Raw genomic sequence first — 109098 nt, forward strand, 5'->3', positions numbered from 1 at the left:
CCCCCTCTGTCGCCTTCGGCGACATCTCCCCCTCAAGGGGGAGATTGGAAGCGCCTTATTCCGCCGGCGTCGTCTCCAGCGCCGGGCTCCGCCCAAAGCGCTGCACCACGAAACGGCCCATCTTCTGGCCGGGTACTTCGATCAGCATGTAGGTGATCCAGGACAGCAGGCACACCACCGGCAAGACGACGACAGTGACGATCGCGAAGCGCAGCGGCGCCGACAGCTCGTGGCCGAACTGGGTGATGACCAGAGCCGCAACCGGCTGGAGAACCAGCAGATGGATCAGATAGATGCTGAAGGAAAGCTCACCCATCAAATGAAAGAACCTGTTGGCGAGCGTCATGGCGATGTTTCTGGCCACGATACCCGCCATTCCCGGCAGCATGCGGTAGAGAACCAAGGCAAAGAACCCCAGGACGAGCGCTTCGCGCATCAACAGCTTACCCAGCCCATAGCCGCCGCCGAACGGCAGCGCCGCCAGCAGCATGGCCAATGCCAGATGCACGAAGGGCCGCTTCTGCCTTTGATGGACGACGCCCGCCAGCAGCATCCCGCACAGGAAAATCTGCATCTTCAGCGGCAGGAACGACGGCATCGGAAAATGCACCGACAACTGCCCCATCAAGAACACCATCGCGCTGCCGGTCGCCGCGACCAGCATGGCCGCCCATAGCCAGTCAAGCCTGCGGACCAGCAGCATGATGGCCGGAAATAGCGCGTAGAACTGCATCTCCAGCCCGAGGCTCCAGTCGGGCAGCGGCGTGCGATAGGCGAAATTCGGCACCAGGCCGAACAGGAACAGCAGATGGGCGCCGATATTCTTCAGGCCGCTGTCGAGATAACGCTCGGGCGCCTGCGGCGACCTCAGCAGGAACTCGTCGATGACCATTCTCGACCCGTAGAGATAGGGGCCAAGCGCCAGGGCAACGAACAGCATGACGTAGAACAGCGGCGCTATCCTGAAATAGCGGCGGGTCCAGAATTTCAGCCAGGTTTCCGGCCTTTGCCAGGGCTCCTTGTCCTGGCGCAGCTGGTAGTGGAACACCATCAAGAAGCCGGACAGCATGATGAACAGATCGACGCCGAGGTCCGGTTCGCCAAGAATAGGAATCTGCCAGCCGGTCAACAACAAGCAGTGCCCGATGAGCACCCAGATCGCGGCAAGCGCCCGAAGCCCGTCCAGGCACTCGATGCGCGATGACCGGGCTTCTGTCATGCCGAACTCCTCGATAGCCATGTTGCAATGCAGCATGGCGGCTGAGGGAGGAATGTCAACCGTGCGGAAGGAACACGATTTGCGCTGGGCTGTTACGGAAAACGCGGAACACCTGAGGGCAATTGTAGAGGCATGCACTTGAACACCCCCCTCTGTCCTGCCGGACATCTCCCCCTCAAGTGGGGAGTTTGGCTGTCATCACGGTCTTCGCCAATTTTCGAGGGATGCAGAAAAGGCGCTGTCCTCCAAGCTGCCAATCTCCCCACTTGAGGGGGAGATGTCCGGCAGGACAGAGGGGGGCGCGAAGGATCGCGGCTTACGCGATCCCGGCAGGCAAGCTCCCGTCTATCTCTTCTTCAACCTTGCATGCCGGCGCCAGTACCACCAGGCGAGCACGCGGTTGCGGAACACTCTTCTCATGGCGCCCATGTCACACCCCCAGCAGCACGCGGCGCTGGCCGGTGAGCTCACTGGGCGACAGATCGGTCTTCACCGTGCCGGCAGTGCCGTCATTGGCCGCAAGCTGGGCCCGCAAGGCGGCTTCGCGCGCCTGTACGTCCTTGTCGGCAATGGTCGGTGTCGGCGGCAACGGCTTCAGCGCCGGCGGTTTTTGGAAGAGGCACATGGTTTTCTCCAGAGTGAGAGGCTCTTGTCCAGTCGTAGAGCAGAAAATCCTCGCCGTTCCTGCCATAGCCCGGCAGGCGGCAGCGTTGCGTGGCGCCCAGCCGGGCAAGCCAGCGCAGCGCCAGTTGATTGGCCGCCAGCGCTCGCGCCTCGACCCGCCATGCGCCGCGCGCGGCAACTTCAGGCCCGAGCACGGCATGAAAGAATTCCGTAATCCCAGGCACGCAGCGCCTCATGCGGCGCGTGCCCCAGCTCCAGGCGATCCATAAGCCGCCGCGCTGCTCGGCAGCGCCAAAACCGGCCTCCGGATTGCCGTCGAGCTCGGCGACATAGGCAAATCCCTGCAGCGCCGTCAGCGCCAGCAGCGCCGGCGACCAGTCGTCGAACTGGCAATCGATCTCGGCCCGGTCCTCGGGCCGGAGGTTGGCGGCGATGTAGGAGAGATCGCGCAGCGTGGCGGGAATGATGCGGAGGGTCATGCTCGGCGAACCTTACCGTCCACTGCGGCGCTAGAAGGCGGCGGTCGACCTTGCATGCGGTCCAGCATTTCAATCAGCCCGGCCTCGACCGAGCCAGCGAACTGGGTGCCAAGCCTCTATTTGTAAGCCACTGCTGCGCTTGCAGGTCCCGCCAACGGAATAATCTCGCAGCGACTAAACCCTGCCTCTTTGCACCACTCGGTGAACTGGGCGCCGGTGAAGTCAAACGCCTCGCCAAATTCGATCAGCATGTTCAGCGACATCATGAGACCGAAGCCGTTTTGCCTGCGTTCATCGTCGATGATGTTCTCGATGGCGACCAACGCGCCGCCGGTCGGCAATGCACGATAGGCCTTGGCGATCAGCATTTTCTTGTTCTCGAGATTCCAGTCGTGAAGGATCATTCCCATCGTGATGATGTCCGCCTTGGGGAATTCGTCCGCGAAGAAGTCGATCGTCTCGGCGATGACCCGGCCGCCGAGATTGCGCTCCCTCAAGCGCCGTTCGGCGATCGGCTGCACATCGGCGAGATCGCACGTCCGGCATTGCATGTGCGGATGCCGCGCCGCGACGATGGCCGAAAGCTGCCCGGTTGCGCCGCCTATATCGGCCAGCGTCTTATATTTGGAAAAGTCGAATTTCTCGGCAAACGCCGTGAAATTGCCCATGGAGATGCCGCTCATCGCGTCCATGAACTGCTCCAGGCGCGCCGGGTCCGCATAGAGCTCGCCGAACATCGACTTGCCTGTCTCCTTGATCTCGTTTTGAGGCTTTCCGGTTTGCAATGCCGGTGTGAGATCGCCCCAGAACCGATACAGTCGTGCGTTCGCCATCTCAAGGATTCCACCGATGTATTGGGGGGTCCGCTTGACCAGGAACAGCGCGGTCGATGGCGTATTGCCGTATTTGCCGGTTTCGCCGGCGCCGTCCCTCTGCAGCAATCCGAGCGCGACGAGGGTGTCGAGAAAATCATACGTTGCGCGCGGATGCAGCCCCATCGCGCCTTGCAGTTCGAGGCCCGTTTTGGGGCCGTCCGCAAGCAGCGAGAAGAGTCCCAGTTCCACGGCGCTCAACAATGTCTTGGCTGGCCAGAACCCAAAGCCAATTTGCAGTATGTGGTCTGGAGAAATTCCGTTTTGCATCTGATCCTCCCCTATCGGCGAATGCCCCCGTGAGGCCACGCCGATGCGTCCCTTGAGCGGGATCATTCGATGCTACACCACGTCCACGGACGTTCACTACAGTTTTCCAATCGGAGCCGGAGCGCATTGCCTCCCTCCCCGATTTTCCTCACCGAAACGCCCCCAGCGGATCGGCCTGCCCGGCCTTTCGCCGCGCGGCCTTGAACACCGCCGGGTCGACTGCCGCCTCCCTCAGCATCATCACGCCGTAGCGTGTCGCCGCCATCAAATCGTCGCGCAGCTTCACCACCTGGCCGTCCCTGCGGTGGTAGAGCCGGAATTCCTCGAACCAGGGCAAAAGCGTCGAGAACACCTTGAAGCGGCCTGATTGCATGCGGTCCAGCATGTCCATCAGCCCGGCCTCGACCGATACGGAACCGTCGGCGAACTGAGCATGGCTGGCGAGCATGTTCAGCCCACGTGCCGAATATTGCCTGGCAAGGGCGGTGCCGGCACCTTCCAGCGTCTCGCGGCGGCCGTCGCGCGGCCATGCCCATGGCAGCCATTCGCCCCACGGTTTCAGCGTCAGCGCCTGCATGGCGGGCGTCTGCTGCGAAGCGCGGCAGGCTTTCGTGACATAGACGACATCGGCCTCCGTATCCCAGGCAAGCTCGACCGCCGCCGAGGGATGGTCCCAGCCGAAATCGAGCGCGCCGAGCCTTGGCCAGTAGCGCGGCAGCGGGAACGGCTCGCAGGCGATCAGCTCCTCGGCCACCGGAAAGATGCGGCCGGAGCCGAGCACCGGAATGCCCTTGGTCCGCGCCTCGCGCTCATGCGCCGGATAGGCGGCAATGATCTCGGCGCGCTGCTGCGGCGTATAATGTTCGGCATCGTCGATGGTCATGAAGGTGACGTGACGGGTCATTGTTCTCACCCTCGCGGCAGTGAATCGTGGTGGCAGGTGCGCGCTCCAACGCCCCGCCTCGCAGCTCCGTTTGCATCGCTCGGAACACCTGCCACGGAGCCGGTCGAAAAGTCGGGATCAGATCGCCCGACGTTTGATGCGCATGACTTTCGGCGCCTGTGCATCCATGAACATGTAGCACCGGCCTAGCAGCGCCTTTTTGCCAAAATCATCGAATACGTTCTGCCCGAGCGGCGTGAACAACACCTCGTCGGTCGTCAGTCCGTCCTGGTGGCGAGCCTCGATCTCTGGCCAATGCGCCTTGGCAATGTCGGTCAGCACGACGTTGAAGGCAGGATGATTGTAACTGACCAACAAATTGCCATCGTCCATATCGGACGGTTTCATGTCCGGGTGGTAGTTGTAGATCTCGGCAAGCGTCTGGATGGCTGCCAAGGATGCAGCGCCATCGGAAAGACCAGCCTCCGTCAGCACACAGGTGCCGTTTTCAAGGATGGCAAAGTCACGCTCCTGGTTGAAGTAGTAGCCAAAGCGCTCCTCGATGCGATCGATGGGCTGCGAAAACGATGGCCGCCATTTCGGAACGGGAGGAAAAGTTGCTGACATGCCGACGTTGCCTTCTGGTGATACGACAATTGACGAAAGGCCGCCGATCAACACCATTCGTCTATTCATAGTTGTGATCTCCCGCCCAATGTAGCCAGTCTAGTTCCGGATCATGGCTTGGCAACCGCGCTGGTCATGAAGGGGACGTGGCGGCTCATGCGAGATACCTTGCTGGAGCAAAACCGGGACGGCGCGCGACGAACACAGGCGGGCCGGCTAATGGCCCTGAAGTATCTTGATCAACTTACTTTCGTAGGTAGGTCGCGACAATCCATTTTTGTAATCCGCATACGTCATTCGTCCGCTCATCGCCGCATCAGTCCAGCGTTTGCAGTACACCTCTGGCAACGCTTCAACACTTGTGTTTATTATTCTAGCCCATTGTTTGCGGTAAGCTAGTGGCTTTGCCCCCAATCCCACCGCACACTGAGTCATAAAATCCTTTTTGAAAGCTGGACTTCTTTGTATTCCAGCGTTGATTGTGTTGAACCGGCTCTCAGTCACTACGCATCCTGAAAGCATTATTGCACCGATCACGACTAGCGACCGATAGTGATTTCCCACTGCCCACCCCTCCGTTACGGCTCTCATCCTCCGTCCAAATAACTACAATTTTGCTGCAAGAGAAGTGCTCCACACTTATTCCGTGCGCCACAGTCAGCTGGGATAATGATTGCGCCGGGCTGGCTTATTCAGCCGATTGCTTCCCCTTTCACCAATGAACTCGACCTGCTCAGCCGACAAGAACAGCAGCACCACATCGCTCATGCCGAGCAACGGCGTGAAGGTGACGATGGTGATGCCGCCGGTGGCGTTGGTACGGGTCAGCCCTTCGGAATAGATGTCGAGCGGCGGCTCCTCGTCGAACCAGACGCCGTGCAGCGTCTCGCCCTGCCATTTCTCGCGACCCTTCTCGTAGCTTTTGAACGACAGCACCGATTCGTCGGCCTGGGCATCGCCGCCGCCGCCCCAGCGCACCACGACGCTGTCGAGCGCGCCCGGCGCCCGCCCCGCCATCGTGCTGACGATGGCGTCGGCCGGGATCATGCCGGTGCCCCAGGCCGCCTGCTGCTGCGGCGGGCCGATCAGGATGCGCTGCGGGTTGTCGCGCGTGCTTTCGCCGGTGACGCCGGCCGCCCACATCCGAACCGGACAGTCGAAAACCTTGCCTTGCCACCAATCTGGATAGCGGCCGGTGAGGTGCATCGCCCATTCGGCGCCGCCGGCCCTGGTCTTGCCGAGCTGGTTGCCGGCCATGAACAGGCGCTCGCGATTGGTCGCGCCGGCTGCATGGAACTCGGCCTGCCTGGGATAGGGCCGATAGGCGGCAAGCTGGTTAGTGCGGCGCCTGCGGTCCAGCTCCGCCAGCAGGCTGAGATATTCTGTCCTTGCCGCCCGGGTCTGCGAGGCCTTTTGCGAAGCCCGGCTTCTCGAGGAACGGCCTAAGGACGGCTTCGAGGCCGCGGATGCGCTGCCTGATTTCGTCATCGCTCAATGCATCCAGATTGTTGATGTTGACATTAAGATCCTTGGGCAGCACCGACAGCACGAGCTTCAGATACTGATCGGGCTTTTCGACGCGCACCTCGGCGATGACGCCGGCGCCATGGGCGCGAAAATCGGCGCGGATCGCTTCGAGAAAGCCGTCGGCCAGCGTCTTCTTCGGCCGCCTGGTTCGGCCGAGCTTGCCGGGTGCTTGATCGTGCGGCTGCGGATCGCCGGCGGAAGGAGCCTTGGCCATGCCCTACTCCGCTGTCCCGGGGGACATCGGCTTCTTGTTGCCTGGCCGCACGATGCGCTTGCGCGGCCTGGCCTTCTTGCCGGCGCGTGCCGACTTCGGCTTCCGCGGCTGGCTTGCCGGTTTCGCATCAGTCGTCGTGCCGGGCCTCATCGCAGCGGCGTCGGGCAAGGCATTCAGCCTTGCCCTGAGAATTGCCACCGCGTTGCCGTCGAGTGCTCCCGACGGGAAGCCGAAGCCGCCGACCGCATCGACGCTACCGCCGCGCACCATGCCGATCCGCACGCCGGCGGCCACCTGCTCGAAGCGGCCATGGCGTGCATAGGGTGCGGCGCCGGCGAACTCGCCAATAGCGCTGACGACCTCGCGGCCGTCATCGTCGGTGATGATCGTGGCGTAACGGTTGGACATGGGGTGTTCTCTGAAATGGGCGCACGGGCGCGTTGGGAAATCTATGGACGATAGGTGGTTGCGGACCGGGATAGTCGGTCGCGTTCATTCGCGCCGACATGCCTCGGCAGCACACGCAACATTCGGTCGAACAGGAGCCCGAAATGAAAAACCCGCCTCGGCGGGCGGGTCGTTGGAGCCAATTGGCACCATACCCAAATTAGTAGCATAGCTGCCGGCACAAAGCAAGAACAAAATGTGGCACGGCGGCAGAAAAATGCGAATTCCGTTCAGCGCCTCGCCTTGTCCGCCTCCCGATTAACGTTCCAAGAAGACCGCTAGGCTGCATTCCTTCGCGCCCCTCTCTGTCCTGCCGGACATCTCCCCACTTGGGGGGAGATCGGCTTTCGCGCCGGCTTTCGCCAATCTCCAGCGTTGCAGGAAGAGCGCAGCGCCGAAACCGCCAATCTCCCCACGTGAGGGGGAGATGGCCGGCAGGCCAGAGGGGGGTACTGTCCCGGGCGCCGTCCCGCCGACTTCACAGCCGGCAACACAAGCAACGTTCGATCGAAAAGAGGCCTGAATGAAAAACCCGCCTCGGCGGGCGGGTCGTTGGAGCCAATTAGCACCATACGCAAATTAGTAGCATAGCTGCCGGCACAAAGCAAGAACAAAATGTGGCGCGGTGGAAGAAAATGCACTGACGACCTCGCACCCTCGTCGGTGAACGGCTGGAAGGAGGGGCGAAAAAGGCGGGCATTGCGTGAGACTTGCGTTGATGGGATGGTGGTTGCGCTTGAGGGGAACGCGTCATGGGCAATGTCACCAGTCACTACGGCAGCGACGGCATCGTCGATCGCATATTGGCCGCGATCCCGGACGCCGACCCGGCCGGAAAACTCGCGGCCGCGCAACTCTATCCATTCGATCAGCTCCATGGCCGCGAACTGATCGCCACGCGGGAGCATGCGGCCCGTCTTGCTCCTTCGCCGACAGATCGGATCCTGGATATCGGCAGTGGCATTGGCGGGCCGGCAAGGTTTCTGGCCTCGACCTATGGCTGCCAGGTCGACGGCATCGACCTGACACCAGCCTTTGTCGCCGCGTCGAGCCGACTGACCGCACTCAGCGGACTGGCAGACAAGATTCGCTTCCATCAGGCCGACGCAACGAAACTGCCTTTTGGCGACAGCACCTTCGATGCGGCGATCTGCTTCTATGTCGGCATGAACATCGAGAACAAGGCCGCGGTCATCGACGAGGCCTGGCGCGTGCTGAAACCGCGAGGCAGGCTGATCTGGACCGAAGCCGTGCTCGCCGGCGGCGAGCCCTACTATCCCATGCCCTGGGCGGTTTCTGCGGCGACCAGCCACCTCGCCGATCGGGAAAAATTGAAAACCCTGTTTGTCGATGCCGGATTTCGCATCGACGAAATCGTCGACGAAACCGGCGAACATGTTGAGCTGGCGCTGAAGAGGGCCAATTCCGGCGTCGTGCCCTCGCCGGCGCAGCAGCAGGCAAATGAAGTCGTCATGGGCGCGGAATTCCTGCAGCGCCGCCGCAACTACATCCGAAGCCTGAGTGACGGAAAACTCGCCTCGCTCGCCGTGATCGTCTCCAAACCGGCCTGAAACAAAAAACCCGCCTCGGCGGGCGGGTCGTTGGAGCCAATTGGCACCATAACCAAATTAGTAGCATAGCTGCCGGCACAAAGCAAGAACAAAATTCACCTGAGACGCGAAAAAATGTGAGAATACCCCTCGCCTGCTCGCTTTGGTGGCGCCGCGCGGACCATTTTGAATTCGGCCTCGTTCCTTCGACCGGCAATAGAAATTTTGCCCAGAACCGCTTATTGCATAGTCAATTCAATGCTTTGCTGCACGCGTTGGTTGAGGACGTGGAATCAAGGTGTCGACATGGAAGACGGTTCGAGCTCTCTGCTCGGCATTATTATCAGCTGGCTCCCGATGGTTCTGATGCTCGGGGTGTTCGGATATTTCGTCATGAAACTGGTGCGCGTTCAGCGCGGGTCAGTCGCGGCTCTCGAGATCATTGCGCAGAAGCTGAGCGACATCGATGCTCGCCTGGCCAAGAACCCTGCAGAGCCATCGCCACCCGACCGGTCGTAGACTGCCCCGCTGTCCCACACTGGATCGCAACACGCGCTGGCGCGTTTGAACCCTAGCCAATGGGAGCAAAAGCCATGAACGTCGCCAATCTGCAACTCGAAGGCCTGCTGATGGCCATCGCATCGATCAATCAGGTCCTGGTCCGCAAGGGCGTGCTCTCCGTCGAGGAGATAGACATCGCCTTGCGCAAGGCCGAAGCCAGCGAGACCAACGAGGAAAGGTCCGAAGGCATGTCGGCGTCGAGCCGCGACGCCGTCAACTTCCCGATCCGACTGCTGGAGTTGGCCAATCAATGTCAGCCGGAGACGGACATGCCGTCCTTTTCGAAACTGGCGCGCATGGTCGGTCAGATCAAGGAACCTTACAACGACCAGATGTGACACCGCGATCGGAGCTGACGCGGCGATACCAGCTTTGCCGCGCCGGGGCGGCAAGACTGCTGGCGGCGCCTGCTAGCGGCCCTGCAGGATCTTGATCAACTTGCTGCTGTCGGCCCCCGGCGAGGAAAGCCTGCGGTAGTCCGCGTAAGTCAGCCTGCCATTTGCAACGGCATTAAAGAGCCGGTTACAAAAGGCGCTGTCGTATTTTGCGACACTGACATTCATGATTGCTGCGTAAGTCTTTCTTTCGTTGAGCGGCGTGGATCTCTCGCGTGCAATGCATTCGTTGATCGCCACGCGCTTGGTGACAGGGCTGCCTTCAAGCGTGGTATGCATCGTGTTGAATTCGCCTTCGGTCAAGGTAGTGCAGCCGGCAAGCAGAGACGTGCCGATCATGGCGGCAGCAAAACGCGTGGCGATGTTCATGAATTCCCCCTCAAGACCCGTGTCTTGCTTAGCCCGCCGAAAGTTGGAAGTACAGAGGGAATGCAGGCGCATCTACAAAAAGCATAAACCTCGAACGCTCGTACTTTAGCTGTCGCTTTTATTGCGCGCGACCTGCGGATGGCCGGAATGACGGTACCCGGCCGCTCTCGATCGTCACGACGATGCTGGTGCGGATCGTGCTGCCGATCTGGCCCTGGTCGCGGTCATAGACCCGACCGCCATTGTCGCAGCCACCCTTCTGAGCGCCTTTACGAGAACGCCGCCTCCGAGATTGGGGATCACCCCCTGCCAAGCCTCAGCGCCAGGACCCTGCCCGGCCCGTGCACGGCGGCAAACAGCAGCCCGGCCAGGAAAGTGAAGTGATCGACGAAGAAGCCGAACTCCGCCTGGTTGCCGGCCCAGTGCGACGGCCCGTGGAAGGCAAAGCCGAGGAACAGCACATAGGCGCCGGCGACGAGTGCTGCCCATGAGAAGAAGGCGCCGGTCAGGAAGCATAGAACGAGGACGACCTCGAGCAGGGCTGCGCACCAGGCCAGGAACAGCGGGAACGGAAACCCGGCCGCCGCGATATAGCCGGCGGTGGCGCCGATATCGATGAATTTGAAAATCACGGCCATCAGGAAGACGGCGGCGAAGATCAGGCGGGCGATAAGGATTGCCGCGGTCTGCCACGGCGACTGAACGGATGATTGAGCGGTTTCCAAGGTCATGATGTCCTCCCAAGAGTTACGATGGTTGTGCCCCAAGGACGCACCACCAGCCGCAAGCCCGACATCATCCCCCGAAAAACCTGCAGGATACAAGCGCGGCACCAAAGTGGCGCCTTCCCTTCTCCCCTTGTGGGAGAAGGTGTCGCCGAAGGCGACGGATGAGGGGTGCTCCAGCTTGGCGCCGGCGGCACTCCGTCCAACACTCCTCATCCGTCTCGGCGCTGCGCGCCGATCCACCTTCTCCCACAAGGGGAGAAGGAAGGTTGTACTACCCCACCTTGACCCCCGGCTTGCTGATCGGCTCCCGTACCGTTCCATACTGGCTGCCCCAGCGGTCGGTCATCGCCCAGCGTATGTCCCAGAGTTCCGGGAAGAAGCGGTGGCGGGCGCCGGCTTCCAGCAATTCGACCGGCCGGCCCTTCAGCGATTTCGCGCCGAGGCCGATCGTGCGGTGGATGAGATAGAGGTGGTTGGCGCGGAATTTCTGGAACAGCTCGTCGAACTCGATCAGCGCTTCGGCAACGACATAGCTGTCGCCGTGATCGTAGCCGGTATCGTAGACATCCTCGACCGAAAGGCCGCGGTCGTCGAGGTACGACGCCTTGAAGGCCCGCCACAGATCGGGCGGCAGGCGCAGCAGCTGCTTGAAACCCGGCGATTCCTGGCCGCTGCCATTGCCGAGCTGCAGCCGGATCTGCTGGTACTCCTTGGGCGACATGGTTTCGAGCAGGTCGAGCTGCGCCGTCATCAGCCGCATCAACCGATGCACGCGCCCCATCAGCGTGACGATGCGATGCGTGTCCTGCTTTTCCAGGAAATCGACGACATCGACCAGCGTATAGGCGATGAGCTTCATCCACAGCTCCTCGACCTGATGAACGATCTGGAACTGCAGCTCGTCGGCATTCACCATCTCGGCCAGCGGCTTCTGGCAGGCAAGCAGCCTGTCGCATTTGAGGTAGACGCCATAGTCGCGCATCTCAGGCGTTTCGATGCGGGCGTAGTAATCCTGCTTGTCCATGGCCATGCTCCTTGCCGCGGCCGTTGGGCCGCAGGCGTTTGTTGGATCCCAGCCCGAGTCTAATCGCTTTCTTGCCGAACATTGTCCCTTTCTGTTATTCGAGTGGCGGGAAACGAAGGACGAAAATTGCCGCTGAAGCAGATTGGAAGAACGAATGATGCTGGATGCGGTCGACCGGAAGATCATAGCTGCGCTCGAACGCGAGGCCCGCATCTCCTTTGCCGCGCTCGCCGATGAGGTCGGCTTGAGCAAGACGCCGTGCTGGAAGCGGGTCAAGGCGCTGGAGGACGCCGGCGTCATCCGCGGCTACTCGACCCGGATCGACCCGGCCAAGCTCGGCTTCGGCATCGAAGCCTTCATCCAGGTGTCGATCGATTTCGAACTGTCGGACGCCTTCGAGGCGGCGGTCAAAAAGCATCCGCTGATCCGCCGCTGCCACGCCACGACTGGCGAGGCCGACTATCTCCTGCAGATCGTCACCGTCGACATGATGGCGCTCGACAGGATGCTGCGCGAGGAGCTCAGCCGGCTGCCCGGCGTGCGGCGCACGATCACCTCGATGGCGATGCGCGAGATCAAGGGCGGCATCTCGTTCGCCAATGCCGTCGGGCATACGCAGACCAAGCGATAGACCGGTCAGGCCCTGGTCATCAATTCGCGTCCCAGCCGCTTCGGTTGCTCGGCGCGCAGAACCACATTTGTCGTCACCGTGCCGTAGTGGCCGATGCTGTCGACGATGCTTTCAAGATCGGGCGGTGACGGGACCACGACCTTGACCAGAAAACAATCCTCGCCGGTCACCCGCAGCACCTCGACCACCTCCGGCAATTGGCCGAACTTCTTCAGGCAGGCCTGGATATGCGTGGTGCGCAGGCGGATGACCGCCATGGTGCCGAGCCCGAGCGCTGCCGAATTGATCACCGCCTTGTAACCGGTGATGACGCCGCGCTCCTCCAGCCGCTTCACCCGTTCCGAGGTGGCCGGCTGGGACAGTCCGACGCGGCGGCCAAGCTCGGAGATACCGATGCGGCCATCCTCCTGCATGATCTCAATGATCGCCAGATCGGTGGGGTCGAGCCTTGGCCGATAATCGCCGTTCCGCATGATCGCCTTTAATCCATCGGATTTCGTCGCTGCTTTCCGATGATCTCTCATTCCGCCACCTGGGAGAAGACCTAGAATTGCACGCGCTGCATCAGGAAAGAAGGGCTTCGCATGACCGACGTCATCATTGTGCCGGGCATCGGCGGATCGGGCAAAGCCCACTGGCAGACACGTTGGCAACAGGCAAACCCGGCGATGCGGCGGTTCAACCCGGCGAGTTGGGACGCGCCGGACCTCGACGACTGGGTGGCTGCGCTGGAAACCGCTGTATGCCAGGCAAGGACACCGCCGGTGCTCGTCGCCCATAGCCTCGGCTGTCTGCTCGTCGTACACTGGCAGCGGATCTCCCCCCGCTCTATCGGCGGCGCGTTGCTGGTCGCGGTTCCGGACCCTGCGTCGCCGGCCTTCCCCTCCTCCGCCCGGGCCTTCGCCGACGCACCGCAACAACGGCTTCGCTTTCCGTCGCTGATTGTCGCCAGCACCAACGATCCCTACGGCTCGCTGGACTATGCCAGGGCGAAATCCGAGCGATGGGGCAGCGATCTCCATATCGCCGGACCGCTTGGCCACATCAATGGCGACAGCGGGCTCGGCGACTGGCCGGCGGGAATGGAGCTGCTGACAGCTTTTCTAAGTCAAACGCAGGCAATCGCCCGAGGCGCCGTGCTTCAGCCGTAACCGCACCAGGACGGTTATCGCGCCGCCGCCCTGATCTGGTTTGCGCCGCGCCTCAGTTCGATGCTGCGGCAGGCGTGCTGAGTTCGAGGAACGGTACGGTCGAGCCCGGGATCATCGACTTTGGCAATTCGCCGTTCCATCTCTCCGCCTTGGTCAGTTCGACCAGCAGCGGATTGTTGGCGATTGCGGCGGCGCGAGCCTTGATGGCGCCCGCGGTCGCATCGCCTTCGACCCTGGTCTTGTAGGCACTGGCCTCGGCTTCGGCCTTGACGCTGTCGGCGCGGCCCTTGGCCTGGGTGACGGCGATATCGGCCTTGATCTTTTCCTGCTGCAGGTTCTGTTCCTGCTTCTGCACCTCGACCTGCGCCGTCATCCTGGCTTCGACCGCCTGCTCGTAGGCGTCGGAGAAGTCGATGTTCTCGACCTGCACGCTGTCTATCATCACCGGGCCGTCGGTTACCGCCGCGATGGCGTCGGCGACGTCCTTGTTGAACTTCGCCCGGTTCTGGATAACCGACACCGCGTCGTACTGGCCGAACACCGTCTTGATCTCCTGCGGTGCTTTCCTGGCAATGACACGGTCGGCCAGTGCCTCGATCGATCCATAATTGGTGTAGACGTTGCTGACTTCGGCGGCCGGCACGTGGAAGTTGACGGTGACGCGCATGTCGGCCGGCTGCTGGTCGCGCGAATAGGCCTGCATGGCCGGCAGGCCGCTGCAATCGTTCTGGTTCTCGCAGCCCCATTTGAGCACCTGCTGGCGCAGGCTGATCTTCTCGACACGCTGTAACCACGGCAGCTTGAAATGCAGTCCGGGATCAACGACCGAACTCAGCGCTCCGTTGGTCAAGAGCACGCCGCGGTCGCCCTGATCGATCGTGTACCAGGATCCAAACAGCGCAAAGACGCCGAGCGCCACGATGACGAGTGCGATCAGGCCGGAACCGATCGACCCCGATGCCATCCCCGGCTTGCCCTGCGGACGGCTTGAATTGCCTTGCGTTTCGGTCATCACCCCACCCCAACCTGATTGCCCGTGCTGCTTTTGCCCACAATAGTGGCGGCATTGCAATCCTCTGGATATGGAAGGACCTTCGCGCCAGCCGGCCGGACCGGCGGGGTGGTTCGGGCCGGCTGGCGGATTTTCCCTCCAGCCGCAGCTCCGGGCAGGTAGGCGTTGCCTGGCGTCTCCTTCTGCCGTTCGGCATCGCTTTTGCGCTTTGGGCAATCCTCGTAATTGTGGTCGCGCCCACCGCAGTAGGAGCAGCATTGTGCCGGCGCGTCGGGGCGAAGCATCGTTGGCATGCACAAGAATGCACGAAACCCGACGGATTGCGAAGGTTTGCGCACCGGCAAGGTCGATTTCACCACGGAACCGCTGCCGCCGCCTGAAAGTTATCTGCTCATTGCAACCGGAGCACAGGACATGGCCGACGACCCGAACCGCTACGAGACCGGCGCGAGGAAATATCCGGCAAAGACGAGCCCCGACGCGGCCGACGAATTTTCGCAGGATGCGGCCGGCAACAAGCCGCCTCCCGGCGGCATGGGATTGACCAGGCCGGCTGACGATTTCGACGACAGGACCCTGCATTCGGAGGGCCAGAACCCGACGCGCGCAGCGATCCGGCCAGACGGCAAGGCCACCGCCAAGAAGCCCGGCAAGGACGCAAGACGATGAACGTCGCCAATCTCCAGCTCGAAGGATTGATGATGGCGATCGCGGCCGTCAACAACGCGCTGGTCCACAAGGGCCTGCTGTCGGTCGACGAGGTCGACATGGCGTTGCGCCGCGCCGAGGCGGCGATGACCAGCGACGAGCGTCTCTATGAAGACATGTCGCCATCCAACCGCGACGCCGTCTGCTTTCCGCTCAGGCTGCTGCAGGCGGCCAACAATGCCCAGGGTGAAACCGGCGTACCGTCCTTTGCCGAACTGGCCAGGATGGTCGGCCGGACCAAGGAGCCCTATAACGACCAGATGTGATGGAGGACGCCATGGCCGACGACAAATCCAAGACCAAGCAGGATCGCAAACTGGTCTCAGGCGAAGAGCCTTACGAGGTCGCTGCCTTTGCCCGCAAATACGGCATACCGCAAAGCGAGGCCGCGACCATCATCAAGCGTTACGGCCCCTCGAGGAGGAAGCTCGACGCGCATATGGCGAGCCGCAACGCCTGATCCAATTCTGGCGGCGGCCGCCTTCATGCCGGAAGCGTCCCTGCCCTGCCGCCTTGTCGAGAGTATCGGCACCGTCAGCCGTGACCTGTCGGGTTCGCCCCTGTGGGATTCAACGCCTGGTTTTGACAGCCGCGGAATACTCGCGCGGCGCAACAACTCATTTACCTCGACGCTGTACCAGTCCGGTGAGCAAAGCCGGGGGTCGGATGCAGGAACAATTATTGCGCTACGAATGTGTCATGGAGCCGAACGGCCGTTGGATGGTGTGGGACATCGTTCACGATCTGCCGGCGCAATTTTCGGAAATCGCGCTGATCGGCCTGAGCCGTCGTGAAGCGGTTTCGCTCTGCCGGCTGCTCAACGAGACGAGCCGTTCCGAGACGCGGCAGAGCCGGGCCTCCTGAGAAGCGCGTGCGTCTCAGGCCTGCCCAAGCGCGGGGGATCTACATGCGATCGATAATATTCGGTCTGGTCTTGCTGCTGCCGGCCGCCGCCCTGGCGGAGCCGATCGAGACCCAGAAGATCATCACGGCGGCGACCGGCGACTGGAACGGCGACGGCGCCGCCGATCTGGCGATGATCGTCGAGACCGAGCCCGGCTCTCCCATGGACCTGTATTTTTTCCTCAAAGATCGCGATGGCGATTTTCTAAAACCTGCCGGGATCGTGCATGATCAGATTGACGGGGAATGGAAGGATTACGACCGGCCGGGCCCCGCCACATCCGACACTGAGCCCGAACTCACTGCGCTCCCCAACGGTTCGATCAAGCTCTATATTCCGGCGATGGAGATCGGCAGCGAGCGGACCAACAAGACGCTGACGCTCGCCTGGCGCAACGGCACGTTCGTCGTCGCCGGTTTTGCCTACGAGTATTGGGATTACATGGACGACAATGTTGCCGGCGACTGCGACTACAATGTGCTGACCGGCAAGGGCAACAGCAGCAAGAAGCTGGCGGACGGCACCACCAGGCAAGCGACCGTATCGGTCGAAGGCAAGGTCATCCCATTCGCGGAGTGGACCCCGGGCACTGGCTTCAGCGCTTGCGGAGAGTGAGAGGTTTCGGTTGCCTCACTGCAGCGGCGGCTTCCACAGCAGGCTGTTGCGATCGGCGGACTTGACGCGCAGCCAGGTTTCGCGGCCATCGCGCAGCACCCGGAGCGGGATCTCGGCACCGGCCGGACCGCTCTTCCAAAGCTTGCGATAAAAATCGGCAAGCCCATCGACCGCCGTGTCGCGGACATCCGAGATGACATCGCCCTGGCGAAGGCCCGCCTGGGCGGCTGGACCGCCCTCGGCGACGCTCATCACCACGACCTTGCCGTCGCTCTCGGCCGAGAAGGCGCCGAGCCACGGCCGCGGCGGCCTGGCGACCTGCCCGCGCGTCAGCAGATCGTCGAGGATGGGCGGCAGAAGATCGATCGGCACCACCATGTTGATGTCGGCGACCTCGCCGTTGCGGCTCATCTGCAGGCGCAGCGAACCGATGCCGAGCAGCCTGCCATCCGCGCCGATGAGGCCGGCGCCGCCCCATGAGGGGTGAGCCGGCGCCGTGAAGATCGCCTCGTCGAGCAGATATTCCCAATAGCCGGCGAATTCCTGCTTGGTGACGATCCGCGCCCGCACGGAGCGGCCGACGCCGTCGGCGAGCACGACGGGATCGCCGATCTTGGCCCTGGACGCATCACCGAGCGCAATGGCGGGCAGCCCGAGCGGCGCCAGCGCCTGCACCAGGCCGAAGCCCGACTCCTGGTCGTAGGCGAGCGCATGGGCGGGAACCACGCGCCCGTCCTGGTCGGCCAGCCAGACCTCCTCGGCCTCAGTGGTGAGATAGCCGATGGTGAGTACCAGCCCGTCGCCGCGGATGACCACGCCACTGCCCTCGCGGCGGGTGCCAAGTGTATTTGCCGTGAAGGCGTCCTCTGGCACGGTGGCGCGGACGGCCACGATGGATCGCAAAAGGGGTTCGATATTCATGCTTTGGTTCCTGGCAATGTTCGCAGGCTGATATGGGCTATAGGTATGGCGCAGGTGACCGGGCGCAAGAGGCGGCGCCGGCTTTGGCGTGGACCGGCGCCGCGCCGTTCGCGCCGGGGTTTTGCATCAGCGCCGGCAGCCCTATCTGTACCTACGGCTATCCCAAGCTGCCCTATGCAAAGTTCCTCCGCCATTACCCACGTTGATATCTGATATCCTCCCAACCCAACCCTTCCAAAGGCCTCCCAAATGAACGACTACGCAACGGACCAATACACGCCGCCAAAAGTCTGGACCTGGAACAAGGCAAATGGCGGCGCTTTCGCCAGCATCAACCGGCCGACCGCCGGCCCGACGCATGACAAGAAACTGCCGGTCGGCAAGCATCCGCTGCAGCTTTATTCGCTGGCGACACCGAACGGCGTCAAGGTGACGATCATGCTGGAGGAACTTCTGGCGCTCGGCCACAGCGGCGCCGAATACGACGCCTGGCTTATCAGGATCAACGACGGCGACCAGTTCGGCAGCGGCTTCGTCGAGGTCAACCCCAACTCGAAGATCCCGGCCATGGTGGATCGCAGTGGGAAAAAGCCGGTCCGCATCTTCGAATCCGGCTCGATCCTGCTCTACCTCGCCGAAAAATTCGGCGAATTCCTGCCGACGGAGCAGCCGGCTCGCGCCGAGACCCTGTCATGGCTGTTCTGGCAGATGGGCTCGGCGCCCTATCTCGGTGGCGGATTCGGCCATTTCTACGCCTATGCGCCGACGAAGATCGAATATGCCATCGACCGCTTCGCCATGGAAACCAAGCGGCAGATGGATGTGCTCGACCGACGCCTCGCCGAAAGCGAGTATTTAGGCGGCAGCGACTATACGATTGCCGACATTGCGGTGTGGCCCTGGTATGGCGGGCTGGCCAAGGGCCGTATGTATGACGATTCCGGCGAGTTCCTGCAGGTGGAGCAGTACAAGAACGTGCAGCGCTGGGCCGACGCCATCGACGCGCGGCCGGCGGTCAAGCGCGGCCGCATGGTCAACCGCACCTTCGGCGAGCCTTCGATGCAACTGCACGAGCGCCATGACACCAGCGATTTCGAGACCAAGACGCAAGACAAGCTCGCGGCGGCCAAAAGCTAAGCGGACGACGCGCCGATCTCCCGCCTTGTAGGGGAGATCGGGAGCTTCGGCCGACTGCTCAAGCTCGCCTTCACCGCCGCCATCCACAGCCGGTCGATGTTGGCCAGGAATTTCTCGTCGAGTTTGTCGAGGTGCTTCCAGTACATGCCGTCCTCGAAGAGATAGCCGAGTTCCTTCTCGATCCTGTCGGCCTCCTCCGCCTGATCGAGCCGCAGGCCGGCAAGCATCTGCGCCTTCATTTCCGATATTCGCGAGGGAGAAAGCGCGCCGAGTTCATCGAGCGTCAGCCGCGGGAAGACCAGCCGGCTGCGCGGCAGGTCGGATAGGTTGACGCACAGGCAGCCGCGCCGAAGCGCATGGATGAGCAGGCGGGCCGACTTCGCCTCGAGGTTGCGCAGGGTGACGTCGTTGCGCAGCGGATCGGCGCGGCCGACGCCGTAAAAATGCGTGTTGCCGGGCTGGTCGTAGACCATGTCGCAGCCAAGGAATGCCAGCACGTCCGGCTTCTGACTGTGGATCGTCCAGTAGGCCGCCGTCATCGACATGGTGCCGCCGGCATAGACGAAGCCACCAAAGCTGTTTTGCGCCGGCACGTAATGCGAGGCGCTGAAGATCTGCGCCTGCTGCAGGGGACCGCCTTGCGGCATCCGCTCCGCCGGGAAATCGCCGGCATGGACGAGGAAATCCCAGTCGGGGCGCACGCGCCAGGCGTTGTTGATGGCGACGATCTTGCCGAAGGCCTGCTTGGGCTAGGCGGCGCAGCGCACGACATCGGGGGCGCTACCGATCAGCAAGATCACGTTCGGCGTTCCGTCGATCACCACAACCCTCTCGACCGGCCGAAATGCATCTCGATGCCGCCCGGTTGAACGGCTTTATAGCCTCAACGGCCCATCGAAAACACCAGCCGGATTTAAGCTGGCATCAACAAAAGGGAGCTTGCCAGCCGGTTGTAAAATGTGGCCTTAGGCACCGTCGTACAAACAGCAGGCAGGTTTTCCCGCTAGCCCAAAAACGACGATATGAGTTGGGCGATATATATTAGTTGACTAAACTAGCGGAACGTCCAATGCACATTCCCAGAACCGAACATGTCCTGTCTAGACCATGATATCTATATGGGACATTACTACATAAGCTGAACGCGACCTCGACGGTTCGGCGGCACAGCCCTCAGACGCCGCGGCTTTGCCTCCGCGCTTTTCGCCCCGGATCCGTAGATCAACCGGACGACGAACAGGAAATATCCAACCTGCATGACGATCAAGGTCAAGATCGTCCAGGCCAGCGTCTTCCAGATTGAACCCGTCGCAAGGTAAGTCGAGATCGCCACGATGGACGATGTGGTGGTCAGCCCCACCAGGAACTGTGGAAAGTTCATGACTTTTCTGCGCCGCCCCGAAACTCGCTACAGCCGGGACGAACTCCCCTAACCCATTACCCCGGACCAACGTTTTCACTATTTCAGCAATTGCGCAAGCACCAAATAGAACAGCAGTTAACGCATGCTTCCGTGATCAAGCGCTGCATGTCAGGTCACCAAGGTGGGCTGGCTTGGACGGCGGCTGCGCGTCCCTCCTCCCCAACCAGCTCTCCATAACCCCTCACCGCCCCATCAAGCCCACGTATTCGCCACGTCTCCCCTTCCCGTGCCTCAAGATGGGACGGGCCGAGCGGCACTTTCCCTCCGCCGTCCGGCAGGTCCAGCACGTAGACGGGATTGCAGATGCCCGACAGGCGCGCACGCAAGGCGCTGACCAGCGCCTGGCCCTCGGCGATCGTGGTGCGCCGGTGCGCCATTCCGCGCACGAGATCGCCGTGGTGCAAGTAATAGGGTTTGACGCCAAGGCGATACATCAGCTCGCGGCACAGCTCTTCCAGCACCTCGACCGTATCGTTCACGCCTTTCAGCAGAACGCTCTGGTTCAGCAGCACGAAGCCGCCCTGCCGCAACGTGCGGCAGGCCCGCTCGGTCGCCTCCGTGATTTCGCGTGGATGGTTGAAATGGGTGACGACAGTGACCATCAGCCGGCCCTGCAAGGCTTGAATCAACCCGCCGGTGACGCGCGACGGCAGCGCGACGGGTACGCGAGTGTGGATGCGCAACAGCCGCACATGCTGGATCGCCTCGACACGGGCGCGGATTTCCGCCAGCGCCCTATCCGGCAGCGATAGCGGGTCGCCGCCGGTCAGGATCACCTCGCGGATTTCCGGATGGACCGCGATATAGGCGAAGGCTTCGTCGAGAGCTTCGCGCGTATAGCCGCGGCCGATCGACGTCAGCTGCTCCTTGCGAAAGCAGAACCGGCAATAGACCGCGCATTGATAGGTCGGGAACAACAGAACCCGGTCGGCATGTCGATGCGTCAATCTAGGCACGGGACTGAAGGCGCGGTCGGCGATCGGATCGTCGAGTTCGCCCTCCTGCTCTGCCAGTTCGTCGGGCGACGGGATGACCTGAAGCCGTATCGGATCGGCGGGGTCGTTCCAGTCGATCAGGTCGAGATAGGCCTTGGGAATGCGAACCTTGTGGCGCGTGGCCGCGGCTTCGGCCGCCGCCCGCTCGGCTGGCGACAGCGGCAGCGAATCCAGATCGCCTACATGCCGCACGCCCTCGCGAACATCGTCCCGCCATGCGGCATCCGCCTCGCGAGCGCGCCGGTCATCGGCTGCCACGCCGGCCGCATCGACCGCCATGCTGCCGTCGGGGATGTCGGGATGTGAGGTCATCGCAGGCTCCTTGAATTTCGGGCGGGAGTACAGCATTGGAGCCAGGACTTGAAGGCAATAAGCTGTGTTTGGCCGGGTTGGAGGGCGCGGCAGGAAGCCACAACCGGCCACTGATCAGAACAATCGTCCAACATAGCTGACGCAAAACATTAGCTTGCTCTTATATTAGCTTGAGCGTATACACATAAACGGCCGGTGATCTACCCCCCAACCGGTTAGGCTCGGCGCCAGTTCCCTCCCTACCCCTCAGGTCAACGACGCCGGGCCGCTCGGGGTCCGCACGGTCGCCCGCGGTCGAGATCGTCGACCTCTTCGATGTCGATCATGCCCCCTGCTCAAGCAGCACCCAACTGAACATACCAGCTGAACACATCGGCGATGCCCGCGTCTCTCGGCCTTCCCGTCGCCGGCCGCGGTCGCTAATCTCGGATTGCGAAAAAGCTGGAGACGAGCGTATGGCGAACGACTTGTCGCCAAGGCTTTTGGAGATCGTCAATGCGCTGCCCTTGCGGCAGGGCATGCGAGTGCTGGAGATCGGCTGCGGACCGGGTGCTGCAGCGCGCGAGATCGCGCGCCGGATCGGCGGTGGGCACGTGCTGGCGATCGACCGCTCGGCCAAGGCCATCGCGCAGGCCGGGGCCGCCTCGCGCGCCGAGATTGCGGCAGGCCGGCTGAGCCTTCGCCAGGTCGCCATCGAGGATTTCGAGTTGGAGGCCGATGAGAAGCACTTCGACATTGCCGTTGCGGTGCGCGTCGGCGCGCTGGACGGGCGTCATCCCGAAGCAGGAAAAATTGCCCTGCGACGGCTCAAGGCGGCGTTGACCGCGCAAGGCCGGCTGTTCATCGACGGCGGCGATCCGCTGCGCGAAATTGCGATACATGGCTGAGCACCTCGTGCTTGGCCTCCGGAATCGAGCGTCTACGTGACCGTGGGCGGCAGAGCCGGCCTCAGCTCCGCAACCCCGGCGCCTCCTTCCCGGTTCGCTCGACATATTCAGTATAGCCGCCGCCATAGGTGTGGATGCCCTCGGGCGTCAGTTCCAGCACCCGGTTCGACAGCGCCGCCAGGAAATGGCGGTCATGCGAGACGAACAGCATGGTTCCCTCGTACTGCGACAGTGCCGTGATCAGCATCTCCTTGGTGGCGATGTCGAGGTGGTTGGTCGGCTCGTCCAGCACCAGCAAATTGGGCGGATCGAACAGCATCAGCGCCATCACCAGCCGCGCCTTCTCGCCGCCCGACAGCACGCGGCATTTCTTCTCGATCTCGTCGCCGGAAAAGCCGAAGCAGCCGGCCAGCGCCCTGAGCGGCGCCTGGCCGGCCTGCGGAAATGCGTCTTCCAGCGTCTGGAACACGGTGCGCTCGCCCTCCAGCACTTCCATGGCGTGCTGGGCGAAATAGCCCATCTTGACGCTCGGCCCGCGCGCCACCGTGCCATTGTCCGGCTCGGAAGCGCCAGCGACCAGCTTCAGCAGCGTCGACTTGCCGGCGCCGTTGACGCCCATGATGCACCAGCGCTCGCGGCGGCGCACCTGAAAATCCAATCCCTCGTAGATCGAGCGGGTGCCATAGCCCTTGTGCACGTTCTTCAGCGTCACCACGTCCTCGCCGCAGCGCGGCGCCGGCTGGAAGTCGAACGACACCTTCTGGCGGCGCTTGGGCGGCTCGACACGGTCGATCTTGTCCAACTTCTTCACCCGGCTCTGCACCTGGGCGGCATGCGAGGCACGTGCCTTGAAGCGCTCGATGAAGGCGATCTCCTTGGCCAGCATCGCCTGCTGGCGCTCGAACTGCGCCTGCTGCTGCCGGTCGGCAATCGCCCGCTGCTGCTGGTAGAATTCGTAGTTGCCGGAGTAAGCGGTCAGCGAACCGCCGTCGATCTCGACCACCTTGTTGACGATGCGGTTCATGAACTCGCGGTCGTGCGAGGTCATCAGCAGCGCGCCGTCATAGTTCTTCAGGAACTGCTCCAGCCAGATCAGGCTTTCCAGGTCGAGATGGTTGCTCGGCTCGTCGAGCAGCATGGCGTCGGGCCGCATCAAAAGGATCCTGGCAAGTGCCACGCGCATTTTCCAGCCGCCGGACAGCTTGCCGACGTCGCCGTCCATCATCTCCTGGCTGAAGCCAAGGCCGTCCAGCACCTCGCGCGCCCGGCCATCCAGCGCGTAGCCGTCGAGCTCCTCGAAGCGGTGCTGCGCCTCGCCGTAGCGGGCGATGATCTCGTCCATCTGGTCGGCCTGGTCAGGGTCGCCCATGGCGTGCTCGAGCTCGCGCATCTCGGCCGCCACTTCGCTCACCGGCCCGGCGCCGTCCATCACTTCGGCAACGGCGCTGCGGCCGGACATGTCGCCGACATCCTGGCTGAAATAGCCGATGGTGACGCCGCGATCGACCGAGACCTGGCCTTCGTCGGGCTGCTCCTCGCCGTTGATCATGCGAAACAGCGTCGTCTTGCCCGCGCCGTTAGGCCCGACCAGCCCGACCTTCTCGCCCTTCTGCAACGCGGCGGAGGCTTCGATGAAGACGATCTGCCTGCCGTTCTGCTTGCTGATGCTTTCGAGACGAATCATGGTTTTCCGGGGAAGGCCAAAGGAGAGTTCCTGCGCCAATACGCGATAGACCGCGCCGGCGGAAGCCTGCAGTAGTGAGGCGCCCCGCGCCAAATTGTCTGAACCCTATCTGCGCATCGCCCGCCGGAATCGCTCGTCCAGCTGCTGGAACTCGGCAAAGAGCCCATCGCATGCCCGGCGACCCGCTTCGCATCGCATAGTCCGTGTTTGGTACAAACTGCCCTGCCGGTCCCTGCTGAGGCGATTGCAGGTTATGGCGGGATACGCCTGTTCGGTGGGCCTTGTGAAACTCCACTGCGTCAGCCCGTCAGCAGAAACGAACAGTTCGAAGCGGGATGAGGCAGCAACCCGACGCAACGCTGGAGACGCCCTCACTTGCTCGACCAAATCCAGTGCGTCAGCACCGTGGAAACCGCACATCGTCGACGGCCCATGCGCGTCGCGGTGGATGCCTTCGTCCACAGTCTGGGCGTGCGAGGCGCCGTAGGTTGCGAGCATAATCGCGCTGACTATACGAAATCTTCTCACTGGAGCTCCCCTATTGGCTACTGCATTCGGTCAACACTGTTGGTTGCAGCAGGACCACTCACCCAATCCCGTCAGCTCATAGGCGCCGGCGGCGCGCCCGTCCTCAAGTCGCACCGGCCGGCACAAGGACACTGCCGGTGAAGCGCGCGCCGCTCCGATGCATAATGACAGGCTCGCCGTTGACATGGACTTTGCGCTGGTCTTGGTCTTGGTCCCGGTCCCGATCTTGTCACTAAACCCAAGCGCGATGTTTATCTCGTCCGATCGCCCTTCGCAAAGTAGCCGGCGGCCCGGACGATCACACCCGGCCCGATGTCCCATCCTCGCCAAAAATCCCGGTCACCCAGTCGATGAACACGCGTACCCGCGGCGCGAGCTGGCGGTTCTGTGGGTAGAGCGCCGACAGCGGTGTCGGCGACGGCGGGTAATCCGGCAGCACTTCGACGAGCGTGCCGCGTGCGAAATCCCCGGCGAAGCGGTAGTGCGGCGCCTGCACCAGGCCGAAGCCGAGACGCGCCAGCTCCGCCATCGTGTCGGAGCCGTTGACCGTCACCCGGTTGGGCAGGCTGACATAACTCAACGCGCCGCCGACGGTGAATTCGAGCCGCATGACCTCGCCGGTCCGCGACGAGCGGAAGCCGACCATCAGATGGCCTTCGAGATCGTCGAGGGTTGCCGGCATGCCGAGGCGTTCGCCCGCGAAGCGGCGCGGCCAACCTGACTGGTTGCCGCCCGGAAAGGCGGCGCCAGCCTCCGTGCCTCACTTCAACTCCACCCAGACCGGCGCGTGATCGCTGGCGCCGGTCTGGCCGCGCACGTCGCGGTCGATGCCCGCCGCTACCAGCCGGCGCGACAGCTTCTTGCTGAGCAAGATATGGTCGAGGCGCAGGCCGGCATCGCGCGGCCAGCGGTTGCGGCGGTAATCCCAGAATGTGTAGAGCGTCTCGTTCGGGTGCTTCTTGCGCAGCGCGTCAAGCCAGCCCTGGTCGAGCAGCCGCTGGAACGATGCGCGGCTTTCCGGCTGGACCAGCGCGTTGTCGTCATAGGAGCGGGTCGGGTAGATGTCGCGCGGCTCGGGCACGATGTTGTAGTCGCCGGCCAGTACCACCGGCAGGCCGGTGTCGAGCAACTGCGCCGCATGCGCCTCCAGCCTTTCGTGCCAGGCCAGCTTGTACTGGAATTTCGGGCCGGGCTGCGGATTGCCGTTCGGCGCGTAGAGGCAGGCGACGACGATGCCGTTGACCGCTGCCTCGATGTAGCGCGCCTGCTGGTCGCTGTCGTCGCCGGGCAGCGCCTCGCGGGTCAGAACGGGTTCTGAGCCACGCGCGAGTATGGCGACGCCGTTCCAGGTCGGCTGCCCGACCCAAACCGCGCCGTAGCCGGCGGCCGCCAGCGCAGTGCGCGGAAACTGCGTCTGCCTGGTCTTGAGCTCCTGCAGGCAGGCGATGTCGGGTTTGGCGGCGGCCAGCCATGCGAGCAGGTTCGGCAGCCGGCTGTTGATGTTGTTGACGTTGAAGGTGGCGATCTTCATCGGCCTGCTTCAGCGCACGATGCGTTCGGTCCACGCCTTCACCGCATCAGCGAGCGTCTTCAGATGATCGGCGGTGGAGAAGCCGGAGATGTTTTTGCGCGGCTTCAGATCATGGTCGCCGTCTTCCAGCCAGAAAATCTCGATTGCGTCGGACAGAGCATAGGTCGCGACCTCGTCTTTGGTCCCGAACTCGTCGCGCGTGCCTTGGAAGATCACTGTCGGCATCTTGAGATCGGCGAGGTGCTTTGTCCGAAGCTGCGTCGGTTTGCCCGGCGGATGGAAGGGATAGCCAAGGCAAAGCAGGCCCGAGATCTCGCCCTTTGAAAACATCTCGTCGGCGATCATCGAAGCGACGCGTCCGCCCATCGACTTGCCACCGATGATCAGCGGACCCTTCACGCCCTTCGCCCGGAGGTCGGCGATCGCCTTGACGTATTCCGGGTTAACCGTCTCGGCGCGCGGCGGCGGCTTGCGGTGGCCGTAGCGGCGAGCCGCCATGTAGTGGAATTCAAAGCGCGCAACGCGGAAGCCGGCCTCGGCCAGCGCTTTTGCCGTGGCTGTCAGCGAGGGGGAGTCCATAGGAGCGCCTGCGCCATGGGCGAGCAAGATGGTGATTGGGGCGGTGTCGGGGCCGTCGAAGAGGAAGGTTGTCATGGGGACTCCAACGCTGGTGACCCCTTCTCCCCTTGTGGGAGAAGGTGGCCGAGCGAAGCTCGGTCGGATGAGGGGTGTTCCAGGGAACGCCGACGCCTCATTTCTTCCAACACCCCTCAACCGTCTCGGCGCTGCGCGCCGATCCACCTTCTCCCACAACAAGGGGAGAAGGAGGCGCTACTACCTCACCCCGCCGACATCCGCGCCAGCTGCAAATCCACGAACTGTATCCCCTTGGCGGCCGTGCGCGCCCATTCGGAGTTGGGATCGAGTTCGAGGTAGCGCACCCAGCGACGCCGCGCCTCGGCGAGATTGCCGGCGTCGAACTCCAGCCTCGCAAGGTTGAATACCGCGTCGGCATAATTGGGATCGAGTGCGATCGCCTTGAGCAAATGCCGTCGCGCCGACGCCACCCGCCCCTCTTCGCTCATCAGCCCGGCGAGATTGAACCAGGCCTCGACGAAGCCGGGATCGAGCTTTATCGCGCGGGCATAGTCGTGCGCCGCCTCGGCCGCGTGGCCGGCGGCGCGCAGGCAGTTGGCGCGGTTGAAAGCGGCGATGGCATCGCTTGGGTCGATGGCCAGGCAGCGCCGGTAGAGCGCCGCCGCCTGCTCGTGGTCTTCAGCCCCTTCCGCCGCCTCGGCATCGGCGAACAGCTCTTCCAGCGTGTCGTCATCCTGCGTTCCCAGATCGAACAGCAGCTGGCCGTCGAGTTCGCTCTGGCCGCCCTCGAGATAGATCGCATCGGCCCGCCCATGCTGTGAGCCGACGGCGAGCGACTTGGCGGTGAGCGAGGCGACCGGGCCCGACCGGTGCACCGAGCGCGCAATCGCCCCCCATGAGGCGCCGCCGGCAACCAGCCCGGCATATTTGCGGGCGAGGATCAGGTCGCGAAAGGAATACGGTTCGCAATCATGCTCGAAGGCATCGAACAGCGACAAAAGGTCGAGATCCTCGCCGGTCAGCCGCGACTGGTCGATCAGCGACTGCCGCGACAGCGCCGAAGCCTCCGGCGCTTTCATCAGGCCGAGCAGGCGCAGGAAGCCGTTCTCGCTGACCAGCTTGCGCCCGGCCGCGCGCTCGGTGACGACGCGGCGCTCAATCTCGGCATCATCGGCCCTGGCGAGCAACATGCGGCCCAACACGACATGTGTGGTGCGCCGAGTGACGCCGCGCCGCAACTCGCCGTGCTGGCGCTCGACCTCGCGCGCCGCCAACCTGAGCGGAAAGGCGGCCAGCGCGCCGACGATGCCGAAGACCGTGCCGGCGAGAGCCGTCACGCCTTGCTCTTGCCGACGGCTTTGAGAAGGTTCGCCTTGAGCGGGTTTTCCTTGGCCGCGGCGGCGCCGGCCTTGGCGGATTTCGCCGCGGGCTTGGCCGTTTCATCGGCCTTGCTCTTGGACTTGGCCGGCGGCTTGGCCGATTGCGACAGGCTCGCCTTCAGCGCATCCATGAGATTGATGACATTGCCGCGCTCAGGCGCCGCCGCGATGATCGGCTTATGGCCCTTCAGCTTCTCGCGGATCATCGCCATCAGCGCGATCTCGTAGCGGTCCTCGTAATTCTTCGGATCGAAGGTGGTTTCCTTCTGCTTGATCAGCGCCTCGGCCAATTGCAGCATTTCGGGATCGGGGGTTCCGGCCGGGATATTGCCGAAATACTCAGCCGTGCCACGCACTTCGTTCGGATTCCTCAAGGTGCAGACGAACATGCCGTTCTCGCGCGCGCCGATCGTCACCACGCGCTCGCGGCTGGACAGCACCAGGCGGGCGATCGCCAGCTTGCCGGATTTGCGCATCGCTTCGCGCAGCACGGCGAAGGTCTCCTCGGCCATTGCGCCGTCCGGCGCCAGGTAATAGGGCGCGTCCTGATAGATGACGTCGACCGAATGCTCGTCGACAAAGGCCTCTATGTTCATCGTATGATTGGATTCGATGCGTACCGCATCGAGATCGGAGTCCTCGATGATGATGTACTGCTTGTCCTCGTATTCGTAGCCCTTGACCAGGTCCGAACGCTCGACCAGCCCGAGTTCGGGGTCGACCGGCTTCATGTTGATGCGGTTGTGCGTCTTGTTGTGCAGCTGGTTGAAGCTGATGCGCTCGCTGGCGCTGGTCGCCGGATAGAGCCGGACCGGACAGCTGACCAGACTGAGCTTGAGGTAACCTTTCCAACTTGCCCTGGGCGCCATGAAATACTCCTACGCGGCCTTGTGCTGTCGAACTGTTCGCAGCGTTCATTCGTCCGGAGGACGAACGGGGCTGCCGAAATCCTACATTGCCCCTTACAATACCGGCAAATCCCTAGCGAAATCTTCCTCCGCTGAGAGCCGCCTGCAGGCAAGGGATCCGTGGCGAAGAATAATTCAAATTTTCCGGAGCGTCGATGGATTGCAGATCGGACCGGCGCACCGCCGTCACCATTCTACCGGACGGCTCTGTGCAGCGGCCAAAAGATCGGCCAAACCTGTGCCTCGACCCGCTTTGATGCTGGAGTTTCAATCTGATAACGCCGTTTGCGATCGGCCATGACCGATCGCCGGCCGGCTGGCAGACAATCGGCCAAATGATCGGCCAATTTTTCTATTAATCTAGAAAAAAACTATTTATGATTATGTACTTATTAATTCTGAAGATCGGCCAAAAATTGGAGGCAGCCGTACCATGGAAGAAAGCGTACAGCGGATCGAACCGGCCCGTCTGGAGGAAGTATCCGAGGAAATCTCGGATGCCCTGGCGGAATTGTCGGCGGCGTCCGCTACGTTGGGCGGCAGCCTTCATCCCCGTACAGCTGCCAACCTCGCCGATCTCGTGCGCATCATGAATACCTATTACAGCAACCTCATAGAGGGCCATGACACGCGTCCGCGCGACATCGAGCGCGCGCTGGCAGGAAATTTCGACAAGGATGAGGAACGGCGGAACCTGCAACTTGAAGCCGCCACTCACGTCAGGCTCCAGGCCGAGATCGACCGGATGGCTGCGCGGGGCCGATTACCTGATCCGGCTTCCCGCGCCTTCATCCTGTGGCTGCATCAGGAATTCTATCGGGATGCCGAGGAACTCATGCTGCGTGTCAAGGGTGCAGGGCGCGAATTTCTCATGGTGCCCGGGGAATGGCGATCGAAACTTGAGCACGATGTTGCGGTCGGCAGGCATCAACCGCCATCCAGCGTCCGCGTCGACGATTTCATGTGCTATTTCGAAACGCGCTACGGCTTCGCAAAGCTCGGCAAGGCAGGCCGGATACTCGCCATTCCTGCTGCGCATCATCGCTTCAATTTCATCCATCCATTTCCCGACGGCAACGGGCGCGTCAGCCGCTTGATGAGCCATGCGATGGCACATGAGGCAGGTATCGCCGCTCATGGATTGTGGTCGATTTCACGTGGACTGGCGCGAGGGCTGAAGAGTCGCAAAGACTACAAGACCATGATGGATCATGCCGACATGCCGCGCCAGGGCGATCTCGACGGCAGAGGCAATCTCTCACAGCGCGCGCTAGCGGATTTCACCCTGTGGTTCCTGCGCGTCTGTGTTGACCAAGTGACCTTCATGTCCGGCCTTTTTGATCTCGCCACGCTGGCAAAGCGTCTTCGCGCCTACGCTACAAGCAGCGAGTTGAAGCCGGAAGCCAGCCGTCTGCTGGAAGAGGCGCTGATACGCGGCGAATTCGAGCGAGGCGAAATCTCGCGCATTACCGGACTGCCCGAGCGGACCGCGCGGCGGGTTTTCAATGATGTCATTTCGCTTGGGCTGCTGGAATCCGAGACGCCCAAAGGGCCGGTATCCCTGCGCTTTCCCGCCAAGGCCTTGGACACGCTGTTCCCGAGGCTGTTTCCCGAAACATGAATCAACAGTCAGCCAGCCTCAGGTCCAACCGGCGGCAAATCCCTGGCGAAATCTTCCATGTCGGCCCAGGGATCGCCTGACGTCGCCAGCAGGCCCGGCAGCGACGAATAATTCAGATCCTGCGGAGCGTCGATGGATTCCAGATCGCTCCAGCTCACCGGCGTCGAGGCCGGCAAATTGGTGCGGGCGCGCAGCGAATAGGGAGCCGCAGAAGTGTGGCCGCGCGCATTGCGGTGATAATCGATGAAGATACGCCGCTTGCGGTTATCCTTGCCCATGGTGGTGGTGAAAGTGTCGGGCGCGGTGGCGGCAAGATGCGTCGAGATGGCGCTGGTCGCCTGGTGCAATTTCTTCCAGTTCTGCTTTTGCGTCACCGGCACTGATATGTGGATGCCGTGGCCGCCGGACGTCTTGGCGAACGGCACCAGCCCTAGCGCTTCCAGCTCGCCCTTAATGTGCACCGCCGCCTCAACCACCTCGCGCCAGGCGATCCCCTCGCCCGGGTCGAGGTCGAAAACGATCAGGTCCGGCTTGTCGAGCCGCGTGCGATGGGTGCCCCAGGTGTGGAACTCGACGACACCGAACTGCGCCAGCGCCAGATAGCCCTTGGCGTCTTCCACCGAGAGATAGGATTTGGTCTCGCCCTCCGAATTGGTCGCTTCGAAAGTCGCCACAGAGGACGGCATGCCGGTGAAGGCGTGGCGCTGGAAGAAACAGTCCTGCGGCCTGCCGGTCGGGCAGCGCACCAGCGACACCGGCCGGCCGAGAATGTGCGGCAGCATGAAATCGCCGACCAGCGCGTAATAGACGGCAATGTCGAGCTTGGTCGGGCCGGTCTTGCCGAACAGCCGTCGCGTCGGGTTGGTCACCCAGATGGTGGCGAGGTCGGCCTCGGCGATCAGCCGCTTGCGCTTGGCCGAAACCGGCGTCGACAGGCCGACGTCGCGCAGGCCGCGGAACACGGCATGGCGCAGCGCATTGTCGGTGGTCCGGTTGGCGTAGTGGATATACGCCGAAAGCAGCGGCCGCACCCAGTTCATCTCGCGCATGATTTCGCGGGGAACCCCTTCGGGCGCGGATGCCCCGGCGCGCAACGGCTCCAGCCGCGCCAGCAACTCGCCGGCGGTGGCGGCGTCGAAGCCGGTGCCGACCTTGCCGCGATAGTGCAATTCGCCATCCTCGAATTCGCCGAGGCCGAGTGCGGCCAGCCCCTCGGCCGCATCGGAGACTGTGTAGCCGGCGATAACGAAATCGCCGGTCTGAAGCGCCTTGGTCTTGGTCCAGGTCTTGGTGCGGCCGCTCTGGTAGACCGCCGTAGCACGTTTCGAGACGACGCCCTCCAGCCCCATTTCCGATGCCTGGTCATAAAGCGCCTGGCCGTCGCCCTCGGCGTGATCGCTGTACTGGATGGCGGAGTTGGCGCCGAGACCGGACAGCAGCTGCGAAAGCAGCGTCTTGCGCCGGCGGAGCGGCACTTGCCTCAGGTCCCAGCCGTCGAGATAGAGAAGGTCGAAGGCATAGAAGTGGAGCTTGTTGCCGGCGCCTTCGGCCAGCGCATCCTGCAAAAGGGCAAAGCGGCTGATGCCCTTGGCGTCGAGCGCGACGACCTCGCCGTCGATGATCGCCTCGCGGCACGGCAGCCTGGCGAAGGCAAGCGGAAGGTCGCCATAGCGCTTCGTCCAGTCGAGGCCGGCGCGGGTGATCAGCCTGACCTTCCCATCGGAAACATGCGCCATGGTGCGGTAGCCGTCGAACTTGATCTCGTGCAGCCAGGCTTCGCGCGTTCGGGCCGCTGGGTCATCGCCGCCCGGCGGCTTCGGAACCTGCGTGGTCAGCTGCGGCTCGATCCGGGAAGGCGGCGGCGCCTTGACGGCGCCCGGCAAAGCGCCGGGTTTCAGCACCACCGGCCTGGCAGGTTTGGCGGCAGGCTTCGGCGTTGCCACCAGCTCCTCGATGCGGCGTCCGGATTTGACGCTTTCCGGCCGGGCTTCCAGTATGTCGAGCTTGGCGTCGGCGGCGAGATCGCGCTCCTTGAACAGCAGCCAGTTCTTCTTGCCCTCATCGTCGCCGGGCTTCGGTTTCAGCCGCGTCAGCATCCAGCCGCCATTCAGCTTTTCGCCGGCGAGGCGGAACTTGAAGGAACCGGTGCGCAGGCTCTTCTCGACATCGTCCATCGGCGCCCAGACGCCGGTGTCCCAGACGATCATCGGCCCGCCGCCATATTCGCCTTCGGGAATGACACCTTCGAAGTCGATATACTCGAGCGGATGGTCCTCGGTCTCGACCGCCAGCCGTTTGTCGGCGGGGTTGAGCGACGGGCCGCGCGGCACCGCCCAGCTCTTCAGCACGTCGCCGACCTGCAGGCGCAGATCGTAGTGGTCGGCGGTGGCGTGATGCTTGTGGACAACGAAACGATTGCCCTCACCGGCAACCAGACCGCCGGCTGGTTCCGGCGTCCTCGTGAACTCGCGCTTGGCGCGATAAGCCTTGAGCTTCGAAGGAGCTGGCATGGACTAGGCGCGGGTGGTGGGCAAAAGCAACGAGCGCGGCATCAAAATCCCATCGCAGCGGCGCTCCAATGTCACGGCATGGATCCCAGGGTCTCCGCGACGTCGCTTAGCTCCTGCTCCGCCCTGGGATGACGAAGGATGGCAGGTCACGCCGCTCAATCGTCGGTGGCCGGCGTCAATTCGAGTTCGGCCGGCGACAGGCCCTGCTGCAGCTGGCTGAGCCGGAATTCGTCGACCCAATAGGCCTCGCCGTCGACCAGCACGCGCGCGCTGTAGCTGCCGGCCGAAAAACGCTGCGCAGTGATGTACACCTTGTGGCGGTCGAGCGCGTTCCGCACCGCGGCGCGCTTGGATTTCTGACTGGCGACGGAACTGGCCATGCTGGTTACTCACGCACAAGCCGCAAGGCGGCGTGCCTTAAGGATGGCCGAGAGCGGCTCGGCTGTCAATTTGGCGGCCGCACTGAGCCCTCGCGCGGTGGCGCCTCCCGCTCTGTGGAAATCGAGCCGGTGCGCTATATTGCCCTGGCGGCTTGGAACGCGATGCTGATCCGGAGAGCTTCACATGACAGTGACGATGCGCAAACTCGGCAGCCAGGGGCTGCAAGTCTCGGCAATCGGTCTCGGCTGCATGGGCATGAGCCAGTCCTACGGCCCGGCCGACGAGGCGGAATCGACCGCCACGCTGCACCGCGCCATCGAACTCGGCTGCACCTTCCTCGACACCGCGGAAGTGTACGGGCCGTTCACCAACGAGGAACTGCTCGGCCGCGCGCTGAAGGGCCGGCGCGATGAGGTGACGATCGCGACGAAATTCGGCTTCCGCATTGAAAACGGCAAGCAAGTCGGCACCGAGCGCGACAGCCGGCCCGAACATATCCGCGAGGCTTTGGAAGGTTCGCTGAGGAGGCTCGCCACCGACCACGTCGACCTCCTCTATCAGCACCGCGTCGATCCGGCGGTGCCGATCGAGGATGTGGCGGGCGCTGTCGGCGAGCTGATCGCTCAGGGCAAGGTCCGCTTCTTCGGCCTCTCTGAAGCCGGCGCCGCCAATATCCGCCGGGCGCATGCCGTGCATCCGGTGTCGGCAGTGCAGAGCGAATACTCGCTATGGGAGCGCAATCTGGAACCGGAAATCATTCCGCTGCTGAAGGAGCTCGGCATCGGCCTGGTGCCGTTCTCGCCGCTCGGCCGCGGCTTTCTCACCGGCGACGTCAGGCGCGCCGAAGATTATCCGGAGGGCGATTACCGGCGCGGCGACCCGCGCTACCAGGGCGCCAACTATGATGCCAACAGGCGGGCGGCGGCCACGGTACTCGACATCGCCGCGGCCAGGCGCGTCAAGCCAGGCCAGATCGCGCTGGCCTGGCTGCTCCACAAGGGGAGCGGCTTCGGCATCGACATCGTGCCGATCCCCGGCACCAAGCGCAGAAAATACCTCGAGGAGAACGTCGCCGCGGCTTCGATCAGGCTGGACCCAGCCGAGATGCAAGTGCTGGACGACGCGCTGGCGCCGGGAAAGGTCGCCGGGCCGCGCTACGGCGAGCGCACCATGGTGATGATCGATCGGTAGGTCTTGCCTGCTCCCGTTCTTGCGCAAAGCTCCGGCCTTGGCTAGCATCCGCCGGCAGGCACCGAGCGGAGGAGAACGTCGCGGTGGACCGGCTGGAGCGCCGTTGCGTCCCTTCAAACACGAGTTGGGCGCTCGAAGGACACTCCATTTTTGAATCGACGCAAGGAACCTTCCGGAAAACCCATTCCGGTTTCGGGGTCGTGCGCTCATCTGGGAGGAGACTAAATTGATCAACAGACGTGAATTCCTGCTGTCGACCGCGGCGATGGGCGCTTTGGCGCTGGCCGCTCCGCAACTGGCTTTTGCCCAGGACAAGCTGACCATCCTTGGTTCGGTGCCGAGCCTCGGCTTTCCGTTCTTCGTGCACATGCTGAACCAGATCAAGGCGGAAGCCCAGGCGCAGGGCGTCAACCTGGTCGAAAGCGACGGCCAGAACTCGGCGCCCAAGCAGACCGCCGATATCGAAGCGGCGCTGGTGCAGAAGGTCAACGCCATCGTCATCTCGCCGCTCGACGTCAACGCGCTGGCCCCAGCCATCGAGGAAGCGGTCAAGGCCGGCGTTCCCGTCGTCACCATCGACCGCCGCGTCGAAGGCGTCGAAGGCATCCTCGCCCATGTCGGCGCCGACAATGTCAAGGGCGGCGAGGCCGAAGCACAGGCCATGGTGGCGGCGTTCCCGAACGGCGCCAAGATCTTCCATCTGCAGGGTCAGCCCGGCGCCGGCCCGGCGATCGACCGTAACAAGGGTGTGCACAACGTCCTCGATCCGATGAAGGACAAGTACCAGATCATCTTCGAGCAGACCGCCAACTTCGCCCGCGCCGAGGCGCTGTCCGTCACCGAGGCCGGCCTTGCCGCCAACGGCAAGCCCGACGCGATCATCTGCGCCAACGACGACATGGCGCTTGGCGCGGTTGAAGCCTGCGCGGCGCGCAACTTCACCGACGTCAAAATCTATGGCTTCGACGCGCTTCCCGAAGCGCTGGTCGCCGTGCGCGACGGCAAACTGGCCGGCACGGTCGAGCAATTCCCCGGCGAACAATCGCGCACCGCCGTGCAGATCGCGGTCGCCTACGCCAGGGACAAGACCGAGCCAAAGGAAAAGTTGGTGCTTTTGACGCCGATCGTCATCGGCAAGGACAATCTCGACAAGGCGGAGAGGCTGGGCGAGACGAAGTAGGCGAAGCCGACGGGACAGCACCCCCCTTTGGCCTGCCGGCCATCTCCCCCTCAAGGGGGGAGATTGGATGTCACGTCGGCTTTCGCTAGTTTTCGATCTTGCAGAAGAGGCGAAGCCAATGAAGCTGCCAATCTCCCCACTTGAGGGGGAGATGGCCGGCAGGCCAGAGGGGGCGCTGCCCCGCCAGCCTTGCGTGACAACCGAATGATCGAGGAGCAAACTTTGCCCAAGGCAGCCGCCATCGCGCCCTCTCCCGCCCTGCTCACCGTCGAGGGCGTGACCAAGCGCTTTGCCGGCGTCACCGCGCTGAACGACGTTTCGCTCGAAGTCCGCCTCGGCGAGATCCTCGGCCTGCTCGGCGAGAACGGCGCCGGCAAATCGACGCTGCTCAAGATCCTGTCCGGCGTGATGCCGCCGTCCAGCGGCCGCATCGTCTTCGATGGGGTCGAATTCAGCCCGCACAATCCGCAGGATGCCAAGCGCCACGGCATCGTAACAATCTATCAGGAACTGAGCCTGATCCCGACGCTGACGGTGGCGGAGAATATCTTCATCGGCCGCGCACCGCTCGGCCGGTTCGGGCTGGTCAGTTGGCGGAAGATGGAGGAAGATTCGCGCGCGATCATCGCTCGCGTCGGCCTCGACCTCGACCCGGCGACGCCGGTGTCGGCGCTGTCGGTGGCCGAGCAGCAGCTGGTCGAGATCGCCCGCGCGCTATCGCTGAAGAGCCGGCTCATCATCATGGACGAGCCGACCTCGGCGCTGACCGAAACCGAAGTGCACAGGCTGATGTCGATCATGGACCGGCTGCGCAAGGATGGCGTCGCCATCATGTTCGTCACCCACCGGCTGGAGGAGGCCTCGGCGATCTGCGACCGCATGACGGTGCTGCGCGACGGCAGGCTGGCCGGCCATCTCGACCGCGAAGGCGGGCCGATCAAACTGCCGAAGATCATCGAGAAGATGGTCGGCCGCGCCGCTTCCGAGCTCTATGCCAGGCCGACGCAGCGCGACGTCGCCGGCGACGTCCGGCTCTCGGTGCGCGGCCTGCGCACGGTGCGCGATCCGCAGGCGCCGCACGCCATCGTGCTCGAAGGCGTCGATCTCGACCTCAAGGCGGGCGAAATCCTCGGCGTCGCCGGGCTCGTCGGCTCCGGCCGCACCGAGCTCGCCCGCGCCATCTTCGGCGCCGACCGCATTGCCGCCGGCACCATCATGCTCGACGGCAAGCCGATCGCGCCCGCCTCACCCGCCGACGCCATCGAGCTCGGCATCGGGCTGGTTCCGGAAGACCGCAAGCACCAGGCAATCTTCGCAGCACTCGCCATCCTCACCAATTTCTCGATCGCCGCGCTCGACCGCTACTCCAATGTCGGCTTCATGGCCGAGCGGCGAGAGCGCGAGGCGCTGGCGAACTATAGGAAGACGCTGTCGATCCGCATGGCCTCGCCCGAGCAGGCGATCGAGGGACTGTCCGGCGGCAACCAGCAGAAGGTCATCCTTGCCCGCTGGCTGGCACGCGACCCCAAGGTGCTGATCGTCGATGAACCGACGCGCGGCGTCGATGTCGGCGCCAAGGCGGAAGTGCACCAGATCCTGGTGGAGCTCGCGGCGCGCGGCATCGCCATCATGATGATCTCGTCCGAGCTGCCCGAAGTGCTTGCGGTGTCGGACAGGATCGTCACCATGCGACGCGGGCGCATTACCGGCGAGATGCCCGGTATTGAGGCGACCGAGGAGAAACTGATGGAACTGATGGCGCTCGACCAGAAGCAGGAAGCAACGCAATGACCAGCACGACCGAACGGAGCCAGCGCGGCGGCGTCAATATTGCGCGCCTGCTGATGAGCTTCGGCCCGCTGATGTTCCTGGCGTTGCTGATTGTCGTCTTCACCGTGCTGAAGCCGAGCTTCATCGACCCGATCAACCTGTTCAACATCATGCGCCAGATCTCGATCACCGGGCTGATCGCGCTCGGCATGACCTTCGTTATCCTTACCGCCGGCATCGACCTGTCGGTCGGCTCGCTGCTCGCCTTCTGCGGCATGGTCGCGGCGGTGGTGGCCAAGGGCGGCACCGCCAACACGCTGTCGCTGTCGACGTCGGGCACGCAAGGCTATGGCTGGTTCGCCGCCCTTCTCGCCGCCGTCGTCGTCGGCGCCGTGGCCGGCGGCGGCCAGGGCTTTGCCATCACCAGGCTGAAGGTGCCGCCCTTCGTCGTCACGCTCGGCGGCCTCACCGTGTTTCGCGGCCTGACCTTGACGATTTCCAATGGCGGCCCGATCTCCGGCTTCGACGCCTCGATGCGCTGGTTCGGTACCGGCCTGATCGGCCCGGTTCCGGTGCCGGCGATCATCTTCGCGATTGCCGCGATCCTATGCCATATCGTGCTGCGCTACACACGTTACGGCCGCGCGGTCTATGCCGTCGGCGGCAATGCCGAGGCGGCACGGCTCTCCGGCCTGCGTGTCGACCGCATCCTGATCTCGGTCTACATCATCGTCGGCTTCTTCGCCGGCCTCGCCGCCTTCGTTTTGTCGGCGCGGCTCAACTCCTCCGAAGCCGTCGCCGGCATCGGCTACGAGCTGACGGTGATCTCGGCGGTCGTCATCGGCGGCACCTCGCTGTTCGGCGGCATCGGCAGCGTCGGCGGCACGGTGGTCGGTGCAGGACTGATCGGCGTCTTGCAGAACGGGCTGCAGTTCAACAACGTCTCGTCCTACACGCAAAGCATCGTCATCGGCCTGATCCTCATCCTCGCCGTGGCCTTCGATCGCTGGCTGAAATCGCGGGTGAGGCGGTGATGGCGGAGCGAACGCTGGGATGCCGTAAACTGCCCGGGAGGTGCCAATGACCCAAATAAGGACCATGACCGAACAGGACGTTCCGGCGGTGTCGCGGCTGCTTGGAGGGTCCTGGCGCTACACCTATTCGCCCATCCTGGGTGCCGAGACCACGGCACGGCTTTCGGATGAGAGGCACGCGCCGGAGCGGCTGGCGGCCGAGCTCAGGGACGACAGCAAGATGTCCTTCGTCGCCGAGCGGGCTGGCGGCTCGCTCGCCGGTTATGCGATGGCAGCGATGGACGACAAGGGCGAGGTCGTGCTCGAGCGGCTCCATATAGACAAAAGCGAGTACGGCACCGGTCTTGCCGCCAACCTGCTGCATGCCGTTCTTGCCGCGCATGCGGGTATTCCCAGCATCGCCCTGGAAGTGATCGAGGGCAACGACCGCGCAATCGCCTTCTATCGCAAGCACGGCTTCGAGGTCGTCGAGCGCCGGCCGGCTGCACACGGCGTGGGCGGCCACGCCTCGCTGATCATGCGCCGGCTGCTGCCACGGGCTTAGCAAGCGAAAGCGGCTGAGCGCGTAATCTCCCCCTTGAGGGGGAGATGTCCGGCAGGACAGAGGGGGGCGCCACGCGTGAAGCGCCAACCTTCTCTTTCGTCCCACAGGGCGTCGCGCCAGGACGTACCGACCCCCTCTGTCGCCTTCGGCGACATCTCCCCCTCAAGGGGGGACATTGGCGACTTCTCCGACCGCTCAGGCCGGGGCGTTGACGCGCTGTGCGCGCGTTGCCCAGTCGGCAACCGTCGCGCCAGCAACGCTCTCGCCGGCAACCATCCCGTTCGTCTGCGGCGCAAGCAGGTCGTTGCGGCGGGCGAAGGCGACGAAGGCGGACACGGTCCATCTGCCGTTTCGAAGTCGCGCTTTGGAAGCCTGGCCTTAGAAGTCCATGCCGCCACCGCCGGGCATCGGAGGCATGGGCGTTTCCTTCTTCGGCTTCTCGGCCACCATCGCCTCGGTCGTCACCAGCAGGCCGGCGACAGAAGCGGCGCCCTGGAGAGCAGTGCGCACGACCTTGGCCGGGTCGATGACGCCTTGACTATAGAGGTCGCCGAACTCGTTGGTCTGCGCGTTCCAGCCATAGCCGAAATCGGCCGTCTCGCGCAGTTTGCCGACGATGATCGAGCCTTCCGCACCGGCGTTCTCGGCGATCTGGCGCACCGGCGCTTCGATGGCGCGACGCACGATCTCGACGCCGGTCTTCTGGTCGGGATTGTCGACGGCGACGTTGTCGAGCGCCTTCGCCGCCCTGAGCAGCGCTACGCCGCCGCCGGGCAGGATACCCTCCTCGACCGCCGCGCGTGTGGCGTGCATGGCATCGTCGACGCGATCCTTGCGCTCCTTGACCTCGACCTCGGTCAAGCCGCCGACGCGGATGACGGCGACACCGCCAGCGAGCTTGGCCAGCCGCTCCTGCAGCTTCTCGCGGTCGTAGTCGGAGGTGGTTTCCTCGATCTGGGCCTTGATCTGGCTGATGCGCGCCTGGATTTCATCCTTGCGGCCGGCACCGTCGACGATGGTGGTGTTCTCCTTCTCGATCAGCACCTTCTTGGCGCGGCCGAGCATCTCCAGCGTGACGTTCTCAAGCTTGATGCCGAGGTCTTCCGAGATCGCCGTGCCGCCGGTCAGGATGGCGATGTCTTCGAGCATGGCCTTGCGGCGGTCACCAAAGCCCGGCGCCTTGACGGCTGCAACCTTCAGGCCGCCGCGCAGCTTGTTGACGACAAGCGTCGCCAGCGCCTCGCCTTCGACGTCCTCGGCGATGATCAGTAGCGGCTTGCCGGATTGCACGGCGGCTTCGAGCACGGGAAGCATGGCCTGCAGGTTGGACAGCTTCTTCTCGTGGATCAGCACATAGGGTTCTTCGAGCTCGACGCGCATCTTATCCTGGTTGGTGATGAAATATGGCGAGAGATAGCCGCGGTCGAACTGCATGCCTTCGACCACTTCCAACTCGGTCTCGGCGGTCTTGGCTTCCTCGACAGTGATGACGCCCTCATTGCCGACCTTTTCCATCGCCTCTGCGAGGAAGCGGCCGATCTCGGCATCGCCATTGGCAGAGATGGCGCCGACCTGAGCGATTTCGTCGTTCCTGGTCACCTTGCGGGCATTGGCCTTCAGTTCGGCGATGATTGCTTCGACCGCCTTGTCGATGCCGCGCTTCAGGTCCATCGGGTTCATGCCGGCAGCAACCGCCTTGGCGCCTTCCTGGACGATCGACTGCGCCAGAATCGTCGCGGTCGTGGTGCCGTCGCCGGCGGTATCGCTGGTCTTCGAGGCGACCTCGCGCACCATCTGCGCGCCCATGTTCTCGAACTTGTCCTCAAGCTCGATCTCTTTCGCCACCGTCACGCCGTCCTTGGTGATGCGCGGCGCGCCGAACGATTTGTCCAAGACAACGTTGCGACCCTTGGGACCGAGCGTCACCTTCACCGCATTGGCAAGGATATCGACGCCGCGCAACATCTTCTCGCGGGCTTCGGTATGAAATTTCACATCTTTGGCAGCCATTGGAACACTCCTCGATAGGCAGCTTTTCGTTGACTGGAATGCTTGTTCAGGCCCCGCTCAGGCAGCCTTCTTCATTTCGCCCGTGGCTTCGATCACGCCCAGCACGTCGCTCTCTTTCATGATGAGCAGATCCTCGCCATTGAGTTTGATCTCGGTGCCGGACCATTTGCCGAACAAAATGCGGTCGCCGACCTTGACGTCGAGCGGCTGCAACTGGCCGCTGTCGTCGCGCGCGCCGGGGCCGGCGGCAATGACCTCGCCCTCCTGCGGCTTCTCCTTGGCGGTGTCGGGGATGATGATGCCGCCCGCTGTCTTTTCGTCGACCTCGATGCGGCGGACTAGGATGCGGTCATGCAATGGACGGAACGCCATGTCGTTCTCCTCTCGGGACAAACAGATTTTCGAACATCCTCCTGACCGGACCGGCAATATCGGCCCGGCACGGGGTGCGCGACCCCTTCATCAGGCATCGCGCGCATACGAACTAGTCGCGCTTTTTTCAGCTTTCAAGAGGATAATGCAAAAATTTTAGCACTCGACGCCTGAGAGTGCCAATACGCTGTAATTGTTCGCACATTCGCCGTCTCCGGCGCGATGACCCGGCCGGATTTCCAAATCTGTCCGTCTCCTGAGCCGCTTGCGGCGGCTGGAACCTATGTGGAAGGCGAGGCGTTTTGCAGACCGAGGTTCATTGGGAAAGGAAGGATTGCATGACCAGCAGGGACTTTCAGCTCCAGATGCAAGGGTTTGGCCTCACCACGGCGGAGATCCACTACCGTCTGCCCGACCATCGAAGCCTGCTTCAGCTCTATATCTGGCAGGAATACGATATCGCCCCTGATTTCCCGACGCTGAAGCATTTCCTCGATTTCTGGGAGCGCGAGATCGAAGGCCCGCTGCATTCGGTGCGCGTCGCCCATCATCACCTGATCCAGCCCTCCGAATGGCGGGCCGTAAACGGCATTATTACCGTCCACTGAGGAGCAACCCGATCAGCCGCTAGACAGCGGACAAAGTCTCCGAAGCGGGGGAGAGAGGTAGCTAACTCTCCCCCACTTGTTTTGGGTCTCACAATGTCGGAGGGGTCCGGGCTAGCCGGCGTGGTCGACAGGCTTGCGGGCCGATGCGAGCAATCCAGCCTTGCGCGCCGCCCTGACGAAGGCCTTGCGCGCATCACGCGCGGTGCGCCAGCCGTCGAGCGCGTCGCGGCAGGTCCGATAGGCGGCGCGCCAACTCCGGCCGCGTGCACGGTCCGGCCACTGCTGGCGCATGCATTCGATAGCTTCCCAACTGCTGGCGACCTTGCGCTCGCTGGATTGGAATTTCAACGTGATTGGCTCGGCAAAGCGGACGTCGTCCATCACTTCCTCCTTGTTTTCTGATCGTCTTCTTGTTTGAGCAAGCAACGTTATGCTGGCAGGCACCGGCGGCCGGCCGGCGCCGCTGAAGCACATGGTTCGTCTCTCTGCGCGGTTCAAGAGCATCGCGGCAACAGCCGGTTATTCCTCCTCGTCGGGCCCTTGCAGCAGTTCGATCAGCGTCGCTACTCTTGCCGTCGGCAGCGGTCGGCCCTCGTTCACCAACGCCTCGTCGGCGGCGATCCAGGCCAGGGCCTCGCGCAATTCCTGGACCGTCCCGTCCGTCGCCGCAATGTCGGCGATCACGGCTTCGTCGACCGGGCCCAGCACAGAAATGATCTCGTCGCGTGTCATGGTCAGCTCCATCTGCGGGTGCCGGGAACGGGCCCGGCAACACAAGAAATCTGGGTCTTGACCTGCTGCAGACAATAACCGGCCGGGGAAGTCAGCGTTGGCAATTGAAATCAAACAGGCAATCTCCTGCCGGACATCTCGCCGCAAAAAGGGGGATTGGCAGCCTCGCCGAGCCGACCGAAAACGGCCCGAAAAACCGGCAAAGCGAAAGCCACCGGGTCTTGACTTGCGGCGGACAATAACCAGATCGAAGGCACCGGTCGCCGAAATGGGGCCGGCGAAACCAGGGAGCGCCAGCTCTTTGGCGCTCCTCGTATCTATGTTGCTCGATGGAGGATGTAGCTATGAGAACCGCATTCGACTTTTCCCCGCTCTATCGGTCGAGCATCGGCTTCGACCGCGTCTTCAACCTGCTGGAAAATGCTCCGCAGGCTTTCGACGCCTGGCCGCCCTATGACATCGCGCGCAGCGGCGAGAACAACTACCGCGTCACCATCGCCGTCGCTGGCTTTTCCGAGGACGACCTCGAAATCACCCATGAACCCAACCTCCTGATTGTCTCCGGCCAGCACAAGGAGCCGGATAACGCGGAGTATCTGCATCGTGGCCTCGCCGCACGGCCCTTTACCCGCCGTTTCGAGCTTGCCGATCACGTCAAGGTCGCAGGCGCCTCGCTCGACAACGGCCTGCTCAGCATCGATCTGGTACGTGAGGTGCCCGAGGAGATGAAGCCTCGGCGCATCGCCATCGCGACCGATGTCGCCTCGCCGAAGACCGGGCCGAAGGTCGCGCAGGTCGAGCAGGCTGCCTGAATGCACCAGTCGAGAAAGGAGACTATGCAATGGCTATTCGTGATCTCATTCCCTGCGGCCGGGAGAACAATCAGGCCCCAGCCTGTTCCGTGACGCCGATCGCGATCCCTTCCTGACGCTGCATCGCGAAATGAACCGCCTGTTCGACGAGGCGTTCCGCGGCTTCGACACGCGGCTGCCGTCGCTCGGTGGCCTCTCCGCGGCCAGCGCCAGCTGGCCCAGTATCGACATCGCCGATGGCGAAAAGGAGATCCGCGTCACCGCCGAGATCCCCGGCATGGACGCGAAAGATGTCGAGCTGCTGCTCGATGACGGCGTGCTGACGCTGCGCGGCGAGAAGCGCGAAGAGACCGAGGACAAGGACAGGCAGTTCTCCGAACGCTTCTATGGCCGTTTCGAGCGGCGTATCCCGCTCGGCTACGAAGTCGACGAAGACAAGGTGAACGCCGCGTTCCGGAACGGTGTGCTCAGCGTGACGCTGCCCAAGACGGAGCGCGCCCAGGCAAAGGCCAAGCGTATCGCCATCAGCGGCGGCGACGGCAAGACCTGACAGCTCGCAGGACGACGCCCCCTTCTGCCTGCCGGTTCCGGCGGGCAGAAGCGGGCAAATGTCGATGACCCGTTCTCCCGACGCTCCGGTTCCGCCTGACCAGGCGCAGCACGCCCTGCAGTGCCTGACGACCGAGCATTTCGTGCTGCAAAACGCTCGCGCCGCGACCATTCAGGAAGCGAACCAGCGAGCCGATCTGTTCCTGACCTCGGTCTCGAGCGCAACGATTGCCTTGTCCTTCGTCGCGCAGGTCACGGAGATGGGCAGGCCGTTCATCCTGTTCAGCCTGATCTTGCTGCCTTGCCTGTTCTTCATCGGCCTGGTCACCTTCGTACGCGCTGTGCAGGTTGCCATCGAGGACATGGTGCATGCCCGCGGCATGGCCCGGATCCGCCACTATTTCGTCGAGCTGGCGCCCGTGCTGCAAAAATACCTTGTCAATTCCACGCATGACGACCCCTCGGCGGTGCTGGTCGACAAGGGCCTCAGACCCTCGCCGCTGCAATATTTCATGACCACCGCGGGGATGGTGGGCACGATCAATGGCGCCATTGCCGGCGTCTTCACCGGCATCGTTGTAAAGTCTGCTTTCGGCGGGGGCATGACGCCCGGCGTGATTTGCGGGCTGCTGGTCTTCGCCGCATGCATTCTCATCCTGCGGCGTTACCATAGTCGCGCCTGGGCGGCGGCCGAACAAAGTTTGCCCGCACTGTTCCCGGGCGACACGGTCAAAGCGAGGACATAGCCGTCCGGCAAGTTTGCGGAAAGTAGTGGGCGCCGCCCTTGCGTCTTGCGCGCCAATTGACCATCCTCGCCAACATCAATTTGCACCGCGGCCGGGGGGTTCGCATATGCCGACGCTTTATGCGCTGAAACCGGCCTTCCAGGCCAGGTTGCGGCCGCTTGCCGACGGACTGGCCAGAGCCGGCATCACCGCCAACCAGATCACGTTGCTGGCCGCTGCCCTCTCGCTCGCCACCGGCCTTGTGGTGGCAGCCCTTGCCGGCCACCGCGTGGTCTTTCTGCTGATGCCGCTCGTGCTGTTTACGCGAATGGCGCTGAATGCGATCGACGGTATGCTCGCGAGGGAACATGGCCAGGCCTCGAAGCTCGGCATGTATCTCAACGAGCTCTGCGATGTTGTCTCCGATCTCGCTTTGATCCTGGCCTTTGCCGTCATTTTTCCTGCCTGGGGCGTCGTTGCATTTGCGATCGCGGCTATGATCACGGAGTTCGCCGGCGTGCTCGGCATCGCCGCAGGAACCGGGCGCAACTATGCCGGCCCGTTCGGCAAAAGCGACCGGGCGCTGGCGCTCGGCATCCTCGCCGTGCTTATCGCGTCCGGCCTGTGGGTCCCGGCGCTCACGCCGCTCGTGTTTCCGGCCATGGCTACACTCTCGCTGGCGACCGCCATCAACCGGATACACAGCGGCCTTAACGGGAGCGGCAGCTGAATTCCGGTCTCGCCAGGGAGAACAACATGCTTCACCAACAGACGGTTGCGGCAGTGGCTTCAGCCAACATCGAGCGGGTGGCGCAGGAGCGCAGCTTCAAGAGCCATGACGGCACCGAGATCTTTTACCGCTGTTGGCCGGCGCTGTCGGAACACCGCAAGGGTGCCATCCTGCTGTTCCATCGCGGCCACGAGCATGGCGGCCGCATGGCGCATCTGGTCGACGAGCTTGAGATGCCCGACCACGCGTTCTATGCCTGGGATGCGCGCGGCAATGGCCGCTCCGCCGGCGAACGCGGCTATGCGCCGTCGTTTGCGACGCTGGTGCGCGACATCGATTGTTTCGTGCGCGAGATTGGCAGCGACGGCTTTGCCCGGCGCGACATCGCGCTGATCGCGCAATCCTTCGGCGCCGTGCTTGCCGCCGCCTGGGTGCACGATTACGCGCCCGACATTCGCGCCCTGGTGCTGGCCTCGCCGGCCTTCTCGGTCAAGCTCTACGTGCCCTTCGCGAAGCAAGGCATTGCGTTGTGGCAGAAGCTGAAGGGCCGCTTCTTCGTCAATTCCTACGTCAAGGCGAAATTCCTGACGCATGACCCCGAGCGCATCGCCTCCTTCGACGCCGACCCGCTGATCACCCGGCCGATCGCCTCCAACATCCTGGTCGAGCTCTACGACCATGCCGCGCGCATCGTCGCCGACGCCCGCGCCATCACCGTGCCGACACAGCTTCTGATCTCCGGCAGCGACTGGGTGGTGCGCCATGGACCGCAGCACGAGTTTTTCGTCAATCTGGCGAGCCCGGCCAAGGAGCGGCATATTTTGCCCGGCTTCTTTCACGACACGCTGGGCGAGCGCGACCGCCACAAGGCACTCGACCTGATCAGGCCTTTCCTCGAAAGGCAGTTCACAGCGCCGGAAAAGCCGGTCGACCTGACCGAGGCCGACCGTGCCGGCTACACACGCGACGAGGCCGACCGGCTGGCCTCGCCGCTGCCGCTGCTGTCTCCCAGGGGGCTCTACTGGACAATCAGCCGCGCTTCGATCCGCATGGGCGCCTGGCTGTCGTCCGGCATGAAGACGGGGATTGCCACCGGCTTCGATTCCGGCTCGACGCTCGACTATGTCTATGAGAACGAGGCGCGCGGCATCAGCCCCATTGGCCGCATGATCGACCGCACCTTTCTCGATGCCATCGGCTGGCGCGGCATCCGCCAGCGCAAGCTGCATCTGGAAGAGCTGATCGGCAGCGCCGCCGCCTCGCTCAAGGCCGCCGGCCGGCCGGTCCATATCGTCGATATCGCCGCCGGCCATGGCCGCTATGTGCTCGATGCCGTGCAGAAAGGCGCCGCGCCGCCGGCAAGCGTGCGGCTGCAGGATTTCTCCGAGCTCAACGTCTCGCTCGGCCGCAAGCTGATCGCCGAGCGCAAGCTGCCGGCGAGCGTCACTTTCCATCAAGGTGACGCCTTCGACGCCACGATGCTGGCCGGGCTCGACCCGGCGCCGGATCTCGCCATCGTCTCGGGGCTCTACGAATTGTTTTCCGACAATGCCATGATCGCCCGCTCGCTCGGTGGACTGGCCAGCGCCATGCAGCCCGGAAGCCTGCTCGTCTACACCAACCAGCCTTGGCATCCGCAGCTCGAGATGATCGCGCGCAGCCTGACCTCGCACCGCGGCGGCCAGGCCTGGGTGATGCGCCGCCGCACGCAGACCGAGATGGACCAGTTGGTGGCGGCCGCCGGCTTCGAGAAGCTCGACCAGCGCATCGACCAGTGGGGCATCTTCACCGTTTCGGTCGCGCGGCGCGTCTGAACATGGACTTGCCTGCCTCTGCCTTACCTCGCGATGCCCCTGCCCTTCCGGCCTTGCCGCACGAGCCGTATCCCGGGATAGTCCTGCGCGCCGCGCTGTGGCTGGCATTTCTGGCGCCGTTCTTCTACGCCACCTACGGCTTCGCCAACTGGCTGGCGTCGCGGCGCGACGACCTCGGCAGCATCGTGTTCGGCTGGGAGCATGGCGTCGCGTTCCTTGCCTGGACGATCGTGCCCTACTGGTCGATCAACCTGTTCTATGGCTTGTCGTTGCTGTTGAACAGTTCGAAGAGCGGCGTCGACCGCCTTGCCGGCCGCTATCTGACGGCACAGATCGTCGCCGTCGCCTGCTTCATCCTGTTCCCGCTGACTGCGACGTTCGTGCGCCCGCAGACGAGCGGCCTGCCCGGCTTCATGTTCGCCGTGCTCGGCGGCTTCGACAAACCCTTCAACCAGGCGCCGTCGCTGCATATTGCGCTGCTGGTCATCATCTGGGACCATTGGCGTCACCGATTGACCGGCATCGCCGGCGTCGCCTGGCATGTCTGGTGTTTCCTGATCGGCGCCTCGGTGCTGACGACGTGGCAGCACCATTTCATCGACATTCCGACCGGCGCGCTGCTCGGCCTTTTCGCGCTGTGGCTGTTTTCGCGCGACGGCGAGCTGCCGTTCGCCGGCTTCCGCCTGAGCACTGATCCGAAGGCGCGGCTTCTGGCGCTGTTCTATGCGCTCGGCGCAAGCCTTGCGCTGGCCGGCGCCGCTGCCGGCGCATTGGTCTCGGCGCTGTGGCTCATCCTGTTGTGGCCGGCACTGGCGCTGGCCATAGTCGCTTTCGCCTATGCCGGCGCCGGCGCCAAGGTGTTCCAGAAAACAGCCGATGGCCGCGTGTCGCTGGCCAGCCGTCTTCTGCTGTGGCCCTACCGGGTTGCCGCCAAGGTCAATGTGTGGGCATGGACGCGAAAGCTTCCGGCGCAGATCGTCATTGCCGACGGTGTTTCCCTTGGCCGTTTTCCGACCGCCGCCGAGGCCGACGCCTTCGGCACGGTGATCGACCTTGCCGGCGAATTGGAAAGGCCGCGCGGCGCCTCGATCCGCTGGTTGAGCCTGCCCATGGTCGACCTTTTGCCGCCGTCTCGCGAGGCGCGTGCGCAAGCGGTGGCGGCGATCGAGACGGCGCAGAGCAAGGGCACGGTGCTGGTCTGCTGTGCGCTCGGCTTCCAGCGCAGCGCCGCCGTCGTCGCCGAATGGCTGGTCGCCAGCGGCCGGGCCGCCACGCCGGATCAGGCGCGAGGCCAGCTCGCCGCTGCCGGCCGGCCTGTGCATCTTGGCATGGACGCGCCGACATGACCGCCTTTCGAGACAAGGCCGAGACGTTCGCCGCCGGACTGATGGTGCAGGTTGCGTGGCCGCTGCTGTTGATTGCTGCTGCCTTGCTGGCGGCGCCGGTCATCGGCCTGGCGGCTGCGCCGCAAACATCGTCGCTGTCCGCGGCGGCCTGGCTGATCGCCGCCGCGGGTGCCATAGCCACAATTATTCTCTCGGCCCTGCTTTTGTTCGACGCGCTGCTGTTCCGGCTGATGGCCAGCCACGCCAGCGAGGCAGGCGGTGGTGCGGCGATCGACGACGTGCTGGCGCGCATGCGGCTGAAACCCACGGCGGCAGGCGGCCGCTCGCTCGACCGGCGGATGGCCGGCACGCGCCGTCTGCTCGCCAAGCAGCGTATCGCATTTGGCCTGTTCGCGGCGGCCTCGGTCGTCGCGGCATTCTTTTGAGCCCGTCCATGACAAAGCTTCGCGTCAGCACCTATACCCTGCTGCAGACGGTGACCTCGGTCGGCCTGTCGGCACTGGCCTGGGTGGTCACCGGAGTGCGGCCGATCTGGAACGGCAGCCAGCCATCGGACCGGCAGCGCATCTACTTCGCCAACCATGCCAGCCACGGCGATTTCATCCTGCTGTCGGCCTGCCTCAGCGAGAAGGAGCGCGCCCGTACCCATGCGGTGGCGGCCGCCGATTATTGGAGCAAGACGCGGCTGCGCCGTTTCATTGCCGAGGACATGCTGTCTTCCGTGCTGATCCACCGGCAGTGGACGGATGAAACGCAGCACCCGATCTCGATCATGCTGTCGGTGCTCGACCAGGGCCATTCGCTGATCCTGTTTCCCGAAGGCACGCGCAACATGACCGACGAACCGCTGCTGCCGTTCCGCTCCGGCCTCTACAATCTGTCGATGGCGCGGCCCGATGTCGAGCTCATCCCGTGCTGGATCGAGAACATGTCGCGGGTGCTGCCCAAGGGGCAATTCGTGCCGGTGCCGCTGCTTTGCCGTGTCGTCTTCGGCGCGCCGATCGCCATTCAACCGGGTGAGGAACGCCGCGCCTTTCTCGACCGCGCCCGCGAAACGCTGCTGGCGCTGAACCCCCGGCCGCAGCGAGACGATTGAGGACCAAGGCAAAATGCTGCCGATGATGCACGAAACCCTCATTCTGATTGTCGGCCTGCTGGCGGTGCTGATCAGCGCCAGCGTCGTCGCCGGTGTCTTGTCATGGCGCGCGCCAAAGCCGTTGTCGCCGACGCTGGTCAACCTCACCCAGCGCATCAATGCCTGGTGGGTGATGGTGGTGGCGATCACCGTTGCCTTCTTCTTCGGCCGCCCCGGCATGACCATCCTGTTCGCGCTGATTTCGTTCGCCGCGTTGCGCGAATTCGTGACGCTGACGCACAGCCGCCGCAGCGACCACTGGGTGCTGCTCGGCATGTTCGGCATCGTCATCCCGTTCCAGTACTGGTTGGTGTGGACCGCCTGGTACGGCCTGTTCACCATCTTCATCCCGGTCTACTGCTTCCTGCTGATGCCGGCGATCACCGCGCTGCACGGCGACACCGAGCGCTTTCTCGAGCGCGTCTCGGCGCAGCAATGGGCGGTGATGATTTCGGTCTACTGCGTCAGCCACGTGCCGGCGCTGCTGACGCTCGAGGTGCCAGGCTTCGAAGGCCGCAACCTGTTGCTGATCGCTTTCCTGATCATCACCGTGCAAGGCAGCGACGTGCTGCAATATATTTTCGGCAAGCTGTTCGGCCGGCATCTCCTGGCGCCGACGGTCTCGCCGTCGAAGACTTGGGAGGGGCTGGTCGGCGGGCTGGCGGCATCGAGCCTGCTCGGCGCGCTGCTGTCGTTCCTGACGCCGTTCTCGCCGCTGCAGGCAGCCGGCGTCGCCTTCATCGCCTGCCTGATGGGCTTCCTTGGCGGGCTGGTCGCCTCCGCCATCAAGCGCGATCAAGGCGTCAAGGACTGGGGCCATCTGATCGAAGGCCATGGCGGCATGATGGACCGTGCCGACAGCCTGGTCTTCGCCGCCCCGGTCTTCTTCCATACGGTGCGCTATTTCTGGACTGTATAAAGGTTGGCGCCGTTTGCCGCGGCGGACGGTTCAGCGCGACCTTGCGAAGATAACCTGATCCGTTTCGTTATTACCACTTTCGCGAAAGCGGTAATAACCCGACCTGCCGCAGTCTTCGCCGCGCTCATTTTGCCGCGGCGAGCGGCTCTTTCTTGCGCGCCGGCGTCAGGCGGCGCATGCGGCGTTTGGCGGTGGTCTTCAGCGCCACCGGCGGAGCGCTGGACAACGCACCGAGCACCGCGCCTACCATGCCATGTGCGACGAAATCGGCGTTGATCTCGTTGGCCAATCTGGCATCTGCCTCCTGGTTGTCGCTGTCGGCTCCCGACCACAAGACGATGCCCACTCGCAACCTTGGTTTGGCGCGTTTCAGCCGACGGACCAGGAACCGCCCGTGCTTGACGGAATCCCGGTTCAAAAATCCGACGACGACAGTATCGACGGCGTCGAGCTCAAGGCGGCGAATGCTCCCCGGTTCCATCTCGGCGAAGCTCGCTCTCAACACCGTAGCGCCCTGGACTTCGAGCACCTGCGCCAGCATGGCGGCAGCCGCGTCGTCGAGTTCGCCGCGCCCTCCGCCGCACAGCACCGACATGCCCGTGCCACCCGGCAGTTCGGTGTCTTCCTCGCCCTGAACCTCCCCCTGAACGTGCTTGTCCTCGCGTGAGCCGTTGTCCTCGGCCGCGGCCGTGTCGTCCGCTTCCGCCTCCTCCTGCGCGCTGTCGTCGAGGTTCGCCACCATCGTCAGCGCGCTGCCCGCGACCTGCTGTCTTTGCTCATCGCTCAACACACCACGCACCCGGTCCTGCTCGCCGAGCAGAAGTGCGGGAATCGCAACCTTGTCGTAGAACTCGACCAGATATTCTTCCTCCAGCATCTCCTCGGCATGGTCCGTCGCTTCCTCGGGATCGCCGGCCAACAGCCGCTGGTAAAGCCGGGCGTGCGGTTCGAGCACGGGTTCGTTGCCGAACAGAACGTCGAGGAATTCGAACTGCGGCACATGGCGGCCGAGCACGACGAGGCAGACCGTGAGCGGCGTCGACAAAACCAGGCCCAATGGCCCCCAAAGCCAGGTCCAGAAGATCGCCGCAACGATGATGGCCAATGGCGACAGCCCGGTGCGCGAGCCGTAGAGCCAAGGTTCGATCACGTTGCCGGTGATCAGTTCCACCACGACGAAAAGCCCTGCGGTCCATAGCACGAGCGACCAGCCGGGCGCCACGGCCAGCGCCAGGAACAGAGGCAACAACGTCGCGATGACCGGGCCGATATAGGGAACGAAGCGCAGCGCCAGCGCCAGCAAGCCCCACAGCAATGGATTGGGTATGCCCAGCAGCCAAAGTCCGATGGCAATTGGGACGGCATAGACGATGTTCACGACCAATTGCATGAGCAGGTAGCGGCCGACGCGCTTGCCGGCATCCTGCAGCGCCTCGGTGGTTCGATGCAGATCGCCATAGCCGACGAGGCGTATGAAGCGATCGCGCAGGTCCTCCCGCTCGAGCAGCATGAATATGACGACCACGACGATCAGTCCGGCCGATGCCAGCGGGCTCAGCAGCGGGCCGATCAGATTCTGGAGAACCTCGAGCGGTCGTTCGCGCGCGACGATTTCGACCGGGATCGGTTCCCGCGGAGGCTGATCGGCGGCGGGTTGTGCGGGCTCGGGTCTGTCGAGCTCCTGGCCGACGCGTTCGATCACCCGGCTCAATCTGGAAACGATGCCGCCGCCGACGCCGGTTTCCTTGAGCGACCGGACCTTGGTCAGGATATTCGCCTGGTAAAGCGGAATGTTCTGCGCCAGTTCACTGACCTGCGTGGCGACGATGAAGGAGAACAGAGCCAGCACCGTGAATGCGCCGAGCACACTGGCGATCACGGCAGGAAGACGCGGAATGCCGGCTCGCTTGAGTGCCGACACCATGGGCACGAGCGCAAAGGTAAGCAGCAGCGCGATTGCGATCGGCAGAAAGACCTCGCGCCCGAAATAGAGCGCCGCGACGGCCGTCACGACCGACGCTACGCTGGGCAACGATGTGCGCGGAAGCGCCCTGGCCGCGGAAACAATGCCCGCCCGCCGGGGCTCCGACAGGTGCGCGTCGTTTCGACGATTTGCCGCCACTTGATACCTCCGCCCCGCCGTCGCCATGATCGGGCATATTGAGCCGGCGTGCAACTTCGCAGCGTCTCACCCAGCTGGACGCCGATTGCCCTGGTCGGCAGCGCGGCAAATTCAGTCATGGTAGAATTTTTTGCATTAATGACGTCACGGGCAATCCTGTTCCATGTCTGCGCCAGAACGTGGAACTTTTGGGTCAAAACACCGTTCCTTCGTAGATCGCTGATGGACAACCTCAAAGCAGCAGCTCAGGAGGAATGATCATGAACATCAAGACGCTTTGCATGGGCGCGATGGCGCTTTCGATGATGACCGGCGCAGCGCTTGCCGCCGGTGCCACTGGCACTTCGGCGCTCGACGATCCGCAGAAAATGAACCCCTTCTTCACCGACGCCGGCATGAAGACCATGAAGTCGGAAGCCGAATTCAAGGCGGCATGGATGGCCATGTCCACGAGCGACCGGGCCATGATGTTGAAGGAATGCAGCGACGCAGGCATTGCCACGATGCATGCCGACTTCTGCAAGATGGCCAACCAGCTCGGTGGCGCCAACAAGTGATCGTTGCCAATTGAAATAACGCACCAAGCGAAAGGGCGGGCAGGTCTGTCACTGCGACCTTCCTGTCCGCACGGGCGGGCGCTCATCTATTTGAACTCGTGCCGGAATATCCGCGTAAAAGGCCACGACTTCGATTGCCGTGGCGCCATTGGCATGGCTTGGCCTGAGCGCATGTCGCGAAGCGGCAATGCCACTACCGCCCAGGGGTCCCAGTCTGCTCACAATCCGGGTTTTCCGGTCGGCCGTCCGCCTGGCATTAGCGGCCGGCACGCTTGGTTACCGGCACGCTGCCCCCGGCACGCTTGACCTCGCCGCCAACCGTGGGATAGGCCGGGTAATGAGCCAACCACCTCCGCACCGGAGTCCCACGAAAGACCTGCCATGACCGACGCGATCATAAGAGACAGCAATGGCACGGCGCTGCACGAGGGCGACTCCGTGACCCTGATCAAGGATCTCAAGGTCAAAGGCACGTCGGAGACGATCAAGCGCGGCACGCTGGTGAAGAATATTCGCCTCACCGGCAATCCCGGCGAGATCGAATGCAGCACCAGGCAGGTGAAGGGCCTGGTGCTGAAGACCGAGTTTTTGAAAAAGGCGTGATCGCCTCGGCACCCTTCGCTTCGCTTCCATATCAGTCGCTCTCGAATCGCTCATGTGAGTGAATCGCCCACGCGAGGAACTGGAGGAGCCGCGCCCTCCCCCTATGTTGCACTGCGTTAGATTTGTTGCATTGCAATATCGTCGCATCGGGTCGAGCCTCTGCGAGGTGGGCATTCCTTGCATGAGGTGATTGTGTCGGCATCATTTCGGCCTGACATCGAAGGGCTGCGCGCGCTGGCGGTGGCGGGTGTCATCGCCTTCCATTTTGGTCTGTCCGGCCTGCCCGGCGGCTTTGCCGGCGTCGACATCTTCTTCGTCATCTCCGGCTATCTGATCACCCGTCACCTGGTTACGGAAATCACCGAGACCGGGCGGCTGAACCTCTGGCGCTTCTACGCCCGGCGCGCCCGGCGCCTGTTGCCGGCGGCACTGTTCGTCATCCTCGCCACGCTGTTCACGGGTTACTTCATCCTGTCGCCGGAGGAACAGGCGCTTTATTCGAAAGGCGCCATGTTCGCCTCCGCCTACATGATCAACCTTTGGCTGATCCGCTGGTCGTTCGACTATTTCGCCGCCGACGCCACCAACAACCCGTTCATCCACTTCTGGTCGCTCTCGGTCGAGGAACAGTTCTATTTGGCATGGCCGGCGCTGCTTCTTGCCGTCGCTTGGCTGCGTCCCGGCAAGCGCGCCGCTATAATCGTCATCGGCGTCGCCGGCGCGGCCTCCTTCGCCGCCTGCGCCTGGCTGACGGAAGTGTCGCAGCCCTGGGCCTTCTATTTCTCGCCGCTCAGGGCCTGGGAATTCGCCGCCGGCGGCCTCGCGACCATGGCGCCGGCAAAAATCTGGCGCGACCGGCCGCTGCTGGCCACGCTCCAGGCATGCCTCGGTCTGGCGCTGATCGCCTGGGCCTATTTGATGCTGGACGAAGACTCGCCGTTTCCCGGGGTGAATGCGCTGGCGCCTGTTGTCGGCACCGTGCTGCTGCTGCTCAGCGGCAGCGGCGGCCGCAATCTGCCGAGCGCCGTGCTGGCGCTGCCGCCCATGCAATGGTTGGGCCGGCTGTCCTATTCGCTCTATCTCTGGCACTGGCCGGTCATCGTCTATGCGGCGATGGTGGTTCCCAGCCTGTCCATCCTGGACCGCCTTGCCTGCGCGGCGCTGACGCTGCTTCTATCGATGTTCACCTATCATTTCATCGAGAACCCGATCCGCCGCAACGGCTGGCTGATGGCCGGAGCAGCGCGGGCGCTGGTGCCCGCCGTCGCGCTGACCGGCGCCGGCGTGGTCGCGGCCTATGGCAATGCGCGCTTTGCCGAGCACAATCTCAGCCCCGAACAGCACGTCATCGCCGACAGCGCCGCGCAGCTCTCCACCGTGCGCGCGAGCAATGGCGGCTGCGTGCTCGATTTCGAGACCGTCAAGCCGAAGCCCTGCATGTTCGGCCGCAAGGATGCCCAGCGCTCGGTCGTGCTGTTCGGCGACTCGCATGCCGACCATTGGTCGACGCCGCTGATCGAGGCGGCCGAGAAGAACAATTTTCGCGTCGTCACCTTTCTCAAATCCTCCTGCCGGGCTTCGCGGGTGACGACCTGGAACTGGCGGCTGAAGCGCGACTACACCGAATGCGATCAATGGCGCGAGCAGTCGGTCAAGGACATCATCGCGCTCCACCCGCAACTGGTGGTGATCTCGGAGTTCTCGATCGGCAATGTGATGAAAGAATCGCCCGAGGAGTTGAAGCACGCCGATTGGCAAGCGCAGTGGCGGACGGGCCTCACCTGGACGCTTCAAGCCTTCAGCCAGGCCGGCATCAAGGTCGCGGTCATCAGGGACGTTCCCTACAATGCAAGCTACGCCGACAAATGCGTGGCGCGGGCGCTGTGGCGGGGCCAGACGCCCGCGACATGCGACACGCCGAGGATCATGGCGGCAAACGACGACATCGCCACCATCGAGCGCGATATCGTGCGCTCGACACCGAACGCTGCTTACATCGACATGACCGACCGCTTTTGCGACCAGACCACCTGCCATGTCTTCATCGACGGCAAACTAGCCTTCCGCGACCGCCACCACTTGGCGACGCCCTTCGCCGAAACGCTGGAACCGGCAGTGGAGCGGGCGCTGTTTTCGGATGTGATGGCGGCGGCCGTAAAGTAACGGTTCCGGATCTTGTCGGATCACGACCCAGCCCTCGGCAAGCAACCATGCGGGGGTCAGCTAAGGATAAGACCCGCCAGGAAAACCGTAAGGATAAGCGACAGCGGAACTGCAAGAAGGCAGCACAGCTCGAAAGCTCGCCAAGAAGTCATTGGGCGCTTTTCCATGTTGGCCTCCTCCCTCAACGGCCAGACCGAGACGGCAGTTCCGCTTAGATAGTGCTCACCCCCACCACTCATCATGCAATTGGCGCAACTCGTTCCGCTTCCTGGTCATCCATCGTGCACGCGCCAGATGTGTCGCCCACGCCCGGAAAGCCCTCTCCGGCTCCTGCTCCGGATCAATGTGCAGAACGATGCGGGCGACCTCACGCCAATCGGTCCCTTCAGCCGACGCGTCGAGCAGCCGGATATAAGTAAGCATGCGATCTTCGTCATAACCGGTCGGCACTGAAGACGTCGGCGCTGCGTTCGCGATATGAGAGTTTGGCGGCTTTGGCATTGCGACCTACCAGCAATGGCGCACCGTAGCAGCCTATAAAGAAGCCCGCGCCCTTTGATCGGAGGATGCGCCGATCGAGATTCGCCTCGACGGTCGGCAAATGGCGGCCTCAGGCGGAGTTCACCGCCCAGCTGGGCTCACGCCTCACCACGTCGTGATCGGGTCGAGGCAATCTATCTATTTTAGTGGAACCTAATTTAGTCGACGCAATTATGCGTGCGTGAGAAAGCGTGAGATCCAGACCGTCACTGAAAGCCGGCTATCGCGAGATCAGTTGGCCGATGATCCAGTGATTGCAGTCGATTTGACGGAACGGATATTACAGGCGGCCGACAACGACAGGATTGTCTGCCTCGTTGTGGCAACGGAGCAACTGGAAACCGACCGCATCGAGAAAGCGGAGCCTAAGGAGACCAGGATTGCCACAAGCTTCGTCCGGGACTTTGAGGTAATGCTGCTTGTTCTTTATGCGGCCTACGCCCTCGCTGTGCTGGGTGCGACCGCGTTCGTTTTGCTGGAATTGGGCCATGTTCTGTAGGCAGACGTCGGCAAAAGACGGGACTGACGCGCGATTGCCGCTGTTTGATGAGAGGAGCGGCCACGCTGCGTCGACGATCCGACCCCGGCGCACCCAGCGGCGTTTTCGCGCCAGCAGGCGCTAAACTTCGGGCCCGTCCGTTCCTTACATCTTGCCAATCTATGGAACGAGGCTGCCCCTCGGGGGTTTTTCTATTAGAGGGACGTTAAAGAAGGAGGTAGCTATGAAGAAGCTCCTGCTTGCCTCGGTGATCGCCATCGCCTCGGCGGCTTCCGTGATCGGCCCGGCGAATGCCGGCGGCAGCGTCACGATCGGCATCGGCAACGGCTATGACGACGACTATTATTATCGCCACCATCGATATTCCGATTACGACGATGAGTACGTCCCCCGTTACCGCTATGATGTCTACGACGAGGACTACAGGCCGCGCTACCGGTACCACCACCGGCGCTGCCACACCGAAGTCATCAAGCACTGGCGTCATCACCACCGGATTATCGAAAGAATCCGTGTCTGCCGTCGTTGACGGATCGATCCGGCCGGTATTGCCGGCCGGATCGGCGGGGCTTCTCACCTCGGCTTGCGCATCAGCATCATGCCGTAATGCACGGCCAATATGTCGAGCCCGATCTTGAGTAGTTTCACCACCACGTCGCGCGGCTCGCCGGCCTGTTCGGCCAGGCTCTTGATCGTTGCGTCGGCACAGCAGACCTTTTGCACGATGCCGGCGATCTCCCAATGGACAAGCGCCCTGGTTGCCTCGGCATGGTCGCGGCCGGCGGACAGGATGTGTTCGGCGACGCCGCTGCCGGTACGGCCGCCGTCGACGCGCTCGGCCCAAGCCATCGGCTTGGCGGTTGCCTCGGACGAGTTGCGGAAATCCTGGCGGTAGCGCGTACCCGCCTCGCGCTGCTGGCGCGACAGCGAGGTGAGGCCGCTCAGCGGGTCGACGTTGCGCACCCGCACGATGCCGCCGGTCGCTGTGTGGCCGTCATTGGAGACCTCATAGAGGCGCGCTCCCTCCTGCGTCCCCTTCGCCAGCCGCTTGCGGCCGAACCGGTCGTCCTTCAGTGCGAAATCATGGCCGATCTCCTTGCGGATGCGCACCTGCTCGGCCTCGCCTTTCGGCAATTGCGGTGGCCTGGCTGTGGCCTTTTGGGCGGTTTTGGTGCTCATCGGCTCGGTCCTCCTAGGTTTTGGTCGTCGGGCTCTGGCGAACTTCCAGCCTCATTGCAGCGGGCTCAAATCGCTTCGGCCGGCAGCGTGCGCAGGAAGCGCGCAGCGTGATAGGCGCAGAAGCTTTTCGAAGGCTTTGTGCGCAGCCCGCAGCACAGCATGTCCAAACCGGGGCGGCTGCCGGGGGCGTCGTTTTCCGCATCCTCCTGCGGCGTCGTGTCGAGCGGCGCGCGGCAGCGCTCGAACAGGCAATCGATGAAGCGCATGGCAACGAAATGCGGCTGGCGACCGCCGGCGGCGATCGGGCGCGGCGCCGGCATTTCGAGCGGCGCGCCATCTGACCCGGTGATCCGAGTCGGACCCGGCTGCCAGGCCGGCGGCGCCAGCCTGGCCGACAGCCTTGCCGGGCGGCAGCGTGGCTCGGCCTTCGGAGCCGACTCCGCTTGATCAGCAGTGCTTGATGGCTCAGGCGCCGAATTTCCGAGCCGGCCGCCAGAGCGTCGGCCACACCAGCCCTTGGATCTGGCAAGGCCGATGGTGCGCAAACGGGCGGTGCGGTGGACGATGCCGATGATGGCTGCACGCGAGGCCGGGCGGCCGCGCAGCGCGGTCAACCGGGTGGCGATCTTCGCGGCCGACAGTCCGCTCATCAGCCAGTTCTCGATTTGTTCCAGTTCCGAGGCGGAATAGCGGGCGGCCATGATGTTTCATTCCCTGCAAAAATGGTTGTGTGCGGCGCCGGCTTCGCCGGCCTCAGGCTCGAAAGCCGGTCAGCCTTCGCGTGGTCTGCTGCGATCGAGCTTCATCTCGGCCGCCTGCCTTGTTGCGCCGGACACTGCCTTGTCCGTCCGCTCGTCGAAGGCGATGACCGTGCCGTCTTCGGTGCGGATGCAGGAAACCGCGGCTTCCGCATTGCCGGCCGGCAGGTAATTCGTGGCCGGAGCCGTGAGGGGAACGGCTCCGGCCGTTCCGGCCGCTTGCGCTGCCGGATCCGAGGCGCGAGCCTCGGGCATCGTCCCGGCCGGGGAGGAGGACAGCCGCGACGAAGGGGAAAGGGTTGGCACATGACTACCTCGGCCGCCGCCTTGGCGCTGAAGGGCGGATTCGAGGACCGAAAGCTGGCGGAGCGACTTGTGCATGACCACATAAGAGCATAACTCAAACCATAATGCAAGCGATTCTTGCATAGACGAAACCGAATCTTGTGCCTCAGATGGAGCCATGGTGAAAACTGCACTGTCGATCAAGGTCGGGGCGGCGATCCGCCGGGCGCGCAAGCAGCGCGGCCTGGTGATGCGCCACATTGCCGAGCACAACGACACCGATGTCGCTGCCGTCGGCAATTGGGAAACCGGGCGCAACCTGCCCAAGACCGAGAACCTTTTGAAGACCGCCGCGTTCCTGCGCGTCGACCCGGTGGCGCTCGGCAAGGGCGAGGTCGTCTTCCTCGAAGATGCCGGGCCGGTTGCCGATGCCGAGATCGTCACCGATTCCGGCCCCCTGCCCGCCGGGCCGATGGACATCCAGCTTCTCGGCACCGCCGTCGGCGGCGACGATGGCGACTTCACCTTCAACGGCCAGCCGGCCGGCTATGTCCAGCGGCCGCCGGGGATCCGGCATCTGCGCAACGTGTTTGCGCTGCACGTGCTGAGCGATTCGATGGTGCCGCGCTACGAGCCCGGCGAGATGATCTATTGCGGCGGCCGCGAAGCGTTGCCCGGCGACCATGTGGTGATCGAGACGCTGCCCGAGGAGAACGAGCAAAACGGCAAGGCTTTCATCAAGAAGCTGGTCAAGCGCACCGCCGCCGAGCTGATCGTCGAACAGTACAACCCGCCCAAGACGCTGTCCTTCAACCGCTACGCCATCAAGAACGTCTTCCGCGTCATCCCGCTCAAGGAATTGCTGGGGTATTGAGGGCTTGTTGCCTTCTCCCCTTGTGGGAGAAGGTGGATCGGCGCACAGCGCCGAGCCGGATGAGGGGTGCTGGAAGGAACGCGGCGGAGGAAATGTAGAAGCGATTTTTAAGCACTTACGCCATCAAGGTAGCGATCCGTCCAACACCCCTCATCCGACCGAGCTTCGCTCGGCCACCTTCTCCCACAAGGGGAGAAGGGAAGAGCAGCACGCCCGCCCCCTCAAGCCCGCCTCGACTGCAGCTCTCGACCGTTGAGCAGGCGCGCCTCGGCGCGGGTCCGTTGCCGGTCGTCGATGAAGGCGGCCTGGATCGAGACGGCGGCGCCCGGCAGGCCGTCGGCCCGGCAGGTCTTGCAGATCAGGCGCCCCGAAAGTGCGGCCAGCGGTGTCTCCGGCATCACCCCATGCCGCTTGAGCTCGGCCGGCTTCCACCACCTGTTGCGGCCGCAGTCGATGCATTCGACGGCAATCGAGACAACATCGGCGATCGTCGCTTCCTTGCCTGCCAATGCCATGGTCATCCCCATCGTTGTTCCTGCTTTGTTCGCAACATTATCGGTTTTTGGAGCGGAGTCGAGTCGGTTCCGCTTACATCAACGTGAAAGTTTCACTTGTTCAATTATTTGAGTTATGCTTTTATCTCGTGCAGGCTGGAATCGGCGCGAGCAACAGAACCGCGGCCGCTCCGTCCGCCGGCAAGCAAGGGAGTGACGATGGACCTCGCCCAGTTCGCCCAGGCCTGCGGTTATGCCGGCGACAGCCCGGCCATGCTTGCCGCTTTCGCGGCCATCCGCCAGGACGGCATCCGCACGGCGCGCCAGGGCCATCGCCAGCGCAAGGCGGCGATCGACCGGATGAAGCCGAGCCGCGCTTTGTTCCTGGCGGCGATCCGCCCGGCGCAGTCAGCCGAGGAGGCCGCCCGCTTCCTGTCGATGTTCCGCAACATGCCGCGCTGGCGGCAGGAAAGGCGCGCCGCCGACCTCGCCCGCGCCAGGCAGCAGCGCCTCTTCGCCCGCTTCTTCCGCCGCTACGGCCACCGCCTCTGGGCGCTCGAGGCCACCTGAAGGCGCGCGGGCCTCCCTTGCAAGTCAAAACGGATATTGCGATCGCCGACACCGCGCCGTATGTCTCCGCGCGATGAGCGAGATCGAATTCCGTCGCGCGCAGGCGCCCGACCTGCCGGCGATCGTTGCAATGCTTGCCGACGATGTGCTCGGCGCAGACCGGGAAGACCCGTCCACGCCGCTTGCGCCATCCTATCTCGATGCCTTTAGCGCAATCGATACCGATCCCAACCAGTTGCTGGCCGTCGCCGTCAACGCCGGGCAAGTGGTCGGAACGCTGCAGCTCAGCTTCCTTCCAGGCATTTCGAGAAAAGGCGCCTGGCGCGGCCAGATCGAGGGCGTTCGCGTCGCCTGGCAATGGCGCTCTCGCGGCGTCGGCAAGTTGATGATCGAATGGGCGATTGAAACATGCCGTTCGCGCAATTGCAGCTTCGTCCAGCTCACCACGGACAAAGGTCGATGGGAGGCGCACGCTTTTTACGAGCGCCTCGGCTTCACCGCCAGTCATCTCGGCTACAAGATGGCGCTGTAGATCAGCATTTCATCGCATTCAGCGCCGACCGCTCATCTTCGCTATCCACTCTGGATGGAGCATTGACAAGCCGGCCGTTCGCCCTGCTCCATCCGCCCATGATTTACGACCGAACCTGGCTTGAGAAAACCTTTCGCGCAAAGCCCCGGCAGAAGTTCCTGTTCTTCTGGGGCCATCAGCCGTCTAAGGACGGCCGCATAACCACGTCGTGCTTCAGCCAGTGGTGGCATGCGCCCTTTACCGTCGATGGCCTGAGCTATCCGACTGCCGAACACTGGATGATGGCCGAGAAGGCACGACTGTTCGGTGATGCTCCGACAGCAACACAAATCCTCAGGGCGGCGAGCCCCAAGCAGGCAAAGCAGCTTGGCCGCCAGGTGAGCGGCTTCGATGGCACCAAATGGGATGCAGACAAATATCGCATCGTGACTGAAGGGAGCTTTCAGAAGTTCCGTCAGAACGCGGCGCTGCGCGAATATCTGTTGTCGACGCATGACCGGGTGCTGGTCGAGGCGAGCCCTGTCGACCGGGTGTGGGGTATCGGCCTTGCGGCGGATGACGAGAGGGCAGTGAACCCGCTGCTGTGGCGCGGCGAGAACCTGTTGGGATTCGCGCTGATGCAGGCTCGCGATCGGCTGCGCGGCTGAACATTGCCGTGCGCTCGTCATCTGCGGCAGCCTCCGCGCTGCTTGACAATCCACCCACAATGTTCTCTTTATGTTCTCATCACAACTCGAGACAATGCGGCGTTCGAACCGCCGCGGGCGAACGGGCCGGATGGAAGCCAACATCCTCCACGCGGATCTGGATGCCTTCTATGCCTCGGTCGAACAGTTGCTCGACCCGGCCTTGCGCGGCAAGCCGATTGCCGTCGGCGGCGGGGTAGTGCTTGCCGCATCCTATGAAGCCAAGGCGTTCGGCGTGCGCGGCGGTATGCCGGGACGGCGCGCGCGGGAACTCTGCCCGCAACTCATCTTCGTCGGCGGCCATTTCAAGGACTATCAGCGGCTGGGCGATGCGGCAATCAAGGTGCTCGGCGATTTCACGCCGGTGGTCGAGCGGATTTCGATCGACGAGGCCTTTGCCGACGTCGCCGGCTGCACCCATTTGTTCGGCTCGCCGGCCGAGATCGCCGGCAAGATCCGCCGCCGCGTGCGGACCGAGCTTGGCCTGCCGATCTCGGTCGGCGTAGCCCGCACCAAGCATCTGGCCAAGATCGCCTCACAGGTCGCAAAACCGGACGGGCTGGTGGTGGTCGATCCGCGCCACGAGCTGGAGTTCCTGCACCACCTGCCGGTCGAGCTGATGTGGGGCGTCGGCCCGGTCACCAGGCAGCGGCTGGCCGGCATCGGCGTCAACACCATCGGCGAGCTGGCGAAGACCAATGGTGGGGCGCTTGAGCGCCTGCTCGGGCCGGCGGCGGGAGAGAAACTCAACGCGCTGGCGTGGAACCGCGATCCGCGCAAGCTCGAGACGCAGCGCCGGGCGCGCTCGGCGGGTGCGCAGTCGGCGCTTGGCCGAAAACCGGCCGAGGAGCAGGTCTTCGTGCCGGCTTTGCTGCATCTGGCCGACAGGGTCGCCACAAGATTGCGGGCGAAATCCCGGCCCGGCCGCACGGTGACGGTTCGCGTCCGCTTTGCCGATTTGCGCTCGGTGACGCGCTCGATCACGCTCGACCAGCCGATATCGGCAACCGCCATGCTGGCCGAGATCGCCGAGGCGCTGGTGCGCAAGGTGCTCATCGACCATCCGCACGAAAAGACAATCTCGCTGCTGGCGATCGCCGTATCGCATCTGGAGCAGCATGCCGGCCTGCAACTGGAACTGCCGCTCGGGCTCGACGACGACCGCCGCCGCCCCGGCACCAGCAAGGGCGCGGCGCGCTGGACCGCGGATCGCGCCGTCGACAAGATCCGCGACCGCTTCGGCTGGGAGGCGGTGGGCTACGCCTCGGTCGCGTTCGGACTGCGGCGATCGGTTCCCGACGCATTTCGGGAGCTGGCCGAAAAGGAATTGTGAGCCTCGATTACACTTTGGTTGCCAAGTCGGCGGAATGACGTTGAAGGCTGCGGACTTGTGAATTTATCTTCGGTCCAGTTGGTCGTGCACCGGTTTGGGCATCAGCCAGACAGGGTAGCACCCGCCCGCAAATCCTTCCGCACCTTCATTTCGAACGACAGGAGATCGGCATGGGACAGAACGCCGGATATTTCGCACTCATCGTTGCCGGACTGGTGACCAATGCAACGACGCTGGCCAAGCCGCTCAACCCGGACCGGGCGATTCCATCCTTGGGCGATATCAACTCGCCGCTGGCCAGCCCGCTATTCAAGCAGGTCAAAGCTGGGCCGCTGGAGATAAAGCTTGAGGAAACCACGCTTGCCGATGTCGAAAAAGCCTTCGGCGGAGCGATGCACGATGAAGGTGACGCCGGAGATTCACGCCACTGGCTTTGCTATGCCGGCCCCGACGCCGGCGGATCGCCGTCGATCTTCTGGTTCGTATCCGGCGAGATGGGCGGCTCCGACCACGGTGTCCTGTCCGTCGCCCTGCAGCCGAACCCGGAAGGCAAGGTGCCGGAAGGATGCGCCGGCGCGCCTGCCAGCCTGACAGCTATTGAACTCGATACGCCCGGCGTCGGAGCGCCGCTGAGCGACGTGGCCGCGAAATTTGGCGCCGCCAAGCCCGATCGTTACGGCCATTTCGGCTTCGCCGCCTCTTATCCTGCTTCGTCTCCCGACCAGAAGGACGCCACGGTCACGCAGACGCTCACCTACACAGCCGGGAACGGCAGGATAACCGGCGTGGCGGTGACGCAAGTCACCACCAATTAGGGTGTCCCCGCTCGGTCGGCGAATGGTTCACGTGTGAATGATCTGCCGCGCCCAAGCCAGGCGGCCTGGTTGCTGGCCACCTCGTTATGCAGATTGGTTCTGATGTGCCGCCCGGGCCCGCCTCCTCCTGCAAATTCCTGATCTTGAAATATTAGACCGCCATCATACACCTGCGTCGGCCGCACCGCCATCCTGTCGCGCCCACAGACGGCAGGCCAACGCAGTTTCTCGTCGAAATGGGTGAACATCCGCCCTGGAGTTGGCAAGGCCGATATCGGAACGGCAGAAATTGGGTCGGAACGGCCCTTCCGATCGCACCCGCGAAGGTCCCGAAATGACCCAGAAGCGGGCGTTCGGCAGCGATCCGAGCAGCAACCATTTTGGCAGGACAGGAAATCGGCATGGAATGCTGCAATCATCATCATGTCCCGTCCAAGTTGTGGACAGTTCCTTCTCAAAGGCGCACTCTTAGCGTGCGAAACGCGAGCTGGCGTTTCGTGCAATGCTTCACATGCTTGACTTGCGTCGGTGATTATCTGACCTACCCGGATACTTCCGGGTGGGCAGACCTCACATTGTGTCGCCTATCCGTGATCAGGCTACGGCCTAAGGCACGTTGCAGCCCGTTCCGGATCAACTGGGAGGTAAACAACATGCCTGATTTTCAGCGCAGAGAACTTCTTGTTCAAGGAAGCGCGGCTCTTGCCGCAATTGCTGCTCTCTATACCTCGCGCCGGGCTTACGCTTTTCCAACACGGCCGAACGAGGAAGTTATTCCATGGCTGGATCAGCCGACCGAAAATCCCGATCCGGCGGGTATCCAGAAGCAGCTTGTTTGGGAGGATTTGGATAGCTGGATAACGCCAAACGACAAGTTCTTCAGCATCTCGCATTTCAACCGACCAACGATCGACGAGAAGACATGGTCGATGGAGATCGGAGGCCTGGTTAAGAAGCCCCTGGAGTTAACGCTCGCCGACATCAGGGCGCGACCGCGGCAGGAGGTCGTTTTCACAGTGGAATGCTCGGGCAACCACGGGTTTCCCTTTTTCACCGGCGGCATCGGCAATGCTCGCTGGGCAGGGACGCCGCTCGCCCCGATCCTCGAGGAAGCCGGCGTTATGGAGAAGGGCATCGAGGTCGTCTTTTTCGGTACCGATACAGGCGAGGTCCCGATACGCGACGTCAAGATGCAGCAGAACTTCGCTCGTAGCATGTCGCTCGCCGACGCGATGAACCCCGACAATCTCCTCTGCTATGAAATGAACGGGGCCGCCTTGCCGGCGCCCAATGGCTTCCCGGTACGGCTCATTGCGCCAGGCTGGTACGGGATCGCCAACGTCAAGTGGCTAAAGCGCATCGAGGTTCGCGATACGCGGTTCATGAGCCTTCTGATGGCCCGTGACTATGTCACAATCCGGGAGGAGGACCACAACGGCGAGACCGTATGGGCCGAGACGTCAGTCGGGCGAGCGCTGATAAAGTCCGCGCCTGCGAAGGTCACCCGGAAAGATTCAGATTACCGCATCGTTGGGGCAGCCTGGGGGGCGCCGATCGACCGGGTCGAAGTGCAAATCGATCAAGGGCCTTGGACACCAGCGACCATTGACCACAGTGAGGAGGCCGAACACGCTTGGAAAATATGGTCCCTGGCTTGGGCAAATCCCTCTCCTGGAGAACACACCGTAACCTCGCGCGCGGTCAGCACCACGGGACAAATTCAACCGGCGATGGACGATCCCTTGATAGCCAAGAAACACACATACTGGGAGAGCAATGGCCAGGTGACGCGCCGCGTGCGTATCGGCTAGAGGATTTTGCCGCCAAATGGAGTCATTTGGCGTCCGCATAAATGCGGCAAAACAGATAGTTAGAGCGAGTTACCGGTTCCAAGAGAACCGGAACCGCTCTAAGAACCTGCTGCCATGTGGCAATTGCGTTTGGGTCACGCAGGAGGAGGCTGCCTGATCGCCATTTCGCACTATTTCCAGCGCTCTCCTCACCCCTCCACGGCCCTGATCTCCGCGTCGACCAGGCACCAGGGCGCATAGCGGAAATCGCGGATCTGGATGACCTGATCGTCCCTCCATTCGACCAGCATGAAGCCGCGCACGGCGCCGTAGGCCGCCTGCGGGTCGCGGATGAGGATCGCCGGCCGGCCGTCGACGAAGCCGAGCGACAATGTCCAGTCGCTGATACGGTCGTAATTGCCGAAATAGGTCGAAACCTCGGTCTTGCCGCGCAGGCGGACGCGGTTGACGACGTCGAGCCGCACGTCCTCGGCGATCAGTGCCCTGACCGCGTCGAAGTCGCGCGCGTTGAACAGGTCGACATAGCGCCGCAGCCGGCGCTCGTCATCGGCGTCGAGCCTCGGCGCAAGCGCCTGTTCGGGCTGCAGCGCCAGCAGCTTGAGCTGCGCCCGCCCGCGATGCAGCGCGGCCTTGGTGGCGGCGAGCGTCGCGCCGGTCACCTCGCAGGTCTCATGCAGGCTGAGGCCGAGCACGTCGACCAGGATCACAGCGCTGCGCTGCGGCACCGAAAGCTGCATGAAGGAGCGCAGGCCGGTCTGGGCGGCGAGCCGGCTGTCGGCGCTGCCGGAGGGATCCTCGATGACGCTCATGTCGGCCTCGGTCATGCGCGACCTTTCCCGATTGCGCCGCCGCAGATGATCCTGCGCGGCATTGTGGGCGATGCGAAACAGCCATTGCTCGGGACGTTCGACGATCGCACCCCCGTCGATCGCCTGCAGCGCCTTGATCAGCACCTCCTGGACGATGTCCTCGCCGTCGATCACCGAGCCGGCCATACGCGCGCAGTAGCGATGCAGCCTTGGCCGCAACCCGACGAGCATCGCCTCCAAAGTCGCCCTGTTCATTTTCGGCGTAGCGTCCCATTTCTGCGCGAGCGGCACGGCAGGCGCTACCCGGCTTTCTGATCCGCCAGCATACGGTAATTGCCGATGACTTTGACAGGCGATCGCAGTGCCGGGGTCGAACGGCGCTCGGCGTGGTTTTTCGTAAACGCCTTGAAGGCCGCAAGCCCGGTCAGCGCCGACGAATCGCCGTCCTGGCCGACGATGTGGACGAACGAGCCGTCGTCCAGCTCGAGCACGAGATAACGCACCGTCGGCGGTGCCGCCTCGCCAAGCGCTTCGAACACTTTTTCGACCAGCGCGCGGTTATCTTCCAGGTCGGCTTGGTTCACACCGTATCGAATGAGCGCGTAGTTCATCGTCGTCTCCTGACTGGTTGGTATGAACGAAGGACGACCGGCTGCGCTGAAAAGATTCTCCTTGCCGAAGAATCTTTTCGGTTGCCCGCATCGTCTTTCCCGCGTGGGCGGCTGCGCGGCAGCCATCAAGCAGGAGAGACGATCATGCATATCCAGTTTGCCGAGCTTCCGGTGTTCGAGCAGGACCGCGCCAAGGCGTTCTACACCAGGCATCTCGCCTGCCAGGTCATGGCTGACCAGAAGATGGGTGATGGCGGCTGGCGCTGGATCGAGCTGGCATTTCCGCATGCCGTGACGAACCTGCATTTTGTCAGGCGCGCCGACGACGCTCCCGGCGCGGAGCCGGTATTGGTGCTGGTCGACGAAAATGTCGGGGCAATGATCGCGGCCATGCAAGCGGGCGGCGTCGAGATCATCACCGAAGCGCATGAGGCGCCGTGGCAGCCGGGGCGCACGGTGGCGGAATTTCGCGACAGCGAAGGCAACCGCATGGTCCTCGCGAGCCGATAAGGCACCGGAGCCCTCTGTCCGGCGGGGCGTCGTACCTAAGTCCTACCACCGGCCGGACCATCGGCCGTACTTCCTTCGTATTATTATTTCGTGACCTCTGCGCGCCGGAACCTTCCCTTGCATCGGGCGTTCGGGCGCTGTATCGCGATGCCTCATATTTAGGCAGGCGGAGGAAATACGAATAAGGGCGGGTGGCAAAACAAACATGGGCCGGGGAGGAGCATCTTACCATGTCGAACCGTAAAATCGGAATGTCCCACAGTTTGGGGCTGCGCGTCGCTGACCTCAATTCCAGAATGCAAAGTGCCCAGATTACCGAGCATGAGATCAAGACGTTTCAAAAGGTTGCCGCCATTATGGGCGGCGCCAAAGGCTCACTGCGCCTCGATGCGGACGATCTGATCGCCGCGTCTTTCCTTGTCGATCCCTCGGAAGATCTCCCGCTCTCCAGTTGAAGGCGCTGAACGCAGGTCGAAATCCTATCGGGTTTGAACCTGCGATTGCCGCCGGCGGAGCATCCGCCAGCCCAAGCCGCATGCGAGGATGACGTTGGCCAGCGCTAGACCAGAAAGCGCGGCCAACGTCCCGTGCGGGCCGAAGCGCTCCAGCAGCAATGCTCCGGCCGAGGGTGCGGCCGCCTGGGCGATCAGGCTCGGCATGGCGAGGCGGCCCATCAGTCTCGCGTAGCCGTTCGAGCCGAACAGCGCGAGCGGCAACGTCCCCCGCGCGATGGATTCCAGGCCGATCCCTGCGCCGTAGAAGCCCAGCGCCAGCGGGATGATTGGCATGCCGGCCCAGAGCGTCGAAACGCCGATCGCCACAAACGTAACCGAGGCAAACTTGGTGAAAATCGGATGGTGGTAGCGCGCGATCATCATCTCGATCGCGCGCGCCGCCACCTGTGATGGACCAACCAGCACGCCGAGCCCGACGGCTGCGGCAAGCGCCATGCCGCTGCCTTGCAGGATTGTGAGCAGATGCACCGATAGTGTCGACGAGATCACCGCTGCGAGTGTCAGGGTCGCGGCCAGAACGATCACGATCGACGGATCGGCTTGGTTGTAAAAAATGGGTGCCGCCTCGTTCAATCCTGGTTTGACTGCCGGTTGCGGCGGCTCCCGGGGCAGGATCACCAGATAGAGCGGAAGCGCAATTGCCAGCTGAAAGGCGGCGTAGACCAGGCAGGTGCCGCGCCAGCCGACCTCCCCCAGCAGCAAGGCTGAGATCGGCCAGCAGATGGTGCTCGCAAGGCCGCCGAACAGCGTCAGCATGGTGATGGCGGAGCGCGCGCCGTGGCCATAGTGGCGGCCAAGCGTTGCGAAAGCGGCATCGTAGAGCCCCGCCCCCATGCCCAGGCCGATGACCAGCCAGGCAGCGATATAGGCCGCAAGGTTAGGGGCAAGAGCCAGCCCGATCTGGCCGAGCCCGATGCATCCGGCGCTGAACGCCAGAACGTTGCGGCCGCCATGCCGCTCGATCGACGACCCGACGCGCGGTGAGATCAATCCGGCCACAAGCAAGCCAAGAGACAGGCCGCCGACAACCCATGCCAGCGGCCAGCCGGTATCGGAGGAGACTGCCGGCGCGATGACCGCGGGAAGATAGTAGGAAGAACCCCACGCCATGATCTGCGTCAGGCCAAGCGCGGTGATGATCGCGCCGCGGCTGCGCAAGATGGTGGGCGAAGGCGCCAGAAGGCTCATGCCGCGACGCTGCAGCCACAGCCGCCTTTGCCGACCGCCTTCGCCTTGGCGTCGGCGACACAGCACGCATCCACCGCTGCCGGCGCCGGACCGCCGCAGCACCCCTTGTCGGCAATGCCGATCCTCGGCACGGTGCAGACGCCGGTCTCGGGCAGCACGAGCTGGACATTGTCGGCCGCAACCATGTCGCCGGCGATCGCCGCCGCGACCGAGCGGACCTGCTCGTACCCGGTCAGCAGCAGGAAGGTCGGTGCGCGGCCATAGCTCTTGATGCCGACCGTATAGAACCCTTCCTCTGGATGACTGAGCTCACGGTGGCCGTGCGGCGGCACGTCGCCGCAGGAATGCTCGTTGGGATCGATGAGCGGTCCCAATGCCTTGACGCTTTCCAGCCATGGATCGAGCTCGAGCCGAAGCTCACGGGTCAGCGACAGATCCGGGCGCTGTCCGGTCGCGGCGATGATGCGGTCGACCGGGCCAAGCGCCTGCAAACCGTCCCTGGTCTGGCCTTCGACGACCAGCCGGCCGTTGGCATCGCGGATCGAAACAGCCGCAAAGGCCGTCACCAGCCTGACGCCGCCGCTCTCGGCGAGTTCGCGTACTTCGGCGCCGAGTTCGCCGCGTGCCGGCAATTGGTCGGCATCACCGCCACCGTAGATGCGCACCAGGTCGGTGCCGCGCGTTGTCCAGATGAAAGCGGTGCCGGCCTCCACATTTGCCAGGCTGGCGAGATCCAGCACCGCATTGGCGGCCGAATGGCCGGAGCCGGCGACCAGCGTCGTCTTCCCCGCATAAAGGCTGCGGTCGCGGCCGAGAATATCGGGGATGCCGTAGGCGATGCGGTCGGCAAATTCGGCCTCGCCTTCTGCAGGAATTCCGCCGGCGCCGAGCGGGTTCGGCATCTGCCAGGTTCCCGAAGCATCGATGACGGCACGTGCGCTGTCGCGTCTTGTACCATCGGCAGTCTCGACCGCCAGCATGAACGGCCGGTTCTCGCGACCCTTGCTCAGCACCTTGTCGGCGCCCCAGCGCGAAATGCCAACGACGCGGGCGCCGGTTTCGATCGACGGCGACAATTGCGGAAGCTTTGCCAGCGGCTCGAGATAATCCGCGACGAGGTCGTCCGCGGTCGGGAATGCCTCGGGCTCAGGCATCCGCCAGCCATACGCCTCGAGCAGGTTTCTAGCCGCCAGATCGACGCAATAGCGCCAGGGCGTGAACACACGGACATGGCCCCAATCCCTGAGATTGGATGCAACCGCATTGCCGGCTTCGTAGACTTTGACAGGAATGCCCCGCGCGATCAGGTGGACCGCTGCTGCCAGACCGACCGGCCCGGCGCCGATCACCGCAACGGGGAGTTTTTCGATCATCTCCATGTCTTCCATCCTTCCGGTAATTTCGAATTATAATGGCAAAAAAATCATGCCGCCGTTTTGGCGGCCGCTTCCGCCGATGCCGGCGCACAGGTGGCGTCGGCGCAGCATTCGTCTGCGAGGTATCCGATGAGCCCGTTCATGGCGGGATAGTTGGCCCGGCAGATCAGCGTGGTCGCCTGCCGCTCCTGTGTCACCAGGCCGGTGTCGACCAGCCGCTTGAGGTGATGCGACAGCGTCGAGGCAGCGATGCCCAATCTGTCCTGGATACGCCCGACCGGCAGCCCCTCATCGCCCGCCCGCACCAGCGTCCGATAGAGCTGCAACCGCGTCGGGCTGCCGAGGGCTTCAAGTTGCGAGGCTGCTTTTTCGAGTTTCATGGAAACGTCTTAGCCCCGAGACCCCACGGCGTCAACGCTTATTTCGAACATTCTCGAATAACCTGGCAATCGCCGTCTCGTTTGCGCCAACCGCCCGCCTCAAATCGAGCGCTGGTCTACCCGCTTGGCAAGCTCCTCGGCGCTTTCGACGCGCTCGGAATAACGGTTGGTGAGATACGCCGACCGGTCGCGCAGAAGAAGCGTGAATTTCATCAGTTCCTCCATCACGTCGACGATGCGATTGTAGTAGGGCGAAGGCTTCATGCGCCCGGCCGCATCGAATTCGTTGAATGCCTTTGCCACCGACGATTGGTTCGGGATGGTGAACATGCGCATCCAGCGGCCCAGGATACGCAGTTGGTTGACGGCATTGAAGCTTTGTGAGCCGCCGGAAACCTGCATGACGGCAAGCGTCCGGCCCTGGGTGGGCCGCACCGAGCCCAACGACAACGGCAGCCAGTCAATCTGCGATTTCATGATACCGGTCATCGAACCATGACGTTCGGGCGAACACCAGACCTGGCCTTCGGACCAGAGCGAGAGCTCACGCAGCTCTTTCACCTTGGGGTGATTGGCGGGCGTCGAATCCGGCAGCGGTAAACCGGCAGGGTTGAAGATGCGGACTTCAGCGCCAAGCCAGGTCAAGATACGCGCAGCTTCCTCAGTGACCATGCGGGAATAGGAACGCTCTCGCAAGGAGCCGTAGAGCATCAAGATCCGAGGTTTGTGGGCCGAGGCGGTCACATCGAACAGCGCAGATGCATCGATCGCCGGGAGTTGCTCCATATCGATGTTTGGCAGGGAATCGGCGTGGTCGGCTATCGTCATGGTTTCAAAGCTTCTTTCTTATTTCGAGTTTTATCGAAATAAATAGGTGCGGTTCGCCGTGGCGTCAAAGCAAATTTCGAGAAATATCGAAATACTCTAGCCGACGCGCTTGCCGCTGGCGTCGATGACGACCTCGCCGTCCTCCTTGGTGAACGGGCCGATATCCGGATTGGGCAGGATATCGAGCACCGCTTCGGAGGGTCGGGCGAGCATGGTGCCGAGCGGCGTCACCACGATCGGCCGGTTGATCAGGATCGGATGCGCCAGCATGAAATCGAGGATCTCGTCGTCGCTCCACTTCGGGTCGCCCAGGCCAAGTTCGGCATAGGGCGTGCCCTTTTCGCGCAGCAATTGGCGCGGCGTCATGCCCATCGCTGCGATCAGCTCGACGAGCTTTTCGCGCGACGGCGGATTTTTCAGATATTCGACCACCTCAGGCTCCTCGCCGGACTGCCTGATCATGGCCAGCGTGTTGCGCGAGGTGCCGCAATCGGGGTTGTGATAGATGGTGATGGTCATTGCGCAGCTTTCATCTGTCCGGCTGGTTTCGGTTGGACGATCAGCCACCCTGCCAATGCCATGGCGAGCAACGCGCCCAAAAGTTCGGCGCCGATGAAGCCCGGCAGATCGGCGGGGCGGATCCCGGCAAAAGTGTTGGAGAACGCACGGGCGATGGCGACGGCCGGATTGGCGAAGGATGTCGATGCGGTGAACCAGTAGGCGGCGGTGACATAGAGCCCGACCAGCCAGGGGATCGAATCCGGACGGGAACGCAGGCCGGCGAGGATGGTGAAAACCAGCCCGAAGGCGGCGACCAGCTCCGCAATCCATTGCCCGCTTCCGGTCCGCACCGTCGCCGACACTTGCAGGATCGGCAGTTCGAACATCGCATGCGCGAGCAACGTTCCAGCGATGCCGCCGGCAATCTGGGCGGCGACGTAAGCCAGCGCTGCGTTCGTTTCGATCTCGCGTCGAAGCGCGAATACCAGAGTCACCGCCGGGTTGAAGTGCGCTCCGGATATCGGTCCGAATATGGTGATGAGCACGACCAGGATCGCCCCGGTCGGCAAGGTGTTGCCGAGCAAGGTGAGTGCGACCTCGTCGGTCAGCTTATCGGCCATGATACCGGAACCGACCACGGTGGCGACCAGAAGAGCCGTGCCGAGGGCTTCGGCAACAAGGCGGCGGGGAAGATTGCCGGAGCTCATCTGGCTAGCAGTTGCAGGTCACGGCCTGGATGACAGGCTGGCAAAGTTCCGGCGCGCCGTTGCAGCAATCCTCCATGAGGTAGGCCAGCAGATCGCGAAACTTGGTCATGTCGGCGAAGTAGCGCACGCTGCGGCCTTCCCGTTCGGTCCGCACCAGGCCGGCATGCGATAGTATCTTGAGATGGGCCGACATCGTATTCGGGAACGCGGCGAGCCGTGAGGCGATCTCGCCCGCAGCCACCCCCTCGGCGCCGGCCCGCACCAAAAGGCGAAAAACGTCCAGCCGGGTCTCCTGGCCGAGCGCGGCAAGCGCCGAAAGGGCGAGTGTCTTATCCACATTTCCAGGATTCCAGAAATGGGGAATAGAGTCAACGCATGGTGTCGGTGGCGCAATGCAATCGCTTGAGGTTTGAAGTCGCCCTCTGCTCCGAGCGTTGGCGCTGCCCCTCACCTGCCTGCCGGCATCCTCTCCCCGTATAGTGACGGGGAGAGGGGTGCTCTCGTCGCTGCTTTCGCCAATCGCCAGCATTGCAAGAAGGGCGCCGAGGCCGCGGTCAGCCCCTTCTCCCCGTCCCTATACGGGGAGAAGTGCCCGGCAGGGCGATGAGGGGCGGCGCCGACTTCGACAACTGGCCGTCCCCAACACAAATCTGAAGGCTATCGCCTGTCCGAAGCGATTGCCCTGTGCCGGCGGCGGCTCGCCTGGTCCAAATCAGCCAGGCGCCATGGCGGCGACCGCATCAGCGCGGCCAAGACCGGCAACCGCTTTTCTGACCCGCTGCAGATGCGCCTGGCGTCCGGCGGCCGAGACGCTGTCCATCCGGTAGAGCGCCAGGAATTTGGTCCGGCACAGCGGATGGCAGACGGAGCGGAAGCCGCGTAGCAGGGTCCGCCGGCCGGGCTGTCCCATGATCCACGACATCAGCGGCGTGGCGCCACATGTGGTCATTGCCATCACCCGGCGTATGTGCCGCAATTTGGGCTGCGGGCCGCGTCGTGCCGTCGGCATCTCGAAAGCGAAGCCCGGCACCAGCACACGCTCCAGCCAGCCTTTCAGCATCGCCGGCAGGCCATACCACCAGGTCGGATAGATGAAGACGACCGCCTCCGCCCAGAGCAGCTCCTGCGCATGTTCGTGCACCGGTTGCAGGTTCGCCGCCTTGTCGTGGTAACCGCGCCATTCCTGCGTGCGCATGACCGGATCGAAGCCGGTCGCATAGAGGTCGAGCAGGTGGACCTGATGGCCGCTTTCGGCAAGCGTCTCCAGCACCGTGTCGCGCACCGCGCCGTTGAAGCTGTCGGCGCAGGGATGGCAATAGACGACGAGGACCTTCATCTTGCGCTCGGACCTGTCGGTCGCGAGAGGATCGCGGGGGTGCATGCAAGCGTCGCATGCAAACAAGCCACCCGCAGACGTAGTCGATCAGCTGTTTTCATGCGAAGCCCCGCAGCCCCCATATCAAGACGCAACACCTCCGGTCGCGTCAAGGCCCGTTCGTGCGCAGACGTGAGCTTGCTGGGGCCAAAACCCCCAACAGTGGATTCGGTTTTCGATCAGCATTGTTCCAGAAAGCCTGCGCCCTAGCTTCGCGGCGTGTCCAAAGCGTCAGGAGAGAAAACATGCACGCAGGAAAACTGAGCGGCAAGATCGCCTTGGTGACGGGCGCCTCCTCCGGCATCGGCGAGGCCACCGCCTTGGCGCTGGCGGCCGAGGGCGCCACGGTTGCGATTGCCGCGCGGCGCACTGAGCGCCTGGACGACCTGGCGAGGCGGATCCGTGAGACCGGCAGCGCGGCACTGCCGATTGCCGTCGACGTCACCGACGAAACGCAAGCCACGGCGATGGTCGAGCGGGTCCAGCAGGAGTACGGCCGGCTCGACATGCTGCTTGCGGTTGCCGGCGTCGGCGTCGCCGCGCCGTTCCGCAACACGACGCCGGAAGAATACCGCCGGATGGTCGACGTCAACATCCTGGGCCTGCTTTATCCGATCCATGCGGCACTGCCGTCGATGCAGCGGCAAGGCGCCGGCCACATCGTCGTGGTCTCGTCCGGCACCGGCCGTTACATCCACCCTTCGGTGGTCTATTCCGGCACCAAGCACGCGGTGAGCGCGATGGCGGAATCGCTGCGCCGCGAGATCGGCAAGGACGGCATCCGCGTCACCTGCATCGAGCCTGGCGCCGTCAAGACCGAGTTCACCCAGAATATGCGCGCCGATGTGCGCCAGGCGGTCGAGCAAAGGCTGGGCGACATGGAGCAGCTGGAAAGCGAGGACATCGCCGCCGCCATCCTGTATGCGGTGAGCCAGCCGCCACGGGTCAACGTCAACATCCTGACGCTCTATCCGACCGAGCAGGCGTGAGGGCCGCAAAGGTGGTACCCTGCGCCGCCCCCGCAGCCCTGCAGCATCATCCGCCGATCATCAGCGTGAACACAAGCTGCCGCAACTTGCCGCCCGGGCCGAATTCGACCCGGTCGAAATCGCGGCTCGCCTGCCGTTGTGCCTGCGAGATTCCGGCGAGCCGTCTCGTCACTTCGATCCTGATCTTGCTGCAGCCACGGTCATCGGCGACGGTCAGGCCAATGGTGGCCGCCTCGATCTTGTGCACCATGTCGACGATGCTGGCGCCGTGCACCTTCTCGTGGGCGGCGAGGCCAGCTGCGAAAACCTCCCAGTTCTTCTGGATTGCGCCCGGCAGCCGCGCGGCCGGCTTCGGCAAGGTGTAGGTGATGATCAGCTTCGGCTGCGCCGACACCAGCACGCAGGCGTCGCCTTGCGGCTGGTAGTCCCTCACCCAGGTCAGCTTGAAATTGGTATGCGCGATGACGCGGCGTTCGCCGAGCAGCGGCCCGCGCCCGCCGATCGAGGCGTAGAGCTCCGGCCCGGATTGCCCTGAGATGGCATAGGTCTCGACCTTCTCGACCGCCTGCCAGCCGGCATGCGCCGGCGATGTCGGCAGGAAGGCGAGCAGCAGGCAAAGGCGAATGGCTGTTTTCATGCAAGTCCTCGCAGCCGCTGCGCACGACTCAAACGATATGCAGTTCCCTTCCGTGGACATAGCCGGCGGCCGGCTATAGTGGGATGCTCGTATACAAGAATCCACAGGCAACATCATGTCGCCGCGACCGAACATTGCCCGGCAACGCCCTGCCCCCCGGGCCCAGCCTCCCGGCGTCAGCCTCTGTCGCGCGCTGTCGAAGCTTGGCCTGTGCTCGCGCAAGCAGGCCGAGCTTCTGGTTGCCGAGGGGCGCGTGCGGGTCGCCGGCAAGATCGTGCGCAACGGCTCGATGCGCGTCGATCCAGGCCGCGATCGCATCGAGGTCGACGGCCGCCGCGTCGCCGCCGAGCGCAAGGTCTATCTGATGCTCAACAAGCCGCGCGGGCTGGTCACCACTCGCGACGACCCGCAGGACCGCGGCACCGTCTATGATTGCCTGGCAGGCCTCGACCTGCCTTTCGTCTCGCCGGTCGGCCGCCTCGACAAGGCCAGCGAAGGCCTGCTGTTGATGAGCAACGACACGCGCTTCGCGCAGCGCCTGCTCGATCCCGCCTCGCATGTCGCCAAGACCTATCACGTGCAGATCGGCGCGCTGCCCGACGAGGCCATGCTGGCGCGGTTGCGCGCCGGCGCGACAGTCGACGGCGAATTGCTGACGGCCCGGTCCATCGAGCTGCTGCGCGGCGGCACCAGCACCGCCTGGCTGGAGATCGTGCTCGACGAGGGCCGCAACCGTCATATCCGCCGGCTGCTCGCCGCCCACGATATCGAGGTGCTGCGCCTGGTACGGATCGCGATCGGCCAATTGCAGCTCGGCGAGCTTGCCAAAGGCAAGGCACGCCATCTGAGCGCGGAAGAGCTGGCGATGCTTCAGGCCTAGCCGGCTGGCGGCGACTCGATAGTCAGGCAGCTGCCAGTCGAAGCCCACGTGACGCAGCAAGCAGCGCGGGCGGGACAAGGGTCGCTTTGGCGGATATTCCTGACCGACCGCTCACACGGGTTCGACCGATACCAATGTCTGTCGGTATTACATTCCGTCAGCACACCACAGATCGCAGCCGGCGGCGTTGATTTCCTGCATAAAAATCTTGAGCGATTCTTGGGCAGGCATGGGAAGCTGGCCAACCAACGGGACAAACAAATCGATCAGGGCCTGGCGATGGTCTGGAGAGATGCTCTGCGCGAGATAGGGACCATCTGCTCTCAGCGATTCAACAAGAACTATCTTGTTTCCCTCCTTCAGAGCCGGGTCAGCCAGAAAAATCGAGGCGCCACGAAACATTTTCTCTATGCCTCCTCGAGCTTTGGCTCCGTTGGGGCGCAACATTTCGGCAGCGTTAGGTTGGTGCGCTAGGAAATCATTGAAAGCTATCTGCGAAGCGGCAGCAGCCCGAATCAAAAGCGCGAATGTCTGCGTAGCTTCATCCTGCAGAGGCAATGAGCTATTTTGGCTATAGAGCGCGAGTAGCGACCGACTTCTGTCCATTACGAAAGACAGTGCTACCAGGTCGCCCTCATCGTATGGCGGCGAACCTATCAAAGCCCCGCCGTCCCAAATCTTGTGCAGTAGATCCCGGTCCGTTGGATCTTCAAGATTTGGCAATTTGCCTTCAATCCGGCGCTGCTGCAAAAGTTCATCCAACTTGGCGAACAAATCCTTCGCATAAGCCGAGCCTGTTGGTGGAACATGGGCGTGAGCCCATGTCGAAAATAGGATGGCAAAAATCGACCACACCAAACGTTTCACGGCCGTTCCTTTACTTGACTACCTTCAGAGGGCGACGGCGTTGTGCAATCAAGGCCAAGCGATAATCGATATTGTCAATCGGAGCACCATGTTCCTTTGCTTCGAGTAGAAATTTGCGAGCCTCCTCGAACCTCAGCAAGCGCTTCTCATACAGGACCGCCAAAGCGAGCCTATGGGACCACTCGGTCGGTTCCATTTCGATCGCGTGCAACAACGCCTTTTCTGACTCGTCGTACCGGTCCGTCAATTCGCGAAGAAAAATACCGTATTGATTATAGGTCCAAGCTGAAACGCCCGAGAGTCCGAACACCTTGTCGAACGCCTTTTGAGCCTCTGTGGGCGTGTCTGTTTCGAACGCCATCAGAGCTGCCAGATTTTCCCACACCTTGACATAATCCGGCTTGAGTTCAATCGCGCGTCGATACGCCGCCTTGGCGTCGGCGAAACGGGCCAGATGATGATGATAGACAAAGCCGAGATTGAACCACGACCATGCGTGCTCCGGATCGATTTCAACGCACCGCAGTGCAAGCTTTTCAGCTTCATGGTAGCGGGCCAACCGGCGACGTAGCAGTCCCGACAACTTCCCTGTCGCCCAGCGATAGCGCGGATCAATTTCTATTGCCTGGCGATAGGCCTCTTCAGCCGATAAATAGTTGCCGATTGCATCGAGCATCTGACCGAACGATGCCCAGGCGACGCAGGCATCTTCTGTGGTTGCATCGAGGCGGCATTGCTTGAATGACTGATAGGTGGATTCCGCGATCTCCCGCGCCGAGTTCCCAAGGCGGTGTGTGTCGGCAACGCAATCCCAGATGATCGCGTTGCGCGGGTGCGCGGCTATTCCCCGTTGCAAGGCGGCCAAAGCCAGCTGCGGCGTTTCCATTTTGTCGCGCAGGAACGTTTCCATTTTGTCGCGCAGGAACAAGGCAAGCAGGATATAGTCCCGCCCGGTGTGCACCTCGCCCTCTGCGCGCGTAACGTTCTCGGCACATAAGTCAGGGAGATTGAGCTTCTTGAACTGCTGAGCGAAGAAAAGGCTCGTCTGCGCGCTACGGTGCGTATCGATTTTCCACCGCTCGTAGAAGGCATGGACGCTCGCTTCGCTCAAAGCCATAGTCGGCCCTTCGGCAACTCCGCAAAACCAGACAAAATTGTCGACAAATCGCCAAAGCTGTTCCCTGTCGGATACAGCATCAATTGCCCGCAAGAGAACCGACACCGCGGTGTCCAGGCTGCTTTCCTCGGCCTCCAGTTCGACAAGCCCTGTCCAGGGATCGAGGTTAGCGGGATCACGCTCTATCTTCGCCACCAACGTCTCGCGCGATTCAAATTGAAATGTAAGGGGTTCATCAGTTGTCATTGTCGGAAGAAGCCTTGGCTTTGCCGCACTGGGCCAGCACCTTGCCGATGGCGGCGGATGAGCCGGCAAGCGGAAAGCTGTTCTCGCCATATTTGCCCGAGGCGACCGTGACCTCGCCCTTGGAGCGCAACAGGGCCAACAGCGGGTCGGTGCTGCTCAATTCCACGGTGAAGGTGTTGTACATTTCTTCGAGTTGAAGCGTCTTGGTCACCGCCTTGCCGCCGGCCTTGAACGCGAACGAAGCGATGCCGGGTTCCAGTTGCGGACCGCTGTCGCCCAAATCATAGCTCAGCGTCGGCTTGCCGAAACAGGCCAGCGTCAGCTGGGCGCCGCCATTCGATCCGCCGCAGACCGACGCCATCAGCACTTTGCCGCCCTCCTCTTCCTCCAGTTTCGCCGTCCAGCCGCACGGCGCGGCAAACGCCGGCTGCGCCGCTTGCAGGACGACCTGAGCGGCGACGCAACTCGCCACGACGAATTTCGCCAATCCGCTTCGCATGATCTTCCCCTCCCAAGTCATCGAACCATCGTCGGCCACGTGGCATCAAGGACTATACAAAACAAATTGTCCCGTGGCATTACCGGCGACAGGGCGCTGTAGCAATTCAGGCGATTGATTTTCGATCGAGTGGAAGCGGCACCAGCACCGCCTGGCTGGAGATCGTGCTCGACGAGGGCCGCAACCGCCACATCCGCCGGCTGCTTGGCGCCTACGATATCGAGGTGCTGCGCCTGGTGCGGGTGGCGATCGGCCAATTGCAGCTCGGCGAGCTTGCCAAAGGCAAGGCACGCCATCTGAGCGCGGAAGAGCTGGCGCTACTTCAGGCCTGAAGTGCTGGCTTCAGGGGCCTTCGCACCGAACGGGTGATTGACATTAACATTCCTGTTTCATATTTTCCTTTTATGAAACCGAAATGCGACAGCGCAATTGAAGGGCTGGTCCGACGCGAAGTGGCTCGGCAGCCGGAGAGAAAAGCATGAGCACGGCGTTGCGGGCGGTCCCCAGGTTCCTGGACGAATTGGGTACGTTTGGCGGCCTCAAGGGAACCGATATTGCAAACATCACCGACGTGTCCAAGGCCACGGTTTCGAGGTGGAAGGCCGGCGACATCAAGCCCCAGCCGCGCAGCGAGCTCATTCTGTCGGACCTGCACTATATCGTCGGCCGACTGCAGGAATTCTACGAGCCAAGCGATATCCGCACCTGGCTTTACGCTCGCCACCCGCAATTGAACGGTGAAAGGGCGATAGATCTCATTCACGACGACCGCGCCCTCGACGTGCTCAAAGTCATCGACCGGCTTGAGAACGAGGTCTTTCTGTAATTGGCGATCGCCGGGCGGATGAGACGAGACAGTCGGCTCATCGATGCTATCGAGGAAATGGTTCCGGTCGAATACTCCCGGACGGTTTGGCGTGTGGTGCGCCAGGGCCGCAGCCCGATCCAGTGCTCGAGCTCCGGCGGCCGTTGGGACGATGGAACGTTCGACGTGCTCTACACCTCGCAAGAGCGCGAAGGTGCCTTGAGCGAGATGAGATTCCACCTGACGCGGGGGCAGCCAGTGATCCCTTCGCGCGTCAGATACAATCTCTTCGAGATCGATCTTGCTTTGGACCGGACGCTCAGACTGCTCGACCTGGCAGCCTTGCAGACCCTTGGCCTCGACACCGCGCGCTACGGGCAGCTTTCGTATCAGGAAAAGCACGCCGAATATCCGAGGTCGCAAGACATCGGCGAGGTCGCGCATTTCCTCGATTATGACGGTCTGATCGTGCCCAGCGCGCGATATGACTGCCTGAACATCGTCGCGTTTTGTGATCGGCTGCCGGCCGGAGCGATAACGACAAGAACCGATCACGGGGAAATCGACTGGACTTAGCGGCGGCCCCGCTGCCGTCCATCCCCCGCACGGGTGACGCGGCCAGCGGAAGTGGCGCGCTAACATTGCCTCCAAGTGTAGAGGGTCTAACGCGCAAGGGAGGATCCATGCGTATGCTCCGACTGATACCGACGCTGCTGGCGCTGCTGGCCGTCATGCCATTGAACGCTGAAGCGACCACGAAGAAGTACCCCAAGGGCCACGGCACGAATTGCGCCGAGAAGGACCAGGCGTGCCAGAAGAAATGCCAGGCTGTGCCGATCGACTACAATAGCGTCCGATCCATCAAGGGACGCAACGAATGTCTGAATAATTGCACCATCGGCTACGATCAGTGTCTCGGGGCACCCGCCCGAATCCAGGAACAGACAATCCAGGAGGATGCCGCGCAATAGAAGCCCGCTAGAGATGGCTCCAATGCGCAAGAGACATAGGTATGATCGAATGACGACGACAGCCCGCCGGTCGCCTTCATGTGCGGCCGCCGACTTCGTCGAAATGGCGCAGCATGTCGTCGGGATCTTCATAGACGCGAAACGCGCCCGATTGGCGGAGCTTCTCGGTGCCGTAGCCGCCGCTGAGCAGGCCGACGCCCAGCAGGACCGTGCGATGCGTCACCCGCCGCGAAGCATCATGGATTTCGGCAAAATCCAGCCCATATTCCTAGATGTGGAGCTTTGAGCGTGAAACTCGCGCGTGTGGTCCTGCTTGCCGCGGCTTTCGTGGCTGTTGCGGCCGTTTGTCCCTCTTCCGCAACCGGAGAGGCGGACGGCCGGGAGAAAATTGTGTTGCGCGTCGAGATAGACGGCGCCATCGGTCCGGCGAGTGCCAGGCAGCTCGAGGAAGCGCTGGCGGTGGCCGCGGACCGAAACGCCCAGGCTCTCATCCTGCAGATGGACACGCCCGGCGGGCTGGTCACCAGCATGCGCGAGATGATCGCCGGCATTCTCGCCTCGCCGGTTCCCGTCATCGGCTATGTCGCGCCCGCCGGCGGGCACGCGGCGAGCGCCGGAACCTACATCCTCTACGCCACCCATCTGGCGGCGATGGCGCCCGGCACCAATCTGGGCGCGGCAACGCCGATCGAGATGGGCGGGCCGCTGCCATCGTTTCCCGGCGGCAAGAACGATGGCCCCGAGGCGGACAAGTACAAGAAGAACGCACCCGCGGGCGATGCGATGATCGCCAAGGCGACGAACGATGCCGTTGCCCTGATCCGCAGCCTGGCTGAATTGCGCGGGCGCAATGCCGAATGGGGAGAAAAGGCCGTGCGCGAGGCGGCCAGCCTGTCGGCCGGCGCGGCGCTGCAGCAGCATGTCATCGATTTCGTCGCCCGCGACACCACCGAACTGCTTCAACTGGCCGACGGCCGGACCGTCGAGATCGCCGGCAAGAAAGAGGCATTGGCGACGAAAGGGCTGCCGGTCGAAACGCTCGAGCCAGGCTGGCTCATCCAGCTTCTCGCCGTCATCACGGACCCAAACATCGCCGTCATCCTGATGCTGGTCGGCGTCTATGGCCTCGTCTTCGAATTCACGAGCCCGGGCGCGGTCGCGCCCGGCGTGATCGGCACGATTTGCCTTCTGCTCGGCCTCTATGCGCTCAATCTCCTGCCGATCAGCTATGCCGGCCTTGCCTTGATGCTGCTTGGCATCATCTTCCTGGTCGTCGAAGCCTTGAACCCGACTGTGGTCCTTGGGCTGGGAGGCGTGGCTGCGTTTCTGCTGGGCGCAGCCATGCTGCTCAGGATCGAGGGGCCCGGCTTCGAGATGTCGTGGGCCGTTATCGGCACCGCCGCCGTCCTGACGCTCGGCCTGGCGCTGCTGACCGGCAGCTATCTGTGGGCGGCCCGCAAGAACGTTCCGCGTGTTGGCGCACAGGCCATGCAGGGGCTGCCGGCGGAGGTCCTCGACTGGCAGGGCAGCGAGGGCCACGTGCTCGCCCGGGGCGAGCGCTGGCGGGCAAAAGCCGACGAACCGCTTGCAGTGGGCGACAGCGTCGAGGTGGCCGATGTCAGGGATCTTGTGCTGACGATACGGCGCCGCAATGTGAGAAGCGATGGAGCAAGGCAATGATCATCGGTTATGTGGCCTATCTGGCAGCAGCGCTCGTCGTGGTCATGTTCCTATCCGCGGCCATTCGCATCCTGCGGGAATATGAGCGCGGCGTGGTCTTCACGCTCGGCCGCTTCACCGGGGTCAAGGGCCCCGGCCTTATCATCCTCATCCCCTTCGTGCAGCAGATGGTGAAGGTCGACCTGCGAGTGGTGGTCCAGGACGTCCCGCCGCAGGACGTGATCTCGCGCGACAACGTCTCGGTGAAGGTCAACGCGGTGCTGTATTTTCGTATCGTTGACGCCGAGCGGGCGGTGATCCAGGTTGAAGACTTCATGACCGCCACCAACCAGCTGGCACAGACCACGTTGCGCTCGGTGCTCGGCAAGCATGAGCTCGATGAAATGCTGGCCGAACGTGACAAGCTCAACAGCGATATCCAGGAGATTCTCGACCAGCGCACCGATGCCTGGGGCATCAAGGTCTCCGATGTCGAGATCAAGCATGTCGACCTCAACGAGAACATGGTCCGCGCCATCGCCAAGCAGGCCGAGGCGGAACGGCTGCGGCGTGCGAAAGTGATCAATGCCGACGGCGAACAGCAGGCGGCGGCAAAGCTCGTCGAGGCCGGCAAGATGCTGGCCGAAGCACCGCAGGCCATGCAGCTACGCTATTTCGAGGCTCTCCATGACATCGCCGGTGAGCGCTCGTCGACGGTCGTGTTTCCGGTGCCGATGGATCTGCTCGGTCATTTCATTAAGCAGGGTGGTGGAGGCGGAGGCGGCTGAGCGCGTAATCTCCCCCCTCGAGGGGGAGATGGCCGCGAAGCGGCCAGAGGGGGTCGTCTCACATAGATCGCCGACGCCTTCCTCCACGAGAGATGGCGCTGACGCTCCACGCGCCGCGACCCCCTCTGTCGCCTTCGGCGACATCTCCCCCTCGAGGGGGGAGATCAGCACCCTCACCTCCGCCACGGCGGGACCGGCGCAAAGCGTTTGCCGATCCAGTCGGCGAAGGCACGTGTCTTGGCGGCTTGCCCCTTGGCCGAAGGCATGACGACATAGACCGCGCCTTCATCGGCGAGTGTCCAGTCCTCCAGCACTGGCACCAGCCGGCCGTCGGCGAGTTCGCGTCCGACCAGCCAATCCGTGCTCATCATCAGTCCGACGCCTTGCACGGCGGCTTCGACCAGCACCTCGGCGTCGTCGGTGACCAGCGGCCCGGAGACCTCGATACTGACGCGCCGGCCCGAACTGTCGGTCATCTCCCAGGCCGGAAAGGTCTGGAAACCCGAGAAGCCCAGGCAGCTGTGTTCCAGCAGCGCCTCCGGCGCAGTCGGCGTGCCCAGGCGGGCGAGGTAGGACGGCGCGGCGCACAGCAGCCGCCGCCGTGTCGCGACCTTGCGCGCCACCAGCCGCGAATCCTCCAGTGCGCCGAGACGGACGGCGACATCGAAATTCTCGGCGACGAGATCGACGAAGCGGTTGGAGAACTCGGCCTCGATACGAACGTCGGGAAATTCGGCGAGAAACTGGGGCAGCAGCGGGCCGATCCACATGCGCCCGAACGAGCCGGGCAGCGCCAGCCGCAGCACGCCGCGCGGCCCGCCGCCGGCATGCGCCGACGCGACAGCCTCGGCCTCGTCGACCGCAGCCAGGATGGTGCGGACGCGGACGAGAAATTCCGAACCCGCCTCGGTCAGCGACACGCTTCGTGTCGTCCGGTGCAGCAGGCGCACGCCCAACCGCTCTTCCAGCGAGGCAAGGCGCCGCGACAGGATCGTCGCGTCGCGGCCGATGCGAGCAGCCGCCTTGGTGAAGGAGCGTGCTTCGGCGATTGCCGCGAAGGCGGCCATTTCGACCAATGCTGCCGGTTCGTGCGATTGCTGCATCAGGCGCAGAGCTCAAATGTAAAAGCCAAGGATTATATACCAATAGCGCAGCAGCTAGTTTCACTCAATCCCGGCCCGTCAATCGGCCATCAACCGGAGTGAGACATGAAAGCGATCGAACTGACTGCCCCGAGACTGGACGCGTTTCGCGCGGCCACCGTTCCCACGCCTGAACCGCAGCGCGGCGAAGTGCTGATCCGCCTGCGCGCCGCAAGCCTCAATTTTGTCGATGTCGCGATAGCGAGCGGCAACTATCCAGGTCCGAGCTTTCCGCTCATTCCCGTCGTCGACGGCGCCGGCGAGATCGTCGGCATCGGCGAGGGCGTGTCGAGGCTCGCCATCAACGACCGCGTCATCGCCCATGCAAAACCGCGCTGGATCGGCGGCCGTCCGCGGCCTTATGAGACCAGAGAGATGCGCGGGCTGACGCTGCCCGGCTCGCTCGCCGAATACGTCGCGCTGCCGTCCAATGCCGTTGTGCCGATGCCGGCGCATCTGTCCTTCGAAGCGGCAGCGACGCTGCCGATCGCCGGCACCACCGCGTGGAATGCGCTTCGCGCCGCCGATGCCGGGCCGGGGTCGGTCGTCGTCCTGCTCGGTACCGGCGGTGTCTCGATCCTGACCCTGCAGCTGGCCAAGGCAGCCGGCGCCACGGTCATCATCACCTCGTCGTCGGACGAAAAGCTGGCCCGCGCCAAGGCTTTGGGTGCTGATCACCTCATCAACTACCGCGAAACAACGGACTGGGACGCCAAGGTGCTCGAATTGACCGACGGGCTCGGCGCCGATCTGATCGTCGAAACCGGCGGCTCGGCCACCTTCGCCCGCTCCATCAATGCCGCGGCGCCCGGCGGCACGGTGTTCGCCATCGGCTTCGTCACCGGCGCCGAGGCCACCACGAACCTGCTGCCGATCATCATCAAGGCACTCAAGGTTGTGGGCAACAACACCGGTTCGGTATCCGACCTGCGCGACGCGGCGCGCGCCATCGGCGCCGCCCGTATCGATCCGGTCATCGACACGGTCTACGGCCAGCACCAGGCGACCGAGGCCTACGCCCATATGGCGGCCGGCGGCCGGCATTTCGGCAAGCTCGCGTTCAGTCTGTCGTGGTGAGCCTGAAAAAGGAGCGGCGTTGAAGCTGCCGATCTCCCCCTCGTGGGGGAGATGTCCGGCAGGACAGAGGGGGCGCTCTCCCTCCAGCCTATCAGGCAATAGCAGTTCGCGCACCCACGTGAGGTTCTCAGCTCATCAAGTTGAACTGAACGCCGGCGATCCTTCACGCCCCCCTCTGCCCTGCCGGGCATCTCCCCCACGAGAGGGGATTGGCAGTTCTACCGCCTCCGCCTAAATCAGCTTCTCCAGCGTGATCGGCAGATCCCGCACCCGTTTCCCGGTGGCGTGGAATACCGCGTTGGCGATCGCCGGCGCCACGCCGACGATGCCCAGCTCGCCGACCCCCTTGCCGCCCAGCACCGAGGAATGCGGATCGGGAATACCGACCGAGATCACCTCGATGTCGGGAATGTCTGCATTGGTGGCGATGAGATAGTCGGCGAGGTTGTTGTTGACGATGCGGCCGTGGCGGCGATCGACGATGCCTTCCTCGAGCAGCGCCTGGCCGATGCCCATGATGATGCCGCCCTTCCACTGGCTTTCGGCGAGCTTGGGGTTGTAGAGCCGGCCCGAATCCAGCGCCGACACCACACGCGACACACGAACCGTGCCAAAGTCCTCGTCGACGCGCACTTCGATGAAATGCGCGCACCAGCTGTGGCGGGAATGGTCGCCCTCGGTGTGTGGCAGCGCCATGGCTATGGTGGTGTAGTTCTTGTAGCGGTCCTCGACCGTCGAATTGGCCGGCATGGTGTCGCCCTTCGCCTCGATATGCTCGCGCCCGACGCTGCTGAGCAGTTCGGCGATGGAAACTTCAGGGCCGTTGCCGCGCGGTGAAGCGATGCGGCCATTGGCGACGACGAGCGTGTTGGCCTGCAGTGCATGGAACGGCGAAGCCGGATCGCTGATGGCGAGCCCGATCAGTTGGTCGAGCGCGGCACTCGCCGCCTTGTGGACGGCGCCGGTCATCACCCCGGCCAGCCGCGAACCGCCGGTGACGCCGGCACGGGCATAGCGGGAATCGCCAAGCTTGACGACGACGTTTTCCGCCGGCACGCCCACCACCTCGGCGGCGGTCTGCGCCAGGATCGTGTAGGTGCCCTGCCCCATGTCGATCGATGAGCTTTCGACCTCGACCGAGCCGTCGGCGAGAATGCGCACGACCGCCTCGCCATAGGCGCGCCGCACCGGGTAGGTGCCTGCCGCGACACCCCAGCCGATCAGCTGGTTGCCGTCGCGCATCGAACGCGGCCGGGGGTTCCGCTTCGACCAGCCAAAGGCTTCGGCGCCGGCCGCGAAGGCCTCACGCAGCTGCCGTGTCGACCACGGTTTCTTCGCATGCGGATCCTGCTCGGCATAGTTCCTGAGCCGGATTTCCAGCGGATCGATACCGACCTCATAGGCGAGCTCGTCGATGGCGCTTTCGATGCCGAAGGCGCTCGGGTTCTCGCCCGGCGCGCGCAATGCCCCCGGCACCACCGTGTTGACCCGCACGACGTTCTGCCGCGACGAGAAATTCGGCGTCGCGTACATGACCGAGGTGACCGAGCCGAGCGGCTCGACCCACATGCCGTCGACCGAGGTCTCGTTGACGCCGCGATGCACGATCGACTGGATCTGGCCCTCCGCGTTGGCGCCGAGCGCCACGGTCTGGCGCGTCGCCGCCCGTCCGCCATAGGCGGTGAAGGTCTGCGGCCTGGTGACCGCCAGCTTCACCGGCCGTCCCAGCATTTTCGCGGCGACTGCCGCTACAGCGCCGTAGCCATAGGCAAACGCCTTGGAGCCGAAGCCGCCACCAATATAGGGCGAGACCAGTCGTACATTCTCGAACGGCACGCCGAACCATTCGGCATAGGTCCGCGCCATGCCGTCGAGCCATTGGCTCGGCTCCCAGACCGTCAGCTGGTCGCCCTGCCACTTTGCGATCAGGCCATGCGGCTCCATCGGCGCCTGGTATTCGCGCGGCGTGTTGTAGCCGTTGCAGATCCTGACCGGAGCCGAGGCGAACGCTGTCTCCGCCTCGCCCCATTCCTTGGTCATCGCATCGACGGGGATGCCGTCGCCGGCCTTTGGATCGCTGAGGTCGACGATCGCCGGCGCCTCGTCATAGGCAATCTTGACCAGCGCTGCGGCCGCGACCGCCTGCTCGAAACTCTCGGCCACCACCGCCGCGACATGCTGGCCGCTGAAGGTGATGTCGCGCGCCAGCGGGCAATAGGCGACGTCCGGCGGCGGCGTACCCAGCCAGTCCGTTGCGGTTCTCAGCGGCAGGATATTGTCGGGCGTCAGCACCAGCAGCACGCCGGGCGACGCCTTGGCCGCGGCCGTGTCGATCGAACGCACCCGGCCGGCGGCAATGGTGCTCTCGACCAGCACCGCATGGGTAAGCCCCTCGAGCTGCTGCTCGACGGCGTATTTGGCGGCACCGGTGATCTTGGCCGGGCCGTCGACGCGCGACAGCCGGCCGCCGACCTGATCGGCGAGGACGGCACCGTCCGAAGCGTCGCCGCGTTTGGCATCGCCGGGTCTTGTTCTCAACTCGTGAACGGTCATGCCGTTTCTCCCATTTTGAGGATGGCGCGGGCGACGACGCGCGGCGCCAGTTCGATCTTGTAATGGTTGGCGCCATGGTCGACAGCGCCCTCGACGGCGAGCAGGCTGGCTTGCCTGACGACCTTCGGCTCGAGCACTTTGCCTTTCAGCGCCTCTTCGACGGCAAGGGCGCGCCATGGCTTGGTGGCGACGCCGCCAAGCGCGACGCGCAGATCGCGAATTGTCCTTCCGTCGGCCTCGAATTCAATGCCGACCGCAGCACTTGCCGCGGCGAATTCATAGGACTGGCGGTCGCGGACCTTGAGATAGGTCGAGCGGCGGGCGGCGGCCGAAGCGGGAATGCTGATCGCGGTGATCATCTCGCCGGGCTCGATCGCATGTTCCCTTTCGGGCGTGCTGCCAGGCAACAGGAAAAAATCATCGACGGCGACCTGACGGTCGCCGAGATGAACGATCGCGTCGAAGGCGACGAGTGCAACCGCCAGGTCGCCGGGATAGGTGGCGATGCAGGCCTCGCTGGTGCCGAGCACGGCATGGCCGCGGGTGATGCCGCCGATCGCCGAGCAGCCGCTGCCGGGCGAGCGCTTGTTGCAAGCGGGGAAATTCGCCGGATCGCGGAAATAGGGGCAGCGTGTACGCTGCATCAGATTGCCGCCGATCGTCGCCATGTTGCGCAGCTGCGCCGATGCCGCCTGCCACAGCGCCTCCGAAACGGCAGGGAACCGGCTCTTGATATCGGCATGGTCGGCGACGCGGCTCATCCTGGCCAGCGCGCCGATCGTGGCGCCCCGGTCATCAACGGCAATCGTGTCCAGTCCCTTGAGATGGGTGATGTCGACCACGGTCTCGGGTTCGGCAACGCCGCATTTCGCGAGATCGACAAGCGTCGTGCCGCCGGCCAAAAGCATGGCGCCGGGAAGTGCTGCTGCCTCACGGGCTGCATCGACGGAGCTGGCGCGGAGATACGAAAAATCCCTCATGACGCGGCCTCCACGGCCGCCTGGCGCACGGCGGCGACGATATGCGGATAGGCGCCGCAGCGGCAGAGATTGCCGGCCATGTATTCGCGGATCTCCTCATCCGAGCCGGCATGGCCTTCGCGAATGCAGGCGACCGCCGACATGATCTGGCCCGGCGTGCAATAGCCGCACTGGAAGGCATCCTGTTCGAGGAAGGCGGCCTGCACCGCATGCAGCGTGCCATCCTCCCCGGCAAGCCCTTCGATGGTGGTGATGTCCCTGCTTTCAGCCTGAGTGGCAAGCGTCAGGCAGGCCAGCACGCGCTGGCCGTCGATATGAACGGTGCAGGCGCCGCACTGGCCCTGGTCGCAGCCCTTCTTGGTGCCGGTCAGCCCGAGATGGTCGCGCAAGGCGTCGAGCAGGGTAACGCGCGGTTCGACCTCCAGCTCATGTCGATGTCCGTTGATTCGAAGTTGGATTGGAGTTCGGGTTTTGCTTGTCATGGGGCGTCTGGCTCCAGTTGCTTGACGCGGGAGGGGATGATCTGGTGCCCGGCCGGCGAGCGGCAAGATCAGCTTATGGCTAGGTGAGCTAATCTCCCCCCTTGCGGGGGAGATGCCCGGCAGGGCAGAGGGGGTCGGTTCGACTTGGCGCGACCTCGGGGAGGGCTGCGGCTTGCGAGGTCGAAAGACGTGACATACCCGATCCCGTGATTACATGAGAAAGGCGCTCCACAATCGGAGGCGCCTCCGCTTATTACCTAAGGGCCTGCTCCGCCGTGTTCAAGCCCAGGATCGAAAATGATCAAAATTGGAGAAAATTGGCAGGGCAGCCAGCCGTCATGCCTGGAGACAAAAAAGCACCACCGGCCCAAGCCGGTGGTGCTCTCTGAACTGTCTGTAGGGGCAGGACAGTCCAATGATCCTGAGGGGATCGTGCTCAACGTGGGCTCATTTTTGCCCCACGGCATCGGCCGAACAGATGAGGAGTGCCGGCCGCGAGGAAATATCCTCCGTCGTCATCCACCGGCCGTGCACCGGAGGCGGGCAAGATGCCTCGCCTGCCGGAACGCCGGCCCAGACTCGATCCTGTGATTATATTTACTTGCGATTATATTTGTCGGAGACGTAACGAAGGTGGAAGCGTCTGCGTTCTTGAAACGGGGCCTGCCTATCCGGGTATGCTTCGGATCAGCACTGGAGAAAAAATTGGCCGCGGAGCCGCCCGTCATTTCTGGAGACAAAACCGAAGCCGCCGTTGCAAAACCGCTGCGCGCCGACGCGCAGCGCAACCGCGATGCGCTGGTCGAGGTCGCGGCAAAAGCCTTTGCCGCGCAAGGCGTCGATGCCTCGCTGGAGGAGATTGCGCGCCAGGCCGGCGTCGGCATCGGCACGCTCTACCGGCATTTCCCAACCCGCGAGCACCTGGTCGAGGTGGTTTATCGGCGCGAAGTGGAAGGACTGTGCCAGGCGGCCGACGAACTCGCCCGCGATCATGCGCCCGACTTGGCGCTCGAACAATGGATGCAGCGCTTCGTCGACTACATCGCCACCAAGCGCGGGCTGTCGACAAGCCTGCGCATCCTGCTCACGACCAACTCAACCCTGTTCTCCGACGTTTCGGGCAGGGTGACGCTCGCCTTGCGGCGGCTGATCGATGCCGCGGTCGCCGACGGCTCGATCCGCGGCGATGTCGATGCCTCCGACGTGCTGCATGCGCTGGGCGGCATCTATTCGGCCCCGGACACCAAGGACTGGCGCGACCGCTCGCGCCGATTGGTGTCGCTGCTGATGGATGGGCTGCGGTTTGGAGCGGCCAAATCCGACCCATCCAAGGAATAACGAATGCAGTGACTGTCCTTATTTCAGCGAGATGCTCATACCGCTGAGATCGGCATTGACTTGCAGGCCTACCTGCCTGCCCGTGAGTTCGAGTTGGGCGCCCTTGTCATTGGTCATGACGATCACCTGGGCTCCTTTGCCGAGCGCGCCGCCACCGCCCGCTGCACCGTACACCCCCGTCACATCCCGGGCGCGGCGTATGTGGCGCACGGTACCTTTGAAATAGGTCTTGGAGGCGCCGAAGGCGAGGCCGCCCGAGATGCCGCCGACCGAGATGGGATATCGGCGACCATGGAAGGTCAGTGTGCCCTCGCCTCCGGAGCCGCCGATGAAAAAGGCCGCCTTGTAGACGGCGAAGCGGATCGTACCGCTGTCGGCATGCGCGACGCTGGCAAAGCTAACTGCCGCCGCAGCGATGACGGCAACTGCGACTGAACGAAATCTGGACGAAATCTTCATGATGAGAACTCCTCAAGATCGCCGCATGCCCAGCCGGCCGGGCACGTCGGCGTCGTATCAAAGTCATAGCTGAACAGTCTCGCCCGTCATTGGTTCCAAGCACGCGGCCTGAATCCGGCTGCGAGAAGACCGCCACGAAACGAGGCGGATGGCGAGCGTAGTCCTGGCTGTAAGAACAGTGGCCGAATGGTGGGGATGATCGTAGGTGTTGAGGTGGAATGGTATTAGTCTGCGCTGTCTGGGGTTTCGGGAGCGCGGCAAAGGAATGGACTTCAACTCACGCCATGGCTACCTGCTGATCGGCGGCCTGATCCTGGTCGGCGCCGGGCTCCTGGTCGTTTCGCTGATCGTCAATCTTCGCGTGGCGCACAGTGTGCGTGACGACGTACGCCATCGTGAAAAGCTGCTGGAATATTATCGCAATATCTTTTCGCAGCTGGGCGTGATCCTGATCGGGATTGGCGTGTCCCTGTTCATCTTCTTTTTCCAGCAGAACTATCAGGACCAGCGCAAACGCGAAACGGAGCTCCAGCAGGTTCTCGCCAAACTGGCGGCGCGTGTTGCCCGCGACAGCGCTGTCGTGGAGGCCCTCGGCGAATTCGATGAGCTGCTGGATGATGGCGGCGCCTATGTCAGTCCGGAACTCGGTGGAAACAATGCCGCCGTCAGCGCCCACGGAACGGCGCTCGCCAAGCAGGTTTCGCAGATCCTTCTGGTCGAGCGCGACGTCGATGTTCAGGGGTTCGATATCCTGAATCTGTCGCGCGATTTCGAAGCATCGTTCGTCGTCAACGAGCTCAACCCAATGCTTTGGTTCAACATCGTCCGGGACGAGAGCGACATCAAATATGCCACTACCCAGATCGCCCTGGATTACAAGGACCTGCAGGATGCGATCGGCGGCGAGCCGATCGAGGTTGCGATTGCCAATCCCGAAAAGGAGCGGAAGATCAAGCAGGAGGTGCTCGACGTCTTTTATGATGCCGATCTGCTGCGCCAGCGCAGCAGGCGGTTTCTTGGCCGCGCGTGCTGGCTTTTCAGCAAGGGGCGCGACTTCGTCAAGCTTGCACCGGCCAATGAGATCGAACCCGATGCCAGATCGCACCAGGAATGGCTCGACCGGTCGAAACCCTTCCTGACGCAGTTGAAGTCGGGAAGCGACAATTGCTTCAAATTGCTTCAGTTCGGCCCGGCATAGGCTCCCTCACCGCCGGTGGCTAATCCCCCACGCGCTGCAGCGTACCGAGATGATTGTCGTTGAGAAAATCAACGGTCATGGCCGACGCCTTGCCGTCGGGGCCGAGGGCAAAGCTGACAGCCGAAGGCCTGTCCGGCATCTCGGCATCGGGGAAGGTCACGAAGAGGTCGCGGTTGAAATGCTTCAGTGGATAAGACCGCGCACCGGCAGGCCCGACCTTAAGGACAAGAGCGTCTCCTTCGCCCGACACAATAGCTTCGCCGAAGAAGTCGTTGAAGTAACGGCCTGCATAGGCACTGGCCGGCTCGGCCGGACTTGCTGGAGAAGGCGGCGCGGCATAGGTGGCCTTGGCCGCCGCAATCACCGGGCCGAACATGCTCGCATAGATATCATTCCATGCCTTTATCTTATCCTTGCCCAGCGTTCCGTCGAAGACGAGATCGGCGAAGCTGTCGGACAGCCCGTCCGGCACGCCTGTCGGAAAGGCGTTGGCGATGACGACGATGCCAAGCTTCTCCTCGGGGAAGAGCATCACCAGACTGCGTGCGCCGGTGCTGAAGGCGCCCGCATGACCCCAGATCAGCCCGTGCCGGCCGAATTCGATATTCCAGCCGAGGCCGTAGAAGGCCTCGCCTCCGGAGACGGGGTTCTTGCCGCGAACCATCAAGGGAATATGTGTCTGTTCCAGCGCATCGGCGGCAATGAGTCTCTTGCCGGCATAGACCCCGTTGCCGAGCACAAGGCGCATCCATTGCGAGAGGTCGCGTGCGGTGGAGCTGACGCCGCCTGCTGGCGCCTGCGCATCCGGATAGCGCTGGACCTTCGCGGTCCAGGCGCCATCGATTTTGGCGTGGAGCTCGGCGCGGTTGGCGTGCTTGATGAAGTCCGAATGACGGGAGCTGGTCGAGGCCATTCCAAGCGGACGGTAGAGCTTCTCTTCGGCGACCTCTTCCCACGATTTGCCCGTCGGCTTCGCGGCCGCGACGGCACCCTCGGTCAGTCCGAAATTGCTGTAGGAATAGCCCGCACGAAAGCTCGATGACGGCGACACGAACCGCAGCCGGCGCAGGATCTCCGCGCGGTCATAGCCGATGTCCTCGAGGTCGTCGCCGGCGGTGCCGGGAAGCCCGCTGCGGTGCGCAAACAGGTCGCGGACCGTGAGTTCGCTGGTCGGATAGGGCTGGGCGAGCCGGAAAGCCGGATCGAGGTCGGCGATCTTCGAATCCCACGAAGCGATCCCCCCGCTGACCAGCGCCGCCACGACCGTGGCGGAGACAGGCTTGGAGAGCGAGGCGATCTGGAACACCGTGTCGGCGTCGACGGCCTCCGGCTTGCCGGCCTCGCGATGCCCAAAACCCTTGAGGAAGATCACCTCGTCGCCGTGCACGACACCGATGGCGAGACCAGGTACGCTACCATCCGCGACGACGCCTTCGGCCAGTAATTCGAGCTTCGCAATGGCCGCGGCGATCCTGTCGGGTGGAATGGTATCGGCCGACGCCGCCTTCGGCAAAAGCACCATGATTGCGATGAAGGCCAACATCCTCCACCGGAGGTGATTCCGGTTTGTGAACAGCCGCATGCTCAGCCCCTCCGCTTCACCGGCGTGCACTATCGCAGGCCGACGCAGGGAAGGCCAGCCTCACGCTCGACCCGCCATCCATTGACGGATGTCCGCTTCACACCAGTCGAAATTCAGACAGCCGCGCCTGAGCTAGGATGCGGCACGCATGCGGAGGCGCCGTCTGCTGGCGCGGGCCTTCTCCGCCACCGCGGCGGTGATCTCGACCACGCCGTCTTCACGCGGTCTGGCGTTGGTGACCTTGTGGAGCCGCTCGTAGGGCAACAGTTCCTTGACCCGGGCTTGAAGCGACGCGACTTCGGCTCGCAGATCCTCGCATTCCTGCCTCTGGACGTCGAACTGTATCTGTTCGGAAGCCTGCTGCAGGGAAAGCTGCGAAAAATTCGCGCTGACCGCGGAAAGATTCATCTTGTCGTTTTCGCTCTCCTTCGTGAGAGCGGACAATTTTTGCTCGACAATTTGCTTTTCGGCCACCGCGTCGCTCGCTTGAGCCTTGAGCCTGGCGATCTCGGTGACGGCTTCGCTGTTGTGGTTGGAGGCGGCTTCCAGTCGCGATCGGAGATCCTCGATTTCAGAACGCAAGCCGGTCATCTCCGCGACACCGCGTGCAAGTTCGGCTTCCCTGTCACCGTCCCTGATGCGGGCCGCTTCCGTCATTTCCGACAGCTTCGTCTGCGCCATATCGAGCGATTTCTGCAGCCGCATTTCCTCTTTCTCGCTCTTGCCAAGCGCGGCCAGCAGTTCCGAAACCTGCGCGGCGTCATTGGCATGGATAGTCGAGAGTTCGTCCAGCCTGTGCCGCGCCTCGGCCTCCCGTTTCACCGCCTTGTCGAGATCGATCGACAGACTGACATGCTTCTCCCGCAGCATATCGTTCTCGCGCGAGCGTCTGTTGGCCTCGACCGCTCTGGCCGAGAGCGTTTTGACAAGCTCGCCGAACTCGGCTTCGCGTTTTGCGCTCGCATTGCCTGCCACGACGAGTTCCAGCCTTGCTGCAGCCAGCGCGCCGCGAAGTGCTTCCTTGTCCTCGACCAGGCTCGCCTCGTGCTGCTGCAGGGCCTCGATAGCGCTGTCGCGCTCGCGCTGCTTTCTGGTCGCTTCGTGGAGCTGTTCGGACAGCACTCTTTGCTGCGCGGTCAGGCCGGTATTTGCCAGCTCCAATTCGTTGGCGCGAAGAATGTCGCCGTGGAGGAGTTTCAGGAATTCGCCTGTCAGATGATGCGAGGTCGCGATCTCCGACAGTTTCGCATTGATCTCCCCCAGATACTCCTGCGTGTCGTGAAAGAGCCCATCGACCGCACTTAAGGCAGCCAGCCGGGTTTGCGTATGGGGGGTCAGCCGCCGTGCGGTCTCGAAGGCGTCCGCATTGGCCTCGAGCTGCGAGCTGTGATCCGTTGCCGGGAGATTCTCATCCGATACAGTCTCATCCGGCACAGTGACGTCGTTCAACGGCGACTGATCGTCCACGTTGAGACATTCGCTAAACGCATCCGCCAAATCGGTTTCGAGCTCCTTGAACGCTCTCTCCACAGTCTCGGCACGCTTGATCAAACCTTTGAAATTCATGACCGAATATCCCTCTCGTGCAGCGCCGTTAAGGAGCGGACTTTCAACACTTGACCCTCGCCTCCCCCGAATGCGGGTTCATCTCCTGACGTGCGCTCTGGCCGACGCACGCTAGGGACAGGCTTGGCCACTGTCCTCGTGTGTTTGAATGACGTGTTCTGCCGCGCTCCATCCCCGAGGCGTTGGCACCGCTCGAAAAATGCCCACTCATTTCACCCGAAACGGATATGAAGCGGCGCAAGCATGAGGATCGCCTGGTGACTGTTGTAAGGATCGGCCGAGCGCCTCGGTGCTCTGCAGCAGCTACAAGTCACACTCGGACGAGGCGCGTTACGGCCGGAAGGCCTGACCTAATAAATGATTGTGTTGAATACGTTTCGCTGATTAGCTGCTGTGCATTGACCAGGGACAAGACCGATAAATGTTGTCCCGGGAGGACCGCGATGCCGGTGCTTGAGGTTTGCCACGTCTCCAAGAATTTCGGGGCTATCCAGGCCCTGACTGACGTCAGCTTCCAGGTGGAGCGAGGCGAAGTCGTTGGTCTGATGGGGGACAACGGGGCCGGCAAGTCGACGATAGTCAAGACTGTGGCCGGGAATTTTCCTCCGAGCGACGGCGAAATTGTAGTCGAGGGCGAGGTGTGCCACTTCCACCAGCCCGTGCAGGCCCGCGCCAAGGGGATCGAAGTTGTTTATCAGGACCTGGCGCTCGCCGATAATCTGACGGCCGCGCAGAACGTCTTTCTGGGGCGCGAGATCAAGAAAGGCTTCTGGCCGATCAGGATTCTTGACAAGCAGGCGATGATCGATCGCTCGGCAGCGCTGTTCAAGGAACTCAAATCGGAAACCCGGCCGCGCGACCTCGTCAGGAAGATGTCGGGTGGGCAGCGCCAGGCGGTCGCCATCGCGCGGACCCGGCTTTCAAATGCTAAGCTGGTGCTGATGGACGAACCAACGGCCGCCATCTCCGTGCGCCAGGTGGCGGAAGTACTCGAACTGATCCGACGCCTCAAAGCACAAGGAGTCGGCGTCATGCTGATCAGTCACCGAATGCCTGACGTGTTCGCCGTGGCAGATCGCATTATCGTCCTCAGGCGGGGCTCGAAAGTTGCCGACAAGCCAGCCGACAAAACATCGCCCGAGGAAATCACTGGACTGATAACGGGGGCCATCCGTGGCGAATAGTGTTCAGGAGTCAGTTGGCGTTCAGGGCTCAGTCGAAGAACATGGCCGGCCGGCCATGTCGGATTTCGTCCCGACCAAGGAAAAAACAGTTCTCCAGCGTGTGATTTCAAGTCAGCCCTTCTGGGTGACGATCGCGCTCATCGCGCTCGTCATGTTGATGACTGCGATGGAGCCGAGCTTCGGCACCTCTGAAAACGTCGCCAATGTGACGCGCAATTTCGCACCTTTCGGCATCATGGCCCTCGGCATGACGATCGTCATCATCACCGGCGGTATCGATCTGTCGGTCGGCTCCGTCATGGGTCTCGTGGTCATCGTCGCCGGCCTGTTCCTCACCTGGCATTATCCCTGGTACGTCGCCTTCGCCATGGGCCTTTTCTCCGGTCTGGCCTGTGGCGCGGTCAACGGATTCTTTGTCGCCTATGTCGGGATGCCGTCCTTTGTGGTCACCCTCGGTATGCTGTCCGTCGCGCGCTCGCTGGCGGTCGTATTCTCGGCCAACCAGATGCTCTACCAGTTCGGGCCCGATGCTCCGATCGTGAAGGCAATCGGTCAGTGGAAATGGCCGCGGCATGGTCCGAACGACTGGGCACCGCATTGGATACCAGAACTGTCGTCACAATTCTGGACCATGGTGATCTTGGCCCTGATTGTCGGCTTCGTATTCAACTTCACAGCCTGGGCCCGGCATCTCTTCGCCATCGGCGGCAATGAGGAGGCGGCACGGCTCACCGGCGTTCCGGTCAACTGGATTAAATTCCAGGCCTATGTCTTCTCGGCTTTCACCGCCGCGCTCGCCTCGCTCCTGCTCCTCGGCTATAACGGCTCGGCCATCAATGCCATGGGCCAAGGCTACGAGCTGCGCGTTATCGCCGCGACAGTCATTGGCGGCGCCAGCCTCATGGGCGGCGCCGGCACGGCCTTCGGTGCGATCATCGGTTCGGCCTTCCTCGAGGTGATCAGGAATGCGCTGCTGATGGCCGGCATCGATTCAAACTGGCAGGGTGCCTTCGTCGGCGCCTTCATCGTTCTTGCGGTTCTTTTGGGCATGCAAACCGGCGGCAAATCGATTCTCGCCGCGTCGCTGGCAGTCTTGATGCCCAAAAAACGCCGCTAGAAACCCGCCGGCGGGAGGCTTGCGGGATCACACCCAGGAGGAGAACGTCACATGAAAAAACATCTGCTGACGGCCGCCGTGGCGCTTGGCGCAATGGTGCTCGCCGTTTCCGGCGCCCAGGCGAAATACACCTTCGCCCTGGTGCCGAAGAACATGAACAATCCTTTCTTCGACCAGGCACGCGACGGCTGCAAGAAGGCCGAAGCCGAATCCAATGGCGCCGTGGAGTGCATGTATATTGGCCCCGGCGAGCATGGCGGCGGCGACGAGCAGGTACAGATCGTACAGGATCTCGTGGCCAAGAAGGTGGACGGCATCGCCGTGTCGCCATCGAACGCCGCGGCGATGGCGGTTGCGCTGCAGGCCGCCAAGGAAGCCGGCATCCCGGTCCTCACCTGGGATTCCGACCTCCTGCCCGAAAACAAGGATCTGCGCGTCGCCTATATCGGCACGCACAATTATGAGATCGGCGAGAACCTCGCCAAGCTTGTCATGCAGATCAAGCCCAAAGGCGGCACGATCTGCATCCAGTCCGGCGGCGCCGCGGCGGCCAACCACAACGAGCGCATGCAGGGCATTCGCGATACACTTTCGGGCACCAAATCGGCGGCCTCGCCCGGAGATCGGCTGACGGGCCAGAACGGCTGGACCGAAATCGAAGGCTGTCCGCTCTACACCAACGATGATTTCCCGCTTTCGGTGCAACAGTTCGAGGATATCATGGCGAAAAACCCGAACCTCGACGCATTCGTCCCAACCGGTGGCTTCCCGCAGTTCATTCCCGATGCCAACCGCGCCGCGGTCGCACCGTACAAGGACAAGATCGCCTCGAAAGCCCTGGCCCTTGTCGTTGCCGACACGCTTCCGGTACAGATCGACCAGATGAAGGAAGGTTTCTCCCTTGGCCAGGTCGGCCAGCGGCCGTTCGAGATGGGCTACAAGACGATGATGGCGCTGAAGGAAATGAAGGAGGGCAAGGCTCCGCCGGCCGACCCGACCTACACGGGCCTCGATGTCTGCACTCCGGAGACAGCCGACACTTGCGTCGCCAAATAGTGCTTTTGGGCGGGAGGAAACTCCCGCCCTTTTCATAGGGGATCTCAATGCCGGAATTGTTCTCGCTCAAGGGCCGTGTCGCATTGGTCACGGGTGCCTCGCGTGGTCTTGGTTTTGCCATGGCCAAGGCACTTGCGGAAAACGGCGCGACGGTGATCGTCAATGCGCGCGACATGGCCGCCCTTTCCGCGGCCGCCGAAAGGATCGGTGCAGAAGCCCTGCCGTTCGATGTCACCGACGCGGCGATCTCAAGGGCGTCGCTCGAAGGAATCGTCGAACGCCACGGCCGCCTCGATATTCTGGTCAACAACGCCGGCATCCAGCATCGGAAACCGCTGGTCGAATGGCAGGACGAGGATTTCAACCATGTGGTTGCCGTCAATCTGTCGGCTTGCTTCCGCATGATGCGCGACGCGGTGCGCCTGATGCTGCCAAACAAGTTCGGGCGCATAATAAACACCGGATCGGTCGCAGCGATCCTTGGCCGTCCCACCATTCACGCCTATGTGGCGGCAAAGGCGGGCCTGCACGGGCTGACACGCTCCACTGCCGCTGAGCTGGGCCGTCACGGCATCACCGTCAACGCGATCGCCCCCGGCTATTTCGCCACCGAGCTCAACACCGCACTTATGCGCGACGAGGCCTTCACCAAATGGGTCGAGGCACGAACCCCCGCGGGCCGCTGGGCCCAGCCTGAGGAGCTCGGCGGAGCCGTGGTGTTTCTCGCCTCCGACGCTGCCGCTTACGTCAACGGGCACGTGCTGGCGGTTGACGGCGGGCTATCGGTTTCCCTGTGATTTCAACCGGCGACACCGTGCCGGCAGGGCGTGCCTGCTAGCCGCCTGAAATGACGACTTGCTGCATGCGCTGCTGGCCCGGTCCCCTGCACGGACGCCGACGCCACACGATTGGATGGCGCGCCGTATTGCAGCCGCCGACTTTCGATTCGCAACGGGTTAGTTCGACGTCCGGCGGCATCGATGCTTGATGCCGCCAATATTTCATTCCACACACCGGTCACAATGAGAGACGACATAAGGGATCAGCGCCGGGTATTCGGGTGGGCCTTGCCTGCCTCCGCGGTCGTGCATTTGCTCGCCGCCGCGCTTCTTTTGTCCGCACTGCCGCTGTCGCCCCCGCAGCCGCAGAAGGAGCAGCCCATCGCAGTGGATATTGTGCCGCCCCCTAAACCGCCGGAAAAAACCAAACCTCCGTCCCCCGCTGAACCGCCCAAGCCGGAAAAGCAGCCGGAAGCCAAGGTCGAGACGCCGACGAGCCGTGAGGTCGCCGCGCAGAGAGCTGTCTTCGAATTCGGTGAGAAGGACGCCGGTCCTCGCAAGTCTCTGGACGGCAACAGTGCGGAGGATGGTTCGGAACAACCGCCAGCGCCGCAAGATCCCAATAAACAGGACCTTGCACAGGCGCCGGACGTGACCGCGGTCGGCGGCAAAGTCTCGGCTCCGCCGCCTGGCGTATCCGCGCCGCCTAAGCCCAAGCCAGCGAACGTCGCCAAGGAGCAAAAACCCTTGAAGCTTCAGCAAGCCAAGACGTTGTTCTCGGAAGCAGCAACCGGTGATCCGATAGCGACAAGCGCAATGGGTAATATACCCCGCCCCGTGCGGATCGGTCAGCTCTGCCTCACGGAATTGCGCGAACAGTTGCGCCGCGCCTCGCCCCCCTATTTTCCCGACCTCTTGCGTTCATTCAGGCTGAAGGAAGGCACTATCATGCAAGTTCCCAGGACCGCCTTCCGTGCCAACGGGCAGTGGTACGATTTGAGCTATCGTTGCGAGGTCGATCCGGACGCGACGAAAGTCATTTCCTTCGCCTTCCGTGTCGGAGATCCGGTGCCGCGCAGCGAATGGAAGCGCCGCGGGTTGCCCGCCGAATAGGTGGTCGAGGCCACGGAGGCTGGCTGGCCGGCGCCATCAAATCCGGCCGGCGATGTCTTCGCGCGCTCCGGGCTGCCGAACCAACACGCGCCAAAAGTGGCTTTCGTCAGCGGCTGCCGAAGTCTAGCATACGGCTTTGGGAGGAGGCTTCGATGACTTCAAGTTTCAACGTTCACCATGCTGCCGGCTATGAGCAGCTCATGGGCCGCTGGAGCCAAAAGCTCGCGCCGCTGTTCATCGGCTTCGCGGGCCTCAAGGACGGCGAAAAGATCCTCGACGTCGGATGCGGCACCGGCAGTCTGACCTTCGCGCTCGTCAAGGCCGCTGACCTCGGTGAGGTCGCGGCGATCGACTTTTCGGCCGTTTTCGTCGAGGAGGCAATCCGGCGCAACACCGATCCGCGGATAAAAATCCGTCAGGCGGATGCCTGCGCCCTGCCCTTTGAGGATGGCGCGTTCGACCGTGCCCTAGCCCTGCTCGTGCTCCATTTCGTGCCGGAAGCCGGCAAGGCAGTCGCCGAGATGCGCCGCGTCGTGCGGCCGGGCGGCGTCGTCGCGGCGACGGTATGGGACCATCTCGGCGGCATGCCGGGGATGCGCATGATGATCGACACGGTGGCGGTGCTCAGTGAAGGCGGACGCCAGCTGCGTGCCCGCTATTGCACGCAGCCGATGATGCAGCCGGGTGAAATGAAACGGACCTTTGTCGAACAGGGTCTCCGCGACGTTACGGAAACCCAGTTGATGATCCGCATGGACTACCAAAATTTCGATGATTACTGGGCGCCGATTGCCGCCGGCGAAGGGCCGCTCGGTAAGTATGTGGCCACGCTCGACCCGGAAGAGCGGGCGCGCACCGACGCCGCCATGCGCGACGCCTATGAGGCCGGCCGGCCCGACGGCCCGAGGTCCTTTGCCAATGTCGCCTGGGCCTGCCGCGGCGTCGTTGCCTGACCTTGGCGCTAATGCATGCCGCGCAAAAAGCGCGTCGCATGAGGCCGATCGAACGCGACGCGCTTTAGCCGATCCCGTAGACCAGCCCGACGCGGCCGTCCGAAAGCTGCTCGACCTTGCGCAGTTCGAGCCCACGACGATTCTTCGCCGTTCCAAACAGCGCCTTTCCGTCACCGGCGAGCAGCGGATAGACGATCAGCCTGAGTTCATCGACCAGCCCGGCATCGATAAGGCTCGCGGTAATTCGGGCGCCGCCCATAAGGTAGATGTCCTTGCCGGGCTGCTGTTTCAGCGCAGCGATATCCTCGAAATTCCGCACGAAGCGCGTCTTTGGCCAGGCCGCCGAAGTCATTGTGTTCGACAGCACATAATGCGGCGTCTGCGCGGCGAAGCGGGCCCATTCGAGCTCGGCCGGCTTCGGCAATTTGCCGGTCATCGGCAGCGGCTTGTCGGGCTCGTTCTGGATGGCGCTCCAGTAGCGCTCGTAGCCGGCATACATGACGCTGCCAAGCAGGCAAGCGTCGATTTGCGGCGTCAGGCCGTATTCGTCCGACCACGCGTCGACCCAATCGGCATAACCCTCGGGCCCCTCCATCTTGCCGTCGATGGAAATCTTCATTCCAGCGATCAATTTGCGCATGACTTCCTCCATCAGGCTTGCGGGATGCAAGCACGTTTCATCGTTTCAGCGTTGCTTCGTGTTGCTGGCGGCGACCTCAGGGATGGCCGCCGCGAGTTACATCAGGCCGGCAGGCGGCGGTCGTATTCTTCCCGCAGGCGGCTCCAGCCGTCCCAGAACGAGGTCGGCGTCTTGCCCGCCAGGCGGGCGGCCAGCAGGTCGAGGTGTATGTGCCAGCCGGCCGTGATGTTGAGCTGGATTGCACGTTCCGGCAGGCGGCGATGAACGACGGTGAGCAGCACATCGCTACCCTTCGCCTCCAGCAAGAAGGAGACGCCGCCGGTGTTTCCCCAGGTGATGGAAAGCTTGCGCGGCGGATCGAGTTCGGTGATCCGGCCCGCCATCCGATGCTCTTCGGGAAAGCCCGCGGGTCGCTGGCCAGGCGGGTCCGTCAGCTCGTCGTTACGCCAGACCAACTCGAACGAGCTGCCGGCCTTCATTTCCATCTGGCCCGCGGCCATCCATTGCCGGCGCAAGTCACTCTCGGTGAGATAGGCCCAGACGCGCTCGATGGGGCCGGGCAAGAGGCGCTGGATGGTGAACGTGGCGGGCTCGCTCAGCTCGCCATAGGCGTCGATGGTTCTCATCTGGTTCATTGCTCGTCTCCTTCTTTCGGGTTGGGCGATTTCCTGGACTCATCCTGGGCTTTGCGTGCGTCCTCTTCGCGAAGAAGGCGTTCGAGAACATCGAGACGACCGGTCCAGAAGCGCTCGTAGAAGCTGAGCCACTGATGGGCGCTGGCCAGCGGTCCAGGGGCTAGTCGGCACAGATGCGTGCGGCCCCTCACCTCTCGACGAATAAGCCCTGCGTTCTCCAGCGCCTTGATGTGCTTGGAGGCCGCCGCGAGCGACATCACGAAGGGTTCCGCCAGCTGGCTTACCGTTTTCTCGCCATCGGCGAGATCGCGAAGCATGTGCCGCCGGGTGGCGTCGCCAAGGGCGTGAAAAACCGCGTCCATCTGGGGTGTCTCTAATTCAACCATGTAGTTGAATATAGACGCACGCTTTGAGATAGTCAACCGTTTGGTTGAATAATTTTTGTGAAGCGCCGCGGGGCCGTTTGCGCCATCGAGCGTGTCGACGTGACGGGAGATACGGACGCGCCCCGCGACAGCAAGGGCGAGGCCCTTATTTGCCGTCGAAGAAACTGTGGATCGCGGCTTCCAGCTTTTCGATAAGCTGAGGGTTGTGGCAGCTGCCAGCCCAGATCAGGGCGTTTAGCCTCATCTCTTTGTTGATAAAGCTCACTTTCCCAGAATCCAGCAGGTATTCCGCGATCTCGTAGTGCCGCCCCTTGATAGCCTCGATGAGCGCGTTGTTTCTCCCCGTCTTGTCGGTCAGATTTACTTCCGCGCCATTCACCACGAGCAACTTGACGACTTCGAGATGCCCGTTCTTCGCCGCCTCGATAAGAGCCGTTCTGCCGTAGTAGTCAGCTCGCGCGTTGATCTCTATTTGGGGGTGTCTCACGAGGACAGAGATACACGCGTAATGTCCCTTGGCCGACGCAAGGCTCAAGGGCGTGCTCTTCCACTTGTTTCTGGAATTCACGTCGATTTCCGGGTCTTCGATCAGCGCCTCCACCACAGCTGTGCGGTCATTGAGGGCTGAAAGGTGAAGTGCAGACCAGCCGCCGTCGTCCGACTGATTGATGTCGGCGCCAGCCGCCAATTCCGATCGAACCGCCTCCGCATCGCCTTGTTCTGCCGCGACCAGCAGGGGCGACCAGTCTCTTGCCCCTTCGGCTTCCAAGCTGTTGGTCAACGCAGTCGCCTCCTCGGATAGTTCACAGAATACCACAGAATCCGCGATAGTGGGGTCGTCCTGCATTGAGTTCCCTGGAGCCCGTGGGTCACAGAGAGCTGTCGGCCCGAAGCGGAGGATCAGCGCTTCACGTCCGTCTCCTCACATTCTCCTGATATCGACTGGCTTTGGCGGCCATTCAGACTAGATAGAGCCTGCGCCGGGCGGAACGATGCAGAAGGACCTGAACATGCCTGAACAGATTACCCTGAATAGACCTGAACAGATCAGATTGAACGACGGCTCCGCCATTCCGCAAATCGGCCTCGGCGTATGGCAGGTCGATCCAGCCATCACCGCCAAGGTGGTGCGCTGGGGAATCGAGGCCGGCTACAGGCTGATCGACACCGCCGAAGGCTATCAGAACGAGGAAGGTGTCGGGCAGGCGATCCGCTCGGCCGGCGTGCCGAGAAGCGAGTTGTTCATCACCTCGAAACTGCGCAACGGCGCACATCAGCGCGACGCCGCCTTGCGCGCCTTCGACGAGACGATGAGCAAGCTCGGCATCGAACAGATCGACCTGTTCCTGATCCATTGGCCGGTGCCCAGCCAGGACAGATATGTCGAGGCCTGGAAGACGCTGATCGAACTCAGGCAATCAGGCCGGATCAAGTCGATCGGCGTTTCGAACTTCAACCAGAACCACCTCGAACGGATCATCGGCGAGACCGGCGTCACGCCGACCGTCAACCAGATCGAGCTCCACCCCCGCTTCCAGCAGCGTGACAAACGTGAATTCCACGACAGGCACAACATCCGCATTGAGAGCTGGAGCCCGCTGGGCAGCGGCCGGCTGTTGAGCAATCCGACGCTTGAAACCATCGCCAGGAAACACGGCAAGTCGGTGGCGCAGACGATCGTCAGGTGGCACCTTCAGGAAGGGCTGATCGTCATTCCAAAGTCGATCCACCAGGACCGCATCGCCGCCAATTTCGAGGTCTTCGATTTCGAGTTGGAAGCGAAGGACCTCGAGCTTATCCGGGGCATGGATTCGCCCGACGGCCGCACCGGCCCGAACCCCGCCACGGCCGCATTCCTGTTCTAACGAGGCGGGCCAACCCGGACGTTGGCATTCCTTCACACCCCCCTCTGCCCCGCCGGACATCTCCTCAAGGGGGGAGATCGGCAGCTTCAATAGCCGCGCCCTTCTTGCAGCGTCGGAGATTAGCGAAGGCCGCGATGAGGGCCAATCTCCCCCTTGTGGGGGAGATGTCCGGCAGGACAGAGGGGGGCGCTGTCCCGGCAGCGATCAAAACTACCCTTCCCGCTAGCTCATATCCCGGAGCCATCCACCAGCGGCACATCTTCGCCCTCCCAGGGGCTCGGCATCGATCCCTTGCTGAGATTGGCCGACGGCAGCGGCATCCAGCACTTCAGTTCGGGTTCGGCATATTCGACGATGCGTCCTGGAGACGAGTCGGAGGCGCGCCAGCCTTCGCTGCCGAACTGATCGGCGCGGGCCCAGTAAGCCATGTCGACCTCGGCCGGACCCTGTTCGGACGGCCGAACCGTGACAAGGATTCTGCTGCCGTCCCTTGGCGCGCTCGACATGTGGCGCCACTGACCGGGCTCGTCCATTGCATTTCCTCCTGCGATCTTCGCCTCGAACGAATAGTCGCTTCGCGTTCGGAAGCGGTCAACCCGAACTTTTTTGCCTGAGACAAAACCCCTGTCCCGTCGTCGCGGAACAAGTCATGGCACGCCGGGTTTGGGCAAGTTGTGAAGGAAGCAAAATGAGACCAGCGCCGCGACCGATCCTTACCATTATTGCATGGCAGGCCGCGTCTTTCGTTCGCAACCCGGTCCGGTCGCAATGAGGCAGGCCGGTTCCGATCATTCCATCCCACCGAAGGAGGGCAAAGGTGGCATAGGACGAGCGCTCGGCCTCGGACTGATAACAGGGGCGGCCGACGACGATTGTTCCGCAATAGGCACCTATGCCAGTGCCGGCGCCCGTTTCGGACCCGACCTGCTCTGGACGGCTCCGGTGACGTTGCCGATGATGTACGCGGTCGTCTACCTGTCGTCGAAGCTCGGCCAGGTGTCGGGGCGCGGATTGTTCCACGTCATCAAGGACTTCTACCCGCGGTGGCTGCTCTGGTCGGTGCTGTTGGGTGTGCTCGTCGGCAACACCATCGAGGCAGCGGCCGATCTTGGTGGAATGGCGGCGGCGATCAACATATTCGTGCCGCTTCCCATTCCGCTGATCGTGCTGTTCGTCGCCGCCCTCATCTTCGCCCTCCAGGTCTTCGGCTCCTATACTTTGATCCGCAACATCTTTCGCTGGCTGGCGCTGGCGCTGCTCGCTTATGTCGGTGCCGCCATTCTGGCCAAGCCGGATGCCGCGGCGGTGCTGCGCGGAACGCTGCTTCCCAGGATCGAATTCAACCGGGAGTTCCTGTCGATCCTGGTCGCCATCATCGGTACGACGCTGTCCGCCTATCTCTATACGTGGCAGTCCAATGAGGAGGTCGAGGAGGAGATTGCCCAAGGGCGAACGACGCTCAGGCAAAGGAAGGGCGCCACCGCCGGCGAACTCCGCCGCTCGCGCCGGGACATCCTCATCGGCATGACGTTTTCAAATCTCATCATGTATTTCATCATCCTGTCGACCGGGGCGACGCTCTACAAGGCGGGGCATCACGATATCGACACGGCCGCGCAAGCCGCGGAGGCGCTGCGCCCACTCGCCGGCCAGGCCGCAAGCGTTCTGTTCGCCGCAGGCGTGATCGGCGTCGGTTTCCTAGCAGTTCCTGTCATGACCACCGGCGCTGCCTATGACGTGGCACAAGCCATCGGCTGGAAAAACAGCCTGCACGCCCGGGCTCGAGAAGCGCCCAAATTTTATCTCGCCATCGGATTTT

At 63.2% G+C, this 109098-nt stretch carries 119 protein-coding genes and 5 pseudogenes (1 of these 124 only partly in view); 61 read left to right on the forward strand and 63 right to left on the reverse strand.

Going from position 1 to position 109098, the window contains the following annotated elements; translation table 11 throughout:
* Positions 1-55: 55 nt before the first annotated feature.
* From NKI67_RS12440 to NKI67_RS12475, 8 genes and pseudogenes are all read right to left on the reverse strand, one after another.
* Positions 56-1219: an acyltransferase family protein gene (locus NKI67_RS12440; RefSeq protein WP_352645402.1), complete on the reverse strand. Its 1164-nt coding sequence runs from the start codon at positions 1217-1219 to the stop codon at positions 56-58.
* A 509-nt stretch (positions 1220-1728) separates the two neighbouring features.
* The gene (locus tag NKI67_RS12445) at positions 1729-2322 is read right to left on the reverse strand and encodes a hypothetical protein (RefSeq protein WP_352571336.1); all 594 of its coding nucleotides are present in this window, start codon (positions 2320-2322) and stop codon (positions 1729-1731) included.
* Between the two features lie 116 nt (positions 2323-2438).
* Positions 2439-3530 carry a methyltransferase gene (locus NKI67_RS12450; protein ID WP_352571337.1) on the reverse strand — a complete coding sequence of 364 codons (1092 nt, stop codon included), beginning with the start codon at positions 3528-3530 and terminating at the stop codon, positions 2439-2441.
* A gap of 82 nt (positions 3531-3612) precedes the next feature.
* A complete protein-coding gene (locus NKI67_RS12455) occupies positions 3613-4368 on the reverse strand; it encodes a phage terminase large subunit family protein (RefSeq protein WP_352645405.1) in 756 nt (251 codons plus the stop codon).
* Positions 4369-4485: 117 nt separating this feature from the next.
* A complete protein-coding gene (locus tag NKI67_RS12460; RefSeq protein ID WP_352571339.1) occupies positions 4486-5031 on the reverse strand; it encodes a hypothetical protein in 546 nt (181 codons plus the stop codon).
* Positions 5032-5715: 684 nt separating this feature from the next.
* A pseudogene (locus NKI67_RS12465) lies at positions 5716-6345 on the reverse strand (terminase large subunit domain-containing protein); the annotation flags it as partial.
* Positions 6311-6715 (reverse strand): hypothetical protein, encoded by a 405-nt coding sequence (locus NKI67_RS12470; RefSeq protein ID WP_352645407.1) that lies wholly within the window; start codon positions 6713-6715, stop codon positions 6311-6313. The pseudogene NKI67_RS12465 and the gene NKI67_RS12470, both read right to left, overlap by 35 nt.
* Before the next feature lie 3 nt (positions 6716-6718).
* Positions 6719-7123 (reverse strand): hypothetical protein, encoded by a 405-nt coding sequence (locus tag NKI67_RS12475; RefSeq protein ID WP_352645409.1) that lies wholly within the window; start codon positions 7121-7123, stop codon positions 6719-6721.
* Positions 7124-7914: 791 nt separating this feature from the next.
* Here NKI67_RS12475 and NKI67_RS12480 point away from each other — a divergent pair.
* The 3 genes from NKI67_RS12480 to NKI67_RS12490 all read left to right on the forward strand — a co-directional run bounded on the left by NKI67_RS12480 (position 7915) and on the right by NKI67_RS12490 (position 9611).
* Positions 7915-8733, forward strand: coding sequence for a class I SAM-dependent methyltransferase (locus NKI67_RS12480; RefSeq protein WP_352645411.1), 819 nt, complete (start codon positions 7915-7917; stop codon positions 8731-8733).
* 285 nt (positions 8734-9018) lie between these two features.
* Positions 9019-9231, forward strand: a complete 213-nt coding sequence (locus NKI67_RS12485) for a hypothetical protein (RefSeq protein WP_352594205.1) — start codon at positions 9019-9021, stop codon at positions 9229-9231.
* Between the two features lie 74 nt (positions 9232-9305).
* A complete protein-coding gene (locus tag NKI67_RS12490) occupies positions 9306-9611 on the forward strand; it encodes a hypothetical protein (RefSeq protein ID WP_023675713.1) in 306 nt (101 codons plus the stop codon).
* 72 nt (positions 9612-9683) lie between these two features.
* On the opposite strand, the gene NKI67_RS12495 is transcribed toward NKI67_RS12490, so the two are convergent.
* The 3 genes from NKI67_RS12495 to NKI67_RS12505 form a co-directional block, all read right to left on the reverse strand.
* The gene (locus tag NKI67_RS12495; protein ID WP_352465355.1) at positions 9684-10037 is read right to left on the reverse strand and encodes a hypothetical protein; all 354 of its coding nucleotides are present in this window, start codon (positions 10035-10037) and stop codon (positions 9684-9686) included.
* A gap of 299 nt (positions 10038-10336) precedes the next feature.
* Positions 10337-10768 carry a DoxX family protein gene (locus tag NKI67_RS12500; protein ID WP_352594206.1) on the reverse strand — a complete coding sequence of 144 codons (432 nt, stop codon included), beginning with the start codon at positions 10766-10768 and terminating at the stop codon, positions 10337-10339.
* Between the two features lie 268 nt (positions 10769-11036).
* The gene (locus tag NKI67_RS12505) at positions 11037-11789 is read right to left on the reverse strand and encodes a tryptophan 2,3-dioxygenase family protein (RefSeq protein WP_352472085.1); all 753 of its coding nucleotides are present in this window, start codon (positions 11787-11789) and stop codon (positions 11037-11039) included.
* A gap of 154 nt (positions 11790-11943) precedes the next feature.
* Here NKI67_RS12505 and NKI67_RS12510 point away from each other — a divergent pair, with 154 nt between their 5' ends.
* Positions 11944-12420, forward strand: a complete 477-nt coding sequence (locus NKI67_RS12510; protein ID WP_352645413.1) for an Lrp/AsnC family transcriptional regulator — start codon at positions 11944-11946, stop codon at positions 12418-12420.
* Between the two features lie 5 nt (positions 12421-12425).
* On the opposite strand, the gene NKI67_RS12515 is transcribed toward NKI67_RS12510, so the two are convergent.
* Entirely contained in the window at positions 12426-12893 is a 468-nt protein-coding gene (locus tag NKI67_RS12515) for an Lrp/AsnC family transcriptional regulator (RefSeq protein WP_352645415.1), read from the reverse strand.
* A 111-nt stretch (positions 12894-13004) separates the two neighbouring features.
* On the opposite strand from NKI67_RS12515, the gene NKI67_RS12520 reads away from it, so the two are divergent.
* Positions 13005-13571, forward strand: a complete 567-nt coding sequence (locus NKI67_RS12520) for an RBBP9/YdeN family alpha/beta hydrolase (RefSeq protein WP_023675707.1) — start codon at positions 13005-13007, stop codon at positions 13569-13571.
* Positions 13572-13623: 52 nt separating this feature from the next.
* Here the strand turns inward: NKI67_RS12520 and NKI67_RS12525 are convergent, their stop codons facing one another.
* Positions 13624-14583 carry a prohibitin family protein gene (locus tag NKI67_RS12525; protein ID WP_352621908.1) on the reverse strand — a complete coding sequence of 320 codons (960 nt, stop codon included), beginning with the start codon at positions 14581-14583 and terminating at the stop codon, positions 13624-13626.
* Between the two features lie 291 nt (positions 14584-14874).
* Here NKI67_RS12525 and NKI67_RS12530 point away from each other — a divergent pair, with 291 nt between their 5' ends.
* The 5 genes from NKI67_RS12530 to NKI67_RS12550 all read left to right on the forward strand — a co-directional run bounded on the left by NKI67_RS12530 (position 14875) and on the right by NKI67_RS12550 (position 16810).
* Positions 14875-15252: a hypothetical protein gene (locus tag NKI67_RS12530; protein ID WP_352645417.1), complete on the forward strand. Its 378-nt coding sequence runs from the start codon at positions 14875-14877 to the stop codon at positions 15250-15252.
* The gene (locus NKI67_RS12535) at positions 15249-15557 is read left to right on the forward strand and encodes a hypothetical protein (protein WP_023675703.1); all 309 of its coding nucleotides are present in this window, start codon (positions 15249-15251) and stop codon (positions 15555-15557) included. The genes NKI67_RS12530 and NKI67_RS12535 overlap by 4 nt, the downstream gene beginning before the upstream one ends.
* Before the next feature lie 11 nt (positions 15558-15568).
* On the forward strand, positions 15569-15751 hold the full coding sequence (locus NKI67_RS12540; protein WP_023675702.1) for a DUF3606 domain-containing protein: 183 nt from the start codon (positions 15569-15571) through the stop codon (positions 15749-15751).
* A gap of 221 nt (positions 15752-15972) precedes the next feature.
* Positions 15973-16155, forward strand: a complete 183-nt coding sequence (locus NKI67_RS12545) for a hypothetical protein (protein ID WP_245274654.1) — start codon at positions 15973-15975, stop codon at positions 16153-16155.
* A 43-nt stretch (positions 16156-16198) separates the two neighbouring features.
* Entirely contained in the window at positions 16199-16810 is a 612-nt protein-coding gene (locus NKI67_RS12550; RefSeq protein ID WP_352645419.1) for a hypothetical protein, read from the forward strand.
* A 15-nt stretch (positions 16811-16825) separates the two neighbouring features.
* Here NKI67_RS12550 and NKI67_RS12555 read toward each other — a convergent pair whose 3' ends face one another.
* The gene (locus NKI67_RS12555; RefSeq protein WP_352645421.1) at positions 16826-17731 is read right to left on the reverse strand and encodes a S1C family serine protease; all 906 of its coding nucleotides are present in this window, start codon (positions 17729-17731) and stop codon (positions 16826-16828) included.
* A 249-nt stretch (positions 17732-17980) separates the two neighbouring features.
* Between NKI67_RS12555 and yghU the strand changes: the two genes are divergently transcribed.
* Positions 17981-18868, forward strand: coding sequence for a glutathione-dependent disulfide-bond oxidoreductase (gene yghU / locus NKI67_RS12560; RefSeq protein ID WP_352645423.1), 888 nt, complete (start codon positions 17981-17983; stop codon positions 18866-18868).
* Here the strand turns inward: yghU and NKI67_RS12565 are convergent.
* The 3 genes from NKI67_RS12565 to NKI67_RS12575 form a co-directional block, all read right to left on the reverse strand.
* Entirely contained in the window at positions 18865-19569 is a 705-nt protein-coding gene (locus tag NKI67_RS12565) for a hypothetical protein (RefSeq protein ID WP_352645425.1), read from the reverse strand. The two genes, yghU and NKI67_RS12565, sit on opposite strands and share 4 nt — an antisense overlap.
* A gap of 428 nt (positions 19570-19997) precedes the next feature.
* The gene (locus tag NKI67_RS12570; protein WP_023675695.1) at positions 19998-20249 is read right to left on the reverse strand and encodes an exopolysaccharide production repressor protein; all 252 of its coding nucleotides are present in this window, start codon (positions 20247-20249) and stop codon (positions 19998-20000) included.
* A 155-nt stretch (positions 20250-20404) separates the two neighbouring features.
* Positions 20405-21565 carry a KamA family radical SAM protein gene (locus tag NKI67_RS12575; protein WP_502909338.1) on the reverse strand — a complete coding sequence of 387 codons (1161 nt, stop codon included), beginning with the start codon at positions 21563-21565 and terminating at the stop codon, positions 20405-20407.
* Between the two features lie 488 nt (positions 21566-22053).
* On the opposite strand from NKI67_RS12575, the gene NKI67_RS12580 reads away from it, so the two are divergent.
* On the forward strand, positions 22054-22485 hold the full coding sequence (locus NKI67_RS12580; protein WP_352453694.1) for an SAM-dependent methyltransferase: 432 nt from the start codon (positions 22054-22056) through the stop codon (positions 22483-22485).
* Between the two features lie 61 nt (positions 22486-22546).
* Here the strand turns inward: NKI67_RS12580 and NKI67_RS12585 are convergent, their stop codons facing one another.
* From NKI67_RS12585 to ku, 6 genes and pseudogenes are all read right to left on the reverse strand, one after another.
* On the reverse strand, positions 22547-24169 hold the full coding sequence (locus NKI67_RS12585; RefSeq protein ID WP_352645429.1) for an ABC-F family ATP-binding cassette domain-containing protein: 1623 nt from the start codon (positions 24167-24169) through the stop codon (positions 22547-22549).
* An 826-nt stretch (positions 24170-24995) separates the two neighbouring features.
* Positions 24996-25391, reverse strand: a pseudogene (locus NKI67_RS12590) (LysR substrate-binding domain-containing protein); the annotation flags it as partial.
* 66 nt (positions 25392-25457) lie between these two features.
* Positions 25458-26228, reverse strand: a complete 771-nt coding sequence (locus NKI67_RS12595) for an exodeoxyribonuclease III (RefSeq protein ID WP_352645430.1) — start codon at positions 26226-26228, stop codon at positions 25458-25460.
* 9 nt (positions 26229-26237) lie between these two features.
* Positions 26238-26882, reverse strand: coding sequence for an alpha/beta hydrolase family protein (locus tag NKI67_RS12600; protein ID WP_352645432.1), 645 nt, complete (start codon positions 26880-26882; stop codon positions 26238-26240).
* A 185-nt stretch (positions 26883-27067) separates the two neighbouring features.
* Positions 27068-28162, reverse strand: coding sequence for a tetratricopeptide repeat protein (locus tag NKI67_RS12605; RefSeq protein ID WP_352571359.1), 1095 nt, complete (start codon positions 28160-28162; stop codon positions 27068-27070).
* The gene (ku, locus tag NKI67_RS12610; RefSeq protein WP_023675684.1) at positions 28159-29073 is read right to left on the reverse strand and encodes a non-homologous end joining protein Ku; all 915 of its coding nucleotides are present in this window, start codon (positions 29071-29073) and stop codon (positions 28159-28161) included. The genes NKI67_RS12605 and ku overlap by 4 nt, the downstream gene beginning before the upstream one ends.
* Positions 29074-29545: 472 nt before the next feature.
* Here ku and NKI67_RS12615 point away from each other — a divergent pair, with 472 nt between their 5' ends.
* Positions 29546-30733, forward strand: coding sequence for a Fic family protein (locus NKI67_RS12615; protein ID WP_352571360.1), 1188 nt, complete (start codon positions 29546-29548; stop codon positions 30731-30733).
* Positions 30734-30741: 8 nt separating this feature from the next.
* Here the strand turns inward: NKI67_RS12615 and ligD are convergent, their stop codons facing one another.
* A complete protein-coding gene (ligD, locus tag NKI67_RS12620) occupies positions 30742-33243 on the reverse strand; it encodes a DNA ligase D (protein ID WP_352645435.1) in 2502 nt (833 codons plus the stop codon).
* Positions 33244-33398: 155 nt separating this feature from the next.
* On the reverse strand, positions 33399-33623 hold the full coding sequence (locus NKI67_RS12625; RefSeq protein WP_023675682.1) for a hypothetical protein: 225 nt from the start codon (positions 33621-33623) through the stop codon (positions 33399-33401).
* A 184-nt stretch (positions 33624-33807) separates the two neighbouring features.
* On the opposite strand from NKI67_RS12625, the gene NKI67_RS12630 reads away from it, so the two are divergent.
* The 5 genes from NKI67_RS12630 to NKI67_RS12650 all read left to right on the forward strand — a co-directional run bounded on the left by NKI67_RS12630 (position 33808) and on the right by NKI67_RS12650 (position 39343).
* The gene (locus NKI67_RS12630) at positions 33808-34815 is read left to right on the forward strand and encodes an aldo/keto reductase (RefSeq protein ID WP_352645437.1); all 1008 of its coding nucleotides are present in this window, start codon (positions 33808-33810) and stop codon (positions 34813-34815) included.
* Between the two features lie 229 nt (positions 34816-35044).
* The gene (locus NKI67_RS12635) at positions 35045-35995 is read left to right on the forward strand and encodes a substrate-binding domain-containing protein (protein ID WP_023718110.1); all 951 of its coding nucleotides are present in this window, start codon (positions 35045-35047) and stop codon (positions 35993-35995) included.
* Between the two features lie 222 nt (positions 35996-36217).
* On the forward strand, positions 36218-37786 hold the full coding sequence (locus NKI67_RS12640; RefSeq protein WP_502898016.1) for a sugar ABC transporter ATP-binding protein: 1569 nt from the start codon (positions 36218-36220) through the stop codon (positions 37784-37786).
* On the forward strand, positions 37783-38799 hold the full coding sequence (locus NKI67_RS12645; RefSeq protein ID WP_352645439.1) for an ABC transporter permease: 1017 nt from the start codon (positions 37783-37785) through the stop codon (positions 38797-38799). Before NKI67_RS12640 ends, NKI67_RS12645 begins: the two co-directional genes overlap by 4 nt.
* 46 nt (positions 38800-38845) lie before the next feature.
* A complete protein-coding gene (locus tag NKI67_RS12650; RefSeq protein WP_352645441.1) occupies positions 38846-39343 on the forward strand; it encodes a GNAT family N-acetyltransferase in 498 nt (165 codons plus the stop codon).
* A gap of 195 nt (positions 39344-39538) precedes the next feature.
* Here the strand turns inward: NKI67_RS12650 and NKI67_RS12655 are convergent, their stop codons facing one another.
* Genes NKI67_RS12655 through NKI67_RS12665 form a run of 3 tightly spaced genes read right to left on the reverse strand, consistent with a single transcriptional unit; the run spans position 39539 to position 41725 of the window.
* Positions 39539-39679: a hypothetical protein gene (locus NKI67_RS12655; protein ID WP_352638105.1), complete on the reverse strand. Its 141-nt coding sequence runs from the start codon at positions 39677-39679 to the stop codon at positions 39539-39541.
* A 42-nt stretch (positions 39680-39721) separates the two neighbouring features.
* Positions 39722-41353 (reverse strand): chaperonin GroEL, encoded by a 1632-nt coding sequence (gene groL, locus NKI67_RS12660; protein WP_352638104.1) that lies wholly within the window; start codon positions 41351-41353, stop codon positions 39722-39724.
* Between the two features lie 57 nt (positions 41354-41410).
* Positions 41411-41725: a co-chaperone GroES gene (locus NKI67_RS12665; protein ID WP_352457303.1), complete on the reverse strand. Its 315-nt coding sequence runs from the start codon at positions 41723-41725 to the stop codon at positions 41411-41413.
* Positions 41726-42063: 338 nt separating this feature from the next.
* Between NKI67_RS12665 and NKI67_RS12670 the strand changes: the two genes are divergently transcribed.
* Positions 42064-42333 (forward strand): usg protein, encoded by a 270-nt coding sequence (locus NKI67_RS12670; RefSeq protein WP_023718102.1) that lies wholly within the window; start codon positions 42064-42066, stop codon positions 42331-42333.
* A gap of 111 nt (positions 42334-42444) precedes the next feature.
* Here NKI67_RS12670 and NKI67_RS12675 read toward each other — a convergent pair whose 3' ends face one another.
* Both NKI67_RS12675 and NKI67_RS12680 read right to left on the reverse strand, forming a co-directional pair.
* Complete coding sequence (locus tag NKI67_RS12675; protein WP_352569186.1) at positions 42445-42714, reverse strand: DUF982 domain-containing protein; 270 nt, start codon at positions 42712-42714, stop codon at positions 42445-42447.
* A gap of 138 nt (positions 42715-42852) precedes the next feature.
* Positions 42853-43065, reverse strand: coding sequence for a hypothetical protein (locus NKI67_RS12680; RefSeq protein WP_245274651.1), 213 nt, complete (start codon positions 43063-43065; stop codon positions 42853-42855).
* A 344-nt stretch (positions 43066-43409) separates the two neighbouring features.
* On the opposite strand from NKI67_RS12680, the gene NKI67_RS12685 reads away from it, so the two are divergent.
* The 9 genes and pseudogenes from NKI67_RS12685 (at position 43410) to NKI67_RS12725 (ending at position 51095) form a co-directional block, all read left to right on the forward strand.
* A complete protein-coding gene (locus NKI67_RS12685) occupies positions 43410-43877 on the forward strand; it encodes an Hsp20 family protein (protein ID WP_352645443.1) in 468 nt (155 codons plus the stop codon).
* Positions 43878-43906: 29 nt separating this feature from the next.
* Positions 43907-44427 (forward strand): annotated as a pseudogene (locus NKI67_RS12690) (Hsp20/alpha crystallin family protein).
* Between the two features lie 64 nt (positions 44428-44491).
* Positions 44492-45172, forward strand: a complete 681-nt coding sequence (locus tag NKI67_RS12695) for a hypothetical protein (RefSeq protein ID WP_031211478.1) — start codon at positions 44492-44494, stop codon at positions 45170-45172.
* A 106-nt stretch (positions 45173-45278) separates the two neighbouring features.
* Entirely contained in the window at positions 45279-45881 is a 603-nt protein-coding gene (locus tag NKI67_RS12700; RefSeq protein WP_023675668.1) for a CDP-alcohol phosphatidyltransferase family protein, read from the forward strand.
* A gap of 26 nt (positions 45882-45907) precedes the next feature.
* Positions 45908-47695, forward strand: a complete 1788-nt coding sequence (locus tag NKI67_RS12705; RefSeq protein ID WP_023675667.1) for a bifunctional alpha/beta hydrolase/class I SAM-dependent methyltransferase — start codon at positions 45908-45910, stop codon at positions 47693-47695.
* A 2-nt stretch (positions 47696-47697) separates the two neighbouring features.
* Positions 47698-49041 (forward strand): phosphatase PAP2/dual specificity phosphatase family protein, encoded by a 1344-nt coding sequence (locus NKI67_RS12710; RefSeq protein WP_352587009.1) that lies wholly within the window; start codon positions 47698-47700, stop codon positions 49039-49041.
* The gene (locus NKI67_RS12715) at positions 49038-49466 is read left to right on the forward strand and encodes a hypothetical protein (protein ID WP_352645445.1); all 429 of its coding nucleotides are present in this window, start codon (positions 49038-49040) and stop codon (positions 49464-49466) included. Before NKI67_RS12710 ends, NKI67_RS12715 begins: the two co-directional genes overlap by 4 nt.
* Before the next feature lie 8 nt (positions 49467-49474).
* The gene (locus tag NKI67_RS12720) at positions 49475-50137 is read left to right on the forward strand and encodes a lysophospholipid acyltransferase family protein (protein WP_031211476.1); all 663 of its coding nucleotides are present in this window, start codon (positions 49475-49477) and stop codon (positions 50135-50137) included.
* A 22-nt stretch (positions 50138-50159) separates the two neighbouring features.
* A complete protein-coding gene (locus NKI67_RS12725) occupies positions 50160-51095 on the forward strand; it encodes a phosphatidate cytidylyltransferase (protein WP_023675663.1) in 936 nt (311 codons plus the stop codon).
* Positions 51096-51219: 124 nt separating this feature from the next.
* Here the strand turns inward: NKI67_RS12725 and NKI67_RS12730 are convergent, their stop codons facing one another.
* The gene (locus NKI67_RS12730; RefSeq protein ID WP_352645447.1) at positions 51220-53244 is read right to left on the reverse strand and encodes an AI-2E family transporter; all 2025 of its coding nucleotides are present in this window, start codon (positions 53242-53244) and stop codon (positions 51220-51222) included.
* Positions 53245-53477: 233 nt separating this feature from the next.
* Between NKI67_RS12730 and NKI67_RS12735 the strand changes: the two genes are divergently transcribed.
* From NKI67_RS12735 to NKI67_RS12745, 3 genes are all read left to right on the forward strand, one after another.
* Positions 53478-53774, forward strand: coding sequence for a hypothetical protein (locus NKI67_RS12735; RefSeq protein WP_023675661.1), 297 nt, complete (start codon positions 53478-53480; stop codon positions 53772-53774).
* Between the two features lie 381 nt (positions 53775-54155).
* Positions 54156-54377: an alkylphosphonate utilization protein gene (locus NKI67_RS12740; RefSeq protein ID WP_023675660.1), complete on the forward strand. Its 222-nt coding sequence runs from the start codon at positions 54156-54158 to the stop codon at positions 54375-54377.
* A gap of 192 nt (positions 54378-54569) precedes the next feature.
* Positions 54570-56540, forward strand: coding sequence for an acyltransferase family protein (locus NKI67_RS12745; RefSeq protein WP_352645449.1), 1971 nt, complete (start codon positions 54570-54572; stop codon positions 56538-56540).
* 222 nt (positions 56541-56762) lie between these two features.
* Here the strand turns inward: NKI67_RS12745 and NKI67_RS12750 are convergent, their stop codons facing one another.
* The gene (locus NKI67_RS12750) at positions 56763-57041 is read right to left on the reverse strand and encodes a hypothetical protein (RefSeq protein WP_352453505.1); all 279 of its coding nucleotides are present in this window, start codon (positions 57039-57041) and stop codon (positions 56763-56765) included.
* 274 nt (positions 57042-57315) lie between these two features.
* On the opposite strand from NKI67_RS12750, the gene NKI67_RS12755 reads away from it, so the two are divergent.
* Positions 57316-57579 (forward strand): hypothetical protein, encoded by a 264-nt coding sequence (locus tag NKI67_RS12755; protein ID WP_245274650.1) that lies wholly within the window; start codon positions 57316-57318, stop codon positions 57577-57579.
* A gap of 223 nt (positions 57580-57802) precedes the next feature.
* A complete protein-coding gene (locus tag NKI67_RS12760; protein WP_023675656.1) occupies positions 57803-58108 on the forward strand; it encodes a hypothetical protein in 306 nt (101 codons plus the stop codon).
* 44 nt (positions 58109-58152) lie between these two features.
* Here the strand turns inward: NKI67_RS12760 and NKI67_RS12765 are convergent, their stop codons facing one another.
* From NKI67_RS12765 to NKI67_RS12775, 3 genes are all read right to left on the reverse strand, one after another.
* On the reverse strand, positions 58153-58758 hold the full coding sequence (locus NKI67_RS12765) for a DUF6456 domain-containing protein (RefSeq protein WP_352645451.1): 606 nt from the start codon (positions 58756-58758) through the stop codon (positions 58153-58155).
* A 65-nt stretch (positions 58759-58823) separates the two neighbouring features.
* Positions 58824-59459, reverse strand: coding sequence for a high mobility group family protein (locus NKI67_RS12770; RefSeq protein WP_352645453.1), 636 nt, complete (start codon positions 59457-59459; stop codon positions 58824-58826).
* 69 nt (positions 59460-59528) lie between these two features.
* Positions 59529-59771 (reverse strand): hypothetical protein, encoded by a 243-nt coding sequence (locus NKI67_RS12775; protein ID WP_245274649.1) that lies wholly within the window; start codon positions 59769-59771, stop codon positions 59529-59531.
* Between the two features lie 208 nt (positions 59772-59979).
* Here NKI67_RS12775 and NKI67_RS12780 point away from each other — a divergent pair, with 208 nt between their 5' ends.
* Positions 59980-60675, forward strand: a complete 696-nt coding sequence (locus NKI67_RS12780) for an XRE family transcriptional regulator (protein WP_023675652.1) — start codon at positions 59980-59982, stop codon at positions 60673-60675.
* A 221-nt stretch (positions 60676-60896) separates the two neighbouring features.
* Here NKI67_RS12780 and NKI67_RS12785 read toward each other — a convergent pair whose 3' ends face one another.
* Positions 60897-61202, reverse strand: coding sequence for a hypothetical protein (locus NKI67_RS12785; RefSeq protein ID WP_352645456.1), 306 nt, complete (start codon positions 61200-61202; stop codon positions 60897-60899).
* 186 nt (positions 61203-61388) lie between these two features.
* Here NKI67_RS12785 and NKI67_RS12790 point away from each other — a divergent pair, with 186 nt between their 5' ends.
* The 6 genes from NKI67_RS12790 (at position 61389) to NKI67_RS12815 (ending at position 66916) form a co-directional block, all read left to right on the forward strand.
* Complete coding sequence (locus NKI67_RS12790) at positions 61389-61739, forward strand: hypothetical protein (RefSeq protein WP_352645458.1); 351 nt, start codon at positions 61389-61391, stop codon at positions 61737-61739.
* A 73-nt stretch (positions 61740-61812) separates the two neighbouring features.
* Positions 61813-62271: a GNAT family N-acetyltransferase gene (locus NKI67_RS12795; RefSeq protein ID WP_352638084.1), complete on the forward strand. Its 459-nt coding sequence runs from the start codon at positions 61813-61815 to the stop codon at positions 62269-62271.
* Positions 62199-62918 (forward strand): riboflavin biosynthesis intermediates N-glycosidase, encoded by a 720-nt coding sequence (ybiA, locus tag NKI67_RS12800; protein WP_352638083.1) that lies wholly within the window; start codon positions 62199-62201, stop codon positions 62916-62918. Before NKI67_RS12795 ends, ybiA begins: the two co-directional genes overlap by 73 nt.
* Before the next feature lie 130 nt (positions 62919-63048).
* Positions 63049-64290 (forward strand): DNA polymerase IV, encoded by a 1242-nt coding sequence (gene dinB, locus NKI67_RS12805; protein WP_352645460.1) that lies wholly within the window; start codon positions 63049-63051, stop codon positions 64288-64290.
* Between the two features lie 170 nt (positions 64291-64460).
* A complete protein-coding gene (locus NKI67_RS12810) occupies positions 64461-65105 on the forward strand; it encodes a hypothetical protein (RefSeq protein ID WP_352453494.1) in 645 nt (214 codons plus the stop codon).
* Positions 65106-65758: 653 nt separating this feature from the next.
* The gene (locus NKI67_RS12815; RefSeq protein ID WP_352457327.1) at positions 65759-66916 is read left to right on the forward strand and encodes a sulfite oxidase; all 1158 of its coding nucleotides are present in this window, start codon (positions 65759-65761) and stop codon (positions 66914-66916) included.
* A 188-nt stretch (positions 66917-67104) separates the two neighbouring features.
* Here the strand turns inward: NKI67_RS12815 and NKI67_RS12820 are convergent, their stop codons facing one another.
* A complete protein-coding gene (locus NKI67_RS12820) occupies positions 67105-67980 on the reverse strand; it encodes a sigma-70 family RNA polymerase sigma factor (RefSeq protein WP_352645462.1) in 876 nt (291 codons plus the stop codon).
* A 44-nt stretch (positions 67981-68024) separates the two neighbouring features.
* The gene (locus tag NKI67_RS12825; RefSeq protein ID WP_352645464.1) at positions 68025-68336 is read right to left on the reverse strand and encodes a hypothetical protein; all 312 of its coding nucleotides are present in this window, start codon (positions 68334-68336) and stop codon (positions 68025-68027) included.
* 144 nt (positions 68337-68480) lie between these two features.
* On the opposite strand from NKI67_RS12825, the gene NKI67_RS12830 reads away from it, so the two are divergent.
* Positions 68481-68846, forward strand: coding sequence for a VOC family protein (locus NKI67_RS12830; protein ID WP_352645466.1), 366 nt, complete (start codon positions 68481-68483; stop codon positions 68844-68846).
* Between the two features lie 230 nt (positions 68847-69076).
* A complete protein-coding gene (locus NKI67_RS12835; protein WP_352645468.1) occupies positions 69077-69301 on the forward strand; it encodes a hypothetical protein in 225 nt (74 codons plus the stop codon).
* 24 nt (positions 69302-69325) lie between these two features.
* On the opposite strand, the gene NKI67_RS12840 is transcribed toward NKI67_RS12835, so the two are convergent.
* The 8 genes from NKI67_RS12840 to NKI67_RS12875 all read right to left on the reverse strand — a co-directional run bounded on the left by NKI67_RS12840 (position 69326) and on the right by NKI67_RS12875 (position 75677).
* On the reverse strand, positions 69326-70549 hold the full coding sequence (locus tag NKI67_RS12840) for an MFS transporter (protein WP_352645470.1): 1224 nt from the start codon (positions 70547-70549) through the stop codon (positions 69326-69328).
* Positions 70546-71922: an NAD(P)-binding protein gene (locus NKI67_RS12845; RefSeq protein WP_502909339.1), complete on the reverse strand. Its 1377-nt coding sequence runs from the start codon at positions 71920-71922 to the stop codon at positions 70546-70548. Before NKI67_RS12845 ends, NKI67_RS12840 begins: the two co-directional genes overlap by 4 nt.
* Before the next feature lie 50 nt (positions 71923-71972).
* On the reverse strand, positions 71973-72305 hold the full coding sequence (locus NKI67_RS12850) for an ArsR/SmtB family transcription factor (RefSeq protein ID WP_352490030.1): 333 nt from the start codon (positions 72303-72305) through the stop codon (positions 71973-71975).
* A 99-nt stretch (positions 72306-72404) separates the two neighbouring features.
* Positions 72405-73133, reverse strand: coding sequence for an arsenical resistance protein ArsH (arsH, locus tag NKI67_RS12855; protein ID WP_352617121.1), 729 nt, complete (start codon positions 73131-73133; stop codon positions 72405-72407).
* 96 nt (positions 73134-73229) lie between these two features.
* Complete coding sequence (arsC, locus tag NKI67_RS12860; RefSeq protein WP_352587067.1) at positions 73230-73652, reverse strand: arsenate reductase (glutaredoxin); 423 nt, start codon at positions 73650-73652, stop codon at positions 73230-73232.
* A complete protein-coding gene (locus NKI67_RS12865; RefSeq protein WP_352617124.1) occupies positions 73649-74341 on the reverse strand; it encodes an aquaporin in 693 nt (230 codons plus the stop codon). Before NKI67_RS12865 ends, arsC begins: the two co-directional genes overlap by 4 nt.
* 4 nt (positions 74342-74345) lie before the next feature.
* Positions 74346-74678, reverse strand: coding sequence for an ArsR/SmtB family transcription factor (locus NKI67_RS12870; RefSeq protein ID WP_352645473.1), 333 nt, complete (start codon positions 74676-74678; stop codon positions 74346-74348).
* Between the two features lie 375 nt (positions 74679-75053).
* A complete protein-coding gene (locus NKI67_RS12875) occupies positions 75054-75677 on the reverse strand; it encodes an NAD(P)H-dependent oxidoreductase (protein WP_352645475.1) in 624 nt (207 codons plus the stop codon).
* Between the two features lie 284 nt (positions 75678-75961).
* Here NKI67_RS12875 and NKI67_RS12880 point away from each other — a divergent pair, with 284 nt between their 5' ends.
* Positions 75962-76705, forward strand: coding sequence for an SDR family oxidoreductase (locus NKI67_RS12880; protein ID WP_352645477.1), 744 nt, complete (start codon positions 75962-75964; stop codon positions 76703-76705).
* Between the two features lie 46 nt (positions 76706-76751).
* On the opposite strand, the gene NKI67_RS12885 is transcribed toward NKI67_RS12880, so the two are convergent.
* Entirely contained in the window at positions 76752-77342 is a 591-nt protein-coding gene (locus NKI67_RS12885; RefSeq protein ID WP_352569159.1) for a DUF922 domain-containing Zn-dependent protease, read from the reverse strand.
* 115 nt (positions 77343-77457) lie between these two features.
* Between NKI67_RS12885 and NKI67_RS12890 the strand changes: the two genes are divergently transcribed.
* The gene (locus tag NKI67_RS12890; RefSeq protein ID WP_352645479.1) at positions 77458-78222 is read left to right on the forward strand and encodes a pseudouridine synthase; all 765 of its coding nucleotides are present in this window, start codon (positions 77458-77460) and stop codon (positions 78220-78222) included.
* 147 nt (positions 78223-78369) lie between these two features.
* On the opposite strand, the gene NKI67_RS12895 is transcribed toward NKI67_RS12890, so the two are convergent.
* The 3 genes from NKI67_RS12895 to NKI67_RS12905 are packed head-to-tail and all read right to left on the reverse strand — an operon-like array spanning position 78370 to position 80951.
* Positions 78370-79089, reverse strand: coding sequence for a hypothetical protein (locus NKI67_RS12895; RefSeq protein WP_156937484.1), 720 nt, complete (start codon positions 79087-79089; stop codon positions 78370-78372).
* A 10-nt stretch (positions 79090-79099) separates the two neighbouring features.
* Positions 79100-80452, reverse strand: coding sequence for a tetratricopeptide repeat protein (locus NKI67_RS12900; RefSeq protein ID WP_352645482.1), 1353 nt, complete (start codon positions 80450-80452; stop codon positions 79100-79102).
* Positions 80442-80951, reverse strand: coding sequence for a hypothetical protein (locus NKI67_RS12905; protein WP_352645483.1), 510 nt, complete (start codon positions 80949-80951; stop codon positions 80442-80444). The genes NKI67_RS12900 and NKI67_RS12905 overlap by 11 nt, the downstream gene beginning before the upstream one ends.
* A 134-nt stretch (positions 80952-81085) precedes the next feature.
* On the opposite strand from NKI67_RS12905, the pseudogene NKI67_RS12910 reads away from it, so the two are divergent.
* The 4 genes and pseudogenes from NKI67_RS12910 to NKI67_RS12925 all read left to right on the forward strand — a co-directional run.
* Positions 81086-81283, forward strand: a pseudogene (locus NKI67_RS12910) (pseudouridine synthase); the annotation flags it as partial.
* A gap of 146 nt (positions 81284-81429) precedes the next feature.
* On the forward strand, positions 81430-81777 hold the full coding sequence (locus NKI67_RS12915; RefSeq protein ID WP_023680350.1) for an antitoxin Xre/MbcA/ParS toxin-binding domain-containing protein: 348 nt from the start codon (positions 81430-81432) through the stop codon (positions 81775-81777).
* An 18-nt stretch (positions 81778-81795) separates the two neighbouring features.
* Complete coding sequence (locus tag NKI67_RS12920) at positions 81796-82332, forward strand: RES family NAD+ phosphorylase (protein WP_352645485.1); 537 nt, start codon at positions 81796-81798, stop codon at positions 82330-82332.
* Between the two features lie 107 nt (positions 82333-82439).
* Positions 82440-82727 (forward strand): hypothetical protein, encoded by a 288-nt coding sequence (locus NKI67_RS12925; protein ID WP_352457344.1) that lies wholly within the window; start codon positions 82440-82442, stop codon positions 82725-82727.
* Between the two features lie 76 nt (positions 82728-82803).
* Here NKI67_RS12925 and NKI67_RS12930 read toward each other — a convergent pair.
* Positions 82804-82929 (reverse strand): annotated as a pseudogene (locus NKI67_RS12930) (HAD family hydrolase); the annotation flags it as partial.
* An 86-nt stretch (positions 82930-83015) separates the two neighbouring features.
* Here NKI67_RS12930 and NKI67_RS12935 point away from each other — a divergent pair.
* Together NKI67_RS12935 and NKI67_RS12940 are read left to right on the forward strand one after the other, a co-directional pair.
* A complete protein-coding gene (locus tag NKI67_RS12935; RefSeq protein WP_352645487.1) occupies positions 83016-84407 on the forward strand; it encodes an NfeD family protein in 1392 nt (463 codons plus the stop codon).
* Positions 84404-85174 (forward strand): slipin family protein, encoded by a 771-nt coding sequence (locus tag NKI67_RS12940; protein WP_023680344.1) that lies wholly within the window; start codon positions 84404-84406, stop codon positions 85172-85174. The genes NKI67_RS12935 and NKI67_RS12940 overlap by 4 nt, the downstream gene beginning before the upstream one ends.
* A 173-nt stretch (positions 85175-85347) precedes the next feature.
* On the opposite strand, the gene NKI67_RS12945 is transcribed toward NKI67_RS12940, so the two are convergent.
* Positions 85348-86277 carry a LysR family transcriptional regulator gene (locus NKI67_RS12945; RefSeq protein ID WP_352645489.1) on the reverse strand — a complete coding sequence of 310 codons (930 nt, stop codon included), beginning with the start codon at positions 86275-86277 and terminating at the stop codon, positions 85348-85350.
* 105 nt (positions 86278-86382) lie between these two features.
* Here NKI67_RS12945 and NKI67_RS12950 point away from each other — a divergent pair, with 105 nt between their 5' ends.
* Complete coding sequence (locus NKI67_RS12950) at positions 86383-87393, forward strand: zinc-dependent alcohol dehydrogenase family protein (protein WP_352645491.1); 1011 nt, start codon at positions 86383-86385, stop codon at positions 87391-87393.
* A 231-nt stretch (positions 87394-87624) separates the two neighbouring features.
* Here NKI67_RS12950 and NKI67_RS12955 read toward each other — a convergent pair whose 3' ends face one another.
* From NKI67_RS12955 to NKI67_RS12965, 3 genes are read right to left on the reverse strand one after another with little or no spacing between them, the layout of a single operon-like run.
* The gene (locus NKI67_RS12955) at positions 87625-89946 is read right to left on the reverse strand and encodes a xanthine dehydrogenase family protein molybdopterin-binding subunit (RefSeq protein ID WP_352645493.1); all 2322 of its coding nucleotides are present in this window, start codon (positions 89944-89946) and stop codon (positions 87625-87627) included.
* Positions 89943-90926, reverse strand: coding sequence for an FAD binding domain-containing protein (locus tag NKI67_RS12960; RefSeq protein ID WP_352645495.1), 984 nt, complete (start codon positions 90924-90926; stop codon positions 89943-89945). The genes NKI67_RS12955 and NKI67_RS12960 overlap by 4 nt, the downstream gene beginning before the upstream one ends.
* Entirely contained in the window at positions 90923-91408 is a 486-nt protein-coding gene (locus NKI67_RS12965) for a (2Fe-2S)-binding protein (protein WP_031211962.1), read from the reverse strand. Before NKI67_RS12965 ends, NKI67_RS12960 begins: the two co-directional genes overlap by 4 nt.
* A gap of 705 nt (positions 91409-92113) precedes the next feature.
* Between NKI67_RS12965 and NKI67_RS12970 the strand changes: the two genes are divergently transcribed.
* Positions 92114-92746: a TetR/AcrR family transcriptional regulator gene (locus NKI67_RS12970; RefSeq protein WP_352645497.1), complete on the forward strand. Its 633-nt coding sequence runs from the start codon at positions 92114-92116 to the stop codon at positions 92744-92746.
* Positions 92747-92764: 18 nt separating this feature from the next.
* Here NKI67_RS12970 and NKI67_RS12975 read toward each other — a convergent pair whose 3' ends face one another.
* The gene (locus NKI67_RS12975; protein ID WP_352451439.1) at positions 92765-93205 is read right to left on the reverse strand and encodes a lipid-binding SYLF domain-containing protein; all 441 of its coding nucleotides are present in this window, start codon (positions 93203-93205) and stop codon (positions 92765-92767) included.
* Positions 93206-93470: 265 nt separating this feature from the next.
* Here NKI67_RS12975 and NKI67_RS12980 point away from each other — a divergent pair, with 265 nt between their 5' ends.
* Positions 93471-94403, forward strand: coding sequence for a hypothetical protein (locus tag NKI67_RS12980; RefSeq protein WP_352645499.1), 933 nt, complete (start codon positions 93471-93473; stop codon positions 94401-94403).
* Between the two features lie 19 nt (positions 94404-94422).
* On the opposite strand, the gene NKI67_RS12985 is transcribed toward NKI67_RS12980, so the two are convergent.
* A complete protein-coding gene (locus NKI67_RS12985) occupies positions 94423-95985 on the reverse strand; it encodes a serine hydrolase (protein WP_352645501.1) in 1563 nt (520 codons plus the stop codon).
* A gap of 132 nt (positions 95986-96117) precedes the next feature.
* On the reverse strand, positions 96118-97551 hold the full coding sequence (locus NKI67_RS12990; protein ID WP_352645503.1) for a coiled-coil domain-containing protein: 1434 nt from the start codon (positions 97549-97551) through the stop codon (positions 96118-96120).
* Positions 97552-97994: 443 nt separating this feature from the next.
* On the opposite strand from NKI67_RS12990, the gene NKI67_RS12995 reads away from it, so the two are divergent.
* From NKI67_RS12995 to NKI67_RS13020, 6 genes are all read left to right on the forward strand, one after another.
* Positions 97995-98735: an ATP-binding cassette domain-containing protein gene (locus NKI67_RS12995; RefSeq protein ID WP_352451444.1), complete on the forward strand. Its 741-nt coding sequence runs from the start codon at positions 97995-97997 to the stop codon at positions 98733-98735.
* A gap of 55 nt (positions 98736-98790) precedes the next feature.
* Positions 98791-99852 (forward strand): ABC transporter permease, encoded by a 1062-nt coding sequence (locus NKI67_RS13000; protein ID WP_023677317.1) that lies wholly within the window; start codon positions 98791-98793, stop codon positions 99850-99852.
* Between the two features lie 51 nt (positions 99853-99903).
* Complete coding sequence (locus NKI67_RS13005) at positions 99904-100908, forward strand: sugar-binding protein (RefSeq protein ID WP_023677316.1); 1005 nt, start codon at positions 99904-99906, stop codon at positions 100906-100908.
* Positions 100909-100955: 47 nt separating this feature from the next.
* The gene (locus NKI67_RS13010) at positions 100956-101705 is read left to right on the forward strand and encodes a glucose 1-dehydrogenase (RefSeq protein WP_352451446.1); all 750 of its coding nucleotides are present in this window, start codon (positions 100956-100958) and stop codon (positions 101703-101705) included.
* Positions 101706-101888: 183 nt separating this feature from the next.
* A complete protein-coding gene (locus tag NKI67_RS13015; RefSeq protein WP_352587114.1) occupies positions 101889-102800 on the forward strand; it encodes a DUF930 domain-containing protein in 912 nt (303 codons plus the stop codon).
* A 152-nt stretch (positions 102801-102952) separates the two neighbouring features.
* Entirely contained in the window at positions 102953-103753 is an 801-nt protein-coding gene (locus tag NKI67_RS13020; protein WP_023677312.1) for a class I SAM-dependent methyltransferase, read from the forward strand.
* 64 nt (positions 103754-103817) lie between these two features.
* Here the strand turns inward: NKI67_RS13020 and NKI67_RS13025 are convergent, their stop codons facing one another.
* From NKI67_RS13025 to NKI67_RS13040, 4 genes are all read right to left on the reverse strand, one after another.
* On the reverse strand, positions 103818-104393 hold the full coding sequence (locus NKI67_RS13025) for a dihydrofolate reductase family protein (protein ID WP_031211957.1): 576 nt from the start codon (positions 104391-104393) through the stop codon (positions 103818-103820).
* Between the two features lie 101 nt (positions 104394-104494).
* A complete protein-coding gene (locus NKI67_RS13030; protein WP_352587117.1) occupies positions 104495-105028 on the reverse strand; it encodes an SRPBCC family protein in 534 nt (177 codons plus the stop codon).
* A complete protein-coding gene (locus tag NKI67_RS13035) occupies positions 105025-105414 on the reverse strand; it encodes an ArsR/SmtB family transcription factor (RefSeq protein WP_023677309.1) in 390 nt (129 codons plus the stop codon). The genes NKI67_RS13030 and NKI67_RS13035 overlap by 4 nt, the downstream gene beginning before the upstream one ends.
* 145 nt (positions 105415-105559) lie before the next feature.
* Positions 105560-106195 (reverse strand): ankyrin repeat domain-containing protein, encoded by a 636-nt coding sequence (locus NKI67_RS13040; RefSeq protein ID WP_352587120.1) that lies wholly within the window; start codon positions 106193-106195, stop codon positions 105560-105562.
* A 229-nt stretch (positions 106196-106424) separates the two neighbouring features.
* Between NKI67_RS13040 and NKI67_RS13045 the strand changes: the two genes are divergently transcribed.
* Positions 106425-107279: an aldo/keto reductase gene (locus tag NKI67_RS13045; protein ID WP_031211956.1), complete on the forward strand. Its 855-nt coding sequence runs from the start codon at positions 106425-106427 to the stop codon at positions 107277-107279.
* 227 nt (positions 107280-107506) lie between these two features.
* Here NKI67_RS13045 and NKI67_RS13050 read toward each other — a convergent pair whose 3' ends face one another.
* Positions 107507-107812 carry a hypothetical protein gene (locus NKI67_RS13050; RefSeq protein WP_023677305.1) on the reverse strand — a complete coding sequence of 102 codons (306 nt, stop codon included), beginning with the start codon at positions 107810-107812 and terminating at the stop codon, positions 107507-107509.
* 235 nt (positions 107813-108047) lie between these two features.
* Between NKI67_RS13050 and NKI67_RS13055 the strand changes: the two genes are divergently transcribed.
* Positions 108048-109098, forward strand: the 5' portion of a protein-coding gene (locus NKI67_RS13055) for an Nramp family divalent metal transporter (RefSeq protein ID WP_031211955.1). Its footprint extends 242 nt past the window's final position; the window shows 1051 of its 1293 coding nt (coding positions 1-1051); the start codon lies at positions 108048-108050; the stop codon falls past the right edge of the window.

Source organism: Mesorhizobium sp. M0408 (genome assembly GCF_040321495.1).
In the GTDB taxonomy this organism is placed as follows: domain Bacteria; phylum Pseudomonadota; class Alphaproteobacteria; order Rhizobiales; family Rhizobiaceae; genus Mesorhizobium.

Bases quoted from the DNA above. Each gene is read 5' to 3' on its own strand.
- NKI67_RS12440 (WP_352645402.1), bottom strand. From the start codon at position 1,219: ATGACAGAAGCCCGGTCATCGCGCATCGAGTGCCTGGACGGGCTTCGG.
- NKI67_RS12445 (WP_352571336.1), bottom strand. From the start codon at position 2,322: ATGACCCTCCGCATCATTCCCGCCACGCTGCGCGATCTCTCCTACATC.
- NKI67_RS12450 (WP_352571337.1), bottom strand. From the start codon at position 3,530: ATGATCCCGCTCAAGGGACGCATCGGCGTGGCCTCACGGGGGCATTCG.
- NKI67_RS12455 (WP_352645405.1), bottom strand. From the start codon at position 4,368: ATGACCCGTCACGTCACCTTCATGACCATCGACGATGCCGAACATTAT.
- NKI67_RS12460 (WP_352571339.1), bottom strand. From the start codon at position 5,031: ATGGTGTTGATCGGCGGCCTTTCGTCAATTGTCGTATCACCAGAAGGC.
- NKI67_RS12470 (WP_352645407.1), bottom strand. From the start codon at position 6,715: ATGGCCAAGGCTCCTTCCGCCGGCGATCCGCAGCCGCACGATCAAGCA.
- NKI67_RS12475 (WP_352645409.1), bottom strand. From the start codon at position 7,123: ATGTCCAACCGTTACGCCACGATCATCACCGACGATGACGGCCGCGAG.
- NKI67_RS12480 (WP_352645411.1), top strand. From the start codon at position 7,915: ATGGGCAATGTCACCAGTCACTACGGCAGCGACGGCATCGTCGATCGC.
- NKI67_RS12485 (WP_352594205.1), top strand. From the start codon at position 9,019: ATGGAAGACGGTTCGAGCTCTCTGCTCGGCATTATTATCAGCTGGCTC.
- NKI67_RS12490 (WP_023675713.1), top strand. From the start codon at position 9,306: ATGAACGTCGCCAATCTGCAACTCGAAGGCCTGCTGATGGCCATCGCA.
- NKI67_RS12495 (WP_352465355.1), bottom strand. From the start codon at position 10,037: ATGAACATCGCCACGCGTTTTGCTGCCGCCATGATCGGCACGTCTCTG.
- NKI67_RS12500 (WP_352594206.1), bottom strand. From the start codon at position 10,768: ATGACCTTGGAAACCGCTCAATCATCCGTTCAGTCGCCGTGGCAGACC.
- NKI67_RS12505 (WP_352472085.1), bottom strand. From the start codon at position 11,789: ATGGACAAGCAGGATTACTACGCCCGCATCGAAACGCCTGAGATGCGC.
- NKI67_RS12510 (WP_352645413.1), top strand. From the start codon at position 11,944: ATGATGCTGGATGCGGTCGACCGGAAGATCATAGCTGCGCTCGAACGC.
- NKI67_RS12515 (WP_352645415.1), bottom strand. From the start codon at position 12,893: ATGCGGAACGGCGATTATCGGCCAAGGCTCGACCCCACCGATCTGGCG.
- NKI67_RS12520 (WP_023675707.1), top strand. From the start codon at position 13,005: ATGACCGACGTCATCATTGTGCCGGGCATCGGCGGATCGGGCAAAGCC.
- NKI67_RS12525 (WP_352621908.1), bottom strand. From the start codon at position 14,583: ATGACCGAAACGCAAGGCAATTCAAGCCGTCCGCAGGGCAAGCCGGGG.
- NKI67_RS12530 (WP_352645417.1), top strand. From the start codon at position 14,875: ATGCACAAGAATGCACGAAACCCGACGGATTGCGAAGGTTTGCGCACC.
- NKI67_RS12535 (WP_023675703.1), top strand. From the start codon at position 15,249: ATGAACGTCGCCAATCTCCAGCTCGAAGGATTGATGATGGCGATCGCG.
- NKI67_RS12540 (WP_023675702.1), top strand. From the start codon at position 15,569: ATGGCCGACGACAAATCCAAGACCAAGCAGGATCGCAAACTGGTCTCA.
- NKI67_RS12550 (WP_352645419.1), top strand. From the start codon at position 16,199: ATGCGATCGATAATATTCGGTCTGGTCTTGCTGCTGCCGGCCGCCGCC.
- NKI67_RS12555 (WP_352645421.1), bottom strand. From the start codon at position 17,731: ATGAATATCGAACCCCTTTTGCGATCCATCGTGGCCGTCCGCGCCACC.
- yghU (WP_352645423.1), top strand. From the start codon at position 17,981: ATGAACGACTACGCAACGGACCAATACACGCCGCCAAAAGTCTGGACC.
- NKI67_RS12570 (WP_023675695.1), bottom strand. From the start codon at position 20,249: ATGAACTTTCCACAGTTCCTGGTGGGGCTGACCACCACATCGTCCATC.
- NKI67_RS12575 (WP_502909338.1), bottom strand. From the start codon at position 21,565: ATGGCGGTCGATGCGGCCGGCGTGGCAGCCGATGACCGGCGCGCTCGC.
- NKI67_RS12580 (WP_352453694.1), top strand. From the start codon at position 22,054: ATGGCGAACGACTTGTCGCCAAGGCTTTTGGAGATCGTCAATGCGCTG.
- NKI67_RS12585 (WP_352645429.1), bottom strand. From the start codon at position 24,169: ATGATTCGTCTCGAAAGCATCAGCAAGCAGAACGGCAGGCAGATCGTC.
- NKI67_RS12595 (WP_352645430.1), bottom strand. From the start codon at position 26,228: ATGAAGATCGCCACCTTCAACGTCAACAACATCAACAGCCGGCTGCCG.
- NKI67_RS12600 (WP_352645432.1), bottom strand. From the start codon at position 26,882: ATGACAACCTTCCTCTTCGACGGCCCCGACACCGCCCCAATCACCATC.
- ku (WP_023675684.1), bottom strand. From the start codon at position 29,073: ATGGCGCCCAGGGCAAGTTGGAAAGGTTACCTCAAGCTCAGTCTGGTC.
- NKI67_RS12615 (WP_352571360.1), top strand. From the start codon at position 29,546: ATGGAAGAAAGCGTACAGCGGATCGAACCGGCCCGTCTGGAGGAAGTA.
- ligD (WP_352645435.1), bottom strand. From the start codon at position 33,243: ATGCCAGCTCCTTCGAAGCTCAAGGCTTATCGCGCCAAGCGCGAGTTC.
- NKI67_RS12625 (WP_023675682.1), bottom strand. From the start codon at position 33,623: ATGGCCAGTTCCGTCGCCAGTCAGAAATCCAAGCGCGCCGCGGTGCGG.
- NKI67_RS12630 (WP_352645437.1), top strand. From the start codon at position 33,808: ATGACAGTGACGATGCGCAAACTCGGCAGCCAGGGGCTGCAAGTCTCG.
- NKI67_RS12645 (WP_352645439.1), top strand. From the start codon at position 37,783: ATGACCAGCACGACCGAACGGAGCCAGCGCGGCGGCGTCAATATTGCG.
- NKI67_RS12650 (WP_352645441.1), top strand. From the start codon at position 38,846: ATGACCCAAATAAGGACCATGACCGAACAGGACGTTCCGGCGGTGTCG.
- groL (WP_352638104.1), bottom strand. From the start codon at position 41,353: ATGGCTGCCAAAGATGTGAAATTTCATACCGAAGCCCGCGAGAAGATG.
- NKI67_RS12665 (WP_352457303.1), bottom strand. From the start codon at position 41,725: ATGGCGTTCCGTCCATTGCATGACCGCATCCTAGTCCGCCGCATCGAG.
- NKI67_RS12670 (WP_023718102.1), top strand. From the start codon at position 42,064: ATGACCAGCAGGGACTTTCAGCTCCAGATGCAAGGGTTTGGCCTCACC.
- NKI67_RS12675 (WP_352569186.1), bottom strand. From the start codon at position 42,714: ATGGACGACGTCCGCTTTGCCGAGCCAATCACGTTGAAATTCCAATCC.
- NKI67_RS12680 (WP_245274651.1), bottom strand. From the start codon at position 43,065: ATGACACGCGACGAGATCATTTCTGTGCTGGGCCCGGTCGACGAAGCC.
- NKI67_RS12685 (WP_352645443.1), top strand. From the start codon at position 43,410: ATGAGAACCGCATTCGACTTTTCCCCGCTCTATCGGTCGAGCATCGGC.
- NKI67_RS12695 (WP_031211478.1), top strand. From the start codon at position 44,492: ATGACCCGTTCTCCCGACGCTCCGGTTCCGCCTGACCAGGCGCAGCAC.
- NKI67_RS12700 (WP_023675668.1), top strand. From the start codon at position 45,279: ATGCCGACGCTTTATGCGCTGAAACCGGCCTTCCAGGCCAGGTTGCGG.
- NKI67_RS12705 (WP_023675667.1), top strand. From the start codon at position 45,908: ATGCTTCACCAACAGACGGTTGCGGCAGTGGCTTCAGCCAACATCGAG.
- NKI67_RS12710 (WP_352587009.1), top strand. From the start codon at position 47,698: ATGGACTTGCCTGCCTCTGCCTTACCTCGCGATGCCCCTGCCCTTCCG.
- NKI67_RS12715 (WP_352645445.1), top strand. From the start codon at position 49,038: ATGACCGCCTTTCGAGACAAGGCCGAGACGTTCGCCGCCGGACTGATG.
- NKI67_RS12720 (WP_031211476.1), top strand. From the start codon at position 49,475: ATGACAAAGCTTCGCGTCAGCACCTATACCCTGCTGCAGACGGTGACC.
- NKI67_RS12725 (WP_023675663.1), top strand. From the start codon at position 50,160: ATGATGCACGAAACCCTCATTCTGATTGTCGGCCTGCTGGCGGTGCTG.
- NKI67_RS12730 (WP_352645447.1), bottom strand. From the start codon at position 53,244: ATGGCGACGGCGGGGCGGAGGTATCAAGTGGCGGCAAATCGTCGAAAC.
- NKI67_RS12735 (WP_023675661.1), top strand. From the start codon at position 53,478: ATGAACATCAAGACGCTTTGCATGGGCGCGATGGCGCTTTCGATGATG.
- NKI67_RS12740 (WP_023675660.1), top strand. From the start codon at position 54,156: ATGACCGACGCGATCATAAGAGACAGCAATGGCACGGCGCTGCACGAG.
- NKI67_RS12750 (WP_352453505.1), bottom strand. From the start codon at position 57,041: ATGCCAAAGCCGCCAAACTCTCATATCGCGAACGCAGCGCCGACGTCT.
- NKI67_RS12760 (WP_023675656.1), top strand. From the start codon at position 57,803: ATGAAGAAGCTCCTGCTTGCCTCGGTGATCGCCATCGCCTCGGCGGCT.
- NKI67_RS12765 (WP_352645451.1), bottom strand. From the start codon at position 58,758: ATGAGCACCAAAACCGCCCAAAAGGCCACAGCCAGGCCACCGCAATTG.
- NKI67_RS12770 (WP_352645453.1), bottom strand. From the start codon at position 59,459: ATGGCCGCCCGCTATTCCGCCTCGGAACTGGAACAAATCGAGAACTGG.
- NKI67_RS12775 (WP_245274649.1), bottom strand. From the start codon at position 59,771: ATGCCCGAGGCTCGCGCCTCGGATCCGGCAGCGCAAGCGGCCGGAACG.
- NKI67_RS12780 (WP_023675652.1), top strand. From the start codon at position 59,980: ATGGTGAAAACTGCACTGTCGATCAAGGTCGGGGCGGCGATCCGCCGG.
- NKI67_RS12785 (WP_352645456.1), bottom strand. From the start codon at position 61,202: ATGGGGATGACCATGGCATTGGCAGGCAAGGAAGCGACGATCGCCGAT.
- NKI67_RS12790 (WP_352645458.1), top strand. From the start codon at position 61,389: ATGGACCTCGCCCAGTTCGCCCAGGCCTGCGGTTATGCCGGCGACAGC.
- NKI67_RS12795 (WP_352638084.1), top strand. From the start codon at position 61,813: ATGAGCGAGATCGAATTCCGTCGCGCGCAGGCGCCCGACCTGCCGGCG.
- ybiA (WP_352638083.1), top strand. From the start codon at position 62,199: ATGGGAGGCGCACGCTTTTTACGAGCGCCTCGGCTTCACCGCCAGTCA.
- dinB (WP_352645460.1), top strand. From the start codon at position 63,049: ATGGAAGCCAACATCCTCCACGCGGATCTGGATGCCTTCTATGCCTCG.
- NKI67_RS12810 (WP_352453494.1), top strand. From the start codon at position 64,461: ATGGGACAGAACGCCGGATATTTCGCACTCATCGTTGCCGGACTGGTG.
- NKI67_RS12815 (WP_352457327.1), top strand. From the start codon at position 65,759: ATGCCTGATTTTCAGCGCAGAGAACTTCTTGTTCAAGGAAGCGCGGCT.
- NKI67_RS12820 (WP_352645462.1), bottom strand. From the start codon at position 67,980: ATGAACAGGGCGACTTTGGAGGCGATGCTCGTCGGGTTGCGGCCAAGG.
- NKI67_RS12825 (WP_352645464.1), bottom strand. From the start codon at position 68,336: ATGAACTACGCGCTCATTCGATACGGTGTGAACCAAGCCGACCTGGAA.
- NKI67_RS12830 (WP_352645466.1), top strand. From the start codon at position 68,481: ATGCATATCCAGTTTGCCGAGCTTCCGGTGTTCGAGCAGGACCGCGCC.
- NKI67_RS12835 (WP_352645468.1), top strand. From the start codon at position 69,077: ATGTCGAACCGTAAAATCGGAATGTCCCACAGTTTGGGGCTGCGCGTC.
- NKI67_RS12840 (WP_352645470.1), bottom strand. From the start codon at position 70,549: ATGAGCCTTCTGGCGCCTTCGCCCACCATCTTGCGCAGCCGCGGCGCG.
- NKI67_RS12845 (WP_502909339.1), bottom strand. From the start codon at position 71,922: ATGATCGAAAAACTCCCCGTTGCGGTGATCGGCGCCGGGCCGGTCGGT.
- NKI67_RS12850 (WP_352490030.1), bottom strand. From the start codon at position 72,305: ATGAAACTCGAAAAAGCAGCCTCGCAACTTGAAGCCCTCGGCAGCCCG.
- arsH (WP_352617121.1), bottom strand. From the start codon at position 73,133: ATGACGATAGCCGACCACGCCGATTCCCTGCCAAACATCGATATGGAG.
- arsC (WP_352587067.1), bottom strand. From the start codon at position 73,652: ATGACCATCACCATCTATCACAACCCCGATTGCGGCACCTCGCGCAAC.
- NKI67_RS12865 (WP_352617124.1), bottom strand. From the start codon at position 74,341: ATGAGCTCCGGCAATCTTCCCCGCCGCCTTGTTGCCGAAGCCCTCGGC.
- NKI67_RS12875 (WP_352645475.1), bottom strand. From the start codon at position 75,677: ATGAAGGTCCTCGTCGTCTATTGCCATCCCTGCGCCGACAGCTTCAAC.
- NKI67_RS12880 (WP_352645477.1), top strand. From the start codon at position 75,962: ATGCACGCAGGAAAACTGAGCGGCAAGATCGCCTTGGTGACGGGCGCC.
- NKI67_RS12885 (WP_352569159.1), bottom strand. From the start codon at position 77,342: ATGAAAACAGCCATTCGCCTTTGCCTGCTGCTCGCCTTCCTGCCGACA.
- NKI67_RS12890 (WP_352645479.1), top strand. From the start codon at position 77,458: ATGTCGCCGCGACCGAACATTGCCCGGCAACGCCCTGCCCCCCGGGCC.
- NKI67_RS12900 (WP_352645482.1), bottom strand. From the start codon at position 80,452: ATGACAACTGATGAACCCCTTACATTTCAATTTGAATCGCGCGAGACG.
- NKI67_RS12905 (WP_352645483.1), bottom strand. From the start codon at position 80,951: ATGCGAAGCGGATTGGCGAAATTCGTCGTGGCGAGTTGCGTCGCCGCT.
- NKI67_RS12915 (WP_023680350.1), top strand. From the start codon at position 81,430: ATGAGCACGGCGTTGCGGGCGGTCCCCAGGTTCCTGGACGAATTGGGT.
- NKI67_RS12920 (WP_352645485.1), top strand. From the start codon at position 81,796: ATGAGACGAGACAGTCGGCTCATCGATGCTATCGAGGAAATGGTTCCG.
- NKI67_RS12925 (WP_352457344.1), top strand. From the start codon at position 82,440: ATGCGTATGCTCCGACTGATACCGACGCTGCTGGCGCTGCTGGCCGTC.
- NKI67_RS12940 (WP_023680344.1), top strand. From the start codon at position 84,404: ATGATCATCGGTTATGTGGCCTATCTGGCAGCAGCGCTCGTCGTGGTC.
- NKI67_RS12945 (WP_352645489.1), bottom strand. From the start codon at position 86,277: ATGCAGCAATCGCACGAACCGGCAGCATTGGTCGAAATGGCCGCCTTC.
- NKI67_RS12950 (WP_352645491.1), top strand. From the start codon at position 86,383: ATGAAAGCGATCGAACTGACTGCCCCGAGACTGGACGCGTTTCGCGCG.
- NKI67_RS12955 (WP_352645493.1), bottom strand. From the start codon at position 89,946: ATGACCGTTCACGAGTTGAGAACAAGACCCGGCGATGCCAAACGCGGC.
- NKI67_RS12960 (WP_352645495.1), bottom strand. From the start codon at position 90,926: ATGAGGGATTTTTCGTATCTCCGCGCCAGCTCCGTCGATGCAGCCCGT.
- NKI67_RS12965 (WP_031211962.1), bottom strand. From the start codon at position 91,408: ATGACAAGCAAAACCCGAACTCCAATCCAACTTCGAATCAACGGACAT.
- NKI67_RS12975 (WP_352451439.1), bottom strand. From the start codon at position 93,205: ATGAAGATTTCGTCCAGATTTCGTTCAGTCGCAGTTGCCGTCATCGCT.
- NKI67_RS12980 (WP_352645499.1), top strand. From the start codon at position 93,471: ATGGACTTCAACTCACGCCATGGCTACCTGCTGATCGGCGGCCTGATC.
- NKI67_RS12985 (WP_352645501.1), bottom strand. From the start codon at position 95,985: ATGCGGCTGTTCACAAACCGGAATCACCTCCGGTGGAGGATGTTGGCC.
- NKI67_RS12990 (WP_352645503.1), bottom strand. From the start codon at position 97,551: ATGAATTTCAAAGGTTTGATCAAGCGTGCCGAGACTGTGGAGAGAGCG.
- NKI67_RS12995 (WP_352451444.1), top strand. From the start codon at position 97,995: ATGCCGGTGCTTGAGGTTTGCCACGTCTCCAAGAATTTCGGGGCTATC.
- NKI67_RS13000 (WP_023677317.1), top strand. From the start codon at position 98,791: ATGTCGGATTTCGTCCCGACCAAGGAAAAAACAGTTCTCCAGCGTGTG.
- NKI67_RS13005 (WP_023677316.1), top strand. From the start codon at position 99,904: ATGAAAAAACATCTGCTGACGGCCGCCGTGGCGCTTGGCGCAATGGTG.
- NKI67_RS13010 (WP_352451446.1), top strand. From the start codon at position 100,956: ATGCCGGAATTGTTCTCGCTCAAGGGCCGTGTCGCATTGGTCACGGGT.
- NKI67_RS13015 (WP_352587114.1), top strand. From the start codon at position 101,889: ATGCTTGATGCCGCCAATATTTCATTCCACACACCGGTCACAATGAGA.
- NKI67_RS13020 (WP_023677312.1), top strand. From the start codon at position 102,953: ATGACTTCAAGTTTCAACGTTCACCATGCTGCCGGCTATGAGCAGCTC.
- NKI67_RS13025 (WP_031211957.1), bottom strand. From the start codon at position 104,393: ATGCGCAAATTGATCGCTGGAATGAAGATTTCCATCGACGGCAAGATG.
- NKI67_RS13030 (WP_352587117.1), bottom strand. From the start codon at position 105,028: ATGAACCAGATGAGAACCATCGACGCCTATGGCGAGCTGAGCGAGCCC.
- NKI67_RS13035 (WP_023677309.1), bottom strand. From the start codon at position 105,414: ATGGTTGAATTAGAGACACCCCAGATGGACGCGGTTTTTCACGCCCTT.
- NKI67_RS13045 (WP_031211956.1), top strand. From the start codon at position 106,425: ATGCCTGAACAGATTACCCTGAATAGACCTGAACAGATCAGATTGAAC.
- NKI67_RS13050 (WP_023677305.1), bottom strand. From the start codon at position 107,812: ATGGACGAGCCCGGTCAGTGGCGCCACATGTCGAGCGCGCCAAGGGAC.